94 protein-coding genes and 1 riboswitch (1 of these 95 running past the window's edge) are annotated in these 115,343 nt (G+C 53.8%); of the genes, 65 read left to right on the top strand and 29 right to left on the bottom strand.

The features are described from left to right. Positions 1 to 816, top strand: the 3' portion of a protein-coding gene (gene dusC, locus RT644_RS08030; RefSeq protein WP_313626335.1) for a tRNA dihydrouridine(16) synthase DusC. It extends 135 nt beyond the left edge of the window; only the last 816 of its 951 coding nucleotides appear in the window; the start codon falls outside the window, past its left edge; its stop codon occupies positions 814 to 816. A 443-nt stretch (positions 817 to 1,259) separates the two neighbouring features. On the opposite strand, the gene RT644_RS08020 is transcribed toward dusC, so the two are convergent. Then, the gene (locus RT644_RS08020) at positions 1,260 to 2,174 is read right to left on the bottom strand and encodes a LysR family transcriptional regulator (RefSeq protein ID WP_020454374.1); all 915 of its coding nucleotides are present in this window, start codon (positions 2,172 to 2,174) and stop codon (positions 1,260 to 1,262) included. 73 nt (positions 2,175 to 2,247) lie between these two features. On the opposite strand from RT644_RS08020, the gene RT644_RS08015 reads away from it, so the two are divergent. After that, positions 2,248 to 3,204, top strand: coding sequence for an MBL fold metallo-hydrolase (locus tag RT644_RS08015; RefSeq protein WP_313626334.1), 957 nt, complete (start codon positions 2,248 to 2,250; stop codon positions 3,202 to 3,204). A gap of 38 nt (positions 3,205 to 3,242) precedes the next feature. Here the strand turns inward: RT644_RS08015 and yohP are convergent, their stop codons facing one another. After that, complete coding sequence (gene yohP / locus RT644_RS08010; protein ID WP_000698460.1) at positions 3,243 to 3,326, bottom strand: small membrane protein YohP; 84 nt, start codon at positions 3,324 to 3,326, stop codon at positions 3,243 to 3,245. 109 nt (positions 3,327 to 3,435) lie between these two features. Here yohP and RT644_RS08005 point away from each other — a divergent pair, with 109 nt between their 5' ends. Further along, positions 3,436 to 4,209: an SDR family oxidoreductase gene (locus RT644_RS08005; protein WP_313626333.1), complete on the top strand. Its 774-nt coding sequence runs from the start codon at positions 3,436 to 3,438 to the stop codon at positions 4,207 to 4,209. Here RT644_RS08005 and RT644_RS08000 read toward each other — a convergent pair. Next, on the bottom strand, positions 4,206 to 4,790 hold the full coding sequence (locus RT644_RS08000; protein WP_020454371.1) for a DedA family protein: 585 nt from the start codon (positions 4,788 to 4,790) through the stop codon (positions 4,206 to 4,208). The two genes, RT644_RS08005 and RT644_RS08000, sit on opposite strands and share 4 nt — an antisense overlap. 170 nt (positions 4,791 to 4,960) lie before the next feature. On the opposite strand from RT644_RS08000, the gene RT644_RS07995 reads away from it, so the two are divergent. Then, a complete protein-coding gene (locus tag RT644_RS07995; RefSeq protein WP_017459802.1) occupies positions 4,961 to 5,548 on the top strand; it encodes a Yip1 family protein in 588 nt (195 codons plus the stop codon). Between the two features lie 170 nt (positions 5,549 to 5,718). Then, the gene (gene pbpG / locus RT644_RS07990) at positions 5,719 to 6,663 is read left to right on the top strand and encodes a D-alanyl-D-alanine endopeptidase (RefSeq protein WP_313626332.1); all 945 of its coding nucleotides are present in this window, start codon (positions 5,719 to 5,721) and stop codon (positions 6,661 to 6,663) included. Here pbpG and RT644_RS07985 read toward each other — a convergent pair whose 3' ends face one another. Together RT644_RS07985 and dld are read right to left on the bottom strand one after the other, a co-directional pair. Next, on the bottom strand, positions 6,664 to 7,218 hold the full coding sequence (locus RT644_RS07985; RefSeq protein WP_020454368.1) for a GNAT family N-acetyltransferase: 555 nt from the start codon (positions 7,216 to 7,218) through the stop codon (positions 6,664 to 6,666). Between the two features lie 101 nt (positions 7,219 to 7,319). Further along, positions 7,320 to 9,056, bottom strand: a complete 1,737-nt coding sequence (gene dld, locus RT644_RS07980; protein ID WP_313626331.1) for a D-lactate dehydrogenase — start codon at positions 9,054 to 9,056, stop codon at positions 7,320 to 7,322. Positions 9,057 to 9,364: 308 nt separating this feature from the next. Here dld and bglX point away from each other — a divergent pair, with 308 nt between their 5' ends. From bglX to RT644_RS07955, 5 genes are all read left to right on the top strand, one after another. Beyond that, positions 9,365 to 11,662 carry a beta-glucosidase BglX gene (gene bglX / locus RT644_RS07975; RefSeq protein ID WP_044489420.1) on the top strand — a complete coding sequence of 766 codons (2,298 nt, stop codon included), beginning with the start codon at positions 9,365 to 9,367 and terminating at the stop codon, positions 11,660 to 11,662. Positions 11,663 to 11,811: 149 nt separating this feature from the next. Next, positions 11,812 to 12,729, top strand: a complete 918-nt coding sequence (locus tag RT644_RS07970; protein WP_086868221.1) for an ABC transporter substrate-binding protein — start codon at positions 11,812 to 11,814, stop codon at positions 12,727 to 12,729. Between the two features lie 8 nt (positions 12,730 to 12,737). Beyond that, positions 12,738 to 13,892 (top strand): ABC transporter permease, encoded by a 1,155-nt coding sequence (locus RT644_RS07965; protein WP_313626330.1) that lies wholly within the window; start codon positions 12,738 to 12,740, stop codon positions 13,890 to 13,892. Beyond that, the gene (locus tag RT644_RS07960; RefSeq protein WP_160269494.1) at positions 13,885 to 14,832 is read left to right on the top strand and encodes an ABC transporter ATP-binding protein; all 948 of its coding nucleotides are present in this window, start codon (positions 13,885 to 13,887) and stop codon (positions 14,830 to 14,832) included. Before RT644_RS07965 ends, RT644_RS07960 begins: the two co-directional genes overlap by 8 nt. Then, complete coding sequence (locus RT644_RS07955) at positions 14,816 to 15,553, top strand: ABC transporter permease (RefSeq protein ID WP_313626329.1); 738 nt, start codon at positions 14,816 to 14,818, stop codon at positions 15,551 to 15,553. The genes RT644_RS07960 and RT644_RS07955 overlap by 17 nt, the downstream gene beginning before the upstream one ends. Here RT644_RS07955 and RT644_RS07950 read toward each other — a convergent pair. Together RT644_RS07950 and mlrA are read right to left on the bottom strand one after the other, a co-directional pair. After that, on the bottom strand, positions 15,528 to 15,641 hold the full coding sequence (locus tag RT644_RS07950; protein WP_020454361.1) for a protein YohO: 114 nt from the start codon (positions 15,639 to 15,641) through the stop codon (positions 15,528 to 15,530). The two genes, RT644_RS07955 and RT644_RS07950, sit on opposite strands and share 26 nt — an antisense overlap. A 60-nt stretch (positions 15,642 to 15,701) precedes the next feature. Then, the gene (gene mlrA, locus RT644_RS07945) at positions 15,702 to 16,433 is read right to left on the bottom strand and encodes an HTH-type transcriptional regulator MlrA (protein WP_020454360.1); all 732 of its coding nucleotides are present in this window, start codon (positions 16,431 to 16,433) and stop codon (positions 15,702 to 15,704) included. Positions 16,434 to 16,652: 219 nt separating this feature from the next. Here mlrA and RT644_RS07940 point away from each other — a divergent pair, with 219 nt between their 5' ends. The 3 genes from RT644_RS07940 to RT644_RS07930 are packed head-to-tail and all read left to right on the top strand — an operon-like array spanning position 16,653 to position 19,593. Further along, positions 16,653 to 18,341 (top strand): sensor histidine kinase, encoded by a 1,689-nt coding sequence (locus tag RT644_RS07940; protein WP_020454358.1) that lies wholly within the window; start codon positions 16,653 to 16,655, stop codon positions 18,339 to 18,341. Continuing rightward, complete coding sequence (btsR, locus tag RT644_RS07935) at positions 18,335 to 19,054, top strand: two-component system response regulator BtsR (RefSeq protein ID WP_313626328.1); 720 nt, start codon at positions 18,335 to 18,337, stop codon at positions 19,052 to 19,054. Before RT644_RS07940 ends, btsR begins: the two co-directional genes overlap by 7 nt. A 53-nt stretch (positions 19,055 to 19,107) precedes the next feature. Next, positions 19,108 to 19,593, top strand: a complete 486-nt coding sequence (locus RT644_RS07930; protein ID WP_045510781.1) for a DUF1456 family protein — start codon at positions 19,108 to 19,110, stop codon at positions 19,591 to 19,593. A gap of 84 nt (positions 19,594 to 19,677) precedes the next feature. Here the strand turns inward: RT644_RS07930 and RT644_RS07925 are convergent, their stop codons facing one another. Next, on the bottom strand, positions 19,678 to 20,133 hold the full coding sequence (locus tag RT644_RS07925) for a YehR family lipoprotein (protein WP_020454356.1): 456 nt from the start codon (positions 20,131 to 20,133) through the stop codon (positions 19,678 to 19,680). Positions 20,134 to 20,220: 87 nt separating this feature from the next. Further along, complete coding sequence (gene metG / locus RT644_RS07920; RefSeq protein ID WP_249882778.1) at positions 20,221 to 22,254, bottom strand: methionine--tRNA ligase; 2,034 nt, start codon at positions 22,252 to 22,254, stop codon at positions 20,221 to 20,223. Positions 22,255 to 22,537: 283 nt separating this feature from the next. On the opposite strand from metG, the gene apbC reads away from it, so the two are divergent. Beyond that, positions 22,538 to 23,647 carry an iron-sulfur cluster carrier protein ApbC gene (apbC, locus tag RT644_RS07915; protein WP_045510777.1) on the top strand — a complete coding sequence of 370 codons (1,110 nt, stop codon included), beginning with the start codon at positions 22,538 to 22,540 and terminating at the stop codon, positions 23,645 to 23,647. A gap of 34 nt (positions 23,648 to 23,681) precedes the next feature. Here apbC and RT644_RS07910 read toward each other — a convergent pair whose 3' ends face one another. The 4 genes from RT644_RS07910 to RT644_RS07895 form a co-directional block, all read right to left on the bottom strand. After that, positions 23,682 to 24,107 carry a GNAT family N-acetyltransferase gene (locus tag RT644_RS07910; RefSeq protein WP_020454354.1) on the bottom strand — a complete coding sequence of 142 codons (426 nt, stop codon included), beginning with the start codon at positions 24,105 to 24,107 and terminating at the stop codon, positions 23,682 to 23,684. Between the two features lie 12 nt (positions 24,108 to 24,119). Then, positions 24,120 to 24,455, bottom strand: coding sequence for an RcnB family protein (locus RT644_RS07905; RefSeq protein ID WP_020454353.1), 336 nt, complete (start codon positions 24,453 to 24,455; stop codon positions 24,120 to 24,122). A 198-nt stretch (positions 24,456 to 24,653) separates the two neighbouring features. Beyond that, positions 24,654 to 25,667 (bottom strand): zinc-binding alcohol dehydrogenase family protein, encoded by a 1,014-nt coding sequence (locus tag RT644_RS07900; protein WP_020454352.1) that lies wholly within the window; start codon positions 25,665 to 25,667, stop codon positions 24,654 to 24,656. A gap of 108 nt (positions 25,668 to 25,775) precedes the next feature. Further along, positions 25,776 to 26,906: an ABC transporter ATP-binding protein gene (locus tag RT644_RS07895; protein ID WP_313626327.1), complete on the bottom strand. Its 1,131-nt coding sequence runs from the start codon at positions 26,904 to 26,906 to the stop codon at positions 25,776 to 25,778. Positions 26,907 to 27,258: 352 nt separating this feature from the next. Between RT644_RS07895 and RT644_RS07890 the strand changes: the two genes are divergently transcribed. From RT644_RS07890 to RT644_RS07865, 6 genes are all read left to right on the top strand, one after another. Then, positions 27,259 to 28,494 (top strand): extracellular solute-binding protein, encoded by a 1,236-nt coding sequence (locus tag RT644_RS07890; protein ID WP_065370535.1) that lies wholly within the window; start codon positions 27,259 to 27,261, stop codon positions 28,492 to 28,494. Between the two features lie 56 nt (positions 28,495 to 28,550). Further along, a complete protein-coding gene (locus RT644_RS07885) occupies positions 28,551 to 29,858 on the top strand; it encodes a sugar ABC transporter permease (protein ID WP_313626326.1) in 1,308 nt (435 codons plus the stop codon). A gap of 10 nt (positions 29,859 to 29,868) precedes the next feature. Next, positions 29,869 to 30,720 carry a sugar ABC transporter permease gene (locus RT644_RS07880; protein ID WP_020454348.1) on the top strand — a complete coding sequence of 284 codons (852 nt, stop codon included), beginning with the start codon at positions 29,869 to 29,871 and terminating at the stop codon, positions 30,718 to 30,720. 4 nt (positions 30,721 to 30,724) lie between these two features. Next, positions 30,725 to 31,924, top strand: a complete 1,200-nt coding sequence (locus RT644_RS07875) for an arabinogalactan endo-beta-1,4-galactanase (protein ID WP_313626325.1) — start codon at positions 30,725 to 30,727, stop codon at positions 31,922 to 31,924. Between the two features lie 30 nt (positions 31,925 to 31,954). Next, the gene (locus RT644_RS07870; protein WP_313626324.1) at positions 31,955 to 34,012 is read left to right on the top strand and encodes a beta-galactosidase; all 2,058 of its coding nucleotides are present in this window, start codon (positions 31,955 to 31,957) and stop codon (positions 34,010 to 34,012) included. A 66-nt stretch (positions 34,013 to 34,078) separates the two neighbouring features. Beyond that, on the top strand, positions 34,079 to 34,396 hold the full coding sequence (locus RT644_RS07865; RefSeq protein WP_313626323.1) for a glucose PTS transporter subunit EIIB: 318 nt from the start codon (positions 34,079 to 34,081) through the stop codon (positions 34,394 to 34,396). 223 nt (positions 34,397 to 34,619) lie between these two features. Here RT644_RS07865 and RT644_RS07860 read toward each other — a convergent pair whose 3' ends face one another. Beyond that, on the bottom strand, positions 34,620 to 35,885 hold the full coding sequence (locus RT644_RS07860) for a maltoporin (protein ID WP_313626322.1): 1,266 nt from the start codon (positions 35,883 to 35,885) through the stop codon (positions 34,620 to 34,622). A gap of 268 nt (positions 35,886 to 36,153) precedes the next feature. Here RT644_RS07860 and RT644_RS07855 point away from each other — a divergent pair, with 268 nt between their 5' ends. Together RT644_RS07855 and RT644_RS07850 are read left to right on the top strand one after the other, a co-directional pair. Continuing rightward, positions 36,154 to 37,227 carry a LacI family DNA-binding transcriptional regulator gene (locus RT644_RS07855; RefSeq protein ID WP_020454343.1) on the top strand — a complete coding sequence of 358 codons (1,074 nt, stop codon included), beginning with the start codon at positions 36,154 to 36,156 and terminating at the stop codon, positions 37,225 to 37,227. A gap of 760 nt (positions 37,228 to 37,987) precedes the next feature. Further along, a complete protein-coding gene (locus RT644_RS07850) occupies positions 37,988 to 42,745 on the top strand; it encodes an autotransporter outer membrane beta-barrel domain-containing protein (RefSeq protein WP_313626321.1) in 4,758 nt (1,585 codons plus the stop codon). A gap of 552 nt (positions 42,746 to 43,297) precedes the next feature. Here the strand turns inward: RT644_RS07850 and RT644_RS07845 are convergent. Next, on the bottom strand, positions 43,298 to 44,131 hold the full coding sequence (locus RT644_RS07845) for a hypothetical protein (protein WP_313626320.1): 834 nt from the start codon (positions 44,129 to 44,131) through the stop codon (positions 43,298 to 43,300). 34 nt (positions 44,132 to 44,165) lie between these two features. Then, the gene (locus RT644_RS07840; protein ID WP_313626319.1) at positions 44,166 to 45,149 is read right to left on the bottom strand and encodes a radical SAM protein; all 984 of its coding nucleotides are present in this window, start codon (positions 45,147 to 45,149) and stop codon (positions 44,166 to 44,168) included. A gap of 791 nt (positions 45,150 to 45,940) precedes the next feature. Further along, a riboswitch (TPP riboswitch) is annotated at positions 45,941 to 46,037 on the top strand. Between the two features lie 34 nt (positions 46,038 to 46,071). Between RT644_RS07840 and thiM the strand changes: the two genes are divergently transcribed. The 4 genes from thiM to RT644_RS07820 all read left to right on the top strand — a co-directional run bounded on the left by thiM (position 46,072) and on the right by RT644_RS07820 (position 50,248). After that, the gene (gene thiM, locus RT644_RS07835) at positions 46,072 to 46,854 is read left to right on the top strand and encodes a hydroxyethylthiazole kinase (protein WP_045510757.1); all 783 of its coding nucleotides are present in this window, start codon (positions 46,072 to 46,074) and stop codon (positions 46,852 to 46,854) included. After that, entirely contained in the window at positions 46,851 to 47,651 is an 801-nt protein-coding gene (gene thiD / locus RT644_RS07830) for a bifunctional hydroxymethylpyrimidine kinase/phosphomethylpyrimidine kinase (RefSeq protein WP_313626318.1), read from the top strand. The genes thiM and thiD overlap by 4 nt, the downstream gene beginning before the upstream one ends. Before the next feature lie 150 nt (positions 47,652 to 47,801). After that, positions 47,802 to 48,854 (top strand): class I fructose-bisphosphate aldolase, encoded by a 1,053-nt coding sequence (gene fbaB, locus RT644_RS07825; protein ID WP_020454334.1) that lies wholly within the window; start codon positions 47,802 to 47,804, stop codon positions 48,852 to 48,854. A gap of 239 nt (positions 48,855 to 49,093) precedes the next feature. Then, the gene (locus tag RT644_RS07820; protein ID WP_313626317.1) at positions 49,094 to 50,248 is read left to right on the top strand and encodes a mandelate racemase family protein; all 1,155 of its coding nucleotides are present in this window, start codon (positions 49,094 to 49,096) and stop codon (positions 50,246 to 50,248) included. Positions 50,249 to 50,455: 207 nt separating this feature from the next. Here RT644_RS07820 and yegS read toward each other — a convergent pair whose 3' ends face one another. From yegS to RT644_RS07805, 3 genes are all read right to left on the bottom strand, one after another. Further along, on the bottom strand, positions 50,456 to 51,355 hold the full coding sequence (gene yegS, locus RT644_RS07815; protein WP_313626316.1) for a lipid kinase YegS: 900 nt from the start codon (positions 51,353 to 51,355) through the stop codon (positions 50,456 to 50,458). Between the two features lie 250 nt (positions 51,356 to 51,605). Beyond that, complete coding sequence (yegQ, locus tag RT644_RS07810) at positions 51,606 to 52,967, bottom strand: tRNA 5-hydroxyuridine modification protein YegQ (protein ID WP_020454331.1); 1,362 nt, start codon at positions 52,965 to 52,967, stop codon at positions 51,606 to 51,608. 117 nt (positions 52,968 to 53,084) lie between these two features. Beyond that, positions 53,085 to 53,816 (bottom strand): tetratricopeptide repeat protein, encoded by a 732-nt coding sequence (locus RT644_RS07805; protein ID WP_313626315.1) that lies wholly within the window; start codon positions 53,814 to 53,816, stop codon positions 53,085 to 53,087. Between the two features lie 233 nt (positions 53,817 to 54,049). Between RT644_RS07805 and RT644_RS07800 the strand changes: the two genes are divergently transcribed. Beyond that, on the top strand, positions 54,050 to 54,514 hold the full coding sequence (locus RT644_RS07800) for a helix-turn-helix domain-containing protein (protein ID WP_020454329.1): 465 nt from the start codon (positions 54,050 to 54,052) through the stop codon (positions 54,512 to 54,514). 41 nt (positions 54,515 to 54,555) lie between these two features. On the opposite strand, the gene baeR is transcribed toward RT644_RS07800, so the two are convergent. The 7 genes from baeR to yegD form a co-directional block, all read right to left on the bottom strand. After that, positions 54,556 to 55,278, bottom strand: coding sequence for a two-component system response regulator BaeR (gene baeR, locus RT644_RS07795; RefSeq protein ID WP_017458511.1), 723 nt, complete (start codon positions 55,276 to 55,278; stop codon positions 54,556 to 54,558). Beyond that, the gene (gene baeS, locus RT644_RS07790) at positions 55,275 to 56,798 is read right to left on the bottom strand and encodes a two-component system sensor histidine kinase BaeS (protein ID WP_313626314.1); all 1,524 of its coding nucleotides are present in this window, start codon (positions 56,796 to 56,798) and stop codon (positions 55,275 to 55,277) included. The genes baeR and baeS overlap by 4 nt, the downstream gene beginning before the upstream one ends. Then, positions 56,795 to 58,210, bottom strand: a complete 1,416-nt coding sequence (locus RT644_RS07785; RefSeq protein WP_313626313.1) for an MFS transporter — start codon at positions 58,208 to 58,210, stop codon at positions 56,795 to 56,797. Before RT644_RS07785 ends, baeS begins: the two co-directional genes overlap by 4 nt. After that, positions 58,207 to 61,284, bottom strand: a complete 3,078-nt coding sequence (mdtC, locus tag RT644_RS07780; protein WP_045510735.1) for a multidrug efflux RND transporter permease subunit MdtC — start codon at positions 61,282 to 61,284, stop codon at positions 58,207 to 58,209. The genes RT644_RS07785 and mdtC overlap by 4 nt, the downstream gene beginning before the upstream one ends. Beyond that, positions 61,285 to 64,407 (bottom strand): MdtB/MuxB family multidrug efflux RND transporter permease subunit, encoded by a 3,123-nt coding sequence (locus RT644_RS07775; RefSeq protein WP_313626312.1) that lies wholly within the window; start codon positions 64,405 to 64,407, stop codon positions 61,285 to 61,287. Next, the gene (locus tag RT644_RS07770; RefSeq protein ID WP_313626311.1) at positions 64,407 to 65,642 is read right to left on the bottom strand and encodes an MdtA/MuxA family multidrug efflux RND transporter periplasmic adaptor subunit; all 1,236 of its coding nucleotides are present in this window, start codon (positions 65,640 to 65,642) and stop codon (positions 64,407 to 64,409) included. The genes RT644_RS07775 and RT644_RS07770 overlap by 1 nt, the downstream gene beginning before the upstream one ends. Positions 65,643 to 65,822: 180 nt before the next feature. After that, positions 65,823 to 67,175 (bottom strand): molecular chaperone, encoded by a 1,353-nt coding sequence (gene yegD / locus RT644_RS07765; RefSeq protein WP_160269523.1) that lies wholly within the window; start codon positions 67,173 to 67,175, stop codon positions 65,823 to 65,825. A 133-nt stretch (positions 67,176 to 67,308) separates the two neighbouring features. On the opposite strand from yegD, the gene alkA reads away from it, so the two are divergent. Further along, complete coding sequence (gene alkA, locus RT644_RS07760; RefSeq protein WP_313626310.1) at positions 67,309 to 68,157, top strand: DNA-3-methyladenine glycosylase 2; 849 nt, start codon at positions 67,309 to 67,311, stop codon at positions 68,155 to 68,157. A gap of 157 nt (positions 68,158 to 68,314) precedes the next feature. On the opposite strand, the gene RT644_RS07755 is transcribed toward alkA, so the two are convergent. Further along, positions 68,315 to 71,644 carry a diguanylate cyclase gene (locus RT644_RS07755; RefSeq protein WP_313626309.1) on the bottom strand — a complete coding sequence of 1,110 codons (3,330 nt, stop codon included), beginning with the start codon at positions 71,642 to 71,644 and terminating at the stop codon, positions 68,315 to 68,317. Between the two features lie 353 nt (positions 71,645 to 71,997). Between RT644_RS07755 and udk the strand changes: the two genes are divergently transcribed. The 3 genes from udk to asmA all read left to right on the top strand — a co-directional run bounded on the left by udk (position 71,998) and on the right by asmA (position 75,183). Then, positions 71,998 to 72,639, top strand: a complete 642-nt coding sequence (gene udk / locus RT644_RS07750; protein WP_017458502.1) for a uridine kinase — start codon at positions 71,998 to 72,000, stop codon at positions 72,637 to 72,639. A gap of 86 nt (positions 72,640 to 72,725) precedes the next feature. Further along, positions 72,726 to 73,307 (top strand): dCTP deaminase, encoded by a 582-nt coding sequence (dcd, locus tag RT644_RS07745; protein WP_017458501.1) that lies wholly within the window; start codon positions 72,726 to 72,728, stop codon positions 73,305 to 73,307. Positions 73,308 to 73,332: 25 nt separating this feature from the next. Continuing rightward, entirely contained in the window at positions 73,333 to 75,183 is a 1,851-nt protein-coding gene (gene asmA, locus RT644_RS07740; protein WP_313626308.1) for an outer membrane assembly protein AsmA, read from the top strand. 46 nt (positions 75,184 to 75,229) lie between these two features. Here the strand turns inward: asmA and RT644_RS07735 are convergent, their stop codons facing one another. Then, positions 75,230 to 75,814, bottom strand: a complete 585-nt coding sequence (locus RT644_RS07735) for an NUDIX domain-containing protein (RefSeq protein ID WP_313626307.1) — start codon at positions 75,812 to 75,814, stop codon at positions 75,230 to 75,232. An 83-nt stretch (positions 75,815 to 75,897) separates the two neighbouring features. Between RT644_RS07735 and RT644_RS07730 the strand changes: the two genes are divergently transcribed. Next, complete coding sequence (locus RT644_RS07730) at positions 75,898 to 76,653, top strand: DeoR/GlpR family DNA-binding transcription regulator (protein ID WP_313626306.1); 756 nt, start codon at positions 75,898 to 75,900, stop codon at positions 76,651 to 76,653. Positions 76,654 to 76,693: 40 nt separating this feature from the next. Here RT644_RS07730 and RT644_RS07725 read toward each other — a convergent pair whose 3' ends face one another. Then, the gene (locus tag RT644_RS07725) at positions 76,694 to 78,277 is read right to left on the bottom strand and encodes a TerC family protein (protein WP_313626305.1); all 1,584 of its coding nucleotides are present in this window, start codon (positions 78,275 to 78,277) and stop codon (positions 76,694 to 76,696) included. A 693-nt stretch (positions 78,278 to 78,970) separates the two neighbouring features. On the opposite strand from RT644_RS07725, the gene RT644_RS07720 reads away from it, so the two are divergent. From RT644_RS07720 to RT644_RS07560, 33 genes are all read left to right on the top strand, one after another. Continuing rightward, positions 78,971 to 80,116, top strand: coding sequence for a polysaccharide export protein (locus tag RT644_RS07720; protein ID WP_044489412.1), 1,146 nt, complete (start codon positions 78,971 to 78,973; stop codon positions 80,114 to 80,116). Positions 80,117 to 80,118: 2 nt separating this feature from the next. Then, on the top strand, positions 80,119 to 80,562 hold the full coding sequence (wzb, locus tag RT644_RS07715; RefSeq protein WP_020454314.1) for a low molecular weight protein-tyrosine-phosphatase Wzb: 444 nt from the start codon (positions 80,119 to 80,121) through the stop codon (positions 80,560 to 80,562). 2 nt (positions 80,563 to 80,564) lie between these two features. Next, a complete protein-coding gene (wzc, locus tag RT644_RS07710; protein WP_045510702.1) occupies positions 80,565 to 82,733 on the top strand; it encodes a tyrosine-protein kinase Wzc in 2,169 nt (722 codons plus the stop codon). A gap of 103 nt (positions 82,734 to 82,836) precedes the next feature. Continuing rightward, entirely contained in the window at positions 82,837 to 83,682 is an 846-nt protein-coding gene (gene wcaA, locus RT644_RS07705; RefSeq protein ID WP_044489411.1) for a colanic acid biosynthesis glycosyltransferase WcaA, read from the top strand. Then, positions 83,682 to 84,173: a colanic acid biosynthesis acetyltransferase WcaB gene (gene wcaB / locus RT644_RS07700; RefSeq protein ID WP_020454311.1), complete on the top strand. Its 492-nt coding sequence runs from the start codon at positions 83,682 to 83,684 to the stop codon at positions 84,171 to 84,173. Before wcaA ends, wcaB begins: the two co-directional genes overlap by 1 nt. Beyond that, entirely contained in the window at positions 84,170 to 85,387 is a 1,218-nt protein-coding gene (gene wcaC / locus RT644_RS07695; protein WP_020454310.1) for a colanic acid biosynthesis glycosyltransferase WcaC, read from the top strand. Before wcaB ends, wcaC begins: the two co-directional genes overlap by 4 nt. Continuing rightward, a complete protein-coding gene (wcaD, locus tag RT644_RS07690) occupies positions 85,362 to 86,582 on the top strand; it encodes a colanic acid polymerase WcaD (RefSeq protein ID WP_020454309.1) in 1,221 nt (406 codons plus the stop codon). Before wcaC ends, wcaD begins: the two co-directional genes overlap by 26 nt. A gap of 13 nt (positions 86,583 to 86,595) precedes the next feature. Beyond that, entirely contained in the window at positions 86,596 to 87,342 is a 747-nt protein-coding gene (gene wcaE, locus RT644_RS07685) for a colanic acid biosynthesis glycosyltransferase WcaE (protein WP_020454308.1), read from the top strand. Between the two features lie 22 nt (positions 87,343 to 87,364). Further along, a complete protein-coding gene (gene wcaF / locus RT644_RS07680; protein ID WP_017458487.1) occupies positions 87,365 to 87,919 on the top strand; it encodes a colanic acid biosynthesis acetyltransferase WcaF in 555 nt (184 codons plus the stop codon). Between the two features lie 26 nt (positions 87,920 to 87,945). After that, positions 87,946 to 89,067, top strand: a complete 1,122-nt coding sequence (gene gmd, locus RT644_RS07675; protein WP_017458486.1) for a GDP-mannose 4,6-dehydratase — start codon at positions 87,946 to 87,948, stop codon at positions 89,065 to 89,067. A gap of 2 nt (positions 89,068 to 89,069) precedes the next feature. Continuing rightward, the gene (locus RT644_RS07670) at positions 89,070 to 90,035 is read left to right on the top strand and encodes a GDP-L-fucose synthase family protein (RefSeq protein WP_045510692.1); all 966 of its coding nucleotides are present in this window, start codon (positions 89,070 to 89,072) and stop codon (positions 90,033 to 90,035) included. Between the two features lie 2 nt (positions 90,036 to 90,037). Continuing rightward, positions 90,038 to 90,511: a GDP-mannose mannosyl hydrolase gene (locus tag RT644_RS07665; protein ID WP_020454306.1), complete on the top strand. Its 474-nt coding sequence runs from the start codon at positions 90,038 to 90,040 to the stop codon at positions 90,509 to 90,511. Further along, complete coding sequence (gene wcaI / locus RT644_RS07660) at positions 90,508 to 91,812, top strand: colanic acid biosynthesis fucosyltransferase WcaI (RefSeq protein WP_020454305.1); 1,305 nt, start codon at positions 90,508 to 90,510, stop codon at positions 91,810 to 91,812. Before RT644_RS07665 ends, wcaI begins: the two co-directional genes overlap by 4 nt. After that, positions 91,809 to 93,245 (top strand): mannose-1-phosphate guanyltransferase, encoded by a 1,437-nt coding sequence (cpsB, locus tag RT644_RS07655; RefSeq protein ID WP_020454304.1) that lies wholly within the window; start codon positions 91,809 to 91,811, stop codon positions 93,243 to 93,245. The genes wcaI and cpsB overlap by 4 nt, the downstream gene beginning before the upstream one ends. Before the next feature lie 109 nt (positions 93,246 to 93,354). After that, positions 93,355 to 94,725 carry a colanic acid biosynthesis phosphomannomutase CpsG gene (gene cpsG / locus RT644_RS07650; protein WP_044489686.1) on the top strand — a complete coding sequence of 457 codons (1,371 nt, stop codon included), beginning with the start codon at positions 93,355 to 93,357 and terminating at the stop codon, positions 94,723 to 94,725. 59 nt (positions 94,726 to 94,784) lie between these two features. After that, positions 94,785 to 96,179 carry an undecaprenyl-phosphate glucose phosphotransferase gene (gene wcaJ / locus RT644_RS07645; RefSeq protein ID WP_020454302.1) on the top strand — a complete coding sequence of 465 codons (1,395 nt, stop codon included), beginning with the start codon at positions 94,785 to 94,787 and terminating at the stop codon, positions 96,177 to 96,179. Positions 96,180 to 96,188: 9 nt separating this feature from the next. After that, a complete protein-coding gene (gene wzxC, locus RT644_RS07640) occupies positions 96,189 to 97,667 on the top strand; it encodes a colanic acid undecaprenyl disphosphate flippase WzxC (RefSeq protein WP_313626304.1) in 1,479 nt (492 codons plus the stop codon). A gap of 32 nt (positions 97,668 to 97,699) precedes the next feature. After that, positions 97,700 to 98,980 (top strand): colanic acid biosynthesis pyruvyl transferase WcaK, encoded by a 1,281-nt coding sequence (gene wcaK, locus RT644_RS07635; RefSeq protein WP_313626303.1) that lies wholly within the window; start codon positions 97,700 to 97,702, stop codon positions 98,978 to 98,980. After that, positions 98,977 to 100,197: a colanic acid biosynthesis glycosyltransferase WcaL gene (gene wcaL, locus RT644_RS07630; protein ID WP_313626302.1), complete on the top strand. Its 1,221-nt coding sequence runs from the start codon at positions 98,977 to 98,979 to the stop codon at positions 100,195 to 100,197. The genes wcaK and wcaL overlap by 4 nt, the downstream gene beginning before the upstream one ends. Before the next feature lie 10 nt (positions 100,198 to 100,207). After that, positions 100,208 to 101,623: a colanic acid biosynthesis protein WcaM gene (gene wcaM, locus RT644_RS07625; protein ID WP_313626301.1), complete on the top strand. Its 1,416-nt coding sequence runs from the start codon at positions 100,208 to 100,210 to the stop codon at positions 101,621 to 101,623. A gap of 177 nt (positions 101,624 to 101,800) precedes the next feature. Then, positions 101,801 to 102,694: a GalU regulator GalF gene (galF, locus tag RT644_RS07620; protein WP_020454297.1), complete on the top strand. Its 894-nt coding sequence runs from the start codon at positions 101,801 to 101,803 to the stop codon at positions 102,692 to 102,694. Between the two features lie 408 nt (positions 102,695 to 103,102). Next, complete coding sequence (gene rfbB, locus RT644_RS07615) at positions 103,103 to 104,191, top strand: dTDP-glucose 4,6-dehydratase (RefSeq protein WP_313626300.1); 1,089 nt, start codon at positions 103,103 to 103,105, stop codon at positions 104,189 to 104,191. Further along, positions 104,188 to 105,087, top strand: coding sequence for a dTDP-4-dehydrorhamnose reductase (gene rfbD, locus RT644_RS07610; RefSeq protein WP_313626299.1), 900 nt, complete (start codon positions 104,188 to 104,190; stop codon positions 105,085 to 105,087). The genes rfbB and rfbD overlap by 4 nt, the downstream gene beginning before the upstream one ends. A 48-nt stretch (positions 105,088 to 105,135) precedes the next feature. After that, complete coding sequence (gene rfbA, locus RT644_RS07605; RefSeq protein ID WP_097405670.1) at positions 105,136 to 106,014, top strand: glucose-1-phosphate thymidylyltransferase RfbA; 879 nt, start codon at positions 105,136 to 105,138, stop codon at positions 106,012 to 106,014. 2 nt (positions 106,015 to 106,016) lie between these two features. Then, positions 106,017 to 106,565, top strand: a complete 549-nt coding sequence (gene rfbC / locus RT644_RS07600) for a dTDP-4-dehydrorhamnose 3,5-epimerase (RefSeq protein WP_097405671.1) — start codon at positions 106,017 to 106,019, stop codon at positions 106,563 to 106,565. Between the two features lie 6 nt (positions 106,566 to 106,571). Continuing rightward, positions 106,572 to 107,546, top strand: a complete 975-nt coding sequence (locus tag RT644_RS07595; protein WP_097405672.1) for a CDP-6-deoxy-delta-3,4-glucoseen reductase — start codon at positions 106,572 to 106,574, stop codon at positions 107,544 to 107,546. Positions 107,547 to 107,562: 16 nt separating this feature from the next. Beyond that, positions 107,563 to 108,336 carry a glucose-1-phosphate cytidylyltransferase gene (gene rfbF / locus RT644_RS07590; protein ID WP_313626298.1) on the top strand — a complete coding sequence of 258 codons (774 nt, stop codon included), beginning with the start codon at positions 107,563 to 107,565 and terminating at the stop codon, positions 108,334 to 108,336. Positions 108,337 to 108,341: 5 nt separating this feature from the next. Next, positions 108,342 to 109,421, top strand: coding sequence for a CDP-glucose 4,6-dehydratase (gene rfbG / locus RT644_RS07585; RefSeq protein ID WP_313626297.1), 1,080 nt, complete (start codon positions 108,342 to 108,344; stop codon positions 109,419 to 109,421). A 21-nt stretch (positions 109,422 to 109,442) separates the two neighbouring features. After that, a complete protein-coding gene (gene rfbH / locus RT644_RS07580) occupies positions 109,443 to 110,756 on the top strand; it encodes a lipopolysaccharide biosynthesis protein RfbH (protein ID WP_313626296.1) in 1,314 nt (437 codons plus the stop codon). Positions 110,757 to 110,789: 33 nt separating this feature from the next. After that, positions 110,790 to 111,635, top strand: a complete 846-nt coding sequence (locus tag RT644_RS07575) for an NAD-dependent epimerase/dehydratase (protein ID WP_313626295.1) — start codon at positions 110,790 to 110,792, stop codon at positions 111,633 to 111,635. Then, positions 111,632 to 112,648: an NAD-dependent epimerase/dehydratase family protein gene (locus tag RT644_RS07570; protein WP_313626294.1), complete on the top strand. Its 1,017-nt coding sequence runs from the start codon at positions 111,632 to 111,634 to the stop codon at positions 112,646 to 112,648. Before RT644_RS07575 ends, RT644_RS07570 begins: the two co-directional genes overlap by 4 nt. An 85-nt stretch (positions 112,649 to 112,733) precedes the next feature. Continuing rightward, positions 112,734 to 114,023 (top strand): MATE family efflux transporter, encoded by a 1,290-nt coding sequence (locus RT644_RS07565; RefSeq protein ID WP_313626293.1) that lies wholly within the window; start codon positions 112,734 to 112,736, stop codon positions 114,021 to 114,023. Then, positions 114,020 to 115,021 carry a glycosyltransferase family 2 protein gene (locus RT644_RS07560; RefSeq protein WP_313626292.1) on the top strand — a complete coding sequence of 334 codons (1,002 nt, stop codon included), beginning with the start codon at positions 114,020 to 114,022 and terminating at the stop codon, positions 115,019 to 115,021. The genes RT644_RS07565 and RT644_RS07560 overlap by 4 nt, the downstream gene beginning before the upstream one ends. Positions 115,022 to 115,343: the final 322 nt, after the last annotated feature.

Raw genomic sequence — 115,343 nt, 5'->3', positions numbered from 1 at the left:
TTCTATAAAATCTGCCCGGAACTGCATCGTCAAAGCCGTACGCCTTCCGGTACGCTGGTGCGTATTCAACTCTTAGGACAATACCCGCAGTGGCTGGCGGAAAATGCGGCGCGCGCGGTTGAACTGGGCTCCTGGGGTGTCGATCTCAACTGTGGTTGCCCGTCGAAGCTGGTCAACGGCAGCGGTGGTGGCGCGACGTTGCTCAAAGATCCTGAGCTTATTTACCGTGGCGCAAAAGCGATGCGTGAAGCGGTGCCGTCGCACCTGCCGGTGACGGTAAAAGTGCGTCTTGGCTGGGACAGCCCCGCACGCGCGTTTGAAATTGCCGATGCGGTACAGCAGGCCGGCGCCAGCGAACTGGCGGTACACGGGCGCACCAAAGAAGATGGCTATAAAGCGGAGTGCATTAACTGGCACGCGATCGGCGAGATCCGCAAGCGGTTAACCATTCCGGTGATTGCCAATGGCGAGATCTGGGACTGGCAAAGTGCGCAGGATTGTATGGCCGACACCGGCTGCGATGCGGTGATGATTGGCCGTGGCGCACTGAATGTGCCGAATCTGAGCCGGGTGGTGAAGTACAACGAGCCGCGTATGCCGTGGCCGGAGGTTGTCGCGCTACTGGCGAAATATTCGCGGCTGGAAAAGCAGGGCGATACCGGTTTGTATCACGTTGCGCGCATCAAACAGTGGCTCGGCTATTTACGCAAAGAATATTCTGAGGCCAGCGAGTTGTTTACCGAGATCCGCGCCTATAAACATTCCGACGATATCGCACAAGCGATCGCCCGCCAGCGCAGCCGCGTTGGCGTCTGACACGCGCCGGTGAACTTTTCGCAGGCTGTCTCGTTATGCGCTCGAATAAAGCTGGGCTGAAGTGCGGGTGTGGATTGTTACTGTGCAAGCAGGCGAAACCTGATCATATGGCAACTGCCGGAGGTCAGGTTTTTTTGTTTCCAGGGTCTGAATGAATAGCGCCAAAACAGTAAACAACGTTGTTGTAGTGGTGCCGGGTGGCGGCCGCGCGCGCAAGTGGTGATGGGTTACATCCGGTGAAAGCCGATTGATCTGGAAAGCGCCGCCAAAGCGAAGATCGCCAGACGTTGCGGTTTTATTGATGTTGAACGCGATGATAACGGCAGCGGCACCACTGCACGCAGCCGTAAGAACTGTTTCTGCTGGTATTGCGCTGTCATCGCCAGTAACGGCGAGAGCCTGAAATTACCCGCATTCCGCCCGCGCAAACCGGGCAGAACGCGTCAATTAAGACGCTTAGCGATAAACTCTTTCAGCCACATTACCGCCGGATCGCTGCTGTGGCGCTGATGCCACAGCATCGCCAGCTCAATTGGCTGCACATCCAGCGGCAGCGGGCTGCTCGCAAATCCTCGTCTGCGCTGCCACTCCTGCGCCAGGCCTGCCGGTACGGTCGCCAGGGCTGGCATGGTCTCCAGTAATCCCGGCAGGGCGGCGAAGTGCGGCGTGGTGTAGTGGATGCGGCGCTGATGGCCGGTTTTGGCCAGTAGCGTGTCGAAGTGGCTGCTGGTGGCTTCCCGGTAGCTGACCATTAAATGCGGCTGTGCGGCAAAAGTATCGATATCCAGCGGTGCGCTCAACGTCAATTGTTGCGGGTGCCAGAGCGTGATAAACGGCATGGTGGTCAGCACTTCGCGCTCCAGCCAGCGCGGCCCGGCCTCGGCGACGCTTATCGCCATATCCATTTCGCCGCCTTCCAGCCGACCGGCATCGCTGAATGGATCGCTGGCCACCACATTCAGACGCATGCCGGGCGCGGCCTGTTGCAGCGCCGGGATCAGCTTTGGCATCAGCCACATTTCCACCCAGTCCGCCATGCCAAGCGTCAGCGTGACGCTGGCAGTCTGCGGATCAAAGGCCGTTTGCTGAAACAGGGCACTCTGCAACTGTTCCAGCAGCGGTAGCAGTTCCGTATGCAGTTCGATGGCGCGGGCCGTCGGCTGCATTTTATGGCCGCTACGGATAAACAGCGGGTCGTCAAACAGCGCGCGCAGGCGTGACAGCACGCCGCTCACCGCCGGTTGACCCAGATGCAGTTTATCCGCCGCGGCGGAAACGCTCTGTTCGCGAAACAGCACGGCAAAGGCGATCAGCAAGTTAAGATCGATTTTGCGAAAATCATTCTCTTTGATAGTCATTATTGCTCCAATCAATTGGAGTGATAGTAGCCGTTGCCGGATACTGGCGCAATGAAAACGACTGGAGAAGAGTATGAAACATTATCCACTTCTGTTGGCGCTGGCGACGGCAGGTTTGAGTTTTGGCGCTATTGCCGCCACACCGCTTTCAACGCACCAGCCGCAAGCGCCGGGCTTTTACCGTATGGCAATGGGCGACTGGCAAATCACCGCCGTTTCCGATGGCACCGTCGCGGTGCCATTCGACAAATTGCTGACCCATATCACCCCGGAGCAGTTGCAGGAACGGATGGCGCAGGCCAGTTTACCCGTCAATGCCGAAACCTCGATCAACGCCTTTGTGATTAACACCGGTAAGCAGTTGATTCTGGTGGATGCCGGTGCCGGGCCGTTGTTTGGCAACGCAGGCGGCCATCTGCCGGAAAACCTGCGTGCGGCGGGCATTGATCCGGCCACCATCGATACCGTGCTGCTGACGCATATTCATGCCGATCACTCCGGCGGCGTACAGCGCGACGGCAAACCGGTGTTCGCCAATGCCACCGTACGGGTCGATCAGCGGGATGTCGATTTCTGGCTCAACGCGGCACATGAAAAAGAGGTAGAAGAGGGGCAACGCCATACTTTTGCGGAGTCCGAGCGCTCACTGCGCCCGGTGATAGATACCGGTAAGCTCAACCCTTTCCGCGCGCCGACGCAAATTATTCCCGGCATTGAAGCAATCCCGGCACCGGGTCATACGCCAGGCAGCGTGATTTACCGCGTCACTCACGGCGGTAAGACGCTGATGCTGTGGGGCGATATTATTCACGCGCATCCGGTGCAATTACCGCAGCCGGAAGTGGCGATCCATTTTGATGTTAACCAGCAGCAGGCGGTAAAAACCCGGGAAAAGGTGCTGGCGCAGGTCGCGCGCGAAGGTGACTGGGTGGCAGCGGCGCATATTGCTTTCCCCGGAATGGGGAAAGTGATGAAAGCGGAGAATGGCTATCGCTGGGTGCCGGTGAATTACAGCGCGAAGGGGAATTAACCCGCCATGCCGGGTAGCGCCCGCTACCCGGCGCTACTTTAGAAGATCATCTTAAATACGCCGGTGACCACCAGCAGACCAATCAGAAAGATAATCAGGATTGCCCAAAGCAGTATCTTCATCATTTTCTTCGTCCTTTTTATATGCAGGTAGTTAAAAGCGTAGGCAATCTCACGCAGTTGTGCCTTTTTCCTATACTTACCTGTCTATTTGTTAACCAGAGGACGACCTATGCCTGTAACCAAAGTTGCGATTGTGACCGCCGCCGATTCCGGGATTGGCCGACAGTGTGCGCTGATGCTGGCCGAACAGGGATTTGATATCGGCATTACCTGGCATTCGGATGAAAACGGCGCGAAAGAGGCTGCGTTGCATGTTGAGGATCTTGGGCGGCGGGCGGAAACCATCCATCTCGATCTCAGCCAGTTGCCGGAAGGGGCGCAGGCGATTGAGACATTGATTTCCCGCTTCGGGCGTATCGATGTGCTGGTGAATAACGCCGGGGCGATGAGCAAAGCCCCGTTTCTTGATATGAAATTTGATGACTGGCGCAGCATTTTCACCGTTGATGTCGACGGCGCGTTTCTCTGCTCGCAAATCGCCGCCAGGCACATGGTGCAGCAGGCGCAGGGCGGGCGCATCGTGAATATCACCTCGGTGCATGAACATACGCCATTGCCGGACGCCAGCGCCTATACTGCAGCCAAACACGCGCTCGGCGGCTTAACCAAATCGATGGCGCTGGAGCTGGTGGATCACAACATTCTGGTAAACGCCGTCGCGCCGGGGGCAATAGCCACGCCGATGAATAACATGCGCGACGAAGATGCAAAACCGGGATCGTTACCCATTGTTCCACTGACAAGACCGGGCACCACCAAAGAGATAGCCAGCATGGTCGCCTGGCTCTGTTCAGAACATGCCAGCTACACCACCGGACAATCGTTGATTATTGATGGCGGTTTTATGCTGGCTAACCCGCAGTTCAAACCGAAAACGGCTTAGTCGTTTGACGCGTTGCGCTGGCGTTTTTTCCGCCGATGATGAAACCACCAGCGCAGCGCAACCACCAGCACGATGGCAAGAATCAGCCAGATCCAGCGTTTTACATGCTGGTCGAACTGGTGCAGCCACGGGCCAATCACTTCTCCGCCTACGTAACCGAGGGTGGTAAACAGCAGCGCCCAGACGATGGCGCCAACAATGTTGAGCGGCAGAAAGATTTTCGGCCGCAAGCGACTGGTGCCAATCAACAATGGGCCAATAATGCGAAAGCCGTACATAAAACGTGAGCCGATAACAAACAGGTAGGGATGGCGGCGGATGAGCGACTGCGCCTGGTGGATTTTTTCCCGGTGGCGGGAGAAGCGGCGCAGGATTTTCGTGCCGTAGCGTCTGCCGACCAGATAAAGCAGCTGATCGCCGATCATGCCGCCAAGCGCCACGGATACCACCACCAGCCAAAACCGTAACAGCCCCTGATGCGCGGCAACACCGCCCAGCAGGGTAATTGTCTCTCCTTCAGCCACACTGCCAATCACCAGCGCGGCGTAGCCGTACTGGCTAATCAGATGATTGATATCCATTGTTTTTACGTCCTCCCGGTAAAACGCTTATAAGCATACACCCGATATCGCGCCTTCGCCGGAATGACGCCGTTTCGTTGTCGCGGCATTTTTGTTGCTGTACAAAAAATAATCGCAATAGTGAATTATACTGACAGTGTCGATGTTCGGGCTGTCAGCGAGGGGGCGTTATGAACCATGTCTGGGGACTCTTTTCCCATCCCGATCGTGAAATGCAGGTTATCAAAGGCGAAAACGAGACAATTTCGCATCACTACACCCACCATGTATTAATCATGGCGGCCATTCCGGTTGTATGCGCGTTTATTGGTACCACGCAAATCGGCTGGAATTTTGGCGAAAACAGTGTGGTGACGCTGTCATTGTTTACCGGTTTCTATCTGGCGGTGCTGTTCTATGCGTTGATGCTGGCAGGCGTGGCGGTGATGGGCCGCGTTATCTGGTGGATGGCGCGTAGCTTGCCGCAACGGCCTTCATTAGGGCGCTGTATGGTGTTCGCCGGTTATGTGGCGACGCCGCTGTTTCTCAGTGGGATTGTGGCGCTTTATCCGCTGGTCTGGCTTTGCGCGCTGGTGGGGACGGTGGCGCTGTTTTACACCGGCTACTTGCTGTATGTCGGTATCCCGACCTTCCTGAATATCAATAAAGAAGAGGGCTTAAGTTTCTCAAGCTCGACGCTGGCGATCGGGGTGCTGGTGCTCGAAGTGCTGCTGGCGCTGACGGTGATCCTGTGGGGTTACGGTTATCGCTTGTTCTAAACCTGTTGCGTTGCTGGCGTAAATGTCGGCAACGCAATCTCTCGCAACGATTATCCTCTGGCGACAACCCTGCGTGGCGGCTATTATGCCAAAGCCAGCTCTGTTATTGCTCCGGCTGACAGAAGCGGTGTGCGTAATAACGTGCGTGAATAATTTTCAGAAGTCTCACCATGCAGAAATTTCGAGTTTCCTTATTAAGCCTGGCGTTAATCCTGGCTGCGCCCGTGGCGCCGTTTGCCGTCGCGAAAACCACAGCGGCGACCACCGCCGCACAACCTGAAATCGCTTCAGGTAGCGCGATGATTGTCAATCTGCAAACCAATCAGGTCATCTACTCCAGCCACCCTGATCTGGTGCGTCCTATTGCTTCCATTACCAAGCTGATGACGGCGATGGTGGTGCTGGATGCGCACCTGCCGCTGGATGAGAAACTCAAAGTGGATATCAGCCAGACGCCGGAGATGAAAGGGATCTATTCTCGCGTGCGCCTCAATAGCGAAATCAGCCGTAAAGATATGCTGCTGCTGGCGCTGATGTCCTCAGAAAACCGCGCGGCAGCAAGCCTTGCGCACCACTATCCGGGCGGTTATAACGCTTTTATCGCGGCGATGAACGCCAAAGCGAAAGCCTTAGGCATGACGAATACGCGCTATGTGGAACCGACGGGGCTGTCGATTCACAACGTCTCCACCGCCCGCGATCTGAGCAAACTGCTGATTGCCACCAAACAGTATCCGCTGATTGGTCAGCTCAGCACCACGCGTGAAGAGATGGCCACCTTCTCTAACCCGGCGTACACGCTGCCGTTTCGCAACACTAACCACCTGGTGTACCGCGATAACTGGAACATTCAGCTAACCAAAACGGGCTTTACCAATGCGGCAGGGCACTGCCTGGTGATGCGCACCGTCATTAACAACAAACCGGTGGCGCTGGTGGTGATGGATGCGTTTGGCAAATTTACCCATTTTGCCGATGCCAGCCGTTTACGCACCTGGATTGAAACCGGCAAAGTGCAGCCGGTTCCGGCTTCTGCATTAAGCTATAAGCGCCAGAAAGCGGCGCAGATGGCGCAAAACCCGTCTGCGGGTGAGCAGACCGCGCAAAACGATTAATTACTCCGGCAGCGTCCAGTCACCGTCGTTGAGTGGACGCTGCATAATCAGCGTATCCCGCCAGTCGCCTTTCTTGTAGCCGACGCTTCGCAACTGCCCGGCAATCTCAAAACCGTGCTTTTTATGCAGTCGCAGCGAACCGGAATTGTTGTTGCCATCGCCAATCACCGCAATCAGTTGCCGCCACGGACCCGCTTCACAGCGTGCGATCAACGCGCTCATCAACGTACTGCCAATACCGCGCCCGGTCATACTGGCATCCACGTAAATCGACTCTTCAAGGGTATAGCGATACGCCTCGCGGGGACGGTAATAACCGGCATAGCAATAGCCGACCACAATGCCGTGATAGAGCGCCACCATCCACGGTAAACCCTCTCTGGCGATGTTGTTCATGCGGGTGCGCATTTCATCAATAGTAGGCGGGACTTCTTCAAAGGAGGCGCGGCCGTGCAGAACATGCCAGGCGTAAAGCGAAGCAATGGCGTGAACGTCTTCAGGGCAGGCGTCGCGCACTACCACCGCAGGACCGGATAAGATATCGACAGCTGACATGACGGGTGTGCTCCTTCAAAGCAGGCGGCCATAGAAACGTTTCTCTGGCGCTGTTCGCTACTCTATTACGAAAGGAGCACACAATACAGCCCGTCGCCGGGTTATTTCATCGCCGTTGACGATGCGTTATCCGTAGCAGCGTCTTCCCGCCAGAACTTACGCTTGCTGGTTTTACCGATGCCGGGGTTCATGCTGTTTGTCGGGTCGTTTTCTTTATAAAAACGTTTTAACGGCTCGGCGGCTTCATACAGATGGCCGACGTTATGCTCGGCCGGATACTGCGCGCCACGCTGGCGTAACAGTTCCAGCATTTGCGCTTTCAGCGCATGGGCATCCACGCCTTTTTTCACAATGTAATCCTGGTGGAAAACATGGCACATAAAGTGGCCGTAATAGAGTTTATGCACCAGTTGGCTGTCGATTTCCGGCGGCAGATGCTCAAACCAGTCGTTGTCATTGCGGCGCAGCGCGATATCCAGCGCCAGAATATCTTCCACTTCATCGGCATGAACCGCCTGGTAACGGATCGCCGCACCGGCGGCGGCAAAGCGGTGTAAAAACGCTTTGCTCCCTTCTTCCGGCGTACAGACAAAGAAATCACCCTCGGCACTGGCAAAGTAGGTTTTCAGCCAGTTTTCTGCTTCCGCAATGCCATCGCCGGACATTTTCAGCAGCAGGTGATGTTCATATTTATCGCGCCACGCTTTCATGCGCGGCGGCAGGTGAGACGGGAAAAAGCCGCTGATTCTTTGCAATGAGCGGTCAATAAAATGCGGCTTAAACACCGTCGCTTTTTCCAGTAACGCTTCGGTGCGGCCTTTCATGGTGAAGAAGAACGGCATTTTGTCAGTGCCGAGTTTATCGATCATCAGGAAGGTGTCTTTGCCGTAGCGTTCGGCGATATCGTAAATATCGCGATGCATATACTCACCGGCGACCGGCAGATGGTCGAAGTTCGCCAGAATATGACGGCGGATCTCCGCCAGCACTGCCGTTTGATTCGTACCGATGTAGAAGACCTGCTGGCGCGTTTCGGCCGGAAAGGTGTCCAGACGCACGGCGAAAACCGCCAGTTTCCCCGCACAGCCGGACGCTTCGAACAACCGCTGCGGATCGGCGTTGTAACGCGCCGGGGTGTCGGCATCGACATCGCGCACGCGGGTGACGTAATCATGATCGTGGCCGTGGCGCTGGTCGTGCAGCACGTCGCTATCGCTCACACGATCGTCATCAAGTTTACTGAGGATCTGCTCCGGCGTTTCCCCCAGCGAAATGCCTAAATGATTCACCAGCACCAGTTTACCCTGCTCATCGATACGCGCGAACAGCGACATTTCGGTGTAGGCCGGGCCGCGCTGCACCAGCGAACCGCCGGAGTTATTGCAGATCCCGCCGATAACAGATGCGCCAATGCACGAGGAGCCGATCACCGAATGCGGTTCGCGACCCAGCGGTTTAAGCGCTTTTTCCAGCGAATAGAGCGTGGTACCAGGGTAGGCCAGCACCTGTTCGCCGTTATCCAGCAGATGCAGCTTATCAAGACGCAGGGTGCTGATAATTACGATTTCCCGGTCATAATCATTGCCGTTTGGCGTTGATCCTTCCGTCAGCCCGGTGTTCGCCGCCTGCATCAGAATAATTTTATCGGCGTTAACACAGGCCTGCAGAACGCGCCACAATTCGACCAGCGAGCCGGGAAAAACCACAGCCAGCGCATTGCCCTGGCCAGAACGAAAGCCTTTACGATAGCGGGCCGTTTTGGCCGGGTCGGTAAGCAGATGAGAAGCGCCAACCAGCCGTTTGAGTTCGCTGATAAACGCGTTGTTTGGATGTGACATTATCCACTCCTTGTGGCTAATCATTGTTCAAGACATTTCATTCTTCGGGCCGCTTTTTACTGGCGTTAGCGCCCGGAAGCTTATCTCAGTAAGCGTCATAAGAATGTGAAGACCTGCCGCTTTGGCGCGTTATGCATGATGACGTGTAAAGTGCGCATTAATGTTAGCCCCGTAAAACCAAACGGGGGAGCGAATTCGCATAAAAATCAGAGTCCAACTCTGCAACACGTGCCAGGATTATGGCACACTGCGTTTCTTTCGCGGCCAGTGACCGCGGTTATGGGTGAAAAAACAAGAGAGTAAACGACATGAAATGGCTATGTTCTGTAGGTGTCGCTGTGAGCCTCGCGCTGCAACCAGCGCTGGCGGAAGAGATGTTCGGCAACCATCCGCTGACGCCAGAAGCAAGGGATGCGTTTGTCACTGAGTTGCTCAAAAAAATGACGGTCGATGAAAAAATCGGCCAGCTGCGTTTAATCAGCGTCGGGCCGGATAACCCAAAAGAAGCCATTCGCGACATGATCAAAGCAAGCCAGGTCGGCGCAATTTTTAACACCGTCACCCGGCAGGATATTCGCGCCATGCAGGATCAGGCGATGCAGCTAAGCCGCCTGAAAATCCCTCTGTTTTTTGCCTATGACGTGGTACACGGCCAGCGTACCGTCTTCCCGATTAGCCTCGGTCTTGCCTCCAGCTTTAACCTTGATGCGGTGAAAACCGTTGGTCGCGTTTCTGCCTATGAAGCCGCTGACGACGGCCTGAATATGACCTGGGCGCCGATGGTTGATGTCTCGCGCGATCCGCGCTGGGGCCGCGTTTCCGAAGGGTTTGGCGAAGATACGTACCTGACCTCTGAAATGGGGCGCACCATGGTCGAAGCGATGCAGGGCAAAAGCCCGGCCGATCGCTACGCGGTGATGACCAGCGTGAAACACTTCGCCGCTTATGGCGCGGTAGAGGGCGGTAAAGAGTACAACACCGTTGATATGAGCCCGCAGCGCCTGTTCAACGACTATATGCCGCCGTATAAAGCCGCGCTGGACGCTGGCAGCGGCGGCGTGATGGTGGCGCTGAACTCCCTCAACGGCACACCGGCTTCCTCCGATTCATGGCTGCTGAAAGATCTGCTGCGTGATGAGTGGGGCTTTAAAGGCATCACCATTTCCGATCACGGGGCGATTAAAGAGCTGATTAAACACGGCACCGCCGCCGATCCGGAAGATGCCGTGCGCGTTGCGCTGAAATCCGGCATCAACATGAGTATGAGCGACGAGTACTACAGCAAATACCTGCCGGGCCTGGTGAAATCCGGCAAAGTGACGATGGCGGAGCTGGATGATGCCACCCGCCACGTGCTGAATGTGAAATACGATATGGGGCTGTTTAACGATCCGTACAGCCACCTGGGGCCGAAAGAGAGCGACCCGAAAGATACCAATGCCGAAAGCCGTCTGCACCGCAAAGAAGCGCGGGAAGTGGCGCGTGAAAGCATGGTGCTGCTGAAAAACCGTCTGGAAACGCTGCCGCTGAAAAAATCGGGCACCGTGGCGGTGGTGGGCCCGCTGGCCGACAGCAAACGCGATTCGATGGGCAGCTGGTCTGCGGCAGGCGTTGCCGATCAGTCCGTTACCGTGCTGACCGGTATTCGCAACGCGCTGGCTGGTAAAGGTGAAGTGGTGTATGCCAAAGGGGCAAACATCACCAATGACAAAGATATCGTTAATTTCCTCAATCTTTATGAACCGGCAGTGGTTGTCGATCCGCGCTCCCCGCAAGCGATGATTGATGAAGCGGTCGCCGCGGCGAAAAAATCCGACGTGGTTGTTGCGGTAGTGGGCGAAGCGCAGGGCATGGCGCATGAAGCCTCCAGCCGTACCGATATCACCATTCCGCAGAGCCAGCGTGATTTGATTGCCGCGCTGAAAGCCACCGGCAAACCGCTGGTATTGGTGCTGATGAACGGTCGCCCGCTGGCGCTGGTGAAAGAGGATCAGCAAGCCGACGCCATTCTGGAAACCTGGTTTGCCGGCACCGAAGGCGGCAACGCCATTGCCGATATTCTGTTTGGTGACTACAACCCGTCCGGTAAGCTGCCGATGTCCTTCCCGCGCTCTGTCGGGCAGATCCCGGTTTATTACAGCCACCTGAACACCGGGCGTCCGTATGATGCCGATAAACCAAACAAATATACCTCTCGTTACTTCGACGAAGCGAACGGCCCGCTCTATCCGTTTGGCTATGGCCTGAGCTACACCACCTTCAAGGTTTCTGACGTGAAGATGTCTGCACCGTCGATGACGCGCACCGGCAAAGTGACCGCCAGCGTTGAAGTGACCAATACCGGCAAACGCGAAGGCGAAACGGTTATTCAGATGTATTTGCAGGATGTCACCGCGTCAATGAGCCGCCCGGTTAAACAACTGCGCGGCTTTGATAAGGTGAACCTGAAACCGGGCGAAACCCAAACCGTTAGCTTCCCGATCGATATCAATGCGCTGAAATTCTGGAACCAGAAGATGAAGTACGATGCGGAGCCAGGCAAATTCAATGTCTTTATCGGCGTTGATTCCGCACGCGTTAACCAGGGCGAGTTCGAACTGCGTTAACCTCTCACAGGCCGGGAAACCGGCCTGATTTCCCTCGCTATACCTTATTCCTTAATCGTTTAACCTTCTGACGCGACAAAGCCGCTAATTTTCGGCTACGCTCTTTTCTCAAGCTGCTGAAAAAGGCGGTAAAAAATGAGGGAAGTACAATGACAATCATGAAAAAGATTGCGTGCTCAATAGGGTTGATGGCCGCGGTGAGCCTCCCGCTGCAGGCGGCGGAGCCGGTGAAGGTCGGTTCCAAAATTGATACCGAAGGGGCGCTGCTGGGCAATATCATTTTGCAGGTTCTGGAAAGTCATGGCGTAAAAACAGTCAATAAAGTGCAACTCGGCACCACGCCAGTGGTGCGCGGCGCGATCACCTCTGGCGAGCTGGATATTTACCCGGAGTACACCGGTAACGGCGCCTTCTTCTTTAAAGATGAGAACGATGCCGCGTGGAAAAACGCGCAGCAGGGCTACGAAAAAGTCAAAAAGCTGGATGCTGAAAAAAACAAACTGGTATGGCTAACCCCCGCCCCGGCGAACAACACCTGGACAATCGCGGTGCGTCAGGATGTGGCACAGAAAAACAAACTTAACTCCCTTGAGGATCTGAGCCGCTACCTGAAGCAGGGCGGTGAATTTAAGCTCGCCGCGTCGGCTGAATTCATTGAACGTACCGATGCGCTGCCCGCGTTTGAAAAAGCCTATGACTTTAAATTGAAGCAGGATCAGCTGCTGTCGCTGGCCGGTGGCGATACGGCGGTCACCATCAAAGCGGCTGCGCAGCAAACCTCCGGCGTTAACGCGGCGATGGCCTACGGTACGGATGGCCCGGTGGCGGCGCTCGGTCTGCAAACCCTGAGCGACCCGAAAGGTGTGCAGCCCATCTACGCACCAACGCCGGTAGTACGCGAATCTGTGCTGAAAGCCTACCCGGAACTCGATACGTGGCTGAAGCCGGTATTTGCCAGCCTGGATGAGAAAACGCTACAAAAACTCAACGCCAGTATTGCGGTGGAAGGGCTGGATGCGAAGAAAGTCGCGGCAGACTACCTGAAAGAAAAAGGCCTGGTGAAATAATTACCCCTATGGATGTTTCGATACGCTGCCATAACCGTGTGTTGTTGCTGTTGGCGGTGCTGGGCGGGCTGGCGGCGTGGCTGCCGTTTGTGAACTATGCGCCAAACCGGCTGGTTTCCGGTGAAAGCCGCGCCTTATGGCAGCTTTTTTCCGCGCTGTGGCTACTTGCGCCTTGTCTCTTACTGGCAATCAGCTTTATTCCCGGTCGCGGTGCGCAGGTGGCAACGTTGCTGTTTACTGAGGCGCTGTTCTGCCTGCTGATATGGAGCGCGGGCAGGGCGGCGACCGATCTCGTGCAGACGGGCAGCCCGCTGGCGCGCACATCGCCCGGCAGCGGGTTGTGGCTGTGGCTGGCGCTAACGCTGTTGGCCTGTAGCGATGCGATTCGCCGCGTTGTGTCCAACCCCGTGTGGCGCTGGTTGCTGCATGCGCAGGTGTGGTGCCTTCCTCTCTATTTATTGATCAGCGGCGCGCTGAATAATCTCTCGCTGCTACGCGAATACACCAATCGGCAGGATGTGTTCAACGATGCGCTGGCGCAGCATTTAACGCTGTTGCTTGGCACGTTGCTACCTGCGCTGGTGGTCGGCTTTGCCATCGGGCTGTGGTGCTATCGTCATCCCTCTCGGCAGGGACCGGTGTTCGCGGTGCTCAACGTCATTCAAACCATTCCGTCGGTGGCGCTGTTTGGCTTACTGATTGCGCCGTTAGCCGGGCTGGTAAAGCAATTCCCCGAACTTAGCCAGTTGGGGATTGCCGGCACTGGCATGACACCCGCGCTGATTGCGCTAATCCTCTATGCCTTACTGCCGCTGGTGCGCGGTGTGGTCGCCGGGTTAAACCAGGTGCCGCAGGAGGTGCTGGAAAGCGCCGAAGCGATGGGCATGAGCGCGCGCCAGCGTTTCTGGCAGGTGCGCGTGCCGCTGGCGCTTCCGCTGCTACTGCGCAGCCTGCGAGTGGTGGCGGTGCAAACAGTCGGGATGGCGGTGATTGCCGCATTGATCGGTGCGGGTGGGTTTGGTGCGCTGGTCTTTCAGGGGCTGCTGAGCAGCGCGCTGGATCTGGTGCTGCTGGGCGTCATTCCGGTTATCGCAATGGCGGTGATCGTTGATGCGTTATTTGGCTTAGGGATAACGCTGCTGAAGGTGAAACAGCATGATTGAATTTAATAACGTCAGTAAAACCTTTGCCGGGCAGTCCGCGGTGAGCCATCTCGATTTGCACGTTAAAACGGGCGCGTTTTCGGTGCTGATTGGCACCTCGGGTTCCGGAAAATCCACCACCCTGAAGATGATTAACCGGCTGGTGGAACACGATGAAGGCACAATTACTTTTGCCGGGGCGGATATCCGCTCGCTGCCGGTGCTGGAGCTGCGCCGTCGCATGGGGTATGCCATTCAGTCGATAGGTTTATTTCCTCACTGGACGGTGGCGCAGAACATAGCCACCGTGCTGCAACTGCAAAAGTGGTCACGCGCGAAGCGCGACGCGCGGGTCGATGAACTGATGGCTCTGCTGGGGCTGGAGCCTGCCCTGCGCGAGCGCTTTCCGCATCAGCTCTCCGGCGGGCAGCAGCAGCGGGTGGGCGTTGCCCGCGCGCTTGCCGCCGACCCGGAAGTGCTGTTAATGGATGAACCTTTCGGCGCGCTTGATCCCGTAACCCGCGCGGCGTTACAGCAGGAGATGGTGCGCATTCACCGTCTGCTTGGACGCACCATTGTGCTGGTGACGCATGACATTGATGAAGCCTTACAACTGGCCGATCACCTGGTACTGATGGATGGCGGAAAGGTGGTCCAGCAGGGGACGCCGTTATCGATGCTGACCGCGCCGCGTAACGATTTTGTGCGCGAGTTTTTTGGCCGCAGCGAGCTTGGCGTGCGGCTGCTCTCATTGCGCCAGGTGAGCGCTTATCTGCGCAGTGAACGTGTTGCTGTCGGCGAGCCGCTTCAGGAAGCGATGACGCTGCGTGAAGCGCTCTCGGCGTTTGTCGCCCAGCAGTGCGAAGTATTGCCGGTGAATAATGCGCAGGGGCAGCCCTGCGGGAGCCTGCATTTTCGCGATTTGCTGCGCGTGGAGGCCGCCTGTGAAGATCCTGCGTGACCCGCTGCTGTGGCTGATGGCGCTGTTTGTTGCGCTGCTGGTCTGGTTACCGCATAGCGCGGCGCTGTTCAGTACACTTTTTCCGCAGCTCCCGCGCCCGGTCTATTTGCAGGAGAGTTTTATTTCGCTGACCGTCGCCCATTTCTCGCTGGTCGCGGTTTCCAGTGTGATTGCGATTGTGCTGGGGGGCGGCGCAGGCATTGCGGTCACGCGTTCTGCCGGGCGGGAGTTTCGCCCGCTGGCGGAAACCATTGCCGCCGTGGGGCAAACTTTTCCCCCGGTGGCGGTGCTGGCGATTGCCGTGCCGGTAATGGGCTTTGGTAAACAACCGGCGATTATTGCGCTGGTGCTATATGGCGTATTGCCGATCTTGCAGGGCACACTGGCGGGGATCGCCTCGGTGCCGGAAAGCGTGCAAAGCGTGGCGAAAGGCATGGGCATGAGCGCGTGGCAGCGGTTGTTGAAGGTGGAGTTGCCGCTCGCCGCACCGATGATCATCGCCGGGGTACGCACGTCGGTGATCATTAATATCGGCACCGCCACCATCGCGTCAACGGTCGGTGCAAGTACGCTGGGGACGCCAATCATCATTGGCCTGAGCGGTTTTAATACGGCTTATGTGGTGCAGGGGGCGGTGCTGGTGGCGCTGGCAGCGATTATTGTCGATCGGGGATTTGAGCGGCTGGCGCAGCGGCTCAACCGACACCGCCACGCACAATAAACGAATAACCGGCGAGCATGACGCCACCAATTCCGCCGATGGCCATCAGCAAAAAGATAGCGATAACAACAATTTTACCAGACTTCATTTTATGCTCCTTCTGAATCAGGCTGGCATTATAAAGGCAAGTTGAGTTGTTAATAAAACATTAAATGCCGAGCAACCAGACGCTGTGCCCCGCTTCGCGCCATGCCAGCATCTGCTGTTGCTGTGCTTCGCCCGGTGTTTCGCCGCACCACACCAGCAGTGTCCGGCCGGGAAACATCTCCGGGCGCAACTGGGGCAAGGCATGCGCCAGAATATCCACTCGCCATCCCTGCTGGCTTGCCATCCAGCCCTCCAGCCACAGCCGCGTGGTGTCCTGCACATTCCAGCCAATCACCAGCGCGTCTTTACCCGGTTTTTTACGCGCAGAAGTCAGGCAGCCGGAAATGTAATTGATCAGGATCCCGTCAAGCAGGCTCAGCATCGCCAGCAGGGCAGGCTGCTGAGTTTGTAGCCGCAATCGTAAGGGGATAAGCAGATGTGTTGCCAGCGCCTGGGCCGGATAGTCGCGCCCGTGCTCTTTGATCCACTGATGCAGGCGATGCGGGTCGCCCTGTTGCAGGTATTGCAGGGCGGTTTCCTGCTGGGCGCGCCAGCCGTCTCGCGTCTCTTCCAGCGCTGAAGAGAGCAGCTTTTGCACTTTGCTGACCTGCACGCCGGTCTCTATCCAGCGTTTGATCTCCCGGATGCGGTCAATGTCCTCTTCGGTGAATAACCGGTGGCCGCCATCCGTGCGCTGGGGTTGCAATAGTCCATAACGTCGCTGCCAGGCCCGCAGCGTCACGGGGTTGATTTCGCATAACAACGCCACTTCACCGATTGTGTAAAGCGCCATGGTGTTACCCTCGCCAGCCGACTCCCTGTATAACTGTAGCCGCTGCCGCCTGGCACAGGATGCGCAGCCGCAAAATTGCGCAAAATGTGTGCGAACGGTTAATCATAGTGGCTTACTTTGTGATGCGGAGCACGATTTTGTATTTTTTTGCAGCGCTTCAAAGAAACATCTGAAAACACCCTGTATGTTACGCGCTTTGGTTGATGTGGTGTGGCGGGTATGTACGAGTTCAATCTGGTGTTGCTGCTGCTTCAGCAGATGTGCGTGTTTCTGGTTATCGCCTGGTTGATGAGCAAAACGCGGCTGTTTATTCCGCTGATGCAGGTCACCGTGCGCTTACCGCATAAGCTGCTGTGCTATGTCACCTTCTCCATTTTCTGCATTCTCGGTACCTATTTCGGCCTGCATATCGAGGATTCTATTGCCAACACGCGCGCGATTGGCGCGGTAATGGGCGGCCTGCTCGGTGGCCCGTTAGTGGGCGGTCTTGTCGGGTTAACCGGCGGTATTCACCGCTATTCGATGGGCGGCATGACCGCGCTGAGCTGCATGCTCTCTACGTTTGTTGAAGGGTTGCTCGGCGGCCTGGTACACCGCGCGCTAATCAAACGCGGGCGCACCGATCTGGTGTTCAGCCCGTTTACCGCCGGGGCGGTAACTTGCGTGGCGGAACTGATTCAGATGCTGATTATCCTGCTTATCGCCCGTCCGTTTGATAGTGCGTTACATCTGGTGCAAAGCATCGCCGCGCCAATGATGGTCACCAACACCGTTGGTGCGGCGCTGTTTATGCGCATCCTGCTCGATAAGCGCGCAATGTTCGAAAAGTACACCTCGGCGTTTTCCGCCACTGCATTAAAAGTGGCAGCGTCGACGGAAGGGTTTCTGCGCCAGGGCTTTAACGAAGAGAACAGCATGAAGGTGGCGCTGGTGCTCTATAAAGAGCTCGATATTGGCGCGGTGGCGATAACCGACAGGGAAAAACTGCTGGCCTTCACCGGCACCGGCGACGATCACCATCTGCCGGGGCGGCCCATCTCGTCGGTCTGGACGCAGCGCGCCATTGAAACCGGGGAAGTGGTTTATGCCGACGGCAACGAAGTGCCTTACCAATGTTCGCTCCACCCGCAATGCAAGCTCGGTTCGACGCTGGTGATCCCGCTGCGCGGCGAAAACCAGCGCGTGGTGGGGACGATTAAGTTGTATGAAGCAAAAAACCGCCTGTTCAGCTCCATCAACCGCACGCTGGGCGAGGGGATTGCGCAACTGCTTTCGGCGCAGATCCTTGCCGGGCAGTATGAGCGGCAAAAGGCGCTGCTTACCCAGTCGGAAATTAAACTGCTGCACGCGCAGGTAAATCCGCATTTCCTGTTTAATGCCCTGAACACGCTAAAAGCAGTGATCCGCCGCGACAGCGATCAGGCCGGGTTGCTGGTGCAATATCTCTCAACGTTCTTTCGTAAGAACTTAAAACGCCCGTCGGAAGTGGTAACGCTGGCGGACGAAATTGAACATGTGAACGCCTACCTGCAAATTGAAAAAGCGCGTTTTCAGTCGCGCTTGCAGGTGCAATTACATGTGCCGGAAGCGCTGTCGCACCTGCAACTTCCGGCGTTTACCCTGCAACCGATCGTGGAAAATGCCATCAAACATGGCACGTCACACCTGCTCGGCGTGGGCGAGATTATGATTAACGCCAGCCAGGACGGGCGGCATCTGGTGCTGGATATTGAAGACAATGCCGGGTTGTACCAGCCGAAAACCGACGCCAGTGGATTAGGGATGAGCCTGGTGGATAAGCGCCTGCGCGCGCGGTTTGGCGATGAGTGCGGCATTACTATTGCCTGTGAGCCGGATCTGTTTACCCGCATTACCCTACGACTCCCGCTGGAGGAACACGCATGTTAAAAGTGCTGATTGTTGATGATGAACCGCTGGCCCGGGAAAACCTGCGTATCCTGCTTCAGGAAGAGAGCGATATTGAGATTGTTGGCGAGTGCGGCAACGCCGTCGAAGCGATTGGCGCGGTGCATAAACTGCGTCCGGATGTGCTGTTTCTTGATATCCAGATGCCGCGCATTAGCGGGCTGGAGATGGTCGGGATGCTCGATCCGGGAAACCGGCCGTATGTTGTGTTCCTGACCGCGTTTGACGAATACGCGGTGCAGGCGTTTGAAGAACACGCGTTCGATTATCTGCTTAAACCGATTGAAGCCCGCCGCCTGGAGAAAACCCTCAGCCGCTTGCGCCTTGAGCGAAACATGCAGGATGTGTCGGTGCTGCCGGAAAACCAGGAAGCCCTGAAATTCATTCCCTGTACCGGGCATAGCCGGATCTGGTTATTGCAGATGGACGAAGTGGCGTTTGTCAGTAGCCGCATGAGCGGCGTGTATGTGACCAGCCAGGAGGGCAAAGAGGGGTTTACCGAGCTGACGCTGCGCACGCTGGAGAGCCGTACGCCGCTGGTGCGCTGCCACCGCCAGTACCTGGTCAATATGGCGCACCTGAAAGAGATCCGCCTGGAAGATAACGGCCAGGCGGAGTTACTGCTGCGCGATGGCCTGACGGTGCCGGTGAGTCGACGTTATCTGAAAAATTTAAAAGAGGCGTTGGGGTTGTAAATTCCTGTGCGATGCCTACACTGCGCGCTGGTTCATCATTTCCGGAAACAAATATGCTTAATAACGATATCCTGCGCAGCGTGCGTTACACCCTGCAAGCTGATAACACCGCGCTGGTGCGCATTCTGGCACTGGCAGACACGGCAGTGACCGTTGAACAGCTGGCGCCCTGGTTGCGCAAAGAAGACGAGGAAGGTTATAAGCCGTGCCCGGATATTGTGTTGTCCGCGTTTCTGAACGGTCTTATTTATGAAAAGCGTGGCAAAGATGAAACCGCGCCGCCGCTGGTGGCTGAACGCAAGCTGAATAACAACATTGTGCTGAAAAAGCTGCGCATCGCCTTTTCGTTAAAGACTGACGATATTCTGGCTATTCTGACCGCCCAGCAGTTCCGCATCTCGATGCCGGAAATCACTGCCATGATGCGTGCGCCGGATCATAAGAATTTCCGCGAATGCGGCGATCAGGTTATGCGTTATTTCCTACGTGGTCTGGCGGTACGCGAGCAAAAACCGAAGGGTAAAACCGACGCGGAATAATCGATAATCCTTCAGGCTGCATCGCTGGTGGTTTAGCGCCAGGCGGGCATCGCCAACAACGCGCAGCTTGAAGGAGGACAGGACTTACTGCACTTCTTTAAAGCCGCGTGATTTCAGCAGCTCTTCTGATTTCTTCATGCTGATTTTGCCATTGACCGTGCCGGTAAACTCGGAACCCTGCAGGTTGTTCAGCGCAGCAAAATCGACCTCGTTGTAATCCACATCCAGCGTCTCTTGCGCGTAGGTTTCCTGATAATCCACGCTCTCTTTGATCCCTTTAATGCTCTGGTATTTTTTGCTGATCGGATCCAGCACTTTCATCGCCTCGTCTTTTGTCTTCGCGCCAATGGAAGCGTACTCGATTTTATTTTTGGCGGTCTGGCGTTCAACCTCGTCACCTTTGTAGTAATAGGTCAGCGTCACTTCCGTGCCCGCCTGCGCAAAGGTAAAGGTTTTACTCTGCTCTTTTTCCCCACAGCCGGTCAGACCAATGAGTAAAGCGACAGAAAAGAGTGCGGCGATGAATTTACTCAATTTCACGATATTCCCCTGTTTTCCATGTGAAGTAATGTTTGGTAATGCAAAATTGAGTATAGAAAAAGGCGCTGAATTCAGCGCCTTATTTTTTTACTTCACTTGCTGGCCTGCTTTTGCGCCGCTATCGGGGCTTAACAGGAAGATATCTTTTCCGCCAGGGCCGGCGGCCATCACCATCCCTTCGGAGATACCAAAACGCATTTTGCGCGGCGCGAGGTTGGCGACCATCACCGTCAGGCGACCGATCAGCGCGCTCGGGTCCGGGTACGCGGAACGGATGCCGGAGAAGACATTGCGTTTTTCGCCATCCAGATCCAGCGTCAGGCGCAGCAGCTTGTCGGAACCTTCGACGAACTCGGCGTTTTCAATCAGCGCCACGCGCAGATCGACTTTCGCGAAATCGTCAAAGCTGATGGTTTCCTGAATCGGGTTATCCGCCAGCTCGCCGGTTACCGGTGCGGCAGCCGCTTTCACTTCCTCTTTTGACGCTTCCACCAGTGCTTCCACCTGTTTCATTTCGATACGGTTATACAACGCTTTGAAGGCGTTAACTTTGTGGCCGAGCAGCGGCTGGTTGATGGCATCCCACTCAAGCGTCGTGTTGAGGAACGCTTCAGCGCGCTCCGCCAGCGACGGCAGAACCGGTTTCAGCCACGTCATCAGCACGCGGAACATGTTCAGCCCCATGGTGCAAATGGCCTGCAGATCGGCGTCGCGGCCTTCCTGTTTTGCCACCACCCATGGTGCTTGTTCGTCAACGTAACGGTTCGCCACATCGGCCAGCGCCATAATTTCGCGTACCGCTTTGCCGAACTCACGGCTCTCCCACGCTTCGCTGATGGTCGCTGCCGCGTCGGTAAAGGTTTTGTACAGCGCCGGGTCTGCAAGCTCTGCTGCCAGCACGCCGTCAAAACGTTTATTGATAAAACCGGCGTTACGCGAGGCGAGGTTCACCACTTTGTTGACGATGTCGGCATTCACGCGCTGGATGAAATCTTCGAGGTTAAGATCGATATCATCAATGCGCGAAGAGAGCTTCGCCGCGTAGTAATAGCGCAGGCTGTCGGCGTCGAAATGGTTCAGCCAGGTACTGGCTTTGATAAACGTCCCGCGCGATTTGGACATCTTCGCGCCGTTCACCGTCACGTAGCCGTGGACAAACAGGTTGGTCGGCTTGCGGAAACCGCTGCCTTCGAGCATTGCGGGCCAGAACAGGCTGTGGAAATAGACGATATCTTTACCGATGAAGTGATACAGATCGGCGTCGGAATCTTTCTGCCAGTACGCATCAAAGCTGGTGGTATCGCCGCGCTTGTCGCACAGGTTTTTGAACGACCCCATGTAGCCAATCGGCGCATCCAGCCAGACGTAGAAATATTTGCCCGGCGCGCCTGGAATTTCGAAACCGAAGTAAGGCGCATCGCGGGAGATATCCCACTGCTGCAAGCCGGATTCGAACCACTCCTGCATTTTGTTCGCCACCTGCTCCTGCAACGCGCCGCTGCGCGTCCACGCCTGCAACATTTCGCTGAATGACGGCAGATCGAAGAAGAAGTGCTCGGAATCACGCATGACCGGCGTCGCGCCGGAAACCACCGACTTCGGCTCAATCAGCTCGGTCGGGCTGTAGGTCGCGCCACACACTTCGCAGTTATCGCCATACTGATCCGGTGATTTGCATTTCGGGCAGGTGCCTTTCACAAAACGGTCCGGCAGGAACATGCCTTTTTCCGGATCGTAGAGCTGAGAGATGGTGCGGTTTTTAATAAAACCGTTCTCTTTCAGGCGGGTATAGATAAGCTCCGACAGCTCGCGGTTCTCGTCGCTGTGCGTCGAGTGGTAGTTGTCGTAGCTGATGTTAAAGCCAGCAAAATCGGTCTGATGCTCCTGACTCATGTCGGCAATCATCTGCTCCGGGGTGATCCCCAGTTGCTGCGCTTTCAGCATGATCGGCGTGCCGTGGGCATCGTCGGCGCAGATGAAGTTGACCTCGTGGCCGCGCATTCGCTGGTAACGGACCCAGACATCAGCCTGGATGTGCTCCAGCATATGGCCGAGGTGGATGGAGCCGTTGGCGTACGGCAGTGCGCACGTTACCAGAATTTTCTTCGCGACTTGAGTCATAGTAGGCATTACATCTTCTTGAGAAAAAGGGGTATCGATAGTACCAAAAGGGGAATTAGCGCGCTACGCGATCTGCGGACGTTTTAATTCAGACAGGGATTTTTGGGTAAAGATTGCGCCTTCGGTGATAAGGATTTTAAGAACGTTTCAATCCCTATATGAATACATGAGTAATAATTAATCCATGTGTTAACGGCATTTATCCGTAAATGAATAATTGTTGCCCGTGGGGTAAACTTGCTGGCTACAATGTCGTTTTCAGAACAACTACAAAGGAGTCGGGATGAGTTCGCAATCCCAGGCCAAATCCCCGGAAGCGTTACGCGCGATTGTCACCGGGACGCTGGCCGATTTTCAGCACCCAACCCTGAAGCACAATCTCACTGCTTTAAAAGCGGTACACCATGTCGCATGGCTGGATGACACCCTGCACGTTGAGTTGCTGATGCCGTTTGTCTGGCGCAGCGCGTTTGAAGCGTTAAAAGCGCAGTGCAGCGCCGAATTGCTGCGGCTGACCGGCGCGCGCGCCATCGACTGGAAGCTGTCGCACAACATCGCCACCTTAAAACGTGTGAAGAACCAGCCGGGCGTCAACGGTGTGAAAAACATCATTGCCGTCAGTTCCGGCAAGGGCGGGGTAGGGAAATCCTCCACGGCGGTAAACCTGGCGCTGGCGCTGGCGGCGGAAGGGGCGAAAGTCGGTATTCTCGACGCCGATATTTATGGCCCGTCGATCCCGGTCATGCTCGGTGCGGAGCACGAGCGTCCGACCTCGCCGGACGGTACGCATATGGCGCCGATTATCGCCCACGGTCTGGCGACCAACTCGATTGGCTACCTGGTTACCGATGATAACGCCATGGTGTGGCGCGGCCCGATGGCCAGCAAAGCGCTGCTGCAATTGTTGCAGGAGTCCATGTGGCCGGATCTGGATTACCTGGTACTGGATATGCCGCCAGGCACCGGTGATATTCAGCTGACGCTGGCGCAAAACATTCCGGTGACCGGCGCGCTGGTGGTGACAACGCCGCAGGATATCGCGCTGATCGACGCCAAAAAAGGCATCGTCATGTTCGAGAAAGTGGAAGTGCCGGTGCTCGGTATTGTTGAAAACATGAGCATGCACATTTGCAGCAACTGCGGTCATCACGAACCGATTTTCGGCACCGGCGGTGCGGAAAAACTGGCCGAGCAGTATCACACCGAGTTATTGGGGCAGATGCCGCTGCACATTTCGCTGCGTGAAGATCTGGATAAAGGCACGCCGACCGTGGTGAGCCGCCCTGACAGCGAATTTACCGCTATCTACCGTCAACTTGCCGGGCGCGTAGCCGCGCAGCTTTACTGGCAGGGTGAAGTCATTCCTGGCGATATCGCGTTTCGCGCGGTGTAAATCCGTCAACCTCTCCCGTTCGGGAGAGGTTTTTTTACTTCTTCAGATAGTGCATCAGCACGTAATCCCCTTCCGGCGAAACGCCCTGTGCTTCGATATGCCAGCCATGGTGCTGATAAAACGCCAGTGCGGCTTTGTTATGCAGCAGGCATTTCAGTGCGCCAGTGCCGGTAAAGGTGGATTGCGCATGTTTGAGCAGAGCGCTGCCGACGCCTTTGCCCTGAAAGGCCGGGTCGACAAACAGGTTGTGCAGGAAATTGTCGTTTTCGTACACCGAGGCGAACCCCAGCCGGTGACCCTCTTCTTCGGCGACCCAGATGGTTTCATCGAGCGTGGCGGCGTCAAAATCTTCCAGCCGCCAGTCGCTGCCATCAAGCCAGTGCCAGCTCTCTTTGCGGGCGTGTAAAAAAAGGGTGCGTAAAAACGGTCTGTCACTTTCCTGCCAGCGGCGAATAATCATTCAGCTCCTGGTTTAGCGATGGTAAAAGATGTCGCCGTTATAGGCTTTGAGGATTTTGCCTTCGGCATCGGTGATAAGCACGTAGTTGCCGCCCATATAGGTCCAGTGGCTACCGGCTTCGGGGGCTGGCAGGTTACGCAATTGCCACTGTTTAATGTTGTACTCTTCGCTGCGGTACATTTCCGGTACGGTGTCGCCAATGGTGAATTTCGTAAAGTCGGCGACAAACTCATTAATTTCGTAAGATTGCGGCCCGGTAGCGCCTGGTGTAGCGGTTTGCGGTGCGGCAAAGGCCGTCGAGGCGGTTGCCAACAGCGCGCCCAGAAGCATCATTTTTGTTTTACTCATACTCTCTCCAGGTTGTTCTTATACATTTCACGCGGTTGCATAAATAGCACGCCATCATTGCCGTTAACGGACAGTGGAGCAACTACGAAAAAATAACGCTTTGGTAAAAAGTGTAAGCAAACCCAGGGCAGAGCAGGAAAAGCGGACGGCGATTTTCGCTATCCGCTTGTAACCTTTAAGAATAATCCTGGCTAATCGTCAGCCAGCGAACCCTTCCAGCACGATTTTCCCCACAGCCCGCTGGCTTTCCAGCAGCGCATGGGCTTTGCGCAGATTCACGGCATTGATGGTGCCAAAGTGCTCGCCAAGTGTGGTTTTTAACACGCCTTCATCGATCAACTGCGCCACGCGTGAAAGCAACTGATGCTGGGCAATCATATCGTCAGTGGTGAACATTGAGCGGGTAAACATAAACTCCCAGTGCAGCGAAATGCTTTTCACCTTCAGCGGCATCGCGTCCAGGCTGTGCGGATCGTCAATCAGCGCCAGTTTACCCTGCGGTTTCAGGGCGTTAATCAGCTGCTGATAATGCTCTTCGGTATTATTGAGGCTGGCGACGTGTGAAACCTGTTTGATGCCAATGCGCGCCAGCTCTTCGGTCAGCGGTTTGCTGTGGTCAATCACATAATGCGCACCCAGCTCTTTTACCCACTGCTGGCTGGCGGGGCGGGATGCCGTACCAATGACCGTTAAGCGCGTTAGCTTACGAGCCAGCTGTGTCATGATCGAGCCTACGCCGCCCGCTGCGCCAACAATCAGCAGCACATCATTTTCGTTGCCGCCCTCTTTGATGCCAAGACGGTCGAACAATAACTCCCAGGCGGTAATGGCGGTTAAAGGCAGCGCGGCGGCGGCAGCGTTATCCAGCGTTTTCGGTTTGCGCGCCGCAATGCGTTCGTCCACCAACTGGAATTCACTGTTGCTCCCGGGGCGGGTCAACGCGCCGGCGTACCACACTTCATCGCCCGGCTGGAATAACGTTACCGCTTCCCCCACGGCAGTCACCACGCCAACGGCATCCCAGCCCAGCACGCGCGGAGTATCGGCGTTAAAACCGGCGCGCACTTTGGTGTCCACCGGGTTGACGGAAACGGCTTTCACTTCCACCAGTAAGTCGTGGCCGCTGGCGGTCGGTTGCGGCAGTTCAATGTCGGTAAGAAAATCCAGATTACTGCCGTTTTGCGCGGCGCGGGTAATAGCGATAGCTTTCATCATGGCTCCGTTAATGTGTTTTTGGTGTCGATGCAGATAAGGGTAGTCAAAGCCTATCTGATGAAAAACACGCAAAACGGAGCAGCACTTATCCTTGATGAGTGAAAATCAATTGATCGGGCCGTCCGGGGAGTCCGGGTTTGGCACCGGAATATCGGCGCTGACGCGCAGATCCCGATCGTCGAAAATCATGCAGTGGCGGCTATCAAAGGCGAGGGTAATTTTCTGCCACGGGCGGAAATGGACATCCCCCGGCAGCAGAATTTTTATGTTGTCATGACCGTAGCACTGACCAAACAGGTAGGTGTTATTACCCAGCCGTTCCACCACTTCACACTGAAATTCCAGCGGCGTACCGCGCGTGACATCCGTGGAGAGATGCTCCGGTCGAATGCCGAGCGTGATCGAAGCACCGGGATCCAGCCGCGAGGTGTCGATACCGAGCGTTAATTGATGCCCCTGCGCCAGCGTGATAGTCACTTCGCCGGGTTGCCAGGCGTTAACCGTTGCGGGCAGGAAATTCATCTTCGGCGAACCGATAAACCCGGCGACAAATTTGTTTTTCGGGTTGTAGTAGAGCGACATCGGCGAGCCCATCTGCTCGACATTGCCGTAGTTCATCACCACGATTTTATCCGCCAGCGTCATTGCTTCCACCTGATCGTGCGTGACATACACCATGGTGGTTTTCAGCTCCTGGTGCAGGCGCGCAATGTGCAGGCGCATCTCGACGCGCAGTTCGGCATCGAGGTTTGAGAGCGGCTCGTCGAACATAAACACACGCGGGTTACGCACAATCGCGCGGCCAATGGCGACGCGCTGGCGCTGGCCGCCGGAGAGCTGTTTCGGTTTTCGGTCCAGCAGATGGCTAAGTTGCAGGGTTTTCGCCACCATCTCCACCTGGCGGCGGATCTCCTCTTTCGGCACTTTGTTCACTTTCAGCCCGTAGCCCATATTTTCCGCCACGGTCATATGCGGGTAGAGCGCGTAAGACTGAAACACCATCGACACGCCGCGATGTGCCGGCGCGACATCGTTCATCACTTCATCACCAATCAACACTTCGCCTTCGCTGACCTCTTCCAGACCGGCAATCATGCGCAGCATGGTGGATTTACCGCAGCCGGAAGGGCCGACAAATACCGCGAATTCGCCATCATCAATCGACAAATTGACATTGTTCAGCGTCACCGTGTCGCCAAACCGTTTGGTGACATTCCTCAGTCGTATATTGGACATCAACGTTCCCCGAATGTAGTAGCCGTTATTTACCGTTTATGCCGTGCGCTGAGTGTTTTTGTATTACGTATAACAATCATCTGGCGTTGCTGCGTAACGGCGAAAAATCTTGCTATGACTATAACTTCCAGTGTTTTTGCGCCCTATATCGAATTTTCATTTCTGTAATGCCGGTCACATAACTCACCGTTTATGCTCGTTTTATTAATTGTTAAAGCGTAGCGTATAACAAATTCAATAAGGCGGGTGAATACGTCTTAAACCCTGCAATATCAGGTGGTTTGTTTAAAAGGTATCCTGATGCTGCGCCATAAAAACCACAAAATTGTTATACCTTGACATGAGGTTGGTAATGAAAAAGAACACACTTACTGCACTGATCCTCTCTGCACTCGCCGTTGGCCAGACGGTTAGCCTGTCGGCGCACGCCGCCACTCAGCAGCTTAATGTCTGGGAAGACATCAAAAAGTCGGTCGGCATTCAGGACGCCGTAAAAGATTTCGAACAAAAGTACGACGTCAAAGTTAATGTGCAGGAGATGCCCTACGCGCAGCAACTGGAGAAATTACGCCTCGATGGCCCGGCCGGCATTGGCCCGGATGTGCTGGTCATTCCTAATGATCAACTGGGTGGCGCGGTGGTGCAAGGGTTGCTGACCCCCCTGAATCTGGATAAAGAAAAAGTTGACGCCTTTACGCCTGCGTCGATTAACGCCTTTCGTCTGGATAACACGCTGTATGGTGTGCCGAAAGCGGTGGAAACCCTCGTGCTTATCTATAACAAGGAACTGATTGATAAGCCGCTGCAAAGCCTGCCGGAGTGGCTCGACTATTCGAAAAAACAGCGCGCACAGGACAAATACGGGCTGCTGGCCAAGTTTGACCAGATTTACTACAGCTGGGGCGCGATCGGGCCGGAGGGCGGCTACCTGTTTGGTAAAAATGATAAAGGCGGCTTCAACCCGCAGGATATTGGCCTCAATAAACCGGGCGCGGTGGAAGCCGTCACCTTCCTGAAAAAATTCTATGCCGAAGGCGTATTTCCCTCCGGCATCCTCGGCGATAACGGCCTGAACGCCATCGATTCACTGTTTACCGAGAAAAAAGCCGCAGCGGTGATCAACGGCCCGTGGGCGTTCCAGCCGTATGAAGCGGCGGGGATCAATTACGGCGTTGCGCCGCTGCCAAACTTACCAGACGGCAAACCGATGAGTTCCTTCCTCGGTGTGAAAGGCTATGTCGTTTCGACCTGGAGCAAAGACAAAAAGCTCGCTCAGCAATTCATCGAATTTATCAACCAGCCGCAGTACGTGAAAACGCGCTATATCGCCACGCGTGAAATCCCGGCGCAGAAAGCGATGATTGACGATCCGGTTATCAAAAACGACGAAAAAGCCAGCGCAGTGGCGATTCAGGCGGCGCGCGCAACGGCAATGCCGGGCATTCCGGAGATGGGCGAAGTGTGGGGCCCGGCGAACGCCGCGCTGGAGCTGAGCCTGACCGGCAAACAGGAACCGCAGGCGGCGCTCGATGCGGCCACCAAACAGATCCATATGCAAGTTGAAGCGATGCAGGCCAGTAACCAGTAACCGCGTGTTGTTGCGAAACGGGAGGGGCACCTCCCGTTGTTGAAAAGGAGTCGTACGTGATTATCAGTCCCAGCGAAAATTTTGCCAAAACGCATGGCGCAGGGCGGCATGCGTGGTGCGGGCTGCTGCTGGCCGTTGTGCCGGGTTTTGGTCAGTTTTATCACCGCCAGTGGTTAAAGGGCCTTATCTTCCTGGTGCTGCTTAGCAGCTTTATGGGCATTTTTTACGATTTTCTGCGCGAAGGATTGTGGGGGTTATACACGCTTGGCGAAGAAGTCCCGCGTGACAACTCCATTTTCTTGCTGGCGGAAGGGATTATCAGCGTACTGATCATCGCCTTTGGCGTGATGGTCTATTACCTCTCGCTGCGCGATGCGTGGATAAACGGTAAAAAACGCGACGCAGGAAAGCCGCTCAACAGCGTACGCAAGCAGTACCAGTTGTTACTCAGCGACGGCTTCCCGTACCTGATGATCACGCCAGGCTTTATTCTGCTGGTGTTCGTGGTGATTTTCCCGATCCTCTTCGGTTTCGCCATCGCCTTCACTAACTACAACCTTTACCACACGCCGCCGGCCAGGCTGGTGGACTGGGTAGGGTTAAAGAACTTCGTCAACATCTTTACCTTGTCGATCTGGCGTTCGACCTTCCTGGATGTGCTGCAATGGACGGTGGTCTGGACGCTGTTGGCCACCACGTTGCAGTGCTCCGTTGGTGTACTGCTGGCGATTCTGGTGAACCAGAAAGATCTGCGCTTTAAGCCGCTGATACGCACCATTTTTATCCTGCCGTGGGCGGTGCCTGGGTTTGTCACCATTCTGGTGTTCGCCGGGATGTTTAACGACTCGTTCGGCGTGATTAATAATGCCATTCTCGCGTTCTTCGGCATTGCGCCGAAAGCGTGGCTGACGGATCCGTTCTGGACCAAAACGGCGTTGATCATGATGCAAACCTGGCTCGGTTTCCCGTTTGTTTTCGCCATGACCACCGGCGTGTTGCAGGCTATCCCGGACGATTTATACGAAGCGGCGAAAATGGATGGCGCGGGCACCTGGACGCGGCTGCGCACCATTACGCTGCCGCTGGTGCTGTACTCGATTGCGCCGATCATCATCACCCAGTACACCTTCAACTTTAACAACTTCAACATCATCTATCTGTTTAACAACGGCGGCCCGGCAGTTGCGGGGGCGAACGCGGGTGGGACGGATATCCTGGTGTCGTGGATTTACAAGCTGACGATGTCTTCCTCGCAGTACGCGATTGCGGCGACCATCACCATTTTGCTGTCGATTTTTGTCGTCGGTCTGGCGCTGTGGCAGTTCCGCGCGACCAAATCCTTTAAAAACGACGACATGGCATAAGGGAAGAAAAATGGCTCAATCACAAAGTATCCGCCGCGAGAAGTGGATCCGCCTGACGCTCTCCTGGCTGGTTATCGCGCTGGTCTCGCTGATGATTATCTACCCGCTGGTGTGGACGATTGGCGCGTCGCTGAACGCCGGTAACAGCCTGCTCAGCACCTCGATAATCCCGGAAAACCTTTCGTTTCAGCACTACGCCGATCTGTTTAACGGCCAGGTCAATTACCTGACCTGGTACTGGAACTCAATGAAGATCAGCCTGCTGACGATGGTGCTGACCTTAATCAGCGTCAGTTTCACCGCCTATGCCTTTTCCCGCTTTCGTTTTAAAGGGCGGCAGAACGGGCTGATGCTGTTTTTGCTGCTGCAGATGATCCCGCAGTTTTCGGCGCTGATCGCCATTTTCGTGCTGTCGCAACTGTTGGGCTTAATCAACAGCCATATGGCGCTGGTGCTGATTTATGTCGCCGGAATGATCCCGATGAACACCTATCTGATGAAAGGCTATCTCGATGCCATTCCGCGTGACCTGGATGAGTCCGCACGCATGGACGGCGCGAGTAACTTCCGCATTTTTATTGAGATCATCATGCCGCTGTCGAAACCGATTGTGGCCGTGGTGGCACTGTTCTCTTTCACCGGGCCGCTGGGGGATTTCATTCTCTCCAGCACTATTCTGCGTACCCCGGACAAATACACGCTGCCGATTGGGCTTTACAACCTGGTGGCGCAAAAAATGGGCGCCAGTTACACCACCTACGCGGCGGGCGCGGTCTTGATCGCCGTTCCGGTGGCCATTCTTTATCTGGCACTGCAAAAGTACTTCGTCTCCGGCCTGACCTCCGGCAGCACCAAAGGATAACCACATGAAAAGATTTGCACCCGCTCTGCTTGCTGTCTGTCTTGGTAGTTTGTCCGCCAGCACCTTTGCCGCCGACGCGTTAAAGACGCGTCCTTTTAGCGGCATGCCCGCCGATTTCATCAAAGGCGCGGATATTTCAACGCTGCTCGACGCCGAGAAACACGGGGCGAAGTTTTATAACGAAAATAACCAGTCGCAGGATGCGATCGCCATTCTGAAAGCCAACGGCGTCAACTATGTGCGCTTGCGGTTGTGGGTGGACCCGAAAGATGCGCAAGGCCAGGCCTATGGCGGCGGTAACAACGATTTAGCCAGCACGCTGGCGCTGGCGAAGCGGGCGAAAGCGCAGGGCATGAAACTGCTGCTCGATTTCCACTACAGCGATTTCTGGACCGATCCGGGCAAGCAATACAAACCGAAAGCCTGGGAAAAAATGGATTACCCGCAACTGAAAACGGCAATCCATGACTATACCCGCGACACCATCGCCCGCTTTAAGCAGGAGGGCGTGTTGCCGGATATGGTGCAAATCGGCAATGAGATCAACGGCGGCATGCTGTGGCCGGAAGGCAAAGGTTGGGGGCAGGGCGGCGGTGAGTTTGACCGGCTGGCGGGCTTGCTGAATTCCGCTATTGACGGCCTGAAAGAGAACCTGAAGAACGGCGAACAGGTGAAAATCATGCTGCATCTGGCGGAAGGCACCAAGAACGATACCTTCCGCTGGTGGTTTGATGAAATCACCAAACGCAACGTGCCGTTCGATGTCATTGGCCTCTCTATGTACACCTACTGGAACGGGCCAATCAGCGCATTGCAGGCCAATATGGACGACATCAGCAAGCGCTACAACAAAGATGTGATTGTGGTGGAAGCGGCCTACGGCTATACGCTGGCGAACTGTGATAACGCGGAAAACAGCTTCCAGGCGAAAGAAGAAAAAGAGGGCGGCTACCCCGGCACCGTGCAGGGGCAATATGACTATATCCACGATTTAATGCAGTCGGTGATGAATGTTCAGGGCCATCGCGGCAAGGGTATTTTTTATTGGGAGCCGACCTGGATTGCCGTTCCCGGAAATACCTGGGCTACGCAAGCGGGGATGAAATATATCAACGACCAGTGGAAAGAGGGGAATGCCCGCGAAAACCAGGCGTTATTTGATTGCCAGGGGAAAGTGCTGCCATCGGTAAAAGTTTTTAATTAATTTTGGTGTGGTAAATTTCAGGAATTCATTATGAATAAATTTGCGCCTTTAAGCCCGAAGGTTGTCTCGCTATTGCATGGCGCGGACTATAACCCGGAACAGTGGGAAAACTATCCCGATATTATTGATAAAGACATTGCCATGATGCAGCAGGCAAAATGCAATGTGATGTCCGTCGGCATATTCAGCTGGTCGAAACTCGAACCGCAGGAAGGGGTATTTAATTTCGCCTGGCTGGATGAGGTCATCGATAAATTATATGCCGCCGGTATCCATATATTTCTGGCCACACCAAGCGGCGCGCGTCCGGCCTGGATGTCGCAAAAATACCCGGAGGTGTTGCGGGTCGGGCGCGATCGCGTTCCGGCGCTTCACGGCGGGCGGCACAACCACTGCATGACCTCGCCGGTGTACCGGGAAAAGACGCTGAAAATCAATATGCTGCTGGCAGAGCGCTATGCGCACCATCCGGCGGTGCTGGGCTGGCACATTTCCAATGAATACGGCGGCGAATGCCACTGCGCGCTGTGTCAGGAGAAATTCCGTGGCTGGCTGAAAGCACGTTATCAGACGCTGGACAACCTCAATCACGCCTGGTGGAGCGACTTCTGGAGCCACACTTACAGCGACTGGTCGCAGATCCAGTCACCCGCGCCGCAGGGGGAAGTCTCCATTCACGGGCTGAACCTCGACTGGCGGCGTTTTAACACCGCGCAGGTAACCGATTTTTGCCGCCATGAAGTGGCCCCGCTGAAAGCCGCCAACGCGGCGCTGCCGGTGACCACCAATTTTATGGAGTATTTCTACGATTACGACTACTGGCAGCTGGCTGAAGCGATCGATTTTATCTCCTGGGACAGCTACCCGATGTGGCACCGGGATAAAGACGAAACGGCGCTGGCTTGCTACACCGCCATGTATCACGACATGATGCGCACGCTGAAAGGCGGCAAACCGTTTGTGCTGATGGAGTCGACGCCGAGCGTCACCAACTGGCAGCCGACCAGCAAGCTGAAAAAGCCGGGAATGCACATTCTCTCGTCGCTGCAGGCGGTGGCGCACGGTGCCGATTCAGTGCAGTACTTCCAGTGGCGTAAAAGCCGTGGTTCGGTCGAGAAGTTCCACGGCGCGGTTATCGATCACGTCGGGCATCTGGATACGCGCGTGGGGCGTGAAGTGTGCGCGCTGGGCGACATGCTCAGCAAACTCACCCCGGTAATGGGGTGCCGAACCGATGCCCGCGTGGCAATTATCTTCGATCAGCAGAACCGCTGGGCGCTGGATGACGCCGAAGGGCCGCGCAATAAAGGGCTGGAGTATGAAAAAACGGTTAACGAGCACTATCGACCGTTCTGGGAAAAAGGCATTGCCGTGGATGTGATCAATGCCGATGCCGATCTCAGCCGTTACCAGCTGGTGATTGCGCCGATGCTGTATATGGTGCGCGACGGTTTTGCCGAACGCGCAGAAGCGTTTGTCGCGGCGGGCGGTCATCTGGTGACCTCCTACTGGACCGGCGTGGTCAATGAAAGCGATCTCTGTTATCTCGGCGGTTTCCCTGGCCCGCTGCGCAAATTGCTGGGTATCTGGGCAGAAGAGATTGATTGCCTGGACGACAACGAGCGCAATCTGGTACAGGGGCTGGCGGGTAACGAGGCCGGATTACAGGGGCCGTATCAGGTGCGCCATCTGTGTGAGTTGATCCATACCGAGAGCGCGCAGGCGCTGGCAACCTACCGGGATGATTTCTACGCCGGGCGACCTGCCGTGACGGTCAATCATGTCGGCAAAGGCAAGGCCTGGCACGTCGCATCACGCAACGATCTCGCCTTCCAGCGTGATTTCTTCGCCAACATTATTGAGGAGTTGAAGTTGCCGCGCGCGTTACAACACGATTTGCCGCCGGGCGTCGTTGCCACGGCGCGTACGGATGGCGAAAGCACGTTTGTCTTTATTCAGAACTTTAGCGCCCAGCAGCAGGTGATAACGCTGCCTGACGGTTATCAGGATTGTTTATCCGGTTCGTCGGTCAGCGGCGCGATGTCGCTGACTCCCTGGGATTGCCGGGTTATTCGCCGTAACGCATAAGTGAACCTTCCGCGCCTGCCCATTCGGGCAGGCGTTTTTTTATCTGCTGATTATCAGGAGACTATTATGGTGAGTCTTAAATCCTTCCTGCACTACTTCTCTGAAGCGAAAAATGCGGCAAAAACGCCGATTAGCGAGGGGGAATTGCAGAAAATCCAGCGACTGGCGCAAGCCTTTGGTGGCGCGCGGAATATTGCGCATGTGGATGCCTGCTTAACCCGTTTGCGCGTCACGGTAAACGATCTGGCTATTGTCGATTCTCAGGCGCTACAAAATGAAGGGGCGCTGGGGGTGATTATTCTTGGGCAAGAAGTTCATGCTATTTTTGGCAAACAGTCTGACGCGCTACGTAAATTGCTTGATGAACATTTCTCCTCTCGCTAATAGATAAAAAAAGGGATACCTGCATGGGTATCCCGAAATAAAACAGTGGCAACTTTGCTCAGTTTGCGGAGATAAAATAAATAATGATGTTACTCGTTAATACAGACAACATGGTGCGTTATCCTACTGCGGCATAATAGTTTCCCGGTATTGGCTTATTAGAATAAATCGCCAGAGCAAACAAATTTAACCAACAAAGCGATAACGTGCAGGATGAAGCGTATTACCACCAGGCCTCAACCTGAACACCGAAGTTCCAGGTATTATTTTTCGTTCCGTCTTCAAATGATTTTCCGTCTTCCGAATCATTTAAATAGGAAGCGAAAAGGCGTAACTCAGGACGAGACATAAATTCTGGGCCATCCGTCAGACCGACAGCAAAAGTATATTTCTCGCCGCTCTGTTTGTAGTGAGTACCGTTTTTATAATCATCTTTCTGGTAGAAACCGCCGACTTCACCTATCAGGCGTACATAATTGGTGAGCTGATACTGAGCGCGGCCAACCAGCGAAACCAGATGTGTTTTGTCGGTGTATTCGGTAATGTCGTTGGCTGAACCGTATGTCAGCACGTGGTTCAGCGAGAACTTATCGGTAATCGGAATCAGACCGGTGTTAATCACGCGATAGCCGCTGGCGTCATTAACGTAGTGCCACATGTCGTACCAGCCGCCGCCCTGCGACACCATGTTCTGCGCCAGACCTTTGTTGGCGTATTGCAGCACCAGCTTGTTGTAACCGCCAAACATATCCTGGCTGATTTCACCGGTTACCATCACGCCATCATCGGCTTCATACAGGCCGCCATATTGTTTCTGTTTTTTGGTCGGGTTTGGCATGGCGTAATCAACGCCGAACTCGGTCCACGCGCCTGACCACGGTTTCCAGCCCGCATAACGCAGGTCGATGTAGTTGATGTTGACGTCGTTATCGTTATCCACGCGGTAATCGACATCGTTGGCGTCGCCACGGATCCACGCCACGGATACTGCGCCCGGGCCTAAGGTGTAGTTTTCAACGCCTGCGCCGGAACCGGAAATGTTCCAGTATTTGGTATCGATAATGTGCAGATCGTGGCGCTGGTAGTAACGTTTACCGCCCCAGATCACCGCGTTGGGATCGTTAGGGATAAGCCCTTTGATTTGCAGGTTTAACTGGCGCAAACCGAATTGGGCATCATCGCCAATGGTGGTTTCGTTATCGTTGGAGCCGTCGGAAACCATGCTCACCATGGTGTCGAGGTAAAAGCTCACTTCGTCTTTTTTATACACTTCCGAGCCCAGTTCCACTTCCCCGTAAGTATCAGATTCGTTACCGAGGCGGCCGAGTTTGTTTTTCTGCCACTCCACCTGTCCGCCATCGCCCGATACGCCTACGCCGCCGCGCAGGTAACCGTGAAAGTCGATAGGCACCGATGAGGCGGCCAGGATAGATGGTGAAGTCAGCGCAGCGGCTAACGCAAGTGTGAGAGTGCGTAGCGTAGTGTTCATATCATTCCTCTTATTGTTTTGTATTACGTTCACATAAACGCAGTCATAAAATGCCTAAATGTAAAAACAGGCAAACTAACGATTGCAAATGTGTGATTAAGTGCAAATAAATCAGCGTTTTTTGTTACAGGTAGCGAATTCCTTCACAATGTTCGCTATTGTGAGCGTGATACTTATTTGGCAAAAAAGAGACGAGGGAAAGTGTGGTGAGCGTTTTTTTAGATGGCCCCTGTTACAATCGGCGCATAACAACATAAGGAACCGGACCATGAAGTCTAAAAGTGCGACGTTAGAAGACGTTGCCCGCCATGCGGGTGTCTCCTATCAGACCGTGTCCAGGGTACTCAACAAATCTGCCAATGTATCCGAAGCCACGCGTCTCAAGGTTGAGAAATCCATAGAGTTATTGCGCTACGTCCCCAACAGGCTGGCTCAACAGTTGGTCGGCAAGCAGAGCCAGACCATTGGGCTGGTGACCACTTCGCTGGCGCTGCACGCGCCATCGCAGGTGGCCGCGGCGGTAAAACGCTACGCCAACCTCGATGGTTACCAGGTGCTGATCTCGATGATTGATGAGAACGTCAATCATGATATCCAGTCTGCTATCAACGAACTGAAATCACAGCTTGTCGATAAAGTGATCATCAACGTGCCGCTGGAGACCGAACAGGCGCAGCGCATCGCGTCTGACAACGATGATATCGTCTGTCTGTTTCTCGATGTTGATCCTTACAGTTCGGTGTTTAACGTTTCGTTTAATCCGGCAGACGGAACCCGTGCCAGCGTCAAACACCTGTACGATTTGGGGCACCGGGAGATTGCCTTACTGGCCGGACCGGAGAGTTCCGTCTCTGCGAAGCTGCGCCTGAAAAGCTGGATCGAAACCCTTAACGGCTATGGACTGAAACCGGTGATGGTTTTTCACGGTAACTGGGACGCGCAGAGTGGTTACGCCGGTGCGCTACAGATGCTGCGTGAAACGCCAAACTTTACCGCCGTGTTGGTAGGTAACGACCAGATGGCGCTGGGCGTATTAAGCGCGTTTCATCAGCACCAGGTGGCGATCCCCGGTGAGAAATCGGTCATCGGTTACGACGACACCTACGAAAGCTCGTTCTTTTATCCGGCGCTGACCACCGTCTCGCTGGATCTTGATTTACAGGGTAAGGAAGCGGTTCGGCGGCTACTCGACAGCGGTCACGGCGATGCCACTCGCAGCTCTTCGGTACTGCCGGCGCGGCTCATTGTGCGCCATTCCACCGGGGCACTGCAGGCGCAGGGCACCAACCTGCAAGAGATTGCCCAGCAACTGCAAGCCATTGCGCACAAGTTATGGAAATGATCGCGCTTTAATGTCGCCTGTCACCCGGCATGTGTGCCGGGTGATATCACCGCACCGGTTCACTTTACAATCCCTTATTCCGTCTTTCCGCCATGTCTATATTTTCGGGCTTGCGCTGAGGCTGCATTTATTTTCGGATTTTTAATTTTATTAATTAACAGAAAAATAACAGGCAACTTGTTAATATTTCTCAATTCATTGAATGCAATAAACGGCAAGTAAAAAATGCTCTTGCCTGGTAGCGGTTCATCAATTTGCTGTTAAGATAACACTTGCGTGAGGATTAATGTCGACGTTTTAGTGGAAGTGTTATTAAGCGTTTACTTAACTGATAAACATCTTGTGGTCTTAGCGGTAACAGTAAATTGGATATATTTAATATTTTAACTTTCGGGCGTTATTTTTCGATGTAATAGCGTTTTATTTTATCTATTCCATTAATTTATCTTCCACGACTGTTACGAATTGTTCAGTTGGTGTCGTGGTGCGTTCGCATTAGCTGTAGGGCACTCTGCCCGTATTTGACCGGAATAGATTACAGGAACGCTTATTTTTAAATATAAGGAAGTTCTATATGGAAAGGATGGGGAAACCTAATTCAGGTAAGTTAGTACCGCAATTCTCTGTAACCTCGCAACCCGGCATGGCTCACTACCCACTAAATAGCGTGCCGAATATGAAAACCCCGCTTACGCGCCTTTCCTGCGCAGTGAGACTTACCTTTCCAATACTCCTGTTTTTTACGGGCATTCCTTATGCAATGGCCGTAAATATTACGCAAAACACCCTCTACGATAAGCCGGTTAACGATATTAATGATGGCCTTAACTTCACTTCGAATAGCGGTCTGGAAATTACCGCCGGGGCTGGCACCGTGAATGTCACAAACGTCGCAGGTCCGTATGCAGTAGAGATGGACAACGCTTATTTATGGTTACATGGCGGTTCGCTTAATGGTGCAGGCGATCTGTTTTTGAAGGGGCAGTCGCAGATTCAGTTCGGCGGAGCACAGATCGGTGGTGTCCCCGCCTTGACAAACGGATACGGCGGCACATTTACATTCGGAAATCTTGTGACAGGCGCCGGTGCTGGCACGTCAACGGCTATCAATATTTATGATGCGCAGTCGGTAATCGTGGCCAGCAGCATCAACTTGCAGTCTGAGACAAGCCAGTATGTCCAGACTGGCGGCACGACCACGGTGGCGCATGATATGTCAATTTCACCCAGTGGCGGCGCGGCGAGTGGTGGGTTGTCGGTTAGCGGTTCTGCGATCCTGAATGTAGGCGATAATCTCACCGCCAATCTCGCTGGCGGTGGCATAGGGTTACATATTGCCGATGGCGCAACCGTCAACGTTGGCGGCGATTTAACGCTTTCTAATAATCAATTACTCAATGATATCAATACGGTTGCGGAAAACGCATTAATTCGCAATGCGGACGTGCATGTTAACGGTGATATGAACCTTAACGGTACGCATGCCGGCGACACGGCCTGGCAAATACATGGCGGTTCTTCCGGGCAACACGTGGTAATCGACGAAAATATGAATCTCAATGCCTCGGCCACCGGTAATAACATGAAAACGGTACTCGGTCATAATGCCTGGGTGGAAGTGGGAGAAAATATTAACCTTAGCAGCGTATCTGGAGCAAATAACACCCTTTATATTGGCGATGCATTAACGGATGAACTAAATCACATTCGGGCAAGTCGCATCATTATGAGTGGAGCTGGTAATAATAAAGTCATTTTTAATAATGATTTCTCAACGCAGCCGAATGATGATGGCTATATTTTTAATATGCAAATATTGGGTGAGGGTGGTGTTGAATATCAGTCGGGGCATACCACGCTCGGTTTAGAGTCAGATTATAGTGGTGATACAGTAATTAGCGGCGGTTTAGTCACCATTAAACATACGAAAGCGCTGGGATCAAATACTATAACAATTAATACCGACGCCAACGACCGGTCGCAAGGTCTGGAAATTGCCGGGATGGAACACTATGCCTTCACCAATAGAATGATCGGCACGGGTATGACTACCGTATCAGGGGATGTCATCATTTTTATTAATAAAAACACCTATGCCGGAATGTGGAATATCACCGGAAAAGCAGCGGCCAGTAAGGATTTATTATTCAGTAATAACGCCTTTGGCACGGGTACTATGAATGTCGATGCGAGTGGGGAATTCACTGCGCAAACAGACGCTGCTTTCGAATTTAATAATCACCTGACCGGTACGGGCGACTTTATCGCCGATAATAACCATAACTCATTTAATTTTACCGCTAATGTCGGACGTGATTTTTCCGGCGATGTCTATCTCAGGAATAATGATTTTCTGCTGGGTGGGGTCAATACCGCCGCGCTCACCCAGGCCACACTGCATGTTGAAAACGGCAACACCACTACCGTTGGCACAGGCACCCAGTCGATTGGCGGTCTGGCTTTCAACGGCGGCACAATGGTGTTTGGTGATATCGACTCCCTGCCTTTGGTGGCGGCGGCCGGAAATGTGGATTTGTCCGGGCGGGGCACAATTCAGATCAGCAACAGCAGCAGCTTGCAAAATACGTCACAGACGCCGGATACCAGCAAACCGCTCCTGCAACAGGATGAGTCCGGTGTTGCGCTCAGGCTAGTAGAAAGCCAGCAAGCCGTGACCGGCGCCGGCGGAAATTTGCTGCTCGTCAATGAACATGGCCAGGCTGTTTCCGCGGAAACGGAGCACGATGTTATGCAAAATGGCCAGACGGTGGCGAAAGGGCACTATGACTATCGTCTTACCAGCGGTAGTGGCGCGGATGGTATGTATATCAATTACGGGCTGACTGAGCTTGAACTGCTGGCGCAGGGCAATGACGCCCTGACATTGAATGCCGACGGCAACAGCGGTAACGCCGCCGATCTGAGCGCGAAAGTCAGCGGAAGCGGTGATTTACAAATTAATACCGATACCGCGGTTTCATTATCCAATCGGGATAACGACTACACCGGCGTGACGCGGATGGTGGCAGGTGAGTTGCGCTTAGCAAACGATCAGACTCTGGGCAACACTTCATTGGTCGACATGGCCTCCGCAACGGTGCTGGACATTCATGGCTACCAGCAAACTCTGGGCGCGGTGGAGAGCCAGCAGGGATCGCGGATTGATCTGGCGGGCGGCAACCTGACGGTGACCAACGGCGGCGATATCGCTGGTGCGCTTACCGGCAGCGGCGCGTTGAATTTCACGGGTGGGCAGATGGCTATCCATGGTGACAATACCGCGCTCAGCGCCGACATCACCATAAAATCGGGGGCGTCAGTCACCCTTGATACTCCCAGGGGGCTGGGGACCGCGGGCATCGACAACCTCGGTTTTCTCAAATTTTACGGCGCCTCCGGTCTGTTTGAAAATCAGCTCACCAATAACGGCATCGTTGTGCTGAACGGCAGCGACATTCAATTTTCTGCGGACAACACCCATTTCGGCGGGACGGTTGAGATTCGCGACGGCAGCCAGCTTACGGTGAATACAGGAAATCAGCTGAGCTCCGCTTCGATAATCAATGACGGAACGCTTCGGCTGGTGACTAACGATGACTGGACAGTACAAAACAGCGTGACCGGTTCCGGCGGGCTGGAAAAAAGTGGCCCCGGTCTCATTACGCTCTCGCAGGCTGCCGCGCTCTACAGAGGCGAGACGAATATCCGGACTGGCGGTGTGAAGTTTGGCTCCCCCGAGGAGCCGTTTACGCTTGAATCATCGCACGTCAATATCTATCAGGGCGCGGAGCTTATCGGCAACGGCGCGGTCGCGGGCGATGTCACGAATGCCGGCACGTTGTCGATTGGAACCGGGAAGCAGTCTGCACGCGCGGCCGGTGCTGCCGCAGTGAGCGATGTTTTAACCATTAACGGCAACCTGAGTAACAGCGGCACGGTTCAGATAGGTACGGCCAACAGCGGCAAAGCGCCGGGTAACCAGCTGGTAGTGAAAGGAGATTACCAGGGCAGAATCGGTTTGATTAATTTCAATACCGTTCTGGCGGATGACAGCGCCGCAACGGAAACGCTGCGCGTGGAAGGGGGTACCAGCGGTACGACTATGGTCAGCGTTAACAATGTTGGCGGCACGGGCAGGCAAACGCTGAACGGGATCCGGCTCATCCAGGTTAATGGTCGCTCCGCCGGGCGATTTACCCAGCTGGGGCGAATTGTCGCAGGCGCGTATGAATACAGGCTGGTGCGCGGCAACGGACAGGATCGTGCGCACTGGTATTTAAGCAACCAGATGCAAGAAATCATACCGCCTGATCCGGAGGACCCGCCGGTCGACCCCGAAGATCCACCGAACGAGCCGGAGCAGCCGCCGACTGAACCCGGTCAGCCACCGTCTGAACCCGAAGATCCACCGAGCGAGCCGGAGCAGCCACCGACTGAACCCGATCAGCCGCCGTCTCAATCCGAAGATCCACCGACTGAACCCGGTCAGCCGCCGTCTGAGTTACCCGCACCTGACCCGGCGCCACCGCAATCCACTAAGCCGGTAAACCGGCCGGAAGGGGGAAGCTACACAGAAAATCTGGCGGCAGCCAACCGCATGTTTGCCATCCGTTTGCAGGATAGCGAGACCGATAACGCGCAGCAGGGCGATACCGCAGAGAGCAGCATGTGGATGCATCAGGCGGGAACACGTAACCGCTCGCGCGACGACAGCGGGCAATTGAAAACCGCGTCGACTCAGTACGTAATGATGCTCGGCGGCGACCTGGTACAGTGGCGCGACGGTCGCCAGGGGCGCGGGCGTGTGGGCGTCATGGCCGGGTACGGAAACAACCACAGCCACACGCACTCGACCGTCAGCGGTTACGACGCTGACGGTCGGGTAAATGGCTACACGGTAGGTGCATACGGCGCATGGTATGCCGACGATGTGAATAAAACCGGTCTGTATGTGGGAAGTTGGGCGCAGTATAGCTGGTTCAGCAATTCCGTCAGCGGTGAGGAACTCGCTACCGAGGCGTATCACGCCAAAGGCGTCAGTGCGTCCGTTGAAACCGCCTGGAACTGGAAAGCCGCTGAGTTTTCCGGCAGCAATGGTTCGCGGACAAACTGGCACATCCAGCCGCAGGCGCAGGCTATCTGGATGGGAGTAAAAGCTGAAGATCACCGTGAAGCAAACGGCACGCGCGTGAGTGGCAAAGGGAGTAACGCGCTACAAACGCGGCTCGGGATCCGCAGTTGGTTGAACAGCTATGGCGGGCGTGATAATGGCAACGGGCGCACGTTACAGCCGTTTATCGAAGCCAACTGGATCCACAATACCCGACAGTTCGCCACACGTATGGATGATGAAAGAATCAGCCAGGCGGGCGCGGAGAATGTCGGCGAAGTGAAAATCGGCATTACCGGCAGGTTGAACCCGCAGCTGAGTCTGTGGGGCAATGTCGGCCATCAACTCGGCAGCAAAAGCTATAGCAGTACGCAAGCGACCTTGGGTGTTCGTTATGAATTCAAATAGTTGCCTGTACACTTCTCTTTGTAAGGTTTGCCCGCATGTGGTTCTTATGCAGGAAGGCCGGTTTACAACACCGGGCGGGCGCATTATCCTGAGTGGCGGTTACTCAACGGTTAACCACAACATATTGATTTTTAAATGACTTGGGGTGCCCTTCTTTGTGAAGGCTGACAAATACCGTACCACCTGATCTGGATAATGCAAGCGTAGTCCTGGCATTTATCCTTATATAAATCAAAAAATTATTACTTCATTTTGTTCCGTTTTGTCCAGCCGTAACACATGAGGCTGAACAAAACGGGACACCAAATTCTACGGCACACCATTAAACGTAACGGGATCTATTACGTTTGCTTTCGCCTGTCAATGATGAGGCACGTCGCTCATCAATACTGTCGGCGAAGCTCATTGGCCCCATTCCACTGGCGTCGTGCAGGTGCAGGGAATCAACTTGCAGGAGTTCGCCAGCAGTTGCAGGCAATTGCGCATAAGCTGCGGAAGTAAGCTAATGAAGCGCTACCTGCATCGTGCCGGTAGCGCTTTATTTTGCTGCGTTTACTGTGCTTTTGGCGTCAGTTTCAGAAAACGCATCATGCCGGGACGGCGTTCAGAAGTCAGCAACAGGCGGTTGTCGTCGGTAAAATCGCGTAGTTCAGGGAGATTGCTGGTTTCGCGCTCAACGCGTTGAATGGTTTCAATCCCGAAATAGCGCGCGGCATTTCGCAGAAATGCACTGTATTTATTAAGGAAATCGTCCATCCAGTGGTGAATTTCAATGATCACCGTGCAGGATTTCAGCAGCGCTAAAATTTCATCGGTCAGCAGTTCAAATTCGAAGCCCTCAACGTCGACCAGCACCAGTGCGTTCGCCAGATCCTGCGCGTGCAGGGCAGCAAAACTGGCAGCATTGGCTTCGCCAAGGATCGTCAGCTCGCCAACCGAGCGGTTCTTTTTCCAGTTTTCCGCAATGACGGCGCGGCCTTTTTCCGTTTGCTCAAAACAGATGGTTTTACCAATCTTGCCGGAAACCAGCATGCCGATGGCGTAGTAGCCGTCGGCGGCACCAATATCGATAAAGGTTGCGAAGCGACCTGCTTCTGTCGCCTCAATCAGATTCAGGATCTCTTTTTCATACAGTCCCAGGCACTGGGAGCCGAGATCGAGTTTTCCCCACCAGGTATCGCGATCGAGCTGTAGTCCTTTGAACGGACCATATTTTACCGTGCCCCGCAAAAGATCGAATACTTCTAATGACATACGTTCCTGGCGTTCACGAATCGTCTCGCGACGCCAGTTCTCTCGCTGCTCCAGAGTTGATTGCTGTACGCGTTCCAGCATCGGCTGGAAATAATCCGCTTCCGCTAAAATAAATTGTTCTACGTTGTTCATTTTCATTATCACCTGAGTGCGATTAGGCGCTTATTCACAAAGATTGCAAAATACGTTTACGCTCGGCGTCATCTTGCTGGGGCGTATAATCCGGCACCGCGCACGAGGCGCAAATGCCTTGTTTCAGACCAAAATCAAACAGCCCGCGACGGAAACCGCTCAGGGTTTTGGACGCGTAAATATCAAAAATGGAAGAGGTGGCGACATTGCCCGCCGGTGCGAGATTGGTCTTATCGTCTAAAAAACTCTCGCAGCAGGGTTGTACGGTGCCATCGTAAAAGATGGTGAATTCACGAAACGGTTTGACGCAGGGACTGGTACGAATGGTTGCCGACGCAGCATGATCGGTCAGCACACCTGCGCGGTTGGTGCCATATTTACGCCAGTCCGGCCACTGAATTTTGATTTGTACGCCGCGATGGCGAAAGAGAATTGACGTCGAATTGATCACATCATCAACGCTGAAATCCGGATATTTATGGCCACACTCCAGCTTATCCAGCAGTTTGGTGACGCGACGACGGATCGCCGCAGGGGTCTGCGTGACATTCGATGAAGGGTGCAGGGTAACGCAAATATTATTTAACCCGCTGTCAGCAAGTGTGCTCAGGCGTTCAATATCGAGAAAATCGCCGTTGCTGTTAAAAGCAATATGGCTGTAGGGCAGTGCCTCTTTAATCAGGCTAATTTTGTGCTCCAGATCCAAATCCAGCAGTGGTTCGTTATAAAGATTCAGCGAAATGCGATTTTCATAGCGGATTGATGCCAGTTCGCTGCAAATCTTCTTCAGCGCGTCCATATTCATATAACGCTGAAGTGCCTGGCGGTTTGAGAAACTCACCGGGCAATAATCGCATTTACGGTTGCAGTTATACGATAGCTCCAGGTTGATGATTTCCACGTGACGCTTAAACATGATCTGCTTCTGTTCCGTGGTCAGCGTTGCGCTGCGTCGGCTGTCCAGCAGGTTCTTAATGCTCTCATCTGACGCAAAGCTAATCTGCTCAAAATAATTCATGTACATTCTCCTGCCGCAACCGTAGGGTGATAAAACCCGTGCTTAGAACCTTTGTAACGCATTGATATAGAGGGCTCTATTGCCCCATCATGCCGATGAGCTGTCAGATGCCGTGTAATGTTATCGTCCTGCTGGCTGAAAACCTGAGGCCGCAGCCCGGCAATAAATTTTTCTTAGGCGCGGCGCAGGTATGCTTTTCCAGTTTCAAGCTGGTGGTAGTTTAACGTTGGGACAGCGGCGGCGAAGGGGGTAACAAACACGTATTAATGAGCTTTTTCTGCGCTTAGCTGACAAAGGTGACGGCGGGGGGCGGGAAGAGAATGTGTCGGTTTAAGGTGGGTTTGAACTACTTTTTTGTTGCCAACACAGGTTGCAATAAAAAAGTAAGCGCAAGGCGAGGTAAGGATATTAAGACGGCGCGACATTTAATTATCTTATAACCTTAAACTAAATATCCTCTCTATATACCCCTCAGGTTTAAAGACAAACGCTATTTATCAACGGCAGTTCGTTTATTGTAGTGTGCACTGTTTCGCCTGGGGGCAAAATTTGCTGGCGTCTAATAAGCGAATATTGAATTGGTCTGTATTCGTTATAGTCTGCTGTTAGTTATTAATGACTTAGCTGGCCTAAACCATGTCGCTGAATCAGGGGGTATTCTGGCATTCATCGCCAAAGCGATCGTGAAAACTTCCTCCGGTTGGGGGGAGCGTAAAAAACAATAACCCTAAGGGCGCGCTTGCATCCGCAAATCACTTCCCCTAATCTGGCAAAAAGTACAGAGATTCAATCTACATGACTCGGGGTGCCCTTCTTTGTGAAGGCTGAGAAATACCCGTACCACCTGATCTGGATAATGCCAGCGTAGGGAAGTCAGATGCCTGCCCGGCATCCCTTCTTCACGCCGGGCAGGAGCGAAACCATGCAACCTGACCTGCTTGATCGTGTGCAACTCGCACATGCGTTACAGCAATTCCGCCGCCGTTCTCCCCTTGTGCACTGTATGACCAATGACGTCGTACAAACCTTTACCGCTAACGTGCTGCTGGCGCTTGGCGCATCGCCCGCGATGGTGATTGATAGCGAAGAAGCGCCGCAGTTCAGCGCCATTGCCGATGCCCTGTTAATCAACGTGGGTACCTTAACGCGCGAACGCGCCACAGCGATGCGCGCGGCGGTGGAGAGCGCGAATGCCGCGCATAAACCCTGGACACTCGATCCCGTTGCCGTTGGCGCGCTCACGCTACGCACGCAATTCTGCCAGCAACTGCTGGCGTTGCGCCCGGCGGCGATCCGGGGGAATGCTTCGGAAATTCTCGCGCTTGCCGGTATGAGCGCCGGCGGGCGCGGCGTGGATACCACCGACACCGCCAGCGCGGCACTGCCTGCGGCGCAGGCGCTGGCGCGACAAAGCGGAGCGATTGTCGCGGTAAGCGGCGAAGTGGATTACATCACCGATGGCCCGCGTGTGTTGATGGTGACCGGCGGTGATGTGCTGATGACGCGCGTGGTGGGTACTGGCTGCGCACTCTCTGCGGTGGTGGCCGCCTGCTGCGCACTGCCGGGCGATAAGCTGGAAAATGTCGCTGCGGCCTGTGCGTTTATGGCACAAGCCGGTAGCCTGGCCTGTGCGAAGAGCGCAGGACCGGGCAGTTTTGTTCCCGCCTTTCTGGACGCGCTGTACATGCTGGGAGGCAATGCATGAAACGCATCAACGCATTAACCATTGCTGGCACCGATCCCAGCGGTGGGGCGGGCATTCAGGCGGATCTGAAAACTTTTTCCGCGCTGGGCGCATACGGCTGTTCGGTGATCACCGCACTGGTGGCGCAAAACACCCGTGGCGTGCAGTCGGTGTACCGCATTGAACCCGACTTTGTCGCCGCACAGCTTGATTCCGTACTCAGCGACGTGCGTATTGACACCACCAAAATCGGCATGCTGGCGGAAACGGACATTGTTGAAGCGGTCGCGGAACGGCTGCGTCGCTACCAGGTACGCAATGTGGTGCTGGATACGGTGATGCTAGCCAAAAGTGGCGACCCGCTGTTATCGCCCTCAGCGGTCACTGCGCTGCGTCAGCATTTACTGCCACAGGTTTCACTTATTACGCCTAATTTGCCGGAAGCTGCCGCGCTGCTTGATGCGCCACATGCCCGCAGCGAACAGGAGATGCATGCGCAGGGCGAAGCGCTACTGGCGCTCGGCTGTGAAGCGGTGCTGATGAAAGGCGGTCATCTGGATGACGCCGAAAGCCCTGACTGGCTGTTCACGCGCGACGGGGCGCTGCGCTTTAGCGCCCCGCGTGTGAAAACGAAAAATACCCACGGTACGGGCTGTACGCTCTCCGCCGCGCTGGCGGCGCTGCGCCCGCGCCATGACGGCTGGGCATCCACCGTGGTGGAAGCAAAACAGTGGTTAACGGCGGCGCTCGTGCAGGCAGATACGCTGGAAGTGGGGCACGGCATTGGGCCGGTGCATCACTTTCACCAGTGGTGGTAAACCGCTATATGAAACGTGCCAGCAGATAATGCTGAAAAAAAGGCCAGCGGTGGAAAATCTGACAAGAGGGAACCAGGCTTATCTCTGCCTGCCGTCAGGCAGGTAAGGATAATCCAATTCGCTTTGCGCGAAGCTTACGGGAGCATAGCTATGACTGATATTGTGCAGTTACTTGGCAAAGACGCCGACAGCCTTCTGCAACACCGTTGTATGACCATCCCCGCTGACCAGCTCTATCTGCCAGGACACGATTATGTTGATCGCGTAATGGTCGATAACAACCGCCCGCCGGCGGTGCTGCGAAATATGCAGACGCTGTATAACCACGGGCGGCTGGCGGGCACGGGCTATCTGTCTATTTTGCCGGTCGACCAGGGCATTGAGCATTCGGCGGGCGCGTCGTTTGCCGCCAACCCGCTCTACTTCGATCCGAAGAACATTGTCGAGCTGGCGATTGAAGCCGGTTGTAACTGCGTGGCATCCACTTACGGCGTGCTGGCGTCGGTTTCGCGCCGTTATGCGCACCGCATTCCTTTCCTGGTAAAACTGAACCACAACGAAACGCTCAGCTACCCTACCGAATATGACCAGACGTTGTACGCCAGCGTCGAGCAGGCGTTCAATATGGGCGCGGTCGCCGTCGGGGCGACGATCTATTTCGGTTCAGCGGAATCACGCCGCCAGATTGAAGAAATTTCCGCCGCCTTTGAACGCGCGCATGAGCTCGGTATGGTCACCGTATTGTGGGCGTACCTGCGTAACTCATCGTTCAAGAAAGATGGCGTTGATTACCACGTTTCCGCCGATTTAACCGGCCAGGCGAACCACATTGCCGCCACCATTGGCGCCGATATTGTGAAGCAGAAGATGGCGGAAAATAACGGCGGCTACAAAGCAGTGAATTTTGGTTATACCGACGAGCGCGTCTACAGCAAGCTGACCAGCGACAACCCGATTGACCTGGTGCGTTACCAGCTGGCGAACTGCTATATGGGCCGGGCCGGGCTGATTAACTCCGGCGGCGCAGCGGGCGGCGATACCGATCTCGGCGACGCGGTTCGTACGGCGGTTATCAATAAACGCGCGGGCGGCATGGGGCTGATCCTTGGCCGTAAAGCGTTCAAGAAAACCATGGCCGAGGGCGTGAAGCTGATTAACGCCGTGCAGGATGTCTATCTTGACGAGAAAGTGACCATCGCCTGATTACCTTTTACCCTCTCCCTGGCGGGGGAGGGTAAATAATCCATCGCCTTTATTTCATCTTACCTGCGTCTCAATCCCCTGATTGCATCCCGTCTTTTTGTGAAAAACGTCACGCCGCGTCGTGCATATGTCTAAAAAATGTCCCTCGTTTAGCGAAACTTGCCCGAAGTTACGCGCTATTTTTGTGCATAATATTTATTTATAAAACGGCTTTTCAAAAAAAATATCAGGGAACCAGAATGAAAATTGAATCAGTAAACGTCACCGTGTTTCAGCATCCCACGCGCCGCGTTTCCGACAGCGCCGGGCACTCGCATCCAGGGCCGGAAAAACAGGCCAGCATGGCGATGCTGACGATCGCCGCAGACGATGGCAGCAAAGGCTATTCCTTTGCGCCGCCGGAAGTGGTGCGCCCGTTTGTGCTCAACGCTTTTTTTCGCAAAGTGATGCTCGGGCAGGATCCGTTTAACCGCGAGCGCATCTGGCAGGATCTGGTGCACTGGCAACGCGGCAGTGCGCATCAGTTAACCGAGCGCGCACTGTCATTTGTTGAACAAGCGCTGTGGGATCTGATTGGCCGCAAATTAAACATACCGGTATACAAGCTGCTGGGCGGTTATCGCCACAAAGTCCCGGCGTATGGCAGCACCATGTGCGGCGACGAGCTGGAAGGCGGGCTTTCGACGCCGGACGAGTACGCTGCTTTCGCCGAAAAACTGGTGGCGCGCGGCTACAAGGCCATCAAATTACACACCTGGATGCCACCGGTGAAATTCGCGCCGAACCCGAAAATGGACGTCAAAGCCTGCGCCGCGGTGCGTGAAGCGGTCGGCCCGGATATTGAACTGATGCTTGATGGCTACCACTGGTACAGCCGCACCGACGCGCTCTATATTGGCAAGGAGCTGGAAAAACTCAACTTCGCCTGGTTTGAAGAACCGATGGACGAAGCGAGCATGTCCTCTTACGCGTGGCTTGCGGAAAATCTGTCGATTCCGGTTATCGGGCCGGAAAGCCTGGGCGGGAAACACCATAGCCGCGCCGACTGGGTAAACGCGGGCGCCTGTGACATTCTGCGCGCCGGAGCCAACGGCGTGGGCGGCATTTCGCCAGCGCTGAAAGTGGCGAACCTGGCGGAATCGTTTGGCATGGATTGTGAAGTGCACGGCAACGGCGCGGCGAGCCTGGCGGTGATTGGCGCCATCCGCAACTGCCGCTGGTACGAGCGCGGTTTGCTGCACCCGTTCCTCGATTATGATCAACCGGCGGCGTACTTAAACAGCCTGATTGATCCGATGGATGAAGAGGGCTTTGTTCATCTGCCACAGCGACCGGGGCTCGGCGAGGACATCAATTTCGCCTATATCGAAGCCAATACCGTCAGCCACGACTGACAGATAATAAATACCCTTGTCATTCACTCTCCGGTTCGCTGATTTCAGCGGGGGGTTTAACCCCCTCGCTGCGAGATGTTCTCAAATTAATAAACTATGGGTTGCTGAGATAACCGTCAGTCGCAATGCAGCAAAAAAGGCCTGGCGGCGCTTGCGCTCACCGGGTCTGTCAATTTGCTTGCAACACGCTCGTAAGGCTGCGGCGCATTAACGCAATAACGGGCAATCCGGTGGCAACCGGCATTGCAGCGCATTCGGCACCACTTCAATACGAAACTGCTCGCCGCGCAGCGGTTCGCCGTCGAGATTAAACGTCATTTCATGCGGGGCATTAATTTCAAACCACGCCGATTTCCCGTCGACAATATGCGGGTTATCTTCCGGCTGTGTCAGCGTGGTGAACAGCGCGGGAAGCAGTTCATCACCGGTAAAAATCCGTAGCTGTAATAAGCCGTCATTGATCAGCGCCTGCGGGCAGAGCTGCTGTCCGCCGCCCGCCTGGCGGCCATTGCCGATGCCGATCACCAGTGCATCGCCCTGCCAGTGAAAATCCTCACCACTTATTTCGCAGCGATCCGCTTTCAGCATATCCATGCGCATCAGGCCGTGGATCAGATAGGAGACGCCGCCGAGCGCGGCTTTAAGTTTTTCCGGCGTTTCGCTGGTAATGCGGGTGCCAAAACCGCCGGTCGCCATATTGATAAAGCAGGTTTTATCGTTCACGCGGGCGATATCAATTGGCACCGCTTTGCCGACAATCGCCAGCTGTAAGGCCTTGTCCAGGCCTTCCGGGATACCGGCGCTGGTGGCGAAATCATTGGCGGTGCCGAGCGGCAAAATGCCCAGCGCCGGGATTGTCTCGCTTTTGCAGTTCACCAGCGCGGTCGCCACTTCGTTAATGGTGCCATCGCCGCCACCGGCAATCACCGTGGCAACGCCAAGCTGCTGCGCCTCTTCGACATAGCGCACCGCGTCGCCTTTTTCCCAGGTGACGCGCACCTGAATATCCATGCCTTCGTCGCGCAATAGCGTTACCGCTTCGCGCAGGGCTTCGTCCCCGGCGCTTTTACCGTTGAGGATTAACAAACTTGTGGGAAATGCGCTCATTCTTTTCATCCTGATTGAATTCGATGAGAAAAGTGTATCTCAGGAGAGAAAAGCGGGGAGAAAAAGCAGAGAAAGGATGAAAAAAAATCAGCCTGCGTAAGGGAGATTACGCAGGCTAAGGAGGTGGTTCCTGGTACAGCTAGCATTTATGGGTTATGTTTTTCAGCGAGAAGGATAATACCCGTATTAAACGGGGCGGTATGTGATCCGATTCTAAGATTTTTCGCGCCGAAAAAATAACCCTGCTCAATCACTTCGCGTGAGGATTGCGGGTTGACTGCCCGGTGAAATTGCGCATTAACAGCGCATATTCCAGCGCCATATCCTGCGGAACCGGCAGCCAGACCGTATAACCGTCTCCCGGCGCGACCGGCATGGCTTCGCCTTTGGCGTTTTCCATGTGCTCCAGCGTAAAGTTGACGTTGCCCTGCGGCGTCATCAACTCCAGGCTGTCGCCAACGGAGAACTTGTTTTTCACCGCGACGGCCGCAAGGTCGCCTTTGCGCTCACCGGTGAATTCACCGACAAACTGCTGGCGTTCGGAAACGGAATAACCGTATTCATAGTTCTGGTAGTCGTCATGGGTGTGACGGCGCAGGAAACCTTCGGTGTAACCCCGGTGCGCCAGGCCTTCCAGCGTCTCCAGCAGCGAAGTGTCGAACGGCTTGCCCGCTGCGGCGTCGTCAATCGCTTTACGATAAACCTGCGCGGTACGCGCGCAGTAGTAGAAGGATTTAGTGCGGCCTTCAATCTTCAGAGAGTGCACCCCCATCTGCGTTAACCGCTCAACATGCGCAATCGCCCGCAGATCTTTCGAGTTCATGATGTAAGTGCCGTGCTCGTCTTCAAAGGCGGTCATGTACTCGCCCGGACGCTGGGCTTCTTCAATCATGAACACTTTATCGGTCGGCGCGCCGACGCCGAGTGTCGGTTCAATGTTCTGCACCGGGATCGGTTCATGCACGTGTACGATATTGCCGATGGCATCTTCTTTGCCTTCCTGAACCTTGTATTCCCAGCGACAGGCATTGGTACAGGTGCCCTGGTTCGGATCGCGTTTATTGATATAACCCGAGAGCAGGCAGCGGCCGGAATAAGCCATGCACAGCGCGCCGTGCACGAAGATTTCGATCTCCATCTCCGGCACCTGGGCGCGGATTTCGGCAATCTCTTCCAGCGACAGTTCGCGGGAGAGGATCACGCGGCTCAGCCCCATTTGCTGCCAGAACTTCACGGTCGCCCAGTTAACGGCGTTGGCCTGTACCGACAGATGAATCGGCATCTGCGGGAAGTTTTCCCGCACCAGCATGATTAAACCGGGATCGGACATAATCAGCGCGTCCGGCCCCATATCCACCACCGGTTTCAGATCGCGAATAAACGTTTTCAGCTTGGCGTTGTGCGGGGCAATATTCACCACCACGTAAAACTGCTTACCCAGCGCGTGGGCTTCATTAATGCCGATTTGCAGGTTTTCGTGGTTGAATTCGTTATTGCGTACGCGCAGCGAGTAACGCGGTTGGCCCGCGTAAACCGCGTCTGCGCCGTAGGCGAAAGCGTAACGCATATTTTTCAGCGTTCCCGCCGGGGAAAGGAGTTCCGGTTTAAACATGATGTTCTCGTTCTGATGACAGGTCAGATAGCCTCACCGAAGTGAGGCCGCAGGGGAGTTCCCCTAAATTTAGGGCGGGAATTGTAGCGCCGTGGGGCAGGGGAGTAAACCCGCGCGTTAGTTCACGCGCAGGTAGGTGCCATCGGCGCTGACGTTATGGCCGAAACCGCAATTCGGCGCATCATCCGTTTTCATCTCCAGCGTGTTGAGATCCGCCGCCAGACTCAGCGAAATGGTGCATTGGGAAATGCCTTCATCACGCAAAATGATGTCGCCTTTGCCGTTTTTCAGCGTCACTTTTTCGCTGAAATCACCCATATTTGGCCCGGAGTACAGCCCCATGATGCCGAAATAAAGACCGGACCAGTCCGCCTGCCAGCTCTCTTTACCCTGTGGTTTAAGCGTGATGACTTCCCACTCGCTGCGTCCGGCGTACTGCCAGTATTCACCTGCGGCGGAAGCCGGTTTTGGCAGCGCCTGCAGCTTGTCCTGAATACGCGCGAGGTTATATTTCGACTTTTCGTCGTCCGGCATAATGGACAGCCACGCCTGCGCTTTGCGGTACTCGCCCTGGCGGATCAAGGTAAGCGCGACGTTGTTGTAGGCGGTGGCTATCAACACATCATTCGGTTTATCTTTGCCTGATTCGCACTGCTCCAGCCATGCCGCCTGTTCTTCGAAAGCCTCGCGCGCTTTGGGGTAATCTTTCGCTTTGTAATATTGATCGCCTTTTTTGGCGTAATCGGCGATTTTCGCGCAGTCTGCATCCATCTGTGCTTCGGTTAGCTCTGCCTGGCAGTTGAATGCGGCAAATAAGAGTGTCAGCGCACCGTAGTAGTATTTCCTCACTATCCCTTTCCTTTTATTGTTGTTAGGCCTGGCGGCTGACGAAACGATACTATGCCCCAGGCGGCAGCCATCATACAGAGGATTGCGCCGTTGTTCACTGAAGACATATTCACCGGAGTTATACTTGACGACAGGCCGTGTCAGGCTGCTGTCGGGTCGCTGTCAGGTGCGGATCGTGTTGCTGTCTGCGGGGTTGGGTGACACTACAGGCCGGATTCATCAGGAGAAAGAGTATGAGCGATAACAAAGTAAAAGCATTACGTCTGGCTCGGGCCTGGTCACAGGAACAACTGGCAGAGATGGCGGCGCTGAGCGTCAGAACCGTGCAGAGAATCGAAAATGGCGATCAGCCTTCGCTGGAAACACTCAGCGCACTGGCGGCGGTGTTTGGCGTCAGCGTCACCGAGCTTTCCGCGCAGAGCGAGGCCGGCGAAGAGGCGCTGGATAAACGCATCACCGCCGCGCGGGAGCAGCTCGACGCTGAAAGCAGTTTCTGGCGCATGTTGATCACCGCCGTTATCGTCTGCGTGCTGCTGTTTTTCCTCAACCGCAGCACCTCGCCGGAGAGCCATTGGTCATTGTGGGTGGCGGCGATTTGGGGCGGGCTGGTGGCGGTGAAAGGGTTGCGGATTTTTGTCTTCGCGAATCTGATTAGCCAGTGGCATAAGCAGCGTTTGCAGCGGTTGCTGCGTAAATAACTCGACCGGAGCGTGTCGGGCGCATGCGCCCGACATCCGGCTTACGCCAGTTTGCAGGCGTCGGCTTCCCAGCGGTAACCGACACCGTAAACGGCGCGGATAAAGGATTGTTCTTCATCCAGCGCTTCGAGTTTGCGACGCAGGTTTTTAATATGGCTGTCGATGGTACGGTCCGTTACCACGCGGTAGTCGTCATACAGATGGTTAAGCAACTGCTCGCGGGAGAACACTTTGCCCGGCTCGCTGGAGAGGGTTTTCAGCAGGCGAAACTCAGCGGGCGTGAGATCCAGCAGCTTGTTGTGCCAGCTCGCCTGAAAACGCCCTTCATCGACAATCAGCGGGCTTTCAGCATCCAGCCGTTCCAGCTCACGCTGCGGTTTGCAACGGCGCAGAATGGTTTTCACGCGCGCCACCACTTCACGCGGGCTGTAAGGTTTGCAGATGTAATCATCCGCGCCAATCTCCAGCCCCAGCAGGCGGTCGATCTCTTCGATTTTCGCCGTCACCATAATAATGGGCACGTTAGAAAAACGGCGGATTTCCCGACATAACGTTAACCCGTCGGTACCGGGCAGCATCAAATCCAGCAGGATCAGATCCGGCGGCGTCTGGCGCACGTAAGAGAGCACCTGATCGCCGTGGTTAATCAGCGTTGGCGCGTAGCTTGCCGCGCGCAGATAGTCGAGCAGCAACTGCCCAAGCTTAGGCTCATCTTCAACAACCAGGATGCGTGGCGTGTTTTCATCGATCGGTAACTCAGTCATACATCTCTCGTTTTTTCGCGTTCAAGCGGTAGTTCAACTGTAATGCTAACCCCGCCGAATGGCGAGTGCGCCGCGTGGATAGCGCCACCGTGCGCTTCCACAATATTCAAACAAATAGCCAGCCCCAGGCCGGAGCCGCCGCTGGCACGGTTACGCGAGCCTTCCGTGCGATAAAAACGCTCGAACAGCCGTTTGAGTTGCTCATCGCTGACGCCCGGTGCGCTGTCGGCAAAACGCATCACCAGCGTGTTGTCGCGGGTCATGACCTGGATAAGCATTTGCCCGCCCGCATCGGTGTAGCGCAGGCTGTTTTCCAGCAGGTTGTTAAATAACTGCATCAGGCGATCGGGATCGCCAAACACCGTGGCGCTGGCGGGCACTTCAAGAGAAAGGGTCAGATTGCGGCTGGCGTAACGCTCGCGGAAAGCGCCTGCGGCGACTTCTACCAGCGACACCACATCCACCGGCGCTTTCTGGTAGGCCAGCGCCCCTTCATCGGACATCGACAACTGATGCAGGTCATTGACCAGCTTGGTGAGCGTGGCGACTTCTGCCTGCAGCGAGGCTACCGATTCCGGCGTGAACTGCCGCACACCATCCTGGATCGCCTCCAGTTCGCCGCGCAGCACCGCCAGCGGCGTGCGCAGTTCGTGCGAAATATCCGCCATAAAATCGCGGCGCATTTGCTGATTGCGCTCCAGCGTGCTGGCGAGCTGATTAAAGTCGCGCGCCAGCCAGCCAAGCTCATCCTGGCTACCGGGATTGACCCGGGTGGAGAAATCGCCCGAGGCGAGCCGGTGGGTGCCATCGACCAGCCGTTTTACCGGCGCCAGTAAACCGCGCGCCAGCGGGAAAGTCGCCAGCGCGGCGAGCAATGTGGCAAGGCCGACAATCAGCCAACTGGTGCGGCGCTGCTGGCGTTCAAAGTTGATATCGGTGTTGCGCGTCAGGCGCTCAATCGGTGAAGCGATAACCCAGCCGACTGTCGCGTTATTCACGACAATTGCCCGGCGTGTGCCATCCTTTGGCACCGGTGAGCGCGGGCCAACCAGCACATTATTATCCTGATCGGCGACCCAGAATTTGGTGCGCCAGCCGTGCGGCGGCATATCCGGCGGCGGCGGGCCAGGGGAGCGCTCCATTTCGTCATTCGGGCCGGAACGCATGTCACGCTCCCCGCCGGGTTCCATGCCTGGCGGTGCATTGCTGTCCATCTCGCGCGGCGGTTCGCCAGGCCGGTCTTCTTCACGGTCGTTATCGCGTTCGAATGAACGCAAGAGCTGGAAAATCACCCGGTCATTGTTGCGCAGAAACTGCCAGCTACCGTTTTGCGCGTACTGCTCAGCCAGCGAGTCGCTCAGCATTTGCAGGCGCTGTTCGTTGCCGCGCTTAATGTAGTCAATAAAACCGTGCTCAAAGCTGAGACGTACCGCCCAGTGCATGGTGATCAGCAGAACAATACAGGTGGCTAAAATCGCCAGAAACAGTTTGGCCGTAATACCCGGCCGCCAGAACTTCATGACGCTCTCCTGTTGCGACGGGCAATCACGACGTTCTGGCTGGCGTCATTCGGGACGCGGGCGAAGAGCAACGCCGGAAGTGAAATAATCACCGCCATGCTGAGATAGGTGTAAAGGAAAACATGGTGCGCCACGCCGCTGTCTGCGGACAGATGCTGCTGACCAAACAGGCCGAGCAGCAGCCCGGCGACAGTCACCCCGATACTCATCGATAACTGCATGATCATCGACAGCAGGCTGTTGCCGCCGCTGGCCAGCTCATCGGGCAGATCTTTGAGCGTTAAGGTGTTCATGGAGGAGAAACGCATCGAGTTGATCATCCCCTGGCAGAACAGCACCACCGGCAGCAGGTAATACCAGCCGAGCAGCGCTGTTGCCATAAACAGCAGGCTGATGGCGGCCAGGCCAAGCGTGGAGCAGACCAGTGCGCGGCGGTAGCCAAAGCGGTTCACCACCTGCACCACGATGCGTTTCATTCCCATGCTGCCCAGCACCATCGGGATCATCATCAGCCCGGCGTGAAAGGGCGAAAACCCCAGGCCAATCTGCAAAAACACCGGCGTCATAAACGGCAACATACCGCTGCCGATGCGCCCGGCGAAACTCCCGGCCAGACCCAGCGAAAAAGAGGGCGTGCGGAACAACCGCAGATTAAACAACGCACCGTCGTTGCCTCTGGCATGCAGCAGATAAAAGAGTATCGCCGCCGCGCCCACCGCCACCAGCGCGCCGAGTTGCCACGACGTTAGCCCCAGCCCGCGATTGCCATCGAGCGCCAGCGTCAGCGTTGCCATGCCGCCCGCGAGCAGCACAAAACCCGCCATATCAAAGCGGCGGGTTTGCAGGGTGTAATTGGGCATCAGGCTGAGGGTGGCGATCGCACCGAGAATGCCCACCGGCAGGTTAATCAGGAAAATCCAGTGCCAGGAGGCATATTCCACCAGGATACCACCAAGCGCCGGGCCGAGCAGCGGGCCTACCTGCCCCGGCAGGGTGACAAAAGTCATCGCCGCCATGTACTGAGCGCGTGGGACAATTTTCATCACCGTTAACCTGCCGACCGGCACCATCATCGCGCCGCCGACACCTTGCAGCACGCGCGCCATGACTAACTGATCGAGTGTCGACGCCTGGGCGCAAAACAGTGAGCCGGTGGTAAACAGCACAATGGCGGCAAAAAAGATGTTCCGCACGCCAACCCGGTCTGCCAGCCAGCCGCTGGCGGGCAGCATCACCGCCACCGTCAGCACATAGGCGACCACCACCATATGCATGTGCAGCGGGCTCTCCCCGAGGCTTTTCGCCATCGAGGGGAGCGCCGTGTTAACAATGGTGGTATCCAGCGACTGCATAAAAAAGCCAAAGGCGACGATCCATAGCTGCCAGCGGATATTTTTCGGTAGCTCATTCATTCACTAACAGGCTCTCTTTCGTGTCGGCTAAAGCGCATACGCAGGCGGTCGAAGAAGAGATAGACCACCGGCGTGGTGTACAGGGTGAGTAACTGGCTCATTACCAGCCCGCCCACAATCGTAATACCGAGCGGCTGGCGTAGCTCTGAGCCGTCGCCACCGGAGATCACTAATGGCAGCGCGCCAAATAGCGCCGCCAGCGTGGTCATCATGATCGGGCGAAAACGCAGCAGGCAGGCCTGGAAAATCGCCTCTTCAGCCGTGAGATTACCCTGGCGCTGCGCTTCGAGCGCGAAGTCGACCATCATAATCGCGTTTTTCTTTACAATCCCAATCAACAGCATAATGCCAATTAGCGCGATCAAACTGAATGGCGCGCCGAAAAGCTCAAGTGCCAGCAGCGCGCCCACGCCCGCCGAGGGCAGGGTAGAGAGAATGGTCAGCGGGTGAACATAGCTTTCGTACAAAATTCCCAGCACGATATAGACCGTCGCAATTGCCGCCAGGATCAGGATGACCTGCGAGTTCATTGTTTCCTGGAACACCTGCGCGGTGCCGGCAAAACTGCCGCGCACGCTGGAAGGCACGCCAAGCTGCGTCATCGCGCGGTTAATGGCGTCGCTGGCTTGCGATAACGAGGTTCCCGTTGGCAGGTTAAAGGCAATGGTCGAGGCCGCCGACAGCCCCTGGTGATTCACCGACAGCGGCGCGTTGGCGGGCTGCCAGTGCGCGAAGTAGGAGAGCGGGATCGTTTTGCCGTCACTGTTGACGACATACATCTTATCCAGCGCGCTGACATCCTGGGTGTAGCGCGGGTCGACTTCCATCACCACTTTGTACTGGTTTAGCGGTTGGTAAATGGTGGAAATCTGCCGTTGACCGAAGGCATTATTCAGCAGGCTGTTGGCCGCCTGGACGCTGATACCGAGCCGCGACATGGTTTCACGGTCGTACACCAGATTCATCTCCGCGCCGTTATCCTGCTGATCCGAGTTAACGTCGGCAAGCTCCGGCAGTGCGGCAAGGGCTTTGCGAATTTTGGGCTCCCATTCGCGCAGGGCGCTGAGCGAGTCCGACAGCAAAGCGAACTGGTAGCTGGCATTGGCCTGGCGACCGCCGACGCGAATATCCTGCACGGCCATCAAAAACAGGCTCGCGCCCGGCTCTTTGGCCAGCTTGCCGCGCAGACGATCAATCACCTGTTGCGCAGTTTCGTGGCGCACACCGCGGGGTTTCAGGGTGATAAACATCATGCCGCTGTTAACACGTGAACCGCCGGTAAAACCGGTGACATTATCTACCGCCGGATCGTCACGGATGATCTTCATAAAGTCCTGCAATTTACCGCGCATCGCCTGGAATGAAATACTCTGATCGGCCTGAATACCACCCATCAACACGCCGGTATCCTGTTCCGGGAAGAAGGTTTTCGGAATCGAAATATAGAGCCAGATATTGAGCGCGATGGTGCCAATTAACACCAACCCGACTAACCGCGCATGGTTGAGCACCCATTTCAACGATCGTGCGTATTGCTGTTGTAGCGCCACCAGCAGGCGGCCGAAGCCTTTTTCCCGGCTGCGCTCGCGCGGTTTATGCGCTTTTAACAACCAGCCGCACATCATCGGCGTTAGCGTCAGGGAAATGGCCAGCGAAATACCAATCGCCACCGACAGCGTGACGGCGAATTCGCGCAGCAAACGTCCCGGAAGCCCCGCCATCAGCAGCAGCGGCAGGAATACGGCCACCAGCGAAATACTCATCGACAGCACGGTAAAGCCGACTTCTCGCGTGCCTTGCAGCGCTGCCTGCAACGGTTTCATCCCCGCTTCCAGATGGCGTGAGATATTTTCCAGCACCACAATCGCATCATCGACCACAAAACCGGTGGCAATGGTCAGCGCCATGAGCGACAGGTTATTCAGGCTAAAGCCGCATAAATACATGGCGGCAAACGTGCCGATAAGCGACACGGGGACGGCAACCGCCGGGATCAGCGTTGCGCGGCCTGAACGTAAAAACAGGAACACCACCAGGATCACCAGTGCCACCGAGATAACCAGCGTCTGTTCGACCTCGGCCAGCGAAGCGCGAATGGTCGGCGAGCGATCCTGGGCGATTTGCAAATCAATCGCCGCAGGAATGGTTTGCTGCAGGCCGGGCAGACGGGCGCGAATACTGTCCACCGTCTGAATAATATTGGCTTCCGGCAGTTTGCGGATCATCAGCAAAATGGCGGGCTTCGCATTGGTCATCCCGGCGTTGCGCACATCCTGCACCGAGTCAGTGACTTTAGCGACATCGCTTAAGCGCACGGCGGAGCCGTTTTTGTAGTGAATGATTAACGGTTGGTATTCGGCGGCGGTTTTCAGCTCGTCGTTGGTTTGCACCTGCCAGCGCCGCGTGCCGTCTTCCACTGCGCCCTGCGGTTTACGCACGTTGGCATTGCTGATTGCCGTACGCACTGAATCCAGCGATACGCCCTGGTTAAACAGCGCCTGCGGGTTTAAATCCACACGCACGGCGGGCAGGGAACTGCCGCCAACGTCAACGTCGCCCACGCCATCAATCTGCGAGATGGTTTGCGCCAGTTGCGTCGAGGCGAAGTCATACAACTGCCCCTGCGAATAGGTGTCTGACGTAAGCGTCAAAATCATGATCGGCGCAGCCGACGGATTCGCTTTGCGATAGGTCGGGCGCGATGGCATGCCGCTTGGTAACAGGTTTTGCGCCGCGTTAATCGCCGCCTGCACATCGCGCGCCGCGCCGTTGATATCGCGGTCGAAATTAAACTCAAGAATTATGCGCGTACTGCCCAGTGAACTGGATGAGGTCATTTCACTGACCCCGGCAATGCGCCCGAGCGAGCGCTCAAGCGGGGTGGCAACAGAGGAGGCCATGGTTTCCGGTGACGCGCCCGGCAGTGAGGCGCTGACCATAATCACCGGAAAATCGACCTGCGGCAGCGGGGCGACCGGCAGCAGCCGGAAGCCGAGAATGCCGCACAGCGTAATGGCGAGCGAAATCAAAATCGTCGCCACCGGACGATAAATGAAGAGGGCGAAAAACTTCACTTACGCCTCCTCTTCACGGCGTGGGAAACGCTTTTTCACTGCCAGCGACAGGCGATCGAATAACAGGTAAATCACCGGCGTCGTAAAGAGCGTCAGCACCTGGCTCACCAGCAAACCACCGACCATACCAATGCCCAGCGGACGACGTAACTCTGCGCCGACGCCGGTGCTCAGCATTAAGGGTAGCGCACCAAGCAGTGCCGCCAGGGTGGTCATTAATATCGGGCGAAAACGCAGTAAACAGGCCTGGAAAATCGCATCGCGCGGCGACATGCCCTCTTCGCGTTCGGCGGCGAGGGCGAAGTCGATCATCATGATGGCGTTTTTCTTGACGATACCAATAAGCAAAATAATGCCGATGATAGCAATCACATCCAGTTCACTGCCGGACACCATCAGCGCCAGCAGCGCGCCAACGCCAGCCGTTGGCAAAGTCGACAGGATAGTGATGGGGTGAATAAAGCTCTCGTACAGCACGCCGAGCACGATATACATCGCCGCGACAGCCGCGACAATCAGCCAGATGGTGCTGCCAAGCGCCGCCTGGAACGCCAGTGTGCTGCCCTGGAATTGCGTGGTGATGTCCGTCGGGAAGTTGAGCGTCTTCTCGCTATCCAGCACGGCCTGCACCGCATCGCCGAGCGAATACCCCTCCGCCACGTTGAAGGAGATCGTCGTCGACGGGAATTGATCCAGATGGTTGATGCTCAGCGGTGCGTAGCGTTGCTCCACTTTCGCAATCGACGAGAGCGGCACGATGCCGCCATCGGTACTGGTCAGGCGAATGTTGTCGAGCGCGGAAAGCCCCGGCGTTTGCGCCGTGTCGTGTTCCAGCACCACGCGATACTGGTTTGCCTGGGTGTAAATGGTGGAGATCAACCGTTGACCAAACGCGTTATAAAGGGCGTTATCCACGTCCGCCATGTTGATGCCAAGGCGGCTGGCACTGTCGCGATCGACATTCACGTAGGCCACCAGGCCTTTGTCCTGCCAGTCGCTGCTGACATCTGCCAGTTGTGGCAGCGCCTGCAGTTTACTCACCAGTTGCGGCACCCAGGTACTGAGCGCATCCAGCGAGTTGGCCTGCAAGGTGAACTGATATTGCGTGCGGCTGACGGTGGTATCGATGGTTAAATCCTGCGTTGGTTGCAGGTAGAGTGCCACGCCGGGCACTTTCGCCGCCGCCTGTTGCAGGCGATCAATCACTGGCTGGACGCGATCGTCGCGCTCATCCAGCGGTTTCAGGTTGATTTGCAATCGGGCGCTGTTAAGCGACGGGTTGGTGCCATCGACGCCGACAAATGACGTCAGGCTTTCTACCGCCGGATCGCGCAGGATAATATCGGCCACCTGGCGCTGGCGCTCTGCCATGCTGGCAAAGGACGCGGATTGCGGCGCTTGCAGGGTTCCCTGGATAATGCCGTTGTCCTGCACCGGGAAGAAACCTTTCGGAATGAACACCCACAGCATGATCGACAAAAACAGGGTTCCGACCGCCACGCTCAACGTCAGCCACGGGTGATTGAGCACTTTGCTCAGTAGCCTGCCGTAGGCCGCGATGACGCGTTCGAAAAAACGCTCCGACGCGCGGGAAAAACGGTTCTGTTTGCGCAGGGATTCGGCGCTTAGCATGCGTGCGCACATCATCGGCGTCAGCGTCAGCGACACAATTGCGGAAATCAGGATCGCTATCGCCAGCGTGACGGCAAATTCGCGGAACAGGCGGCCGACGATATCCCCCATAAACAGCAGCGGGATCAGGACCGCAATCAACGAGAACGTCAGCGAGATAATGGTAAAGCCGATCTCACCGGCCCCTTTCAGGGCGGCGGCCAGCGGTTTTTCGCCTTTTTCGATATAGCGCGAGATATTTTCGATAACCACAATCGCGTCGTCGACCACAAAGCCGGTGGCGATGGTCAACGCCATTAGCGTCAGGTTGTTGATGGAGAAACCGAGAAATACCATCGCCGCGAATGTCCCGACCAGCGATAGCGGCACCGCCACGCCCGGAATAATGGTCGCCGGAATATTGCGCAGGAAGACGTAGATAATCATCACCACCAGCGCGATCGCCAGCATCAACTCGAACTGGGTGTCGTCGACCGACGCGCGAATGTTGTTGGTTCTGTCTGACAGCACTTTCACCGTCACCGATTTTGGCAGGCTTTCGGTTAACTGCGGCAGCAGCGTGCGGATGCTGTCGGCGGTGTCGATAATGTTCGCCCCCGGCTGGCGCTGGACGTTCATGACAATCGCTTGTTGCTTATTAGCCCATGCGCCAAGCCAGCTATTTTCTGCGCCTTGTTCAACGGTCGCGATATCGCCAAGCCGGATCGGCGCGCCATTCTGATATGCGACAATCAACTGGCGATACTCTTCGGCAGACTGCATCTGATCGTTGGCGGAGAGCGTGACGGCGCGGGTTGGACCGTCGAGGCTGCCTTTCGCCGAATTGACGTTGGCGTTACTGATGGCGGTGCGAATGGTTTCGCTGGTCAGCCCGAGAGCCGCAATCGCCTGGGCATTGAGTTTGACACGCACCGCCGGGCGCTGGCCGCCAGAAAGTGTCACCAGACCGACGCCGGAAACCTGCGAGATTTTCTGCGCGACGCGCGTTTCCACCATATCTTCCACCTGGGTCATGGGCATGGCGGAAGAGGTGACGGCGAGCGTCATAATCGGTGGGTCTGCCGGGTTAACTTTACTGTAGACCGGCGGGTTGGGCAGATCGGAGGGGAGCAGGCTGTTAGCGGCATTCATCGCCGCCTGCACTTCCTGCTCGGCGACATCCAACGGCAAACTGAGCTGGAACTGCAAGGTCACCACCGACGCGCCGCCGGAACTTTGCGACGACATCTGTTTTAAGCCGGACATCTGACCAAACTGGCGCTCCAGCGGCGCGGTGATCGCTGAAGTGACCACATCGGGGCTGGCGCCGGGGTAGAGCGTCACCACCTGAATGGTCGGGTAATCAACTTCAGGCAGCGCGGAAACGGGCAGAAAACGGTAGCCGATAATACCGGCCAGCAGGATCGCCACCATCAACAGCGTGGTGGCGACCGGACGCAAAATAAACAGACGGGAAGGGCCGCCCGTCCGGCCCGGCGGTAGCAACTGCATCAGGACTGCGCTCCTTTGGCCGGATGTTCACGCTTTGCCGGTACGGCGTCGGCGTTTTTCGCATCCACGACTTCCACTTTCGCCCCTTCGGTCAGGCGGTCAATGCCGTCCGTCACCACGCGATCGCCCGCCGACAGACCGGCGGCAATCACCACTTTCTGGCTGTCCTGAATACCTGGCGTGACGGTGTGTTTGCTGACCTGGTTCTTGTCGTTCAGAACCCAGACGAAGTTGCCTTCGTTGCCCATTTGCAGGGCGGCTGCCGGGATCACTACCGCGTCCTGCTGCGTGGCAACCAGCATGCGCGCGTTGACGAACTGGTTGGGGAACAGGGCATCGTCCTGGTTATCAAAGCGGGCTTTCAGTTTGATGGTGCCGGTGGTGGCGTCAATCTGGTTATCGAGGCTTAACAATGTGCCGCTGCTCAGCTTCTGTTTATTGGTGCGATCCCAGGCTTCCACCACCAGTTGCTGGCCTGCTTTTTGCGCCTGCACCACGGTGGCGATTTCGCTTTCCGGCAGGGTAAACACCAGATCGATGGGGTGGGTTTGCGTCAACACCACGATGCCGGTGGTGTCGCTGCTGCTGATTTGGTTACCGATATCCACCTGTTTTAAACCCACTCGCCCGGAAACGGGGGCGGTGATGCGGCTCCAGTCCAGCTCTAACTGCGCGCTGGCTACAGCGGCTTCATCTGCTTTCACGGTGCCTTCCGATTCGGTCACCAGCGCCTGCTGGCTATCGAGATCCTGGCGCGAAACCAGGCTGGTTTTCGCCAGTTGCTGGTAGCGCGAAAGATCGCGGCGGGCGTTGGCGAGTGTGGCTTTATCTTTCGCCAACTGGCCCTGCGCTTGCGCCAGCGCCACTTTGAACTGGCTTGGGTCGATTTCCGCCAGCAGATCGCCGGCTTTTACTTGCTGGCCTTCCTGGAAATGGATCGCCATAAGCTGGCCCGAAACGCGGCTGCGCACGGTAACGGTATTAGCGGCGGTAATGGTGCCGAGCCCGGAGAGATAACGCGGTACGGCTTCGCGGGTTGCCGTTGCGGCCTGCACCGGCGGCAGCGCACCGCCGCGCATACCGTGGCGACCTCCGCCCGGCGCGCCCTGGCGCTGAGTCTGCCCGGTGGCGGTAGAAGAAGTCTCTTTATGTGCGAACTGGTACCAGGCTACGCCCGCTACCGCCATGACCACGGCCGCGACAAGCGTGCGGCGAAACGTAACACTGCCTTTCATCGTTATAGGTATCTCATCGGAAAACTAATGGCGAAATAATACTAGTTTAGTAACGGCATGCCCCGGAAAAATGGAGGAAAAATGAAACACTGTCTGGAAACGTATGGCAGGTAGGGTAATTTGCGTTAGGGGGATTTTAAAGAAGAAAATAATGCCGGAAGGGATCCTCCCGGCAAGATATTAACGGAACAGTGTCTGCGCCCAGCGCGCAAGACCGGCGGTGACGGAGCCGAAGTCATCGCCGCCCGCAATCGGGATCCCCGGCAGGGTTTGCGCCAGCGCTTTTTTAATCAGCGGTGAACGCGCGCTACCGCCGGTGAGATAAATCACTTCCGGCGTTTCCGCACTGTTTTCCAGCGCCAGTTGCACCTGTTCAAGGATGCGCTGCAGCGGCTGATTTAGCGCGCTTTCCAGACCATCCTGGTCAATCGCCGCCGCGAGGTCATCGCTAATAAATGGCAAGGGAGCGGTAACCTGGGTGTCGTCGGAAAGGGCGATTTTGCTCTCTTCGGCGCTGCGCACTAACCGGTAGCTCAGACGTTGCCGCCAGACTTTTACCAGCAGCGCCACTTTCTCCGCGTCGCGCGCGTCGCGCAGGAGATCGTTAAGCAAGCGGCCATTGGCGGCGCTGTAAAACTCGGTCTGCGCGGGAACATCGTTAATCGCTACCGCATTCCACCAGGGCAGTATCGGCAGCGCGATGCCTTTTTCTGTCTGACCGCCCATGCCGAGCAGCGGCATCAGGCTTTTGAACGCCAGCGCGATGTCTAAATCGTTGCCGCCAACGCGGCAGCCGCTATGCCCTAACAGGCTGGCGGCGCGCTCTTGCTTATCGCGCCACTGCGGCCCCATCAGCAATAATGAGCAGTCTGTCGTACCGCCGCCGATATCGACCACCAGCACACGTTTTTCGGCGCTTAACGTTGCTTCAAAATCGAGCCCGGCGGCGACCGGTTCGAACTGGAACACCACATCACGGAATCCGGCGCGCTTTGCGGCACGCTCCAGGATGCCTTGCGCCTGCGCGTTCGCCTCATCGCCGCCCAGCCCCTGGAAGTTGATCGGGCGACCAATCACGGCCTGATCAATGCTTTCCGGCAGTTGTGTTTCTGCCTGCTGGCGGATATGCAGCATCATGGCGCACACCAGGTCTTCGAACAGGGCGATTTGCTGCGGTTTCAGGCCGCTGGCGCCCAGGAAGGATTTCGGTGATTTAACAAAGTACACCTCTTCCGGGTCGCTGACGTATTGACGCAATGAAGCCAGCCCGAACTGCACGCTGGCGGCGCTAACCTCAATATCTTCCTCGCGGTTAAAGCTCATCGCCCGGCGCAGCAGCGCCTGGGTTTCGCCGTCTGTCGCCGGAACCTGATGGTGGCGATAGAGCCACTCGCTAACCGCTTCACGCGTCGGTGCGCAGAGCATCGACGGGAGTAAGGTACTGTTATTTTCCATTTTCAGCAGTTGCGCTGCCCCGTCGCGCATCACCGCGACCGAGCAGTTTGCCGTACCGTAGTCAAAACCAACAAACACGTGTTTATCCCCATGCCAGTGAAGAAGGGGGGCGACTTTAGCCGAATGCGTGGCGGGCGACAACCGGAATATGAAAGCAAGGCGGAAAATCCCCGGTTTGTTATGCTGTTAGCGTCACTATTCAGGAGTTGCTATGTACACACTGCACTGGCGCAAGCCGTATGACTGGGCGTGGATGTTCGATTTTTTACGCGCGCGCGCCGTGGCGGGCGTTGAGGAGATTAGCGCAACGCGTTATGTGCGCACGTTCCATTATCACGGGCATCGCGGGTTAATCACCGCCGAGCCTGACGAAGCCACCGCGACGCTGAAGGTCACGCTCAGCGAGGGGCTTGTGCCAGTGGCTGAATACTGCCTGGCGCGCCTGCGTGGTTTGTTTGATCTGGATTGTGATGCAGAAATCGTCAACACCGCGCTGGGCTCACTGGGTGCGGCGCGTCCCGGTTTACGTTTGCCGGGTAGCGTGGATCCGTTTGAACAGGCGGTGCGGGCGATTCTGGGGCAACTGGTGAGCGTGGCGATGGCGGCGAAGCTGACCGCAAAAGTGGCGCAGCGCTTCGGTGAACCGCTGGCAGAAGCGCCGGGAATGATCTGCTTTCCCGCGCCGCAGCAACTGGCACAAGCGCAACCGGAAGAACTCAAAGCGCTGGGCATGCCGTTAAAACGCGCGGAGTCGCTCATTTTTCTTGCGCAGACGGTCTGCGACGGTACATTCCCGCTCACTCCACCCGCGGATGTGGAACAAGGGGTGAAAGCGCTGCAAACCTGGCCGGGGATCGGTCGCTGGACTGCGAACTACTTCGCGCTGCGTGGCTGGCAGGCGAAAGATGTGTTCCTGCCGGATGATTACCTGATTAAGCAGCGTTTTGCCGGGATGACACCCGCGCAAATCCGCCGCTACGCGGCGCGCTGGCAGCCGTGGCGCTCATATGCGTTATTGCACATCTGGTATACCGATGGCTGGCAGCCGGAAGGGGAATAAGGCTGTTAATTGCGCACAAGAGGAAAATAAGGCGTTATTGTCGCAGCAAGTTTGGAACCGGCCAGCGCTGAAAAACCGGAGCGTACACGTAGTACGTGAGGATTTTGAGCACTGCCCGGTTTCAAAATGGCAAGTAAAATAGCCTTATTACCTCTTGTCAGTTAATGGCGAAATAACTGGTATTCAGCATCAAATCCAGCGGCTGCGCCTGCGAAATAATATCCCCGTAGATCAAATCAATACCGATCCCCGACAGGGTATCCATCATCAGCGGCTGATGAGTCGGCCCGGCGATACTTTTCACGCCCAGTCGCTGCGCGTGACCCTGAATAATGGTCACCATCATCTCGTCCATCAGGTTGCCGTGGACATTGGTGACTAACTCAGGCTCCAGCAACAGGTAGTCGGCCATATGCGGTGTGAGGTGGTTAAAGACTTCCAGATCGTGACCGATATGGCTGAAAATAATGCGGCAACCCGCATGGCGCAGGCGTTTGAGATTCTCATTAATGGTGTTGCCTTCACGCATCAGCGCATCGGCATGAATAATCAGATGCAGCAAACGCCCCGGCAGTGGCCCGCTTTCCAGCATTTGCAGTAGTTCCGTCACCAAAGACTGACTTGCCAGCCCAACGACGGACAGGGGCAGGGCGACACCAAGGCCTTTACCCGCGACGGCTGTCGCATGGTTGCGGAAAAATTCATGAAACACCCGCCTGTCGAGTGCGCGGATAAGTTCCGGTTCCGACAACCCTGAGCGGAACGCGTGCTCCTCCATCACCTCCCCTTCGCTGGTCCACAGGCGCAGCGACAGCAGCCAGAAATTGCAGGCCTCCGGCACACGCGGAGAGGCCACGCCGCGTGCAATCATCAGCAAATGGTTGTCTTTGATCATATGCCACTGCTCATCCAGCGACATCAAGCTGCGCTCATGCTGCATCAGCCCTTGCTGCGCTTCGTAGACAGTAACGATGCCGCGGCCATTGTTCTTGGAGGCGTAACAGGCGATATCCGCCTGCGACATAACGTCTGAGGCCTGGTAATTGGTCTCATCAATAATCGTAATCCCGGCGCTGGCACCAATGCGATGCAAACGGCCTTCCCACATAAACTGGTAATCATTGATGGCTTCAATCATCCGCCCGGAGATATAGCGCGCGCTCTCGACATTACAGTCCGGCAGCAGCAGGCCAAACTCATCACCGCCCAGGCGGGCGAGAATATCGGTTGAGCGCAGCATGCTGAGCATCAGCGAAGAAATTTCACGCAACAAGGCATCACCAGCAGCATGCCCGGCGGTGTCATTCACGGCCTTAAAGCGGTCGAGATCGATAAACACCAGCGCGTGTCGCTGGTGGAACTCCTGCACCGTCACCAGCAGACGCTTGAGATGATTTTCAAAACTGACGCGGTTCGCCAGATGGGTGAGAGCATCGTGAGAGGCGCTGTAACTGAGCTGGCGCAGCATTTTGCGCGACTCGGTGACATCCTGAATAACCAGCACTGAGCCGATATTTTGCCCGTCCAGCGTGCTTAACGGCGTGACGCTGTAGTGGATATCAAAGCTGCCGCCGGTGCGACAGTGCAGCACCACATCCTGCTCAATCGCGGTACGCGACATATCGCCGCTATGAATGTTTTCCATCACCGGACCGTTATCGCCGAAGGTGATGCGCAGCACCGTCAACAAAGGCTGACCAATGGCGTGTTCCTGTGGCCAGCCACTCATTTTTTCCGCCACCGGATTCATAAAGGTGACTTTCATATCAACATCGGTACACAGCACCGCTTCGCCGATGGAATCCAGCGTAATGTGCAGCCGCTCTTTTTCCTGGAACAGCGCATCGTTCAGCTGTTTTACCTCGGTCATGTCCATATTGACGCCGAGCAGTCGCTCAACTTCGCCGTTCTTATTGAGCACGCGGTTGGCAAGGGTGCGGATATGGCGAATTCCCTCTTTTACCGGCACTCTGAATTCCAGCTTGAAGGCGACGCGGGCGGCCAGCGCATCGCGGATAACGCGCTCGGTTTCCGGGCGATCTTCCGGCAAAATGCGTTCGTACCACAGATGCCAGGTCGGTTTCATATGCGCGGGGACTTCGTACATCTCAAACATCCGTTTATCCCAGCTAATGATGTCGGGCTCCAGCTCCCATTCCCAGATACCGATACCACCTGCTTCATTTGCAAGGGTAATGCGCTCCATCAGGCGCTTGTTCACCCACTCGGTCTGCTTCAGATCGTTAATATCTTCTATCTGAGCAATGAAATAGAGCGGGGTGCCGTCGGCATGGCGCACGACGGAAACGGCCAGCAGCCCCCAGACCAGATCGCCATTACGCGTGTAATAGCGCTTTTCCAGCGAGTAGGTGGGAATGTCGCCGCGCACCAGTTGGTCAAGTAGCTCGAGGTCTTTGTGTAAATCTTCCGGCCAGGTGAGCTGCTGAAAGTTCATTAAACGCAGTTCATCCTGGCTGTAACCCAGAAACTGGCACAGCGCTTTGTTGGCCTGCAACCACTGCCCATCGGTGCCGACTAACGCCATACCAATGGCGGAATATTCCATGGCGTTACGAAAACGCTCTTCGCTTTCGGTAATGTGCTTACGCTCGGCGCGAAAGGCGTACATCACCATGGTCATCACGTTAACCGGCAGCAGGATCATCAAAAACGGCAGCCAGGGCGCGTTGGTCATCACGCTGCTTTTCGGCGCGATAATCAGGTTCGGCTCCCGCGCGATGATCAACGACACCATCATGACGGTGATCAAAAAGACCAGAAACGCTTCCATGCGCGGCAGACGAACCGCGCTCCACATCAACAGCACAATGACGGCGGTGAAAGGCCACGGTAAATAGTGCAGCGCCAGCCAGCTGAGCGTCAGTGTAACGGCAAGCGTCGCCAGCGTTTCCAGCAGCAATTGTGGTTTACGATGGCGCAGCAAATAGTGCGGTTTGAATAACAGCCCAAGCGGCACCAGCGCCAGCGCGCCGATGGATTCTGACAACACCCAGACAATAAAGGTCCGCAAAACGTTTTCTGGCGGTACCAGCAAACAGATCAGCGCCCCGCCAACCAGCGGCGGAACCACCGCGCTACCGATAGCAAGGCGGATCCAGTCGCCCAGATTTTGCAGCGGGTTATACCAGGGCAGCAATTTACGCAGCATTACCGCGCCGATGGCCGCTTCGACAACATTCACGGCGGTATAGCGCAGGTCGACAAAAGAGACGGAGAAAAGCAGCACGGTGGCGGCAACATTCCCCAGCGCGCAGGCGAACGCGATGCCGGGCCACATCTTCCCCGCGTGGCGGTAAAACGCCACAGTCATGATCGCGGTGGGAAACCAGAGCGGTGCAATGATGGTACCAAAGCGGATCAGTTCCAGCGAGAACAGGGTAAAAATAAAAGAGAGTAACCCTAAACTGAGGAGCCGCAGTCCAGGAGAGGGGGTGGTAACCAAAACGCGCTGGTGTTGTTTCTTCATTACCGCTTAATCCGCAAGCCCTGTGCCGTCCGGAACAGAGTCCGACGAATGAAATTTGAAATTTGGATTATGCTAGTACAAACAATTTACAATTCCTATGGCGGGCGCTCATAATTTGACATCATAGTGTTATTAATTACTTAGTGGATGAATAAAACGCGTATCGCGCTCCATTTTTGAGCAGTTTGCTTTGCGAAGAATGCGTTTCGCGGGTAAAAATTGGCGACTTTTTATCACACCTGAATCCCGTGTCTATTCGACTGGTATCGTGACGGTGAAATCCCTATAATTGCGGCGTTTGACGCTCTGGCGTCGCCCTTCCTTTACATCCAGGTTATCAGGTCGCTAAATTTATGACTGATCAGTCTCATCAGTGCGTCATTATCGGTATCGCCGGCGCATCCGCTTCAGGTAAAAGCCTTATTGCCAGCACACTTTACCGCGAACTGCGCGAACAGGTAGGTGATGAACATATTGGCGTTATTCCGGAAGACAGTTACTACAAAGATCAAAGCCATCTGTCGATGGAAGAACGTGTAAAAACCAACTATGACCATCCGAGCGCGATGGATCACAGCCTGTTATTCCAGCATTTAGAATCGCTTAAACGCGGCGAAGCCATTGAATTACCGGTTTATAGCTACGTCGAACATACCCGTACGCAAGAAACCATTCGCATTGAAGCCAAAAAAGTCATCATCCTGGAAGGGATCCTGCTGCTGACCGATTCACGCCTGCGCGATGCGATGAACTTCTCGATTTTCGTCGATACGCCGCTGGATATCTGCCTGATGCGCCGTATCAAACGTGACGTTAACGAGCGTGGTCGTTCAATGGATTCGGTAATGGCGCAATACCAGAAAACCGTGCGTCCAATGTTCCTGCAGTTTATTGAACCCTCCAAGCAGTACGCCGATATTATCGTGCCGCGCGGCGGTAAAAACCGCATCGCCATTGATATTCTGAAAGCCAAAATCAGCCAATTCTTTGAGTAATAATGTTAGGCTGTCACCGTTCGTATTAATTTGCCCGGCCCCTGAGGCGCGCTCAGGGGTATGTCGCATCAAAAGGAGAATGTGCCATGCGTCTTTGTGACCGAGATATTGAAGCCTGGTTGAACGACGGTCGGCTCGCGATTAATCCGCGCCCGCCGGTTGAGCGTATTAACGGTGCGACGGTTGATGTCCGCCTGGGCAACAAATTCCGCACATTCAGTGGGCACACGGCGGCGTTTATCGATCTCAGTGGCCCGAAACACGAAGTCAGCGCGGCGCTTGATCGGGTGATGAGCGATGAAATTGTGCTGGCAGAAGGCGACGCTTTTTACCTGCACCCTGGCGAACTGGCGCTGGCGGTGACGTATGAATCCGTCACGCTGCCCGCGGATTTGGTCGGCTGGCTGGACGGCCGCTCTTCGCTGGCGCGTCTGGGTTTGATGGTGCATGTTACCGCGCACCGTATCGATCCCGGCTGGTCAGGCTGTATCGTGCTGGAGTTCTATAATTCAGGCAAACTGCCGCTGGCGCTGCGCCCGGGTATGCTGATTGGTGCGTTGAGTTTCGAGCCGCTCTCCGGCCCGGCAGAACGCCCTTATAACCGCCGTGAAGATGCGAAATATCGCGATCAGCAAGGCGCGGTCGCCAGCCGTATTGATAAAGACTGAGTGAAGCAGACCTACTGAGGACGCCATGAGAAGAGTGTTAACCACGCTGATGATTCTGTTGGTCGTGCTGGTAGCCGGCCTTTCGGCGCTGGTGCTACTGGTCAATCCCAACGATTTTCGCGCTTATATGGTGCGTCAGGTTGAAGCCCGTAGCGGTTACCAATTGCAGCTTGATGGCCCGCTGCGCTGGCATGTCTGGCCGCAGCTTAGCATTCTCTCAGGGCGGATGACCTTAACCGCTCCCGGTGCGCAGACGCCGGTGGTCGCCGCCGACAATATGCGCCTTGACGTTAATCTGTGGCCGCTGCTGTCGCACCAGCTGCATGTCAAACAGGTGATGCTGAAAGGCGCGGTTATCCAGTTAACGCCGCAAAGCGCCGCTGCGCCGCAACAAGGCGCCCCCGTGGCACCGCGTGAAAACAATCTGCCGCAGGTGGAAGAGGATCGCGGCTGGTCATGGGACATCGCCAGTCTGCAAGTGGCTGATAGCGTGCTGGTGTTCCAGCACGATGATGATGAACAACTGACGGTGCGCGATATTCGCCTGCAAATGGAGCAGGATTCGTTGCACCAGGCAAAGCTTGATTTCGCCGGGCGGATTAACCGCAATCAACGTGATTTAACCCTCTCTTTCAGCGCGCAAGTGGATGCCCGCGACTATCCGCATAACCTCACCGCCGCCATCGATAACGTGAAATGGCAATTGCAGGGCGGCGATGTCCCGACGCAGGGCATCGAAGGGGAAGGACGCTTACAGGCGCAGTGGCAACGTGCGCAGCAGCGCCTGACGCTCAACGATCTGAGCCTGCGCGCGAACGACACCTCGCTCACCGGTAACGGCAGCGTGACGTTTGGCAACCTGCCTGTATGGGCGCTCGATTTGCAGTTTGACTCCCTCAATCTTGATAATTTGTTACCGCCGGAGCAGACCGCCGATAACAGCGGCTCGCCGCAGCAGCAAGGGCAGGCGCAAAACCGCCTGCCGCGCCCGGTTATCTCCACCAGCCTGGATATACCGCAGTACGAAGGGTTACGCAGTTTTACCGCACAGATTGGCATTAGCGCGAAAAGCGTGCGCTGGCGCGGTATGCAGTTTGCGGATGTGGTCGGACAATTCAACAATAATGCCGGTTTGCTGTCGATTCCTACCCTGCAAGGCAAAATGGGCAACGGGCAGATCTCGTTACCTGGCGAGCTGGATGTGCGCGGTGAGGGATCGCTTGCGACCTTCCAGCCAAAACTGGATAACGTGGAAATCGGCACCATCCTGAAAGCCTTTAATTACCCGATTGCCCTGACCGGCAGCCTGAGCATGGCGGGCGATTTTTCCGGGCCGCGTATCGACGCCGAGAATTTCCGCCGCAACTGGCAGGGCGAGGCGCATGTTGATTTGAAAAACAGCCGTATGGAAGGGCTCAACTTCCAGCAACTGGTGCAGCAGGCGGTGGCGCGCAGCAGCGATGTGCAGTCGCAGGAAAACTACGATAACGCCACGCGCCTTGATAGCTTCACCAGCGATGTGTCGCTGGATAAAGGTCAGATGAAATTCAGTGACATGCAGGGTAGTTCAGCGCTGCTTTCTTTGACCGGCGAAGGCGAGATGGATCTGGTGAAAGAGCAGGCGGATACGCGCTTTGAAGTGCGCGTGATGGAAGGCTGGAAAGGGGAGAGCGAGCTTATCGATTTCCTGAAAAATACCCCAGTTCCACTGCGCGTATACGGTAAATGGCAGACGCTCAACTACAGCCTGCAAGTGGATCAACTGCTGCGTAAACATCTGCAGGATGAAGCGAAACGCCGGTTAAATGACTGGGCGGATCGCAATAAAGAGCGCCAGAGCGGCAAAGATGTGAAAAAACTGCTTGAGAAGATGTAAGCGAGCCAGCGTGCCGGGTGGACACTGCGCCACCCGGCAAAGCAATTTACAAAATGCCTTCCAGCGCTAGGTGCTGTAACAACATAATGGTTTTGCCGTCGGCAATCTCTCCGCTGCGGATAGCCGCCAGCGCGGCGCTAAAATCCATCTCTACCACTTCGATATCCTCGCCTTCATCTGCTAAACCGCCGCCATTGCTGATGCGCCGGCTGTCATCATATTCGGCGATAAAAAAGTGCAATTTTTCGCTGACTGAACCGGGGCTCATCCACGCTTCAAACACCTTTTGCACCTGCTCAAGGCGGTAACCGGTCTCCTCTTCTGCTTCCTGTTTTATGCGCTCTTCTGCGGCAAGCTCATCCAGTAAGCCGGCTGCCGCTTCCAGTAAAAAGCCGCTGTGCTGGTTAACGAATAACGGCAAGCGAAACTGCCGGGTGAGGATCACGCTGCGTTTGCTCAGGTTATACAGCAGGATCACCGCGCCATTGCCGCGATCGTAAACTTCGCGGCTCTGGCGTTGCCATTCGCCGTCTCTGCGACGAAAGTCAAAGGTGTACTTCGTCAGTTTGCCCCAGTCTTCGGATAAGGGTTTGGTCGCAATAATGCGTACTTGTGCATTTTCAGATGGCATATTCGCTCCTCAGGACGTAAGATCGCATCATAACGTGCACTTTCGTGCATTAACAAGATATTTCGTGCAATCAGGAGCACCTCATGCTGACCTCACAACGCAAACAACTGATCCTTGCCCGCCTCGCTGAAGAGGGACAGGTGCTGTCAAAAAATCTCAGTGAGCAGTTCGGCATATCAGAAGATACGGTGCGCCGCGATTTACGCGAACTGGCGGCGGAAGGGCGCTTGCAGCGGGTGCACGGCGGAGCGTTACCGGCATCGGCGGCGGTGGTCACCTTTTCCGAGCGACAAACATTGCAATCGGATGCCAAGCGGCGGATCGCGCAGAAAGGGGCAGAGCTGGTATCCCCCGGGCAGGTGGTGATGATCGATGGCGGCACCACTACCAGTGAGTTAATCCGTTTTTTCCCGGAAGATTTGCGCATTACGGTTGTCACCCACAGCCCGAGTATCGCTGTCGGGCTGGCACAACATCCGTTGATTAACGTGGTGATGATTGGCGGCCAGCTTTATAAACACTCTATCGTCAATGTCGGCGCGGCGGCGCTGGAGGGGATTGCTCGCGTGCGCGCCGATCTCTTTTTTATGGGGGTGACCGGCGTGCATGTTGAAGCGGGTTTAAGCACCGGTGATTTCGAAGAGTCGCGTATCAAGCATGCCATGGCGCAAAGGGCGGCGGAGACGGTGGTGCTGGCCTCGCCGGAAAAATTAAACACCGCTTCACCGTGGGTGATCGGCGATATCGGACTTATCAATACGCTGGTGGTCGATGCGCAAACCGATAGGCGCACGCTGGAGCCGTTTGCCCGGCGTGGTATTGCGATTGTCAAAGCGTAGGAAAGCAGGCGGGAATGGCCGGGGCGAACCCCGGCATGTTTTACACTTCGTAATCGAGATTATTGTCGCTGCCAAGCGGAATAAGCTGCACTTTTTGCACCCGGTGGCTTTCGACATCCAGCGTTTTTAGCAGGTAATCACCCACCTGAACCTCTTCTCCTGGCTGCGGAATGCGTTGCAGATACTCCATCAGCAGCCCGGCAATGGTGTGATACTCGCGTTTATCGTCGAGCGGCAGCGGTACATACTGCACCAGATCTTCAAGCGGCATATGGCCGTTCGCCGTCCAGCTACCGTCACTGTTTTTCTGAATATCGTGGCGAGCGTCAATCTCTTCGACTTCGTTGGGCAAATTGCCGGCGATGGTTTCCATCACATCGCTTAGAGTCACCACCCCTTCAACGGAGCCAAACTCATCCACCACAAACGCAAAGTGGGTACGGGCATTACGGAACTGTTCCAGCGCCTGCAACAACGGCAATCCTTCCGGGAACACCAGCGGTTGTCGCACCAGCACACGCAGATCGAGCGGTTCGCCGTGTAACGATTGCTGGAGCAGATCGAGGATATGCACCACGCCCAGCAGGGTATCATCCTCTTCGCCACCGGTAACCACCACGCGCGTATGCTGGTTTTTATCCAGCAGGGCACGGACTTCAGCTTCCGGCGCGCTCAGATCGATATGTTCAATATCGTGACGCGACGTCATGATGCTGCTCACCGTGCGCTGATTAAGATTCAGCACGCGCTCAATCATCCGCCGCTCCTGCGGGTTGAAAATCTGGCCATCGTCGCCGTCGCGCAGCATCGAGGCGGCATCGGCATCCAGCTCTGCATCTTCTTTACGCCCGCTCAGCAAGCGCATGACCGTTTCGGTGGTGCGCTGGCGCAGCGTTCGGTTGGCGAACAGAAAACGGCGGCGGTTGAAGATTGCCAGCTGGTTCAGCGCTTCAATCATGACCGAGAAGCCAATGGCGGCGTACAGGTAACCTTTCGGAATATGGAAACCAAAGCCGTCGGCCACCAGGCTGAAACCAATCATCAGCAGGAAGCTGAGACACAGAATAACAATCGTAGGATGTTTATTGACGAAGCGGGTGAGGGTTTTACTCGCCAGCAGCATCAGCGAAATGGCGATAACCACCGCCGCCATCATCACGGCCAGGTGATCAACCATCCCTACGGCGGTGATCACGGAATCCAGTGAGAAAACCGCGTCCAGCACAACAATCTGCGTCACCACGGCCCAGAATTTCGCGCCGCGCCGCTGCGTGGGGTTGTCGCTGTCTTTCCCTTCGAGGCGCTCGTTGAGTTCAACCGTTGCTTTAAATAACAGGAATAGCCCGCCCACTAACATGATTAAATCGCGGGCGCTGAAACTGAGGCCGCGTACGGTAAATAAAGGTTGGGTCAGCGTGACCAGCCAGGAAATTGAGGCCAGCAGCAGCAGACGCATCAGCATGGCGAGTATCAGACCGGTGACGCGCGCGCGGTCACGCTGTGCTGGCGGCAATTTCTCGGCGAGAATTGCAATAAAAACCAGGTTATCAATACCGAGCACCAGTTCAATCACTACCAATGTGACCAGACCAGCCCAGATTGACGGATCGGCAATCCATTCCATCGTTAACGTAACACCTTATGTGATATGACAATTGTCACAATGCGATCATGGATAAAGCTGAGATAAATTGCAATGTCAGCCTGCGATTTATCTTATTTTAGGTGGTTATTTAAAACGCTTTAAATGTTATTTCCTTATTGTTTCTGGGATTAACTATCACTATTTAAATATGGAAAATAAGAAAAGTCGCATGGGTAATACCATGTCAGTTTTTTGTCAATATGCGGTAAATCCTAAAAAGCTAAAATTTTGGTCTTAATATTATTCTTAAAAAGATGTTTATCTCTGAATGTCGCCTTGCCTGCTATTCGCTTAGCTGCAACAATTCCTCCAGCATCGTTCAAATATACCAGCGTCTTTATTTTCAGCATTGTTAATCAGTGCGAAAGCCGGTACCTGCCGTATTTTATCTGGTTGGCAAATAGCGCCACCAGAAAGAGGATGTAATGGATGACTATCAATGACTTAGCGTCAATCAGTGAATTGGTAACTGAAAGCCAGGGGCGGTAGCGTGCCTGCGGGTATGTCAATCAGCCTGGATTATTCTGTAATCGCATGTGGTTGAATAAACGCTTTTTAGGACTGATGCCAGTTATATTTCTCAAGAATTAACTGCATTCTGAATCTGTGTACAGCTTGAGCGCTTATTTAAATCGCACAGGATAATTACTCTGCCAAAGTGATAATTAATCAATGATGAAATCTAAAACGAAATTGATGCCATTATTGGTGTCCATTAGCTTGATGAGTGGCTGCACCGTCTTCCCCGGGAGCAATATGTCTACGATGGGAAAGGATGTGATTAAACAGCAGGATGCTGATTTTGATATAGACCGTATGGTGAATGTCTATCCATTAACCCCACGTCTGATTGAACAATTGCGCCCGCGCAACAATGTTGCTCAACCGAATATGTCACTGGATCAGGAGATTTCCGCCTACCAGTACCGCGTTGGCCCAGGGGATGTGCTGAACGTAACCGTGTGGGATCACCCGGAACTCACCACGCCAGCCGGTCAGTATCGTAGTTCGAGCGATGCCGGTAACTGGGTACAACCCGATGGCACCATGTTCTATCCGTATGTCGGCAAGATCCACGTTGCCGGTAAGACGCTGAATGAGATCCGTAGTGATATTACCAGCCGTTTAGCGACCTATATTGCTGACCCGCAGGTGGACGTTAATATCGCCGCGTTCCGCTCGCAAAAAGCCTATATCTCCGGCCAGGTGGCGAAATCTGGTCAGCAGGCGATCACCAACGTACCGCTTACCGTTCTTGACGCGATCAATGCCGCAGGTGGTCTGACCGACAGCGCAGACTGGCGCAACGTCGTGCTGACACACCAGGGCCAGGAGCAGCGCATTTCACTGCAGGCGCTGATGCAAAACGGCGATCTCAGCCAGAACCGTTTGCTCTACCCCGGCGACATTCTGTTTGTTCCGCGTAATGACGATCTGAAAGTGTTCGTGATGGGCGAAGTGAAAAAACAGAGCACGCTCAAAATGGACTTCAGCGGCATGACGCTGACCGAAGCGCTCGGCCAGGCCGAAGGTATCGATCTGACCACCTCCAACGCCAGCGGCATTTTTGTTATTCGTCCGCTCAAAGGCAACGAAAGTGGCCGTGGCAACAAGATCGCCAACATCTACCAGCTCGATATGTCGGATGCCACATCGCTGGTTATGGCAACGAACTTCCGTCTCCAGCCGTATGACGTGGTGTATGTCACGACTGCACCGGTTGCGCGTTGGAACCGTCTTATCAACCAGTTGCTGCCGACAATCAGTGGCGTTCGCTACATGACCAACACGGCCAACGACATCCAAAATCTGCAATGACTATGTTCAACAAAATTCTGGTGGTATGCGTGGGGAACATTTGCCGTTCCCCGACGGCAGAACGGCTGCTGAAAAAATACCAGCCCGCTTTAACGGTGGCGTCAGCCGGGCTGGGCGCGCTGGTTGGACGTAGCGCGGACGCCAACGCCGTGAGTGTGGCGGCGGATCATCAACTCTCTCTGGAAGGGCATTGCGCGCGACAAATTACCGGGAAAATGTGCCGCGAATACGACCTGATTCTGGTGATGGAAAAACGTCATATTGCCCGCCTGTGCGAGATTGCCCCGGAAATGCGTGGAAAGGTCATGTTATTTGGCCACTGGGATAACGAGCGGGAGATCCCCGACCCGTATCGCAAAAGTCGTGAAGCTTTTGAAGCTATTTACACCTTACTTGACCAGTCTGCCCGCCATTGGGCGCAGGCATTGCAAGCTCAGCAGGGATAATAATGACAGAGAAAACACACCATTCGCATTCTGCTGCCCCGGCGGTGGGCAACGACGAAATCGATATTGGCCGTTTGCTCGGCACAATCATTGAAGCTCGCTGGTGGGTGCTGGGCATCACCTCGGTCTTCGCACTGATTGCTGTTGTCTACTGCCTGTTCGCCACCCCCATTTACAGCGCTGACGCGCTGGTGCAAATCGAGCAGAACACCGGAAGTTCGCTGGTACAGGATCTGAACAGTGCGCTGTCGAACAAGCCACCGGCGTCGGACGCGGAAATCCAGCTTATCCAGTCACGCCTGGTACTGGGTAAAACCGTTGACGATCTCGATCTGGATATTTCGGTAGTCAAAAACACCTTCCCGCTGTTTGGCGCAGGGTGGGATCGCCTGATGGGACGGCAGAACGAGACGGTGAAAGTCACCACGTTCACGCTGCCCAAAGGCATGAACGATCAGACCTTCACATTAAAAGTACTTAGCCCGAAACAGTATCTGTTAAGCAGCGACGGCGGTTTTGAAGCGCGCGGCGAAGTAGGGCAACAGCTCAGCAAGCAAGGCGTCACCATGATGGTGAGTGCCATTCAGGCCTCGAATGACAGCGAGTTCACCGTGACCAAGTTTTCTACGCTTGGCATGATTAACAACCTTCAAAACAACCTGACGGTAACCGAAAACGGCAAAGACACCGGCGTGCTGAGCCTCACCTATACCGGCGAAGACCGTGATCAGATCCGCGCCATTCTGGACAGCATCACGCGCAACTACCTTGAGCAAAACATTGAGCGCAAATCCGAAGAAGCGGCCAAAAGCCTGGTCTTCCTCGATAAGCAACTGCCGGAAGTGCGCAAAAACCTCGATGAGGCCGAGGAAAAACTGAACACCTACCGTCAGCGCAAAGACTCTGTCGACTTGCCGCTGGAAGCGAAATCGGTGCTCGATTCGATGGTCAACATCGACGCGCAGTTGAACGAACTGACTTTCCGCGAAGCCGAAATCTCCAAGCTCTATACCAAAGCGCACCCGGCGTACCGCACCCTGCTGGAAAAACGTAAAGCGCTGGAAGATGAGAAAGCGAAGCTGAACGATCGCATCACCGCAATGCCGGAAACGCAGCAGGAGATTGTTCGCCTGACGCGCGATGTCGAATCAGGCCAGCAGGTTTATATGCAGTTGCTGAACAAACAGCAGGAGCTGCGTATCACCCAGGCGAGCACCGTTGGCGATGTGCGTATCGTCGACCCGGCCATTGCACAACCGGGCGTACTGAAGCCGAAGAAAGCGCTGATCATTCTTGGCAGCATTATCCTGGGCCTGATTGTTTCGGTGGTCGGTGTGCTGCTGCGCTCGCTGTTTAACCGCGGCATCGAAAGCCCGCAAGTGCTCGAAGAACAGGGCATCAGCGTTTACGCCAGCATTCCGCTGTCGGAATGGCAAAAAGCGCGCGATAGCGTCAAAACCATCAAAGGGGTTAAACGCTATAAGCAGAGCCAACTGCTGGCGGTGGGGAATCCGACGGATCTGGCCATCGAAGCGGTGCGCAGCCTGCGTACCAGCCTGCACTTCGCCATGATGCAGGCTAATAACAACGTGTTGATGATGACCGGGGTCAGCCCGTCAATCGGTAAAACCTTTGTCTGCGCCAACCTGGCCGCGGTGATTAGCCAGACCAATAAACGCGTGCTGCTGATCGACTGTGACATGCGTAAAGGCTACACCCACGAACTGCTGGGCACCGACAACGTGAATGGCCTGTCTGAAGTGCTGGCCGGGAAGGGCGCTATCGAAAATTGCGCGAAGCCGACCTCTATCAGCAACTTTGACCTTGTACCGCGCGGTCAGGTGCCGCCAAACCCATCTGAACTGCTGATGAGCGAACGCTTCAGTCAGCTGGTGAAATGGGCCAGCAGCCACTATGACCTGGTGCTGATCGATACCCCGCCGATCCTGGCGGTAACGGATGCGGCAGTCGTGGGGCGCCATGCAGGAACCACGCTGATGGTGGCGCGTTACGCGGTGAATACGCTCAAAGAGATCCAGACCAGCCTGAGCCGCTTCGAGCAAAACGGTATTCAGGTGAAAGGGGTGATCCTGAACTCGATTTTCCGCCGCGCGACCGGCTACCAGGATTACGGCTACTACGAGTACGAATACAAGTCCGATTCAAAATAACCAGACCTTACCTCTATCCCTCAACGCGCTGCGCCTTTTCCCTGACGGGAAAAGGCGGCAGTAAGGGCGAAAGCGGCATGTTGAACGCATTAGGGAACGCATCATGAGTACAACAGCAAACCCATTAATTTCAATTTATATGCCAACCTGGAACCGGCAACAGCTGGCGATCCGCGCGATTAAATCGGTGCTGCGCCAGGATTACCCGCACTGGGAAATGATCATTGTTGATGACTGCTCCGCAAGCTTCGAGCAGTTGCAACAGTTTGTTGATGAGCTGGGCGACCCGCGTGTCAGTTACACGCGCAACGCCTTTAACTCCGGAGCCTGCGCGGTGCGCAACCAGGCGATTTTGCAGGCGAAAGGCCAGTACATTACCGGTATTGACGATGACGATGAATGGACGCCAAACCGCCTGTCCGTTTTTCTGGCGCACAAACATCTGCTTAATACCCGCGCCTTTTTGTACGCCAACGATTATGTCTGTCAGGGCGAAGTCTATTCGCAACCGGCGAGCTTGCCGCTGTACCCGAAATCGCCGTTCTCGCGCAAGCTGTTCTACAAGCGCAACATCGTTGGCAATCAGGTTTTCACCTGGGGCTGGCGTTTTAAAGAGAGCTTGTTTGATACCCAACTGAAGGCGGCACAGGATTACGACATTTTCCTGCGAATGGTCGAGGAGTACGGCGAGCCTTGGAAAATCGAAGAAGCCACGCAGATCCTGCACATTAACCACGGTGAAATGCAGATCACTTCTTCACCGAAGAAGTTTTCCGGCTACTTCCACTTTTATCGTAAGCACAAAGACAAATTCGATCGCGCCAGCAAGAAATATCAGCTGTTTACCCTCTACCAAATTCGCAATAAGCGGATGAACTGGCGCACCTTGTTGACGCTGTTTTCTCTGCGTAACGGTAAGCGTCTGGCTGATGGGTTGCGGGGGAAATAATGCGTCTGGAAGATTTTCGCGCTAATCACTGGAATTTGCGCCCGTGCTGCATGGTTGCGGCGTACCGCATTGCCCATTTTTGCTCCGTGTGGCGCAAAAAGCATGTCATCAACAATCTCTGGGCCGCACCCGTCATTTTGTTGTACCGCTTTGTCACGGAATGCCTGTTTGGCTATGAAATTCAGGCCGCCGCGACGATTGGTCGCCGCTTTACCATCCATCATGGCTATGCGGTGGTGATCAATAAAAATACCGTCGCCGGGGATGATTTCACCATTCGTCATGGTGTCACTATCGGCAACCGTGGGTCCGATAGCATGGCCTGCCCGGTGATTGGCAACAATGTTGAACTGGGTGCCAACGTGGTGATGATTGGCGATATCACCATTGGTAACAACGTCACCATTGGCGCGGGTAGCGTGGTGCTCGACAGCGTGCCGGACAACGCGCTGGTGGTCGGCGAGAAAGCGCGCGTGAAGGTGATTAAATGAATATTTTGCAATTTAACGTGCGCCTTGCAGAAGGCGGTGCCGCAGGAGTTGCGCTCGATTTACATCAGCGCGCGCTGCAACAGGGCATTTCATCACGTTTTATTTACGGCTATGGCAAAGGCGGCAAAAAAAGCGTCAGCCACGACAACTATCCGCAGGTCTATAAACAGACGCCACGTCTGACTTCTATCGCTAATCTGGCGCTATTTCGCCTGTTTAACCGCGATGTTTTCGGCAACCTGAATAATCTCTATCGCACCGTGACCCGCACGGATGGCCCGGTGGTATTGCATTTCCATGTGATGCACAGCTACTGGCTGAACTTGCATGAACTGGTGACGTTTTGCCAGAAGGTGAAAGCGCACAAACCGGATGTCACTTTTGTCTGGACGCTACATGATCACTGGAGCGTGACCGGGCGCTGTGCCTTTACCGATGGCTGTGAAGGCTGGAAAGAGAATTGCCGCAAATGCCCGACGCTGTCGAACTACCCGCCGGTGAAGGTTGACCGCGCGCATAAACTGGTCGACAGCAAGCGTCAGTTATTTAACGACATGCTGGCGCTCGGCTGCCAGTTTATCTCTCCCAGCCAGCACGTGGCGGACGCCTTTAATAGCCTGTATGGCGCCGGGCGCTGCAGCATTATCAATAACGGCATTGATGTGGCGACAGAAGCGATTCTGGCCGAGCTGGCTCCGGTGAAAGTGACGCAAGGTAAACCGAAGATTGCGGTGGTGGCGCACGATCTACGCTATGACGGGAAAACCAACCAACAACTGGTACGCGACATCATGGCGATGGATGACCGTGTGGAGCTGCATACCTTCGGTAAGTTTTCCCCGTTTGAGGGCAGCAATGTCATCAACCACGGTTTTCTGACCGATAAGCGCAAATTGATGAGTGAACTCAACGAGATGGATGCGCTGGTTTTTAGCTCTCGCGTGGATAACTATCCGCTGATTCTGTGCGAAGCGTTATCTATCGGTGTGCCGGTGATTGCCACCCACAGCGATGCGGCACGCGAAGTGTTGCAGAAGTCGGGCGGGAAAACGTTCAGCGAGCAGGAGGTGTTGCCGCTGGTGCAGTGCCATAAAGCCGACATTGCCCAGGCGGTATTTGGCGAAAGCCTTGACGCGTTCCGCGCGCGCAGCCGCCAGGCGTACAGTGGTCAACAGATGCTGGAGGAGTATGTCTCATTCTATCAAGGTCTGTAGCTACCTCCTGCTGCCGCTCATTTACCTGCTGGTTAACGTCAAACTCCTCCAGTTAGGAGAGAGTTTTCCGATCACTATCGTGACGTTTTTGCCAGTGCTGCTGTTGCTCTATGTTGAGCGCATCAGTGTAAAAAAACTGATGATAGCGCTGGGAGCCGGGGCAGGGCTGACGCTGTTTAACTTCATTTTTGGTAAGTCGCTGGACGCCAGTAAATATGTCACCTCGACGATGTTGTTCGTTTATATCGTGATCATCATCGGCATGGTGTGGAGCATCCGCTTCAAAACCATTTCACCGCATAATTACCGTAAGATCTTGAGATTTTTCTATGCGGTAGTGGCATTCGTGGTGCTGCTGGCGGCGATGGAAATGGCGCAGATTATCCTCACTGGCGGCAGCAGTTTAATGGAGACGATTTCGAAATATCTCATCTATAGCAACAGTTACGTGCTGAATTTTATCAAGTTCGGCGGTAAACGTACTACGGCGTTATATTTCGAACCGGCATTCTTCGCTCTGGCGTTAATCTCAATTTGGCTCAGCATCAAACAGTTTGGTATCAAAACGCCGAAGACCGATGCTATGATTTTGGCAGGGATAGTTCTTTCGGGATCGTTCTCAGGGGTAATGACATTTATCCTGTTTTATCTGCTGGAATGGGCTTTCCAGTATCTGAACAAAGAGGCGATCCGTAAAAAGTTACCATTAGCAATTATTTCACTGGCAGTCTTTATTGTTGGCGTTGTATTTGCTTTTCCATATATCGCAGAACGAATCGGCGATTTAGGTACGGAAGGCTCTTCCTCGTATTATCGAATTATCGGTCCGCTGGTGATGGTGGGATATTCACTGACCAATATTGATGGTGTAGTAAGATTTGGCTCACTTTACGAATATGTCGCATCATTCGGAATCTTTAACGGTGCGGACGTCGGGAAAACAATAGACAATGGGTTGTATCTGCTGATCATTTATTTTTCATGGTTTGCGGTATTACTGACCGGATGGTATCTGTTTAAAGTTGGGAAAATGACGATAAATGCCTTTGGCAACAATCAGAATTTTCGCGTTCAACTTTATCTGTTCACTCCGATATCGTTGTTTTTTACGGGGTCTATCTTTAGCCCGGAATATGCGTTTTTAATTGTTTGTCCGTTTATTCTGCGCAAAGCGTTGAATATCGCGGCTACATAAAGAGGTGGGTCAAATGCTGCTAAGTGTTATTACTGTCGCGTTTCGTAATTATGAAGGTGTGATGAAAACCTGGCAGTCGCTGGCTCACCTGGCGAAAGCGCAAAATATTGAATTCGAATGGATTGTGGTTGACGGCGGTTCTCAGGATGGTACTGAGGAATTTCTGAAAAACCTCAACGGTCAGTACAATTTACGCTATATCAGCGAACGCGATAAAGGCATCTATGATGCTATGAATAAAGGGATCGATATGGCCGCAGGACGCTTTGCGCTGTTTCTTAATTCCGGCGATATTTTCCATGAAGAAATTGTGGATGTTGTTCGTCAGCTGAATGATGAGCAAGAAAACGCAATGTATATTGGCGATGCGCTGCTGGATTTCGGTGATGGCACAAAAATACGTCGTGGCGCAAAACATGGCTGGTATATTTACCACAGCTTACCGGCCAGCCATCAGGCTATATTTTTCCCGGTAAATGGTCTGAAAACTTACCCCTACGATCTGCAATATAAAGTCTCTTCCGATTACGCATTAGCCGCCAGAATGTTTAAAGCGGGTTTCCCGTTTAAACGTTTGAAAGGCCTTGTGTCTGAATTTTCGATGGGCGGCGTATCAACGTCTAATAACCTTGAATTATGTCAGGATGCTCGCAATGTGCAGCGTAAAATATTACGCATGCCGGGCTTCTGGGCACAGTTGTCTTATATGTTGCGTTTACGGACGACCGGCAAAACGAAAGCCTTATATAACAAAGCATAACGCTCAGATATAAGGAAAAACGATGCAGGATTTAAAAGGATTCTCCGTGCCGAAAGGTTTTCGGGGCGGCAACGCTATTAAGGTTCAACTGTGGTGGGCGGTTCAGGCGACATTATTTGCCTGGTCCCCGCAGGTGCTGTATCGCTGGCGCGCATTCCTGTTGCGCTTATTTGGCGCAAAGGTTGGAAAAGGCGTGGTTATTCGTCCATCGGTAAAAATTACTTATCCGTGGAAATTAACATTAGGCGATTACAGCTGGGTAGGAGATGACGCAGTGTTATACACGCTGGGTGATATTTCTATCGGTGCGAATTCAGTGGTTTCTCAGAAATGTTATTTGTGCACCGGCAGTCACGATTATATGAGCGCGCATTTTGATATTAACGCGACGCCAATCGTGATTGGTGAGAAGTGCTGGCTGGCGACAGATGTGTTTGTCGCGCCGGGCGTCTCCATCGGCGACGGGACGGTAGTCGGTGCGCGCAGCAGTGTTTTTAAATCGCTTCCGGCAAATGTGATTTGCCGTGGCAATCCCGCAGTGGTGACGCGCGAACGCGTTGAAAAGGTAACTCCCTGAACTGGGACTATTGAGGAAAATAAATTATGTCTAAAGTCGCTCTCATCACCGGCGTAACCGGGCAAGATGGCTCTTATCTGGCTGAACTGCTTCTGGAGAAGGGTTACGAAGTTCACGGCATTAAACGCCGCGCTTCCTCATTCAATACCGAGCGTGTGGATCACATCTATCAGGATCCGCACACCAGCAACCCGAAATTCCATCTGCACTACGGTGACCTGACCGATACCTCCAACCTGACGCGTATCCTGCAGGAAGTGCAGCCGGATGAAGTCTACAACCTGGGTGCGATGAGCCACGTGGCTGTGTCGTTCGAATCCCCGGAATATACCGCCGACGTTGATGCCATGGGTACGCTGCGTCTGCTGGAAGCCATTCGCTTCCTGGGTCTGGAGAAGAAAACCCGTTTCTACCAGGCGTCCACTTCTGAGCTGTACGGCCTGGTGCAGGAAATCCCGCAGAAAGAGACCACGCCGTTCTATCCGCGCTCTCCATACGCGGTTGCCAAACTGTACGCGTACTGGATCACCGTGAACTACCGTGAATCCTACGGTATGTACGCCTGCAACGGCATTCTGTTCAACCACGAGTCTCCGCGCCGCGGCGAAACCTTCGTGACCCGCAAAATTACCCGCGCTATCGCCAACATCGCTCAGGGTCTGGAATCCTGCCTGTACCTCGGCAACATGGACTCCCTGCGTGACTGGGGCCATGCCAAAGATTACGTGAAAATGCAGTGGATGATGCTGCAACAGGAAAAACCGGAAGACTTCGTTATCGCTACCGGCGTGCAGTACTCCGTGCGTCAGTTCGTCGAAATGGCGGCGGCACAGCTGGGTATCAAACTGCGCTTTGAAGGCACCGGCGTGGAAGAGAAAGGCATTGTTGTTTCCGTGACCGGCCATGACGCACCGGGCGTGAAACCGGGCGATGTGATTGTCGCCGTTGACCCGCGTTACTTCCGTCCTGCTGAAGTGGAAACCCTGCTGGGCGACCCGAGCAAAGCGCACGAAAAACTGGGCTGGAAACCGGAAATCACCCTGCAGGAGATGGTCTCTGAAATGGTGGCAAAAGATCTGGAAGCAGCGAAAAAACACTCACTGCTTAAGGCCCACGGTTACGAGGTTGCCATCGCGCTGGAGTCCTGAGCATGACCAAACAACGTGTTTTTGTGGCTGGCCATCGCGGGATGGTGGGGTCAGCCATCGTACGGCAGCTCGAACAGCGGGCGGATATCGAACTGGTGCTGCGTTCCCGCGAGGAGCTGAACCTGTTAGATAGCGCGGCTGTGAATGCGTTTTTCGCCAGTGAGCGTATCGACCAGGTTTACCTGGCGGCGGCGAAAGTGGGCGGTATTGTGGCGAACAATACCTACCCGGCGGACTTCATCTACGAAAATATGATGATTGAGAGCAACATCATTCACGCCGCGCACCAGAACGACGTGAACAAACTGTTGTTCCTCGGTTCGTCCTGCATCTACCCGAAACTGGCTCACCAGCCGATTGCGGAAAGTGAGCTGTTGCAGGGGACGCTGGAGCCGACCAACGAGCCGTACGCGATTGCCAAAATCGCCGGTATTAAGTTGTGCGAATCCTACAACCGTCAGTATGACCGTGATTACCGCTCGGTGATGCCGACCAACCTGTACGGGCCGCACGACAACTTCCACCCGAGCAACTCGCACGTTATTCCTGCGCTGCTGCGCCGTTTCCACGAAGCGACGCAGGAAAATGCGCCGGATGTGGTGGTGTGGGGCAGCGGCACGCCGATGCGTGAATTCCTGCATGTGGATGATATGGCCGCGGCCAGCATTCATGTTCAGGAGCTGGCGCGCGAAGTGTGGCAGGAGAATACCGAACCGATGCTGTCGCATATCAACGTCGGCACCGGCGTGGACTGCACCATTCGTGAACTGGCGCAAACCGTGGCAAGCGTGGTCGGTTACAAAGGTCGCGTGGTGTTTGACGCCACCAAACCGGACGGCACGCCGCGCAAACTGCTGGATGTGACCCGCCTGCATCAGCTTGGCTGGTATCACGAGATCTCACTGGAAGCGGGGCTTGCCAGCACCTACCAGTGGTTCCTTGAAAACCAGCACCGGTTCCGGGGGTAAGTATGTTTTTGAGTCAGGAAGATTTTGCCACGGTGGTGCGTTCAACCCCGCTGATTTCCATCGATTTGATCGTGGAGAACTCACGCGGCGAGTTTTTACTCGGTAAGCGCACTAACCGTCCGGCCCAGGGATACTGGTTTGTGCCGGGCGGACGCGTGCAAAAGGACGAGCCGCTGGCGGCCGCTTTCGAGCGACTGACTCAGGCGGAACTGGGACTGCGCCTGCCGATGTCGGCAGGCGAGTTTTACGGCGTCTGGCAGCACTTCTATGACGACAACTTTTCCGGCCCGGATTTCACCACGCATTACATTGTGCTGGGCTTCCGCCTGCGTGTGGATGAGGACACCCTCGCGCTGCCGACGGAGCAGCACAATGATTACCGCTGGGGAACGCCGGAGTCGCTGATTGCCGACCCGCTGGTGCATGACAACAGCCGCGCCTATTTCCTCGACGCGCAGGGAGTACCGGGCTTATGAAAATCCTGGTCTATGGCATCAACTATTCGCCGGAGCTGACCGGGATCGGTAAGTACACCGGCGAAATGGTGGAATGGATGGCCCGTCAGGGCCATGACGTGCGCGTCATTACCGCACCGCCGTACTACCCGGAGTGGAAAGTGGGTGCGCATTACAGCGCCTGGCGCTGGCGCAAAGAGCAGGGCGTTGCCACCGTGTGGCGCTGCCCGCTGTATGTGCCCGCGCAGCCATCGACCTTAAAACGGCTGCTGCATCTGGGCAGCTTTGCCCTGAGCAGCTTCTTCCCGTTGATGGCGCAGCGTCGATGGAAACCGGATCGCATTATCGGCGTCGTGCCGACCCTGTTTTGTACGCCGGGCATGCGCCTGCTGGCAAAACTGAGCGGTGCGAAAACCGTGTTGCACATTCAGGATTACGAAGTCGACGCCATGCTGGGGTTAGGCATGGCGGGCAAAGGTAAAAACGGTCGCGTGGCGAAGCTGGCGACCGCCTTTGAGCGTAGCAACCTGCATAACGTTGACAACGTGTCGACTATCTCCCGTTCGATGATGAACAAAGCACGGGAAAAAGGTGTGGCTGCGGACAACATTATTTTCTTCCCGAACTGGTCCGAAGTGGCGCGTTTTCGCGATATCGACGACGGAGCCGTCGCGCAACTGCGCCGCACGCTCGGCCTGCCGGATGACAAAAAAATCATTCTTTACTCCGGCAATATCGGTGAGAAGCAGGGGCTGGAAAACGTCATTGAAGCGGCGGCCAAACTGCACCATCAGCCGTGGCTGTTTGTGATTGTCGGCCAGGGCGGTGGCAAGGCGAGGCTGGAAAAAATGGTCAGCGAGCGCGGGCTTCACAACGTGAAATTCTTCCCGTTGCAGCCGTACGACGCGTTGCCTGCCTTATTAAAAATGGGCGATTGCCATCTGGTGATCCAAAAACGCGGCGCGGCTGACGCGGTGCTGCCGTCCAAACTGACCAACATTCTGGCGGTCGGCGGCAATGCCGTCATTACCGCCGAAGAGAGTACCGAACTTGGCCAGCTGTGCCTGACCCAGCCTGGCATTGCGGTCTGCGTTGAACCGGAATCGGTGGACGCGCTGACCTGGGGCATTGAACGCGCACTGGCGATGCCCAAAAACAACACGGTGGCACGTGAATATGCCGAACGCACGCTCGAAAAAGAGAACGTGTTAAGCCAGTTTATTGCAGATATCAGCCCGGAGAATTCCACTCAGCCCGCACCAGCCCGCGAAAGCGTGCATGACGGTGAACTGAACTTCGATGGCAATGGGGATAAATCATGAGTCAAACACAACTCTATCCGGTCGTGATGGCCGGCGGCTCTGGCAGTCGTTTGTGGCCGCTGTCCCGTGTGCTTTACCCTAAACAGTTTCTCTGCCTGAAAGGCGAACTCACCATGTTGCAAACCACCATCTGCCGCCTGAACGGCGTGGAGTGCGAAAGCCCGGTGGTGATTTGTAACGAACAGCACCGCTTTATCGTCGCGGAGCAACTGCGTCAGCTGCACAAGTTGACCGAAAACATCATCCTCGAACCAGCAGGCCGCAACACGGCTCCGGCTATCGCGCTGGCGGCGCTGGCGGTAAAACGCCACAACCCGGATAGCGATCCGCTGATGCTGGTACTGGCCGCTGACCATGTGATCCAGGATGAAGAGGCGTTTCGCACGTCGGTACGCAATGCGATCCCTTACGCCGAAGCGGGCAAACTGGTGACCTTTGGTATCGTGCCGGATCTGCCGGAAACCGGGTATGGCTACATTCGCCGCGGCGCGGTTTCTGCCGGTGAAGTCGATGCGGTGGCGTTTGAAGTGGCGCAGTTTGTTGAAAAACCCAACCTCGAAACGGCGCAGGGTTATGTGGCAAGCGGCGAGTATTACTGGAACAGCGGCATGTTCCTGTTCCGTGCCGGTCGCTACCTCGAAGAGCTGAAAAAATACCGCCCGGATATTCTTGAGGCCTGCGAAAAAGCGATGGACGCCACCGACCCGGATATGGACTTTATCCGCGTCGATGAGGCGTCTTTCCTCGCCTGCCCGGAAGAGTCGATTGACTACGCGGTTATGGAACGCACCGCCGATGCGGTTGTGGTGCCGATGGACGCGGGCTGGAGCGATGTTGGTTCCTGGTCGTCGCTGTGGGAAATCAGCCAGCACACGCCGGAGGGAAACGTCCATCACGGCGACGTCATCACCCATAAAACCGAAAACAGCTACGTTTACGCCGAATCGGGGCTGGTGACGACCGTCGGAGTGAAAGATCTGGTGGTGGTGCAGACCAAAGATGCGGTGCTGATTGCCGACCGTAACGCCGTGCAGGATGTGAAAAAAGTGGTCGAGAAAATCAAAGCCGACGGGCGCCACGAACACCATATCCACCGCGAAGTCTACCGTCCGTGGGGCAAATATGACTCCATCGATTCCGGCGATCGCTACCAGGTAAAACGCATTACCGTGAAGCCGGGCGAAGGACTTTCCGTACAGATGCATCACCACCGCGCTGAACACTGGGTGGTGGTTGCCGGTACGGCAAAAGTGACGATTGATGGTGAGGTGAAACTGCTGGGCGAAAACGAATCTATCTATATTCCGCTCGGCGCGCGCCACTGTCTGGAAAACCCCGGGAAAATTCCGCTCGATCTGATCGAGGTGCGCTCCGGTTCGTACCTTGAAGAGGATGACATTGTGCGGTTTGCCGATCGTTACGGCCGTATTTAATTCCCGTGCCGGATAACGCGAACGTTATCCGGTTTATAAATTCAAATTAATCAACAAGATATGGCCATTTTACGGTCACGGCTGACTGTTGCCTGAAGAAGAGGTAATGATGGAAAAATTAACCTGTTTTAAAGCTTACGATATTCGCGGCAAGCTGGGCGAAGAACTGAATGAAGATATTGCATGGCGTATTGGCCGCGCCTATGGGGAATACCTGAAGCCGCAGACCATCGTGCTGGGCGGCGATGTGCGCCAGACCAGCGAAGCGCTGAAACTGGCGCTGGCAAAAGGGTTGCAGGACGCCGGTGTGAATGTGCTGGATATTGGTCTTTCCGGCACCGAAGAGATCTATTTTGCCACTTTCCATCTGGGCGTTGACGGCGGTATCGAAGTGACCGCCAGCCACAACCCGATGGATTATAACGGCATGAAACTGGTGCGTAAGGGCGCGCGTCCGATCAGCGGCGATACCGGCCTGCGCGATGTCCAGCGCCTGGCGGAAGCCAATGACTTCCCGCCGGTGAACCCGGCAAAACGCGGCAGCTACGAGCAAATTAATCTGCGCGACGCCTATATCGATCACCTGATGGGCTATATCGACACCAACAACCTCAAGCCGCTGAAACTGGTGATTAACTCCGGTAACGGCGCGGCAGGTCCGGTGGTGGACGCCATTGAAGCCCGCTTTAAGGCACTGAATGTGCCGGTGACTTTCGTCAAAGTGCATAACGAACCGGACGGCACCTTCCCGCACGGTATTCCTAACCCGCTGCTGCCGGAGTGCCGCGACGATACCCGCAATGCGGTGATTGAGCATAACGCCGATATGGGCATTGCTTTCGATGGCGATTTTGACCGTTGCTTCCTGTTCGACGGGGAAGGGCAGTTTATCGAGGGCTACTACATTGTTGGCCTGCTGGCCGAAGCGTTCCTGGAAAAACATCCTGGCGCGAAAATTATTCATGACCCGCGCTTGTCGTGGAACACGGTCGATGTGGTTGGCCGCGCGGGCGGTACGCCGGTGATGTCGAAGACCGGCCATGCCTTTATCAAAGAGCGGATGCGCGAAGAAGACGCCATTTACGGTGGCGAAATGAGCGCGCACCACTACTTTCGTGACTTTGCCTACTGCGACAGCGGCATGATCCCGTGGCTGCTGGTCACCGAGCTGCTGTGCCTGAAAGGCAAGACGCTGGCGCAACTGGTGCGCGACCGCATGGTGGCGTTCCCGGCGAGCGGCGAGATCAACAGCAAGCTGGCGGATCCGGTGACGGCGATCAACCGCGTTGAACAACACTTCACGCCGGGTGCGCTGGAGATCGACCGTACGGACGGCATCAGCATCGCATTTGCCGACTGGCGCTTTAACTTGCGCTCTTCCAACACAGAACCCGTTGTACGTCTGAACGTTGAATCGCGGCACGACGAGGAACTGATGAAAGCGCGAACGCAGGAAATTCTGGCACTGTTAAATCAATAACGATAAGGCGTTCCTCTCCCCGATGCCGGGGAGGGTGAACATTACAGGCAGGTACAACAATGACTCATCTCAAAAAACGCGACCGGGCCAAAACGAATGCATCGTTAATCTCTATCGTGCAGCGCTTCTCCGACATCACCATTATGTTCGGTGGCCTGTGGTTGGTGTGTAAGGTCAATGCGCTGCCGTTCTTCTACATGCATCTGCTGATGGCTCTGATTACGCTGGTTGTTTTCCAGATGATCGGCGGAATGACCGATTTTTACCGCTCCTGGCGGGGCGTAAAAATCATGACTGAACTGACGCTGCTGTTGCAGAACTGGACGCTGAGCCTGATTTTCAGCGCCGGTTTGCTGGCGTTCAACAATGATTTTGACAATACCTTCAACATTTATCTCGCCTGGTATTTGTTGACCTCAATGGGGCTGATGATGAGCCGGGCGGTGATCCGCTTTGGCGCAGGCTGGTTGCGTAACCTTGGCTACAACACGCGCCGCGTGGCGGTGGCCGGTGATATGCCGATGGGCCAGGAACTGCTGGAAGGTTTTCGCAATGAGCCCTGGCTCGGGTTTGATGTGGTTGGTGTTTACCACGATCCACAACCGGGTGGCATTACAACCGGCTGGGCGGGAAATCTCGACCAACTGGTGGAAGATGCGAAAAGCGGGAAAATTCACAACGTCTACATCGCCATGTCGATGAACGATGCGGCCTGCATTAAAAAGCTGGTGCGCCAGCTCGCCGATACCACCTGTTCGGTGATCCTTATCCCTGACGTTTTCACCTTTAATATCCTGCACTCGCGTGTGGAAGAGGTGAACGGCGTGCCGGTGGTGCCGCTGTACGACACGCCGCTTTCTGGTGTTAACCGCATCCTGAAACGTCTGGAAGATATTGTCCTCTCCTCGCTGATTTTGCTGCTCATCTCCCCGGTGCTGCTGGCGATTTCCGTGGCGGTGAAACTCAGCTCGCCGGGGCCGGTTATCTTCCGCCAGACGCGCTATGGCATGGACGGTAAGCCAATCAAGGTGTGGAAATTCCGCTCCATGAAGGTGATGGAAAACGACAAAGTGGTGACCCAGGCAACGCAGAACGATCCGCGCGTGACGAAAGTCGGCAGCTTCCTGCGCCGCACGTCGCTCGATGAACTGCCGCAGTTTATCAATGTGCTGACCGGTGGGATGTCGATTGTTGGCCCGCGCCCGCACGCGGTGGCGCATAACGAGCAGTACCGCTCACTGATTGAGGGCTACATGCTGCGCCATAAAGTGAAACCCGGTATTACCGGTTGGGCGCAAATCAACGGCTGGCGCGGTGAAACCGACACGCTGGAGAAAATGGAAAAACGTATTGAGTTCGATCTCGAGTACATCCGTGAATGGAGCCTGTGGTTCGATATCAAAATCGTTTTTCTGACCATCTTTAAAGGCTTTGTTAACAAAGCGGCGTATTAAGGAAAGGTCATGAGCCTGAGAGAAAAAACCATCAGCGGCGCGAAGTGGTCTGCCATGGCGACCCTGACCATTATTGGTCTGGGGCTGGTGCAGATGACCGTGCTGGCGCGCATTATCGATAACCACCAGTTCGGTCTGCTGACCGTCTCGCTGGTGATTATCGCGCTGGCGGATACGCTGTCGGATTTCGGCATCGCAAACTCGATTATTCAGCGTAAAGAGATAAGCCATCTCGAACTGACCACGTTGTACTGGCTCAATGTTGGGCTGGGCATCGTGGTCTGCATCGCCGTTTTCTCGCTGAGCGGGGTGATCGCCAATGTGCTGAATAACCCGGATCTGGCACCGCTGATTAAAACGCTGTCACTGGCCTTCGTGGTGATTCCACACGGCCAGCAATTTCGCGCCTTGATGCAAAAAGAGCTGGAGTTCAACAAGATAGGCGCCATTGAAACGCTGTCGGTGCTGGCGGGCTTCAGCTTTACGGTTATCAGCGCGTTCTTCTGGCCGCTGGCGATGACCGCGATCCTCGGTTATCTGGTCAACAGCGCCGTGCGCACGCTGCTGTTTGGCTATTTCGGGCGCAAAATTTACCGCCCCGGGCTGCATTTCTCGCTGGCGTCGGTCAGCTCCAACCTGCGTTTTGGCGCCTGGCTGACGGCAGACAGCATCATCAACTATGTGAACACCAACCTCTCCACGCTGGTGCTGGCGCGTATTCTCGGTGCCAGTGTCGCCGGGGGCTACAACCTGGCGTACAACGTGGCGGTAGTGCCGCCGATGAAGCTCAACCCTATCATCACCCGCGTGCTGTTCCCGGCGTTTGCCAAAATTCAGGACGACACCGAGAAGCTGCGCGTGAACTTCTACAAACTGCTGTCGGTGGTCGGGATCATTAACTTCCCGATCCTGTTGGGGCTGATGGTGGTGTCGAACAACTTTGTGCCGCTGGTGTTTGGCGACAAATGGTACAGCATCATTCCCATCCTGCAATTGCTCTGTATCGTCGGGCTGTTGCGCGCGGTGGGTAACCCGATCGGCTCGCTGCTGATGGCGAAAGCGCGGGTGGATATCAGCTTTAAATTCAACGTCTTTAAAACGTTTCTCTTTATCCCCGCCATCATTGTCGGTGGACATCTGGCGGGGGCGCTCGGCGTGACGCTCGGCTTCCTGCTGGTGCAAATCATCAACACCGTTCTGAGCTACTTCGTGATGATCAAACCGGTGCTCGGTTCCAGCTACCGTCAGTACATCCTGAGCCTGTGGCTGCCCTTTTACCTGTCGCTGCCGACGCTGGTGGTGAGCTATGGCCTGGGTCGGGCCCTGAACGGACATCTGCCGCTGGCGGCGATGCTGGCGATTCAGGTCGCGGCGGGCGTGGTGGCATTCGCCGGGATGCTGATTGTGTCGCGTAATGCGCTGGTGGTAGAGATGAAACGCCAGTTTTGCCGCAACGAGAAACTTAAAACGCTGCTTCGCGCAGGATAAGAAACCTGATTGAACCCCTTTATGAGGTCGTTATGAAATTATTGATCCTTGGCAATCACACATGCGGCAACCGTGGTGACAGCGCTATTTTACGTGGATTGCTGGATGCGATTGCCCTGATTGAGCCGGATGCAGAGGTGGATGTGATGAGCCGCTATCCGGTGAGCTCATCCTGGTTACTCAACCGCCCGGTAATGGGCGACCCGCTCTATAGCCAGATGAAAGAGCAGAACAACGCCGCCGGATTGATGGGGCGCGTGAAGAAGGTGCTGCGCCGCCGTTACCAGCACCAGGTGCTGCTCTCCAGGGTGACGGATACCGGGAAGTTGCGCAATATCGCCATTGCGCAAGGGTTTACCGATTTTGTCCGCCGTCTGGCGGACTATGACGCGATTATTCAGGTCGGCGGCTCTTTCTTTGTCGATCTGTATGGCGTGCCGCAGTTTGAACACGCGCTGTGTACGTTTATGGCGAAAAAACCGATCTACATGATTGGTCACAGCGTGGGGCCGTTCCAGAACGAGGCGTTTAACCAACTGGCGAATTATGTTTTTGGCCATTGTGATGCGCTGATACTGCGTGAAACAGTCAGCCTGAACCTGATGAAGCAGAGCAATATCACCACGGATAAAGTCGAGCAGGGCGTCGATACCGCCTGGCTGGTGGATCACCATCAGCATGATTTTGTGGCCAGCTATGCGGTGCAGCACTGGCTGGATCTGGCGGCAAAAGAGAAAACCGTGGCGATTACGCTGCGTGAACTGGCGCCGTTTGATAAACGACTCAACACTACCCAGCAGGCCTATGAACAGGCTTTTGCCGAGGTGGTAAACCGGATCATTGATGCGGGTTATCAGGTTATTGCGCTCTCCACCTGCACCGGTATCGACAGCTATAACAAAGATGACCGCATGGTGGCGCTCAATCTGCGCCAGTATGTCAGCGACCCGTCGCGCTACCACGTGGTGATGGATGAGCTGAACGATCTGGAGATGGGCAAGATCCTTGGCGCGTGTGATTTAACGGTGGGTACGCGCCTGCACTCCGCGATTATCTCAATGAACTTTGGAACACCGGCGATTGCTATCAACTATGAACACAAGTCGGCAGGCATCATGCAGCAACTCGGGATGCCGGAAATGGCGGTCGACATTCGCTACCTGCTGGATGGTTCGCTGGCGGCGATGGCGGCCGACACGCTGGGGCAACTGCCTGCGATTAACCAGCGTCTGGCAACGGCGGTGGCGGCGGAGCGCGAGCATGGCATGAAAATGGTCAAATCGGTGCTCGATCGCGTACAGGGGGTGAAATGAAAGTCAGCTTCTTTTTGCTGAAGTTCCCCTTATCTTCCGAAACTTTTGTGCTCAACCAGATCGTTGCCTTTATCAATATGGGTTTTGAGGTTGAGATTGTCGCCCTGCATAAGGGCGATATGAACAATACACACGCGGCGTATACCGAGTACCGGCTGGCGGAAAAAACGCACTGGCTGCTGGCCGAGCCGGAAGGGAAGATGGCAAAACTGAGCTATCGCGGGCAGGCGATAGCGCGGGGTATCTGGAAATCCTCCACCTGGAAAGCGTTGAATATGTCGCGCTATGGTGACGAAGCCCGCAACCTGATCCTGCCAGCCATTTGCGGCCTCGCGCCGCGCACATTCAGCGCCGATGTCTTTATCGCCCACTTTGGCCCGGCAGGCGTTACCGCCGCCAAACTGCGGGAACTTGGCGTTCTTAAAGGCAAAATTGCCACCGTATTCCACGGCATCGATATCTCGCATCGCGACGTGCTGAACCACTATACGCCGGAGTATCAGCAGCTTTTCCAGCGCGGCGATCTGATGCTGCCGATCAGCGAGTTATGGGCCGGCAGACTGAAAAACATGGGCTGCCCGGAGACTAAAATCGCTGTGTCGCGCATGGGGGTTGATATGGCCCGCTTTAGCCTGCGCTCAGTGAAAAATCCCGGTAGTCCGCTGCTAATTATCTCTGTGGCGCGCCTGACCGAGAAAAAAGGGCTGCATGTCGCTATTGAAGCATGCCGTCTGTTGAAAGAACGCGGCGTGGATTTCAAATATCGCATCCTCGGTATTGGCCCATGGGAACGCCGCTTACGCACACTTATCGAACAATTCCAGCTGGAAGATGTGATTGAAATGCCGGGCTTTAAACCCAGCCATGAAGTGAAAGCGCTGCTTGATGAAGCCGACGTCTTTTTGCTGCCGTCAGTTACCGGCGCGGATGGGGATATGGAAGGGATCCCGGTTGCGCTGATGGAGGCGATGGCGGTGGGGATCCCGGTGGTTTCAACCGTTCATAGCGGCATTCCGGAGTTGATCGAGGCCGGGCAGTCCGGCTGGCTGGTACCGGAAAATGATGCCGAGGCGCTGGCGCAGCGTCTGGCTGCTTTCCGTGATATGGAGAGCCGGGATTTAACACCGGTGGTGACGCGGGCGCGTGAAAAAGTCGAGAACGACTTCAACCAGAAAATCATCAACCAGCAACTTGCCAGTCTGTTGCAGACGCTTTAACAGAGGTTTTATGACCGTGAAGAAAACAGCAACTGCGCTATCGCGACGCACTTTTCTGGCCGCCGGTTCCGCGCTGGCGGCACTTCCTTTGCTACACATTCCCGCTGCCCGCGCGTTGGGACGTAACGACACGGTCAGCATCAGTGATTACAACCGCAATGACTGGCCCGCGGCGTTTAAACAAGCTTTTGCTGACGGGCAAACGGTGGAAGTTCCCGCAGGTGTGGTCTGCGACAATATCAACACCGGTATTTTCATTCCTGCCGGCAAAACGCTGCTGGTGCGCGGCGCACTGAAAGGTAACGGGCGCGGGCGCTTCGTGTTACAGGACGGTAGCCGGGTGGTGGGGGAGAAGGCCGGTAATTTCTATAACATCACGCTGGATGTGCGCGGTTCAGACTGCGTGATCAAGGGCGTGAGTATGAGTGGCTTTGGCCCGGTGATGCAGATTTACATTGGCGGGAAAGAGGCGCGCACGATGCGCAATTTGGTCATCGATAACATCACGGTGAGCAAAGCCAACTATGGCATTTTACGCCAGGGTTTCCACAATCAGCTGGACGGTGTGCGGATAACCAATGGTCATTTCAGCGACTTACAAGGTGATGCTATCGAATGGAATGTGGCCATCAATGACCGCAACATTCTGATCTCCGACCATGTGATTGATAATATTAACTGCACCAACGGCAAGATTAACTGGGGCATTGGTATTGGCCTGGCGGGCAGCACCTATGACAATAACTACCCCGAAGATCAAGCGGTTAAAAACTTTGTCGTGGCGAATATTACCGGTAGTAACTGCCGTCAGTTAGTGCATGTGGAAAACGGTAAACACTTTATTATTCGCAATGTGAAAGCGAAAAACATCACCCCGGATTTCAGTAAGAAAGCCGGGATTGATAATGCGACGGTGGCGATTTACGGCTGTGATAATTTCGTCATTGATAATGTTTCAATGGTCAATAGCGCCGGTATGTTGATTGGCTATGGTGTTATCAAAGGCGATTATTTGTCGATCCCGCAGAATTTCAAACTCAACGATATCCAGCAGGACAACAGCAGCAGCAAATATAAGCTGCGCGGTATCCAGATCTCGTCCGGTAATGCTACGTCGTTTGTGGCGATCACTAACGTGAAAATGCAGAGCGCGACGCTGGAGCTGCACAATAAACCGCAACATCTTTTCCTGCGTAATATCAACGTGACGCAACAGGCGGCCAACGGCCCGGCACTGAAGCTGAACTTCGATTTACGCAAAGATGTGCGCGGGCGTTTTATGGCGAAACAGGACACCTTGCTGTCATTGGCGAATATTCACGCAGTCAATGAAAACGGGCAAAGTTCAGTCGATATCGACAGAGTCGATCAGCATGTGGTGAATGTAGATAATTTGAACTTCCGTTTGCCGGCGAAGCGGCTCTAAGCGCGGGAAATGGCCTTTTACGATAAATCCTGGTGCTTTAACACCGGGGTTAGGATTACATCTACTGCCTTGCAGGGACATTAGGCGTAACATCTTTCACTTTCCTCGCTGCAAACGCACTGGCGAAAACAGGTTAAAGGTTTATAATTCATCCAATTATTATAGGTGGAAGAAATAATGGTTAATTTGAAAGCAGTTATTCCGGTAGCCGGTCTGGGGATGCATATGCTCCCGGCCACGAAAGCGATTCCAAAAGAGATGCTACCGATCGTCGATAAGCCGATGATTCAGTACATCGTCGACGAAGTTGTTGCTGCAGGGATCAAAGAAATCGTTCTGGTGACCCACTCGTCAAAAAACGCGGTAGAAAACCACTTCGACACCTCCTACGAACTTGAAGCGCTGCTTGAACAGCGAGTTAAACGTCAGCTGCTGGCGGAAGTGCAGTCTATTTGTCCGCCAGGCGTGACAATTATGAACGTGCGTCAGGCGCAGCCGCTGGGGTTAGGCCACTCTATCCTCTGTGCGCGCCCGATCGTTGGCGACAACCCGTTTGTCGTGGTGCTGCCGGATATCGTGCTGGATACGGCGACTGCCGATCCGCTGCGTTACAACCTCGCGGCGATGGTGGCACGCTTTGCTGAGACTGGTCGTAGCCAGGTGCTGGCAAAACGTATGAAAGGCGATCTCTCTGAATACTCCGTTATCCAGACTAAAGAGCCGCTGGATACAGAAGGCAAAGTCAGCCGCATTGTGCAGTTTATTGAAAAACCGGATCAGCCGCAGACACTGGATTCCGACCTGATGGCAGTGGGGCGCTATGTCCTTTCTGCTGATATCTGGCCAGAACTCGAAAAAACCGAGCCAGGCGCGTGGGGGCGTATTCAGCTGACCGATGCGATTGCTCAGCTTGCGGAAAAACAGTCTGTTGATGCGATGTTGATGACGGGCGACAGCTATGACTGCGGTAAGAAAATGGGGTACATGCAGGCCTTTGTGAACTACGGTCTGCGTAACCTGAAAGAAGGTCAGAAATTCCGCGAAAGTATTAAGAAATTGCTTGCACAATAAAAATTAAAAATGTTGTGTAGCTAAGATATTTGAAGCAGGGGCAGAAAGGGTTGCCAGAAGGACATTTGATCCTTGGGTTATTCTTACTGCCTTTTTTATTTCCATTATAAAATCAACGATTAAAAAAGGTAGGAATGGGTAATTTTTGCGCTGACGTAAGCAAGATTTTTCCTTGTTTCCGTCCCTGTTTCGGCGGAGAATAGCCGCTTAGCATTTTGTGCCAAGTGGCAGATTCAAATAAGAGCAGTGCAGTTTTTAACATCATAAATTGCCGACAAAAGCACACAGTACACAGGTAGCTGAAGAGCCTGGGGCGGTAGCGTGTCTGAAATATATACATGTAAGTTAATAACGTACTCTTGACTCCCCTTAAGTAAATACATAGTAAAGTAAAAGCGGAAGAAACTCGTGAAAATACTGGTCACAGGTGGTGCAGGTTTTATTGGGTCTGCAGTGGTTCGTCACATCATTAATAACACTACTGATTCCGTGGTCAATGTAGATAAATTAACCTACGCCGGGAACCTGGAATCACTGGCGGAAATAAAGAATGACCCGCGTTATGTTTTTGAACGTGCCGATATTTGTGATAGTGACGCTATGGCGCGGATTTTCGCTGAGCATCAACCTGATGCGGTCATGCACCTGGCGGCAGAAAGCCATGTTGATCGCTCGATTACGGGGCCTGCCGCGTTTATTAAGACAAATATTGTCGGCACCTATGTATTGCTTGAAGCTGCTCGTCAATATTGGGGACAACTTGAGGAAGCACGTAAAGCTGCTTTCCGTTTCCATCATATCTCCACTGACGAAGTGTATGGTGATTTGCCCCACCCGGATGAAGTGGCGGCTGGCGAACCATTGCCCCTCTTCACTGAGCAAACTGCCTATGCGCCGAGCAGCCCTTACTCAGCCTCTAAAGCCTCCAGCGATCACCTGGTCCGCGCATGGCGCAGAACCTATGGTTTCCCGACAATTGTTACCAATTGCTCCAATAATTATGGACCGTTCCATTTCCCGGAAAAACTGATCCCGCTGGTTATCCTGAATGCCTTGGCAGGCAAAGCGTTGCCGGTGTATGGCAAAGGAGATCAAATTCGCGATTGGTTGTATGTCGAAGATCACGCGCGCGCGCTTTATACTGTGGTCACGCAAGGTGTTGCGGGTGAGACTTATAATATCGGCGGTCATAACGAAAAACAGAACCTCGATGTTGTCCACACGATTTGTGACTTGCTTGATGAAATCGTACCGAAGGCGACCTCTTATCGTGAGCAGATCACTTACGTAACTGACCGTCCGGGCCACGATCGCCGTTATGCAATCGATGCCGATAAAATCAGTAAAGAACTGGGCTGGAAACCGGTCGAAACCTTTGAAAGCGGAATCCGTAAAACGGTTGAGTGGTACTTGTCCAACAGCGCATGGGTCGCGAACGTACAAAGTGGTGCCTACCAGTCATGGATTGAACAAAATTACGGGAAGCGCAGCGAATGAATATTCTGTTATTCGGAAAAACGGGACAAGTAGGCTGGGAGCTCCAGCGTTCGCTGGCTCCATTGGGCAACCTGATTGCGCTGGATGTTGATTCCACAGAATATTGCGGTGACTTCAGTAACCCGCAAGGTGTTGCTGAAACTGTGCGCCGTATACGACCTGACGTGATCGTCAACGCCGCCGCGCATACTGCGGTTGATAAAGCTGAATCCGAGCCGGAATTTGCCTCACTGCTGAATGCGAAAAGTGTTGAAGCTATTGCGCGTGAAGCCGCCAAAATTGATGCATGGGTGGTTCACTATTCAACCGATTATGTTTTCCCGGGCGACGGTCAGACGCCGTGGGTTGAAACAGATAGCACTGCTCCCCTAAATGTCTATGGCCAGACAAAACTCGACGGTGAAATTGCTCTGCGCGAAAACTGCCCGAAGCACCTTATTTTCCGTACCAGCTGGGTTTACGCCGGAAAAGGGAACAATTTCGCGAAGACCATGCTCAAGCTGGCGAAAACGCGCCAGGAACTCTCGGTGATTAACGATCAGTTTGGTGCACCTACCGGTGCTGAGTTACTTGCAGATTGTACCGCTCATGCAATCCGTACAGCATTGATACAACCACAAGTAGCCGGTTTGTATCATCTGGTTGCTGGTGGTGAAACATGCTGGCATGACTACGCGGCGCTGGTTTTTGCTGAGGCCAGGGCAGCGGGAGTTAAACTCGCTTTGAATAAATTAAACCCGGTAACGACAGAAAGTTTCCCAACGCCGGCGAAACGACCGCACAATTCGCGACTGAACACAGATAAATTTCAGCACACTTTCGATCTGGTTCTCCCTGACTGGGAGCTCGGCGTGAAACGTATGCTGGCTGAGTTATTTAGCACAACGCCTATTTGACTATTTGAAAAGTGCCTATGGGCAGGCATTTTTGCTCGGGATTACGAAATGAAAACACGTAAAGGAATTATACTGGCGGGTGGTTCGGGAACTCGTCTGTACCCGGTTACAATGGTTGTGAGTAAACAACTGCTGCCAATTTATGATAAGCCAATGATTTACTATCCGTTATCCACGCTTATGCTCGCGGGGATTCGTGATATTTTAATTATTAGTACCCCGCAGGATCTACCTCGCTTCGAACAATTACTTGGCGATGGTAGCCAGTGGGGTTTAAGCCTCCATTATAAAGTACAGCCAAGCCCTGATGGGTTAGCGCAGGCGTTTATTCTTGGTGAAGAGTTTATTGGTAATGACTCCTGCGCTCTGGTGCTGGGCGACAATATTTTCTATGGTCATGATTTGCCGAAGCTAATGGATACCGCTGTGAAACAGGAAAGCGGTGCAACTGTCTTTGCTTACCATGTTACCGATCCAGAGCGCTATGGCGTGGTCGAATTTGATAAAAATGGCACGGCAGTCAGCCTTGAAGAGAAACCGCTGGAACCGAAAAGTAATTATGCGGTAACCGGCCTCTATTTTTACGATAACGATGTTGTCGCCATGGCAAAAAGTCTCACCCCTTCCGCGCGTGGTGAACTGGAAATTACAGATATCAATCGTATTTATATGCAACAAGGACGTTTGTCTGTAGCGATGATGGGCCGTGGTTACGCATGGCTTGATACCGGGACACACCAGAGCTTGATCGAGGCCAGTAATTTCATCCAAACCATTGAAGAACGTCAGGGATTAAAAGTTTCCTGCCCGGAAGAGATTGCCTACCGCAAGAATTTTATTGATGCTGCGCAGGTTAAAAAGCTGGCGGAGCCGCTGAAAAAAAATGCGTATGGTCAATATCTATTGAGAATGGTTAAAGGTCACTAAAAATGAAAACCGTTGAAACGGCGATCCCCGATGTACTTATTTTTGAGCCAAAAGTGTTTGGCGACGATCGCGGCTTTTTCTTTGAGAGCTTCAGCCAGCGCCGCTTTGAAGAAGCGATTGGTCGTAAAGTCGAATTTGTGCAAGATAACCACTCAAAATCAAAAAAAGGCGTATTACGTGGTTTGCATTACCAGCTAGCGCCCTATGCTCAGGGGAAACTGGTTCGCGCCATCGCTGGCGAGGTTTTTGATGTTGCTGTTGATGTGCGTAAAAGTTCTCCGACATTCGGAAAATGGGTTGGTGTGCATTTATCTGCGGAAAATAAACGTCAGTTATGGATCCCGGAAGGATTTGCCCATGGTTTTGTTGTGCTGAGTGATAGCGCTGAGTTCGTTTACAAGGCAACCAATTATTACAATCCGCAATTTGAAAGCAGTATTATCTGGAACGATCCAGAACTGAATATTGCATGGCCGCTCTCTGTTGAGCCGGAACTATCAGCCAAAGACGCGATAGCACCTTCCTTTACCTTAGCGAATTTTTTTGAGTAACCGCCCGTGTCATATGTAATTAAAATCTTTCCCGCTGATATCGCTTTTGAAGGTGAAAGCGAAAAAACGTTGCTTGATTCTGCCCTCGAGGCGGGGATCCATCTTGAACACAGTTGCAAAAATGGCAGTTGCGGCATATGTGAAGCTCAGCTTATCGCAGGCGAGGTGATTGATGCGCAAGAGAAAGTGGTGCCGGCTGGCAATAATATCCTGACATGTAGCTGCCGCCCCGGTGGCGATGTTTCGCTACAAGCAACGTACTACCCGGAGCTTGCGGGGCAGATTAAAAAAATAACGCCGTGCAAAGTGGTTAGCGCTGAAAATGTCTCTGAAGATGTTATTAAACTCGTGCTTCGTTTCCCACCAACAGCGCAGCTAAATTACTTACCCGGGCAGTATATTAACTTGCAGTATCAGGGGGTCACTCGCAGTTATTCCATCGCAAATGCTGATGCGAAAGAGGGCATCGAGTTACATATCAGAAACGTACCTAACGGGCAAATGAGCCAGTTGGTTTTTGGCGGGCTTACCGCAAACACATTGATGCGCATCGAAGGGCCGTGCGGAACATTTTTTATTCGTAAAAATGAGCGTCCGGTTATTTTTATTGCCGGGGGTACAGGCTTTGCGCCGGTTAAAGCAATGGTCGAATCGCTGCTTGCCGAAAATACGCAACGGAAAATTTATATTTATTGGGGTATGCAATACTCCGGGCATTTCTATTCGTCTTTACCCCAGCAATGGGCTTCAGAGAATCCAGATATTCATTTTATTCCAGTGGTATCCGGCGATGAGGTTGGCTGGCAAGGACGTAAGGGTTTTGTTCATAATGCGGTCGTGGAAGACTTCGATAACCTGGAAGGTTTCGATGTTTATGCTTGTGGTTCACCAGTGATGATCGAAGCTAGCCGAAAGGATTTGATGACGTTGGGATTGCCGGCTAAACACTTTTATTCGGACGCGTTTACCGTATCAAAATAAGATAGAGGATAAATAGATGAAGGCCGTTATTTTAGCCGGTGGCTTAGGTACACGTTTAAGCGAAGAAACCGTATTAAAACCAAAACCGATGGTTGAAATCGGTGGCAAGCCGATTCTGTGGCACATCATGAAAATGTATTCCGCTCACGGTATCCGTGATTTCGTTATTTGTTGCGGCTACAAGGGATACGTGATTAAAGAATATTTCGCCAACTATTTCCTTCATATGTCTGACGTGACTTTCCATATGGCAGAAAATCGTATGGAAGTTCACCAGAAACGTGTTGAGCCCTGGAATGTTACGCTTGTCGACACGGGCGAAGCTTCTATGACGGGGGGCCGCCTTAAACGCGTACGCGACTATGTTAAAGAGGATGAAGCTTTTCTCTTTACCTATGGTGATGGGGTATCTGATTTGGATATTAGCGCGACGATTGATTTCCATCGTAAGCATGGCAAAAAAGCAACGCTGACGGCGACGTTCCCTCCCGGCCGCTTTGGTGCGCTCGACATTCAAAATAAACAGGTCCGCTCTTTTAAAGAGAAGCCAAAAGGCGATGGCGCGATGATCAACGGGGGGTTCTTTGTACTCCATCCTTCCGTTATCGACTTGATTGATAATGATGCAACGATCTGGGAGCAGGAACCGCTAATGCAACTGGCGGAACAAGGTGAATTGATGGCGTTTGAACATCCGGGTTTCTGGCAACCAATGGATACTCTCCGGGACAAAATGTATCTGGAAGGATTGTGGGAAAAAGGAAAGGCGCCCTGGAAAATATGGGAGTAATCAGCATGATCGACGCTTCATTCTGGCAAGGCAAACGTGTATTTATTACTGGGCACACTGGCTTCAAAGGTTCCTGGTTGACACTTTGGTTGCAGTCCATGGGGGCGGTTCTGAAGGGTTTTTCTTTGAATCCTCCAACTGAGCCCTCGTTATACGAAAGCGCTTCAGTCGATAACCTCATTGATTCCACGATCGGCGATATTCGAAATTTCGATCAATTGCATGCCGCCATCGCAGCATTCAAGCCTGAAATCGTTTTTCATATGGCTGCTCAACCGCTGGTCAGACTCTCTTATGATGAGCCTATAGAGACGTATTCCACAAATGTGATGGGTACGGTTCATCTGCTGGAAGCCGTCAAGCGTGTCGGTGGTGTGAAGGCCATCGTGAACATTACCAGCGATAAATGCTACGAAAACCGTGAATGGGTTTGGGGCTACCGTGAGCACGAAGCGATGGGGGGCTATGACCCTTATTCGAATAGTAAAGGGTGCGCAGAACTGGTCGCGTCAGCATACAGAAATTCATTTTTTAATGAAAAGGATTATGCAAAACATGGGGTTGCTCTCGCTTCTGTACGCGCGGGGAATGTGATTGGCGGCGGTGACTGGGCTAAAGATCGCCTTATTCCGGATATCCTACGTTCGTTTGAGAACCAACAAACTGTTATCATCCGCAATCCCCACGCAATTCGCCCGTGGCAGCATGTACTGGAACCACTGTCTGGTTACATCACCATTGCCCAACGCCTCTATGAGGAAGGGCCGGTATTTGCCGAGGGCTGGAACTTTGGTCCGAGGGAAGACGATGCTAAGCCAGTGCAGTTTATCGTTGAAACCATGGTAAAAATTTGGGGAGACGATGCGGCGTGGCTTTTGGATGGTAATGAGCATCCACACGAGGCCCATTATCTAAAACTTGACTGTTCCAAAGCGCGTATGCGTCTGGGATGGCAGCCGCGTTGGAATTTAGTAGAAACGCTGGAGCGTATTGTCAGATGGCATAAGGCATGGATTGCTGGCGAAGATATGCTTGAACTTACGCGGAATGAAATCAGCGAATACATGAATACTTCTTTGAAATAATTGATTAACAGGAAAATAGCAATGAGCGCAAATAACCTGCGTGAGCAAATCTCTCAACTAGTTGCCCAATATGCTGACGAAGCGCTGAGTCCAAAGCCGTTTGTTGCTGGCAGCAGTGTCGTCCCGCCTTCTGGTAAAGTTATCGGTGCAAAAGAGCTGCAACTGATGGTTGAAGCCTCGCTGGATGGCTGGTTAACCACTGGTCGTTTTAACGACGCTTTTGAGAAAAAATTGGGTGAGTTCATCGGTGTCCCGCATGTACTGACCACGACCTCAGGCTCTTCTGCTAACCTTCTGGCGTTGACAGCATTAACATCACCAAAATTGGGTGAGCGCGCGCTTAAACCGGGTGATGAAGTGATTACTGTAGCTGCAGGATTCCCGACCACAGTTAACCCGACGATTCAGAATGGTTTAATACCTGTCTTTATTGATGTCGATATTCCAACGTACAACGTCGATTCGAAACTGATTGAAGCTGCGGTATCAGAAAAAACTAAAGCTATTATGATTGCCCATACGCTGGGGAACGCATTCGATCTGACAGAAGTTCGCCGTATCGCTGATAAGTACAATCTATGGTTAATTGAAGATTGCTGCGATGCGCTTGGCACCACCTATGACGGTAAAATGGTCGGCACTTTCGGTGATATCGGCACAGTAAGCTTCTATCCTGCTCATCATATTACGATGGGTGAGGGCGGCGCGGTATTTACCAAATCAGCTGAACTGAAAAAGCTTATTGAGTCTTTCCGCGATTGGGGCCGCGATTGCTACTGTGCACCAGGCTGTGATAACACCTGTGGCAAGCGTTTCGGTCATCAACTTGGGTCGTTGCCGTTTGGTTACGATCACAAATATACCTATTCTCATCTGGGTTATAACCTCAAAATTACCGATATGCAGGCTGCATGCGGCCTCGCACAGTTAGAGCGTATCGATGAGTTTGTTCGCCTGCGTAAAGAAAACTTCGCGTATCTGAAACAAGGCCTCCAGTCTTGTGCGGAGTTTATTGAACTGCCGGAAGCAACCGAGAAATCCGAACCGTCCTGGTTTGGTTTCCCGATTACGCTCAAAGAAAACAGCGGCGTTTCGCGTGTTGATTTGGTTAAGTTCCTTGATGAAGCTAAAATTGGTACGCGCCTACTATTTGCCGGTAACCTTACTCGCCAGCCTTATTTTGCAAATGTGAAATACCGCGTTGTAGGTGAACTGACAAATACCGATCGCATTATGAACCAGACTTTCTGGGTTGGTATTTATCCAGGCCTGACAAAAGAACATCTGGATTATGTTGTTTCTAAATTCGAAGAATTCTTTGGTCTAAATTTCTAAACCTAAGGGAGGGGGGCATCCCCCTCAAACTATATGAAAATTCTGGTGGCTGGTGCTTCTGGTTATTTAGGGCGTCAACTTGTTGCTTTCTTTTCAAATAAATGTACTGTTGCTGGGTTAAGTCGGCGAGTAATTTCAGATGATGGCTCCCGGCTTCAAATAAATACATTAGAAAATGACTGGTTAAGCAAAGTAAAAGAGTTTGCTCCCGACGTTATAATTAACACTGTAACTTGCTATGGTAGAGGTAACGAAAGCTTGTCTACAATGGTAGAAAGTAACATCCTCTTTCCTCTTTATTTACTTGAAGCTGTTCTTCCTGGGGGAGGTGTATTTATTAATTGTGGCACCTCTCTTCCTGCACAAACTAATCTTTATGCCTTAACCAAACATCAATTCGTCGATTTGGCCAAGAGTCGTTTACTTAACAATGAAATTAATACGTCATTTATAAATCTTAAGTTAGAGCATTTTTATGGGGAATTCGATGCAGATAGCAAATTTACATCTATGCTCATCAGAAAATGCCTTGCAAATGAAAATATAAATTTGACGGCGGGTATGCAAAAAAGAGATTTTATTTATTTAAGTGATTTGCTTTGTGCATTTGAAATTATAATTAATCATCAAGCTTCATTTAGACAATTCGACGAAGTTGATGTTGGTTCCGGAGAGAGTGTTTCACTGAGAGAATTCGCGGAATTAGTTCGGCGATGCACTGGTAGCAAATCGGTACTGAATTTTGGGGCCATTGAAAGCCGTAGCAATGAGTTGATGTACAGTTGTGCTGATACTACAAGGTTGAATGCGATGGGGTGGTTTCGGAAATATTCACACGAAGACGCAATTGTTGAAATAGTTCGTAAGGAAAAACAATGAAATTACTGATTACTGGTGGCTGTGGATTCTTGGGCAGCAACCTTGCTGCTCATGGTATCAGCGAAGGTTATGATGTTATCATTTTTGATAATTTATCAAGAAAAGGAGCAATTGACAACCTGAAATGGTTAAGATTACATGGTAAGTTTGAGTTTGTTCATGGTGATATTCGCAACAAGAATGATGTTACCCGACTAATTAGTAAATATCAGCCAGATAGTTGTTTTCATCTTGCTGGGCAAGTTGCGATGACTACCTCTATCGATAATCCATTTGCTGATTTTGAGACTAACGTCGGTGGTACATTTAATCTGTTAGATGCAATACGGCAGACGAATCCAACATGTAACGTGATTTATTCTTCAACAAATAAAGTATACGGTGATCTTGAGCAGTTTACTTATAATGAATTAGAGACCCGTTACGTCTGCGCCGAAAAGCCCGATGGCTTTGATGAAACAACGCAACTGGATTTTCATTCTCCATACGGATGTTCGAAAGGCGCTGCAGATCAATATATGCTTGATTTCGCGCGCGTGTTTGGTCTGAATACTGTCGTTTTTAGACATTCATCAATGTATGGTGGTCGTCAGTTTGCTACATATGATCAGGGTTGGGTAGGTTGGTTTTGTCAGAAAGCCTACGAAATAAATAAAGGTATCGACTCACCTTTCACTATATCAGGCAACGGCAAACAAGTGCGTGATGTATTACACGCAGAAGACATGGTGTCTCTATATTACACAGCGCTTAAAAATATTTTTAGAATCCGTGGTAATGCTTTTAACGTTGGTGGAACGATTAAGAATAGCCTTTCTTTATTGGAGTTATTCGGGATTCTTGAAAAACATGCGGGTATTGAAATGAAGTACACACAACTTCCAGTGCGAGAAAGCGACCAGAAAGTTTTTGTTGCCGATATAAATAAAATTAGCAAAGCTATTGGATGGAAGCCCGCCGTTTCTGCTGTAGATGGTGTTCAGAGAATGTATGATTGGACCAGCTCTATTTGATGAACAATGCTCGCATGGCGAGCATTGTTTTATTACTTCTGTAATAGCACTGACGCCTGTTTTTATATTATAGTCAATGGTAAATATGTTGAAAATCCCTACGCATCTAATAACTGCCAGTACATCATGGTTGTCTAAAATTATAATTGCAGGCGTGCAATTACTTAGTGTAAAGTACTTGTTAGAAATGTTGGGAGAGAATAATTATGCAATTTTTAGTCTGCTGACAGGTCTAATGGTATGGTGTAGTATCATTGATCTTGGTATAGGTAGTAGTTTGCAAAACTTTATTTCAGAGTTAAGGGCCAAAAACCAAGACTATAATTTATATATTAAAGCGGCATTACAATTATTGCTTATTGCTTTAATTGGTTTTATTGGCGTTTTATTTGTTCTGTCGAAACTAATCTCTGAGTTTTACCTTGCATCTTTTCATGAGTCTCTTCAAGGGCATGAGGCCTGTGTTTTCTTCAGTGCGATAGTAGTTTTTGGTCTTGTAGGTGCAGGCACGGTAGGATATAAAATACTGTATGCTGAACTTATCGGATGGAAAGCAAATATCATCAATGGAATCTCTTATCTTGTGGGGTTAATTTGTGTACTTGCGTTCTATTTTTTGGAAATAAAAATAAATATCATCGCAGCTTTGATTGCTCTATATGCGCCTGTAGGTTTGCTATCAGTAATTTATTTATGTTACCGTTATTATCATCTACCAGAATTTAAGCCAAAAAAAGAACATTACAAAGATATACTGAAACGGACGTGGGGTTTTTTTATTTTTACGTTGTTATCAATAATGGTTCTTCAGGCAGATTATATCGTTATATCTCAGAAACTTTCTTCTTCAGACATTGTGAAATATACAGTCACGATGAAAATTTTTGGCCTGATATTTTTTATTTATACAGCAGTGCTTCAGGCCTTATGGCCTATTTGTACCGAATATAGGATAAGGAAAGAATGGAATAAATTAAAAAAAACAGTCGCCGTTAATGTTATCGGAGGGGTTTTTTTTATTTTTGTTAGTACATTCATTTTTTATTTATTCAAAAGCACCCTTTATCGAATACTCTCACCTATGCTTGATGCGAACATAAGTATGTACATATTTATACTGTTAGCAATTTATTTCTCTGTGAGAGTATGGTGTGATACTTTTGCAATGCTTTTGCAAAGTATGAATGCATTAAAAGTGTTATGGTTATTAGTTCCATGCCAGGCGATCATAAGCGGTTGGGCTCAGTGGGTGCTTGCTGATAAATATGGAATATTAGGTGTTCTTATTGGATTGACCCTTTCATTTTTGTTAACAGTATTTTGGGGGCTGCCTGTGACATATTTTAATATAGTGAAAAAGGAAGTTCATCAGTGAAAGTATCATTTTGTATACCTACTTACAACCGTGCAGTATATTTGGAATCATTACTTCAAAGCATAAAGTTACAGAAATCGCATGGGCTTGAACTGGAAATCTGTATTTCTGATAATGCTTCGGAGGACGGTACTGATAAGTTAATCCCCGTTTGGGAGAAAAATTTTGGCATTCCTATTCGATATAAAAAACATGAGAGAAATATTGGGCCTGACCGCAATTATCTGGCTGCTGTAAGCCTCGCTAGCGGGGATTACTGTTGGATTTTTGGTAGCGATGACATGTTGCAATCTGATGCGTTAGCGTTTATTGAGAGTGAATTAAATAAGGGATTTGATATTTATCTTTGCGATCGTAAAGAACTAGATATTAACATGTCGGTCATTAAAAATGAGCATCGGAAATGGTTATCGAACGGTAATAAGGAATATATTTTCAATGACGACAATGATCGAATTAATTATTTCAATAGTTGTAAATCTTTGGGAGGCGTCTTTAGTTATTTAAGTTCTATTATCGTTAAATGTTCGGCTTGGAATAATATCAAATTTGATGCGAGCTTTATTGGTACAGCATATCCTCATGTCTATATTTTACTGAAAATACTGGAGGCACAAGGTAGTTCAATAAGTTATATATCTGTGCCATTGGTTCTTTGTCGTGGGGATAATGACACATTCGAATCCTCCGGTAAAGCCAGAAGGATATTGATCGATTATATGGGTTATTTCAAGTTATCTGATGTACTCTATAATAATAAGCAGATTCTCAAAAAAAGCTTTGAGAATATCCTTGCCAAAGAAAGACCATATATATATACCACTTTAATGATATCTTCATATGCTGATAGTCAAGAGAAAAAAAGTTATTGTTCCTATCAGAAAAGATTAGGACATTCGAAGCTAGTGACTAATCTGTTATTTTTGTTTGGGCCTGCTGCCACGGTATTAAAAAAATCATTTTTCCTCAAGGAAATGATAAAAAAAATATTAAAATGAAATAGCCTCATAAGCTTTAGCTACTTTGCTCTGTTTAAATGCGCTTCAGTCATACCATAGTATTAGTTAATAAAAAGGAAGGCATACATACAGTAGCTACAGTGATTTTTTACAATGTAATAAATTAATTAAAAGAGTTTCACATATGTGAAGTTAATTAATATAGATTTAGCTCAACGTATTTTTTGTAGTTGAGATATTTATTAGAATATTTTACTAATCATACTAACTCTTACTTTGATATAAAATTTAAATTTTCAGGCTAAGAGGCTAAGAGGCTAAGAGGCTAAGAGGCTAAGAGGCTAAGAGGCTAAGAGGCTAA

The sequence above is a fragment of the Kosakonia sp. genome, assembly GCF_032104925.1.
Lineage (GTDB): Bacteria > Pseudomonadota > Gammaproteobacteria > Enterobacterales > Enterobacteriaceae > Kosakonia.
This window is presented reverse-complemented; position numbering and strand designations above follow the sequence as displayed.

What these genes read in the sequence shown, in the direction of transcription:
- baeR (WP_017458511.1), bottom strand. Translation starts at nt 55,278, where the DNA reads ATGACTGAGTTACCGATCGATGAAAACACGCCACGCATCCTGGTTGTT.
- wcaE (WP_020454308.1), top strand. Translation starts at nt 86,596, where the DNA reads ATGCTGCTAAGTGTTATTACTGTCGCGTTTCGTAATTATGAAGGTGTG.
- cpsG (WP_044489686.1), top strand. Translation starts at nt 93,355, where the DNA reads ATGGAAAAATTAACCTGTTTTAAAGCTTACGATATTCGCGGCAAGCTG.
- wcaK (WP_313626303.1), top strand. Translation starts at nt 97,700, where the DNA reads ATGAAATTATTGATCCTTGGCAATCACACATGCGGCAACCGTGGTGAC.
- apbC (WP_045510777.1), top strand. Translation starts at nt 22,538, where the DNA reads ATGAGTTCGCAATCCCAGGCCAAATCCCCGGAAGCGTTACGCGCGATT.
- gmd (WP_017458486.1), top strand. Translation starts at nt 87,946, where the DNA reads ATGTCTAAAGTCGCTCTCATCACCGGCGTAACCGGGCAAGATGGCTCT.
- dcd (WP_017458501.1), top strand. Translation starts at nt 72,726, where the DNA reads ATGCGTCTTTGTGACCGAGATATTGAAGCCTGGTTGAACGACGGTCGG.
- RT644_RS07890 (WP_065370535.1), top strand. Translation starts at nt 27,259, where the DNA reads ATGAAAAAGAACACACTTACTGCACTGATCCTCTCTGCACTCGCCGTT.
- RT644_RS07880 (WP_020454348.1), top strand. Translation starts at nt 29,869, where the DNA reads ATGGCTCAATCACAAAGTATCCGCCGCGAGAAGTGGATCCGCCTGACG.
- rfbC (WP_097405671.1), top strand. Translation starts at nt 106,017, where the DNA reads ATGAAAACCGTTGAAACGGCGATCCCCGATGTACTTATTTTTGAGCCA.
- bglX (WP_044489420.1), top strand. Translation starts at nt 9,365, where the DNA reads ATGAAATGGCTATGTTCTGTAGGTGTCGCTGTGAGCCTCGCGCTGCAA.
- RT644_RS07840 (WP_313626319.1), bottom strand. Translation starts at nt 45,149, where the DNA reads ATGAATTATTTTGAGCAGATTAGCTTTGCGTCAGATGAGAGCATTAAG.
- RT644_RS07820 (WP_313626317.1), top strand. Translation starts at nt 49,094, where the DNA reads ATGAAAATTGAATCAGTAAACGTCACCGTGTTTCAGCATCCCACGCGC.
- RT644_RS07860 (WP_313626322.1), bottom strand. Translation starts at nt 35,885, where the DNA reads ATGAACACTACGCTACGCACTCTCACACTTGCGTTAGCCGCTGCGCTG.
- thiD (WP_313626318.1), top strand. Translation starts at nt 46,851, where the DNA reads ATGAAACGCATCAACGCATTAACCATTGCTGGCACCGATCCCAGCGGT.
- RT644_RS07565 (WP_313626293.1), top strand. Translation starts at nt 112,734, where the DNA reads ATGTTGAAAATCCCTACGCATCTAATAACTGCCAGTACATCATGGTTG.
- RT644_RS07970 (WP_086868221.1), top strand. Translation starts at nt 11,812, where the DNA reads ATGACAATCATGAAAAAGATTGCGTGCTCAATAGGGTTGATGGCCGCG.
- RT644_RS07870 (WP_313626324.1), top strand. Translation starts at nt 31,955, where the DNA reads ATGAATAAATTTGCGCCTTTAAGCCCGAAGGTTGTCTCGCTATTGCAT.
- wzxC (WP_313626304.1), top strand. Translation starts at nt 96,189, where the DNA reads ATGAGCCTGAGAGAAAAAACCATCAGCGGCGCGAAGTGGTCTGCCATG.
- RT644_RS07850 (WP_313626321.1), top strand. Translation starts at nt 37,988, where the DNA reads ATGGCCGTAAATATTACGCAAAACACCCTCTACGATAAGCCGGTTAAC.
- RT644_RS07755 (WP_313626309.1), bottom strand. Translation starts at nt 71,644, where the DNA reads ATGAAGAAACAACACCAGCGCGTTTTGGTTACCACCCCCTCTCCTGGA.
- dld (WP_313626331.1), bottom strand. Translation starts at nt 9,056, where the DNA reads ATGTCACATCCAAACAACGCGTTTATCAGCGAACTCAAACGGCTGGTT.
- wzb (WP_020454314.1), top strand. Translation starts at nt 80,119, where the DNA reads ATGTTCAACAAAATTCTGGTGGTATGCGTGGGGAACATTTGCCGTTCC.
- pbpG (WP_313626332.1), top strand. Translation starts at nt 5,719, where the DNA reads ATGCAGAAATTTCGAGTTTCCTTATTAAGCCTGGCGTTAATCCTGGCT.
- RT644_RS07720 (WP_044489412.1), top strand. Translation starts at nt 78,971, where the DNA reads ATGATGAAATCTAAAACGAAATTGATGCCATTATTGGTGTCCATTAGC.
- RT644_RS07665 (WP_020454306.1), top strand. Translation starts at nt 90,038, where the DNA reads ATGTTTTTGAGTCAGGAAGATTTTGCCACGGTGGTGCGTTCAACCCCG.
- RT644_RS07895 (WP_313626327.1), bottom strand. Translation starts at nt 26,906, where the DNA reads ATGTCCAATATACGACTGAGGAATGTCACCAAACGGTTTGGCGACACG.
- RT644_RS07570 (WP_313626294.1), top strand. Translation starts at nt 111,632, where the DNA reads ATGAAATTACTGATTACTGGTGGCTGTGGATTCTTGGGCAGCAACCTT.
- wcaA (WP_044489411.1), top strand. Translation starts at nt 82,837, where the DNA reads ATGAGTACAACAGCAAACCCATTAATTTCAATTTATATGCCAACCTGG.
- wcaF (WP_017458487.1), top strand. Translation starts at nt 87,365, where the DNA reads ATGCAGGATTTAAAAGGATTCTCCGTGCCGAAAGGTTTTCGGGGCGGC.
- RT644_RS07875 (WP_313626325.1), top strand. Translation starts at nt 30,725, where the DNA reads ATGAAAAGATTTGCACCCGCTCTGCTTGCTGTCTGTCTTGGTAGTTTG.
- rfbF (WP_313626298.1), top strand. Translation starts at nt 107,563, where the DNA reads ATGAAGGCCGTTATTTTAGCCGGTGGCTTAGGTACACGTTTAAGCGAA.
- RT644_RS07730 (WP_313626306.1), top strand. Translation starts at nt 75,898, where the DNA reads ATGCTGACCTCACAACGCAAACAACTGATCCTTGCCCGCCTCGCTGAA.
- yohP (WP_000698460.1), bottom strand. Translation starts at nt 3,326, where the DNA reads ATGAAGATACTGCTTTGGGCAATCCTGATTATCTTTCTGATTGGTCTG.
- mlrA (WP_020454360.1), bottom strand. Translation starts at nt 16,433, where the DNA reads ATGGCGCTTTACACAATCGGTGAAGTGGCGTTGTTATGCGAAATCAAC.
- RT644_RS07775 (WP_313626312.1), bottom strand. Translation starts at nt 64,407, where the DNA reads ATGCAGTTGCTACCGCCGGGCCGGACGGGCGGCCCTTCCCGTCTGTTT.
- alkA (WP_313626310.1), top strand. Translation starts at nt 67,309, where the DNA reads ATGTACACACTGCACTGGCGCAAGCCGTATGACTGGGCGTGGATGTTC.
- RT644_RS07725 (WP_313626305.1), bottom strand. Translation starts at nt 78,277, where the DNA reads ATGGAATGGATTGCCGATCCGTCAATCTGGGCTGGTCTGGTCACATTG.
- RT644_RS07855 (WP_020454343.1), top strand. Translation starts at nt 36,154, where the DNA reads ATGAAGTCTAAAAGTGCGACGTTAGAAGACGTTGCCCGCCATGCGGGT.
- thiM (WP_045510757.1), top strand. Translation starts at nt 46,072, where the DNA reads ATGCAACCTGACCTGCTTGATCGTGTGCAACTCGCACATGCGTTACAG.
- RT644_RS07575 (WP_313626295.1), top strand. Translation starts at nt 110,790, where the DNA reads ATGAAAATTCTGGTGGCTGGTGCTTCTGGTTATTTAGGGCGTCAACTT.
- metG (WP_249882778.1), bottom strand. Translation starts at nt 22,254, where the DNA reads ATGACTCAAGTCGCGAAGAAAATTCTGGTAACGTGCGCACTGCCGTAC.
- RT644_RS07965 (WP_313626330.1), top strand. Translation starts at nt 12,738, where the DNA reads ATGGATGTTTCGATACGCTGCCATAACCGTGTGTTGTTGCTGTTGGCG.
- wcaB (WP_020454311.1), top strand. Translation starts at nt 83,682, where the DNA reads ATGCGTCTGGAAGATTTTCGCGCTAATCACTGGAATTTGCGCCCGTGC.
- RT644_RS07670 (WP_045510692.1), top strand. Translation starts at nt 89,070, where the DNA reads ATGACCAAACAACGTGTTTTTGTGGCTGGCCATCGCGGGATGGTGGGG.
- RT644_RS07865 (WP_313626323.1), top strand. Translation starts at nt 34,079, where the DNA reads ATGGTGAGTCTTAAATCCTTCCTGCACTACTTCTCTGAAGCGAAAAAT.
- RT644_RS07940 (WP_020454358.1), top strand. Translation starts at nt 16,653, where the DNA reads ATGTACGAGTTCAATCTGGTGTTGCTGCTGCTTCAGCAGATGTGCGTG.
- rfbA (WP_097405670.1), top strand. Translation starts at nt 105,136, where the DNA reads ATGAAAACACGTAAAGGAATTATACTGGCGGGTGGTTCGGGAACTCGT.
- RT644_RS07910 (WP_020454354.1), bottom strand. Translation starts at nt 24,107, where the DNA reads ATGATTATTCGCCGCTGGCAGGAAAGTGACAGACCGTTTTTACGCACC.
- udk (WP_017458502.1), top strand. Translation starts at nt 71,998, where the DNA reads ATGACTGATCAGTCTCATCAGTGCGTCATTATCGGTATCGCCGGCGCA.
- baeS (WP_313626314.1), bottom strand. Translation starts at nt 56,798, where the DNA reads ATGAAGTTCTGGCGGCCGGGTATTACGGCCAAACTGTTTCTGGCGATT.
- asmA (WP_313626308.1), top strand. Translation starts at nt 73,333, where the DNA reads ATGAGAAGAGTGTTAACCACGCTGATGATTCTGTTGGTCGTGCTGGTA.
- RT644_RS08015 (WP_313626334.1), top strand. Translation starts at nt 2,248, where the DNA reads ATGAAACATTATCCACTTCTGTTGGCGCTGGCGACGGCAGGTTTGAGT.
- RT644_RS08005 (WP_313626333.1), top strand. Translation starts at nt 3,436, where the DNA reads ATGCCTGTAACCAAAGTTGCGATTGTGACCGCCGCCGATTCCGGGATT.
- RT644_RS07735 (WP_313626307.1), bottom strand. Translation starts at nt 75,814, where the DNA reads ATGCCATCTGAAAATGCACAAGTACGCATTATTGCGACCAAACCCTTA.
- RT644_RS07800 (WP_020454329.1), top strand. Translation starts at nt 54,050, where the DNA reads ATGAGCGATAACAAAGTAAAAGCATTACGTCTGGCTCGGGCCTGGTCA.
- fbaB (WP_020454334.1), top strand. Translation starts at nt 47,802, where the DNA reads ATGACTGATATTGTGCAGTTACTTGGCAAAGACGCCGACAGCCTTCTG.
- yegQ (WP_020454331.1), bottom strand. Translation starts at nt 52,967, where the DNA reads ATGTTTAAACCGGAACTCCTTTCCCCGGCGGGAACGCTGAAAAATATG.
- rfbG (WP_313626297.1), top strand. Translation starts at nt 108,342, where the DNA reads ATGATCGACGCTTCATTCTGGCAAGGCAAACGTGTATTTATTACTGGG.
- RT644_RS07905 (WP_020454353.1), bottom strand. Translation starts at nt 24,455, where the DNA reads ATGAGTAAAACAAAAATGATGCTTCTGGGCGCGCTGTTGGCAACCGCC.
- RT644_RS07770 (WP_313626311.1), bottom strand. Translation starts at nt 65,642, where the DNA reads ATGAAAGGCAGTGTTACGTTTCGCCGCACGCTTGTCGCGGCCGTGGTC.
- RT644_RS07985 (WP_020454368.1), bottom strand. Translation starts at nt 7,218, where the DNA reads ATGTCAGCTGTCGATATCTTATCCGGTCCTGCGGTGGTAGTGCGCGAC.
- rfbD (WP_313626299.1), top strand. Translation starts at nt 104,188, where the DNA reads ATGAATATTCTGTTATTCGGAAAAACGGGACAAGTAGGCTGGGAGCTC.
- rfbH (WP_313626296.1), top strand. Translation starts at nt 109,443, where the DNA reads ATGAGCGCAAATAACCTGCGTGAGCAAATCTCTCAACTAGTTGCCCAA.
- wcaJ (WP_020454302.1), top strand. Translation starts at nt 94,785, where the DNA reads ATGACTCATCTCAAAAAACGCGACCGGGCCAAAACGAATGCATCGTTA.
- wcaM (WP_313626301.1), top strand. Translation starts at nt 100,208, where the DNA reads ATGACCGTGAAGAAAACAGCAACTGCGCTATCGCGACGCACTTTTCTG.
- RT644_RS07785 (WP_313626313.1), bottom strand. Translation starts at nt 58,210, where the DNA reads ATGAATGAGCTACCGAAAAATATCCGCTGGCAGCTATGGATCGTCGCC.
- wcaI (WP_020454305.1), top strand. Translation starts at nt 90,508, where the DNA reads ATGAAAATCCTGGTCTATGGCATCAACTATTCGCCGGAGCTGACCGGG.
- btsR (WP_313626328.1), top strand. Translation starts at nt 18,335, where the DNA reads ATGTTAAAAGTGCTGATTGTTGATGATGAACCGCTGGCCCGGGAAAAC.
- wzc (WP_045510702.1), top strand. Translation starts at nt 80,565, where the DNA reads ATGACAGAGAAAACACACCATTCGCATTCTGCTGCCCCGGCGGTGGGC.
- RT644_RS07930 (WP_045510781.1), top strand. Translation starts at nt 19,108, where the DNA reads ATGCTTAATAACGATATCCTGCGCAGCGTGCGTTACACCCTGCAAGCT.
- wcaL (WP_313626302.1), top strand. Translation starts at nt 98,977, where the DNA reads ATGAAAGTCAGCTTCTTTTTGCTGAAGTTCCCCTTATCTTCCGAAACT.
- RT644_RS07950 (WP_020454361.1), bottom strand. Translation starts at nt 15,641, where the DNA reads ATGAAGTCTGGTAAAATTGTTGTTATCGCTATCTTTTTGCTGATGGCC.
- galF (WP_020454297.1), top strand. Translation starts at nt 101,801, where the DNA reads ATGGTTAATTTGAAAGCAGTTATTCCGGTAGCCGGTCTGGGGATGCAT.
- RT644_RS08000 (WP_020454371.1), bottom strand. Translation starts at nt 4,790, where the DNA reads ATGGATATCAATCATCTGATTAGCCAGTACGGCTACGCCGCGCTGGTG.
- wcaD (WP_020454309.1), top strand. Translation starts at nt 85,362, where the DNA reads ATGTCTCATTCTATCAAGGTCTGTAGCTACCTCCTGCTGCCGCTCATT.
- wcaC (WP_020454310.1), top strand. Translation starts at nt 84,170, where the DNA reads ATGAATATTTTGCAATTTAACGTGCGCCTTGCAGAAGGCGGTGCCGCA.
- yegS (WP_313626316.1), bottom strand. Translation starts at nt 51,355, where the DNA reads ATGAGCGCATTTCCCACAAGTTTGTTAATCCTCAACGGTAAAAGCGCC.
- RT644_RS08020 (WP_020454374.1), bottom strand. Translation starts at nt 2,174, where the DNA reads ATGACTATCAAAGAGAATGATTTTCGCAAAATCGATCTTAACTTGCTG.
- RT644_RS07995 (WP_017459802.1), top strand. Translation starts at nt 4,961, where the DNA reads ATGAACCATGTCTGGGGACTCTTTTCCCATCCCGATCGTGAAATGCAG.
- RT644_RS07845 (WP_313626320.1), bottom strand. Translation starts at nt 44,131, where the DNA reads ATGAACAACGTAGAACAATTTATTTTAGCGGAAGCGGATTATTTCCAG.
- cpsB (WP_020454304.1), top strand. Translation starts at nt 91,809, where the DNA reads ATGAGTCAAACACAACTCTATCCGGTCGTGATGGCCGGCGGCTCTGGC.
- RT644_RS07900 (WP_020454352.1), bottom strand. Translation starts at nt 25,667, where the DNA reads ATGAAAGCTATCGCTATTACCCGCGCCGCGCAAAACGGCAGTAATCTG.
- RT644_RS07960 (WP_160269494.1), top strand. Translation starts at nt 13,885, where the DNA reads ATGATTGAATTTAATAACGTCAGTAAAACCTTTGCCGGGCAGTCCGCG.